The following is a 112,428-nucleotide window of genomic DNA, read 5'->3' as shown; positions in this document are numbered from 1 at the left end:
GACACCTGATGGGACTGCTGACCCTCATGAAAGGCCAGCCCTTGGCCTACAACAAGGACAACCAAGAGGACAAGGAGCCCCTGTTCGACACCGTCGATAACCTCAAGGGCTCGCTCAAGGTCTATGCCGAGATGATGTGCGAGGTCGCCTGCAACCGCGAGCGGATGCGCTCGGCCGCCGCCCAGGGCTTCAGCACCGCGACCGATCTCGCCGACTATCTGGTGCGCAAGGGTATCCCCTTCCGCGATGCCCACGAGATCGTCGGCAAGGCGGTCGGGCTCGGCGTGCGCGAGGGTCGGGATCTTGCCGAGCTGACGCTGGACGAGCTGCGCGGATTCTCCCCCGCGATCGAGGACGACGTCTTCGCCGTGCTGACCCTGGAAGGCTCGGTCGCCGCGCGCGATCATCTCGGCGGCACCGCCCCGGCCCAAGTGCGCGCGGCGATCGGACGAGCGCGCGCCCGCTTGGCCGACGCAGGAGTCCCGGATGCCGGATAGCCTGGAGCGGCTCAACGCACGGGTGCTCGCGTTCGCCCGCGAGCGCGACTGGGAACAATTCCACTCGCCCAAGAACCTCGCCATGGCCCTTGCAGGGGAGGCCGGCGAGCTGCTCGAACATTTTCAATGGCTGACCGAGCAACAGAGCGCCGCACTGGACCCGGAGAAAAAGCGGCAGGTGGCGCACGAACTGGCCGACATTCTCATCTATCTGGTGCGCTTGTCCAAACGCCTGGACATCGATCTGCTCGCCGCCGCCGACGAGAAGATCGCCATCAACGCAGTGCGCTATCCGGCTGAGAAGGTGCGCGGGGATGCGCGGCGGGCGAGCGAGTACGGCAACGAGGATGGACTCCCGGAGGGGTCCGCTTGATGGCGCATGGCCTTTATGTTCGATCCTGGGTGTTGGGCTATTCTCCCGACAGCGGGAGGTCCGGTCGTGCGATAAACAAACCGTTGCTGCACCCGAAATGCCGCAAGAAGGGTACCGGGTGATAGGTCATGGAAATAGTCGACGGACCCGCAGGGAGGGTTACGGCCCGAAACAGATCGGCGAACGGCTCAATCGGCGTTGGCGTGCCGTTGACGCAGGCAAACCAACCCGGCGCATACACTTCGCCGATCACCAATGTCGTCTCCACCGGTGATCGACACTTGATCGTGAGACGCGTATTGCAGAACTCCTCGACTTCGCAGGGCGCGGATTCCAGCCCGTCGATCGAGGCCGAGTCGGACACAGCGAGCCAACGTGACGCGCCTGGTCGCTCCCACACCTCGTATCGGTCATCGGAGAAGAGCTTTCTGGCGCCTCCGCTGGCGAGTTCGTCCCGATATCGCCGGGCCTGCTCCGACGCAGGCGAAGGGTCTTTCTCGGACGCTTGAGCCCACTTGGTCATAAAAGCGACGTAGCGGAGTCCAAGGACGTCGAAACGTTGGTCAAGGGGGCCTTCCGAGCCATCGACAAAGGTACGTGGTTCGTTGAAGGTTACAAAAGACCCGATCTGTTCGGCATAGCGTCTTAACTGAATTGGGTTGTATCCTTGCGTATTGTACCATCGAGCGACGCTCGAATGGCCCATGGATTCACCGCCGCCGATGATCTCGACACGCGCCCAAGGTGCCGTATTCGATTGCAGCCAAGCGTCTAGCGAATTCGATTCGGGAGGCTGTGTGTGCTGATAGGCCCTGGCGAGGGCTATTTTTGAATAGCGTTGAGAGAATAAACCACTGTAGCGACCGGCTGCGCCGAGGTCCACGGCGAAGAAGATCCCAGCCACAATCAGGATCCAGAAAGACCGATTCGGACTCGTAAGCTGCTTCTTTATCCACCAGAGCAGGATTGCGAATAAACCGACTCGAACCACCAACCAGCCGTAATTTTCCAAGAGCACGGGCAACGCGTCTTTCGATTGCGCCGCGGCTCCAAGAACGAATGCCAGTAAAGGGATGGATAGAGCTATAGCGAACAGAAGATGTCGACTGCTAGCCGACAATTGGTGTCCTGTGTCGCCGCATGGAAGCGCTGTAGATCGAGCAGTTTCCCGCCCGATCACCAACAAACCCAACGCGAAAAGGAGGTTCAGAAGATAAGCGGCGTCGACCGGTCGTCTAAAGAAATCAAAGCCGGGAATATGATTAAACAAGAACGGATAAAGGGGTGTTTTGACACCCAAGGAAAAGAGCACGAAGAATAGCAGAAGCGTAAGCCATGTCAGAACGGCCGTGGTCCTCCAACGCATGCAGCTGAAGAACGCCAGCAGATACAGTGAAATTGGAATAATTCCGATATATAAAAAATCCTGCGTGATATCCGTGACGCTCCAGATCTTGCCGTTTAAATTTCCGAACAATGCAGGGAAAAATAGGCTCGCAAACACTATTGGTGAAAAAGACGGGTGCGCGGAGTCAGTTAGCGTGAAATCGCTCCGTGTCGACAGGGCGATGATCTCGATGATCGCTGAGTAAACAGGCGCGAGAAGCGCAAGGGATACAGATGCGGCGACGCCGTACATTGCAGCGAGGCGCAGCCGGTTTTCGGATCGCGCAACCGTCAACACTGCGAACACGGCCAACAGAAGTCCGCCGAGGAAAACAACTTGATTGGCGTTGGCAGCCCAAATCGCCCCCGATAGCCCGAGTAGCATTGCACGCCCGATCGCGGGCTTGGATTCAAGCATCAATAAGAGCCAGAGCAAGACCGGCAACAAGCCGTAGGCGATTATCTGAGGCACATGCTGGAGTCGACTGGTCGCCACTCCACCCAGCATGAAGACCAAAGCCGCCGAGAGAAGCCAGACCCTCGGAACGCCGCGCGACGAGCCGATCGCGTAGATTGCCAACCCGCCGATGAAGGGATGGACCAAGGTGACCAGGTCGAACGCTTGCAACGTGTATCCCGGCCCAAGAAGCGTCCCCACGAGCGTATGCAGAGTGAAGAGCATGTTTTGTGGATCACCCAGAACCGGAAGGCCGGAGTATTGGTAAGGGTTCCACCAAGGCCAGTCGCCGTGCCGAATCGAGTCGACTACGAAACGGGATTGTGGATAGAACTCACCGACCGAGTCGTAGGGGATGAAGTGATCGCCGAGGACCCAGGGCAGGGATGCCAAAAGCCAGGCGAGGGTGAGCAGCAGGAGATCTTGATTGGCAACCGGCGGACCAAATAAGCCGTTCCCTCGAGCCGTCTCTATTGTCCAAAACGGCACCATCACTCTACCCTCATCGAGATTCATCTTGATCGCCGCCGTCCCTGGGGTTACAGGCTACGGCGCGGCCGATGCTCAGCCGAACGTAATACACCAAAAGCTGCGCTCGGGTGCGCCATCGCGCTTTCGATCAGTCAGGCCGTTGTTGTCAAGTTCATTGTGCGAATCCCCGAGGCCGCGAAAAAGGAAGCTCGTCGGGTAGCGGGTTGACCGGTATGCTATACCGGTCTCATCTGAGTTTTTCTCTCAGGAGTCTAGCGCAAGATCCTGAAGCTTCGCTATCATTGCCGCCATGGTCGACTACACCCTTACATCGGACGAACTGACGCAGTTGCGGGCCGCACACCGGCGCACGCGCGACCAGCGCGAGGCCGATCGCATCAAAGCCGTCATCCTCCTCGCCTCCGGCTGGCGAGCCGAGGACATTGCCGAGGCCCTGCTGGTCGACCCCAATACGGTGCGCACTCACTTCAAGCGCTATCGCGCCGGTGGACTGGACGCGTTGCTCAAGGTCGAGTATCGCGGCAGCGATGTCCTGTTGAGCGACGCGCAACTCGATCGGCTCGATCTGCATCTTCAGGAACACCTCTACCTCTCGGCCAACGACATCGCGGCGTGGGTCGAAGCCGAGTTCAAGGTCAGCTACACCCCCAGCGGCATGACGGCCTTGCTGCATCGCCTCGGGTTCGTCTACAAGAAGCCAAAGCTCGTCCCCGGCAAGGCCGACCCGCAGGCCCAGCGCTCGTTTCTCGCCAAGTACGAAGAACTGAAGAAAAACAAAGGCCCGAACGACGTCATCGTGTTCATGGATGCCGTGCATCTACAGCACAATCCGGTGCTGGGCTACGGCTGGATCAAGCGCGGCAAAGACCACGAGGTGCGTTCCAACAGCGGGCGGCAGCGCCTCAACATCAACGGCGCCATCGACTTGGAGCGGATGGAGCCGGTGGTGCGCTACGATGACACCATCAACGCCGACTCAACCATCGCACTGTTCGATCAGCTGCTGTTGGCCTATGCCTACGCCGCGTGCATTTACGTGATCTGCGACAACGCGCGCTATTACCGATCGAAAGCCGTCCAGGCGTACCTCGAGGATTCGCGCATCAAGCTGGTGTTTCTTCCTCCGTATGCCCCGAATTTGAATCCGATCGAGCGATTATGGAAGCTCTTCAAGAAAACGACGCTCTATAATCGCTATTATGAATCGTTCGGCGATTTTCGGAGCGCTTGCGAAGCGTTCTTCGACAACTCGCATCTGTATCGTGATCAGATGCGCTCGTTGTTGACCGAGAACTTCGCGATTGTCGGCGAGTGAAAGTGCCGAAACTCGCGCATTTGCTGAGTATATAGACAGATCGCAATTCGGGTTAGGCTTCGCGGCGGAGGCTCGGGGCCATCAGCCGGACCGTCGTGGCCATGGCCGAACAGAGCCGCTAGACTGGACGCTTAACGTGCGACACCCGCTGGCTTCTCGCTCGAAAGGCCGGCGAAGGCGGCTTACGCTGCAACCCACACCCACCCACGGCCGCCGAGGGAACGTTCATGCCTGCCATGACCAGTCTTTATCGCGACGACTTCTGCGCCTGGATCGAGGCGCAAGCGGCCCTGCTGCTGCAAGGGCGGTTGCAGGACATCGATACCGATCTGCTTGCCGAGGAGCTTGAGGCCATGGGACGCAGAGAGCGCTACGAGCTGGTCAGCCGGCTGATAGTCCTCATCGCCCACCTGCTGAAGTGGCGGTATCAAGCCACGAAGCGCTCGGCAAGCCGGCGCGGATCGATCGTCGAGCAGCGGGTCCAGATCGCGCGCGAGATCCGGCTGAGCCCCAGCCTTAAGCCATTCGTGCCCGAAGCGATCCAGGAGGCATACCCGGATGCGCTCCGCATCGCGACCCGGGAAACGGGTATCGATGCGAGCCTGTTTCTAACGGTCTGTCCTTTCAGCGAGGCGGATCTGTTTGATGACGACTATTGGCCGGAATAGCGACAAGGTAACCGGATTCGTTAAGACCAATAGACTTACCGCTCATTCGGTCAGGGATTGAGCGGGACGTCTCTACCGACGGCCTTCACATGAGCACGCTTTCACTCGACAGTCACACCTTCGATCCACGCGCGGCCGGCACCCTGTTGGCGGATTTCGATCGTCTGCTGGAGCTGATCGGCGATCGGGGACTCGCGCTGTCGCCGAAGCACGCCTTTGCCTCGACCTCGCTGGAGGCGATCAACCAGGGTCTCGCCAAACCGGTCAGGCTGGGGCTGAAGCGCACCATGCAGAAGTCTTACCCTGTCATCGGCGGGCTCTATCTCCTGTTGCGCGCCAGCGGCCTGGGCCAGATCGATGCCGTCGCTAAACCGCCACGTCTGGTTCTTGATCCGGCGATGCTGAACGCCTGGTCGGCGCTCAACGATACCGAACGCTACTTCGCCTTACTCAAGGCCTGGTGGGGGCGCGGGAATAACGCCATGATCGGCGAACGGATAAGTTGGAGCGGCGATCTGGCGGCTCAAGTCATCGACTTCGCCAAACAGTGTCTGACCAGGGGCTGTCCGCACATCGAGCACCCGGATGCGATCATCAGCCTGAAATATCGCCCCGGCCTCGTCAATCTAGCCCTTTTTGAGCTCTTCGGGCTGTTCGAGATCCAGGTGATGCCCCCGGAAGAGGGGCAAGGATGGCGTCCCGGCGCGATCACCCTGCTCCCTTGGGGCCGGACCCTGCTGAGTTCGGTCTTGGACGCCCGACATCAGGCGAGCACGACCGAGGTCGCGGCCCTCGCAGCGGAGCTGAGTCTCGATTGGGTGTTCGATCCGAGTGCTGCATTCGAGGACTGGAGCCGCTCCATCCGTCCCGCGCTGCCGGAATGGCGACATGATCTCGAGTCCCCTGAAGCCGACTTTCAGCCGGGAGCGCACCAGTTCAAGGTGTCGCTCGGAGCGCCCTGCTGGCGGCGGATCCGCTGCGGAGGCGAGACCGACCTTGCCGCGCTGGCCTCGACGATTCTGACCGCGTTCGATTTCGATGAAGACCATCTGTATCGCTTCAGCTATCAGGACCGTTACGGCCAGACGGTCGAGATCGACCACGCCGATCTTGAGGGAGAGACGGACAACGCGGTGGCCGACGAGGTGCGTATCGGCGAGCTCTCGCTGACCGAGGGCCAGCGCATCGAGTTCCTGTTCGACTTCGGCGATGCCTGGACATTCGAAATCGTCGCCGAGCGCCCCGAGGCCGGATTCTTACCTCCGGCACCGCTCATCCTGGAAAGCCATGGCGAGGCACCGGCGCAATACGGGGAGGAATGGGACGAATAACCTAAACCGCGTCCAGAGCGACAAGCGCATTTTCGAGTGAGATCGACATTTGGTGCATCAACGATCCTTAGCGCGGACGCGGTTTCGAATGATATATCTTTTAATGTTTTAAACCGCGCCGACTCCAGCGGTCGTGAAGTTTGCCGGGGCCGATCCCATCCCGAAAACATCGCATATCGCACCGAGCGTGGTTTAAACGGCAGTTGCTCTATACTTTTTCGGACGTCTTCCAATCGGTATCCGCCATGACTCTTCTCCAACCCGATCATCGGCACTCGACCTACGCGGACTATTTAAGCTGGCCCGATGACGTGCGCTATGAGCTGATCGACGGCGTCGCCTACCTGATGTCGCCGGCACCGACGCTCGATCATCAGGATGTGGTCGGCGAGATCTACTACCAGCTCCGGCAGGCACTCGGGGACCAACCCTGCCGCGCCTACGTCTCCCCCGTGGATGTGCGGGTTCCCCGTGCCGACGAGGATGACGCGGAGATCGACACGGTTGTCCAGCCTGACGTGCTGGTGATCTGCGATCGGGCGAAGACCGATCGCCGCGGGGTGCGGGGCGGTCCGGATTTCGTGGTGGAGGTGCTCTCGCCGGGCACCGCGGGCCATGACCATGTGCGAAAGCGCCAGGTCTACGAGCGCGCCGGCGTACGCGAATACTGGCTGGTGCACCCGGTCGACCGCACCCTTACCGTCTATCGGCTGGAGCAGGGCCGGTTCGGCGGGGCTGCGGTGACGGAGCTGGCGGGAGAAACCCCGGTCGGCGTCTTGCCGGGCGTGGTCATCGCCTGGGATGCGCTGGTCGGGCGCCTCGCGTCGCCGGAGGGCTGAGAGGCTGCAAAGACGCCCTGGCGTGCAGCCTCGATCGGTTCAAAGGGTTTTGGCCGAAAAGGTATCGCACGCAGAAGGCTCGCCCTCGACCAGACCGCGTTTGAACCAACGCACCCGTTGCGCGGAGCTGCCGTGGGTGAAGCTGTCGGGGGTGACATACCCGCGGCTTCGGCGTTGCAGACGATCGTCGCCGATGGCGGAGGCGGCGTTCAGGCCCTCCTCCACGTCTCCCGATTCCAGAATGCTCCGCGCCTTTTCCGCGCGGTTGGCCCAGACCCCGGCGAAGCAGTCGGCCTGCAGCTCAAGACGCACCGAAAGCTGATTGGCCTCTTCCCGACCGGCCCCACGCCGCGACCTCTCGACCTGCTCTGAGATGCCGAGCAGATTCTGGACGTGGTGGCCGACCTCGTGCGCGATCACGTAGGCCTGGGCGAAATCGCCGGGTGCACCGAAATCGCGACGAAGCTCGTCGTAGAAGGCCAGGTCGATGTAGACCCGCTGATCGGCCGGACAGTAAAAGGGGCCCATGGCGGCCTCGCCCAAACCGCAGGCCGAGCGGGTCATGCCCGAGAAGAGCACCAGAGTCGGCTCTCGATACTGCTCGCCGCCGGCCTTGAAGATCGCGCCCCAGGTGTCTTCGGTGTCTGCCAGGACCACCGAGACGAAGTCGGCGAGCTCGTCCTCGACGGCCGGGGTCGGGAGCCTGATCTCGGGTTGACCGGCACCGAATGGATCCCCGTAGGGCGCTTGGCCGCTCGGCGCACGAGAGGTCTCCTGAATCGGCCCCAAACCTCCTTGGGTCAGGAGAAGGCTCGGATCCACGCCTAGAAGCAACAAGACGACCACCAGGATCAGACCTCCGAGCCCGCCGCCGATTCCGACACGGCGTCCCACGCCGAGGGGGCGCCGTCCGCCCAACGGACTGTCGCCGACCCCGCCGCTGCGGCGGTCCTCCACATTTTCGCTACGCCTGCCGGTCTTCCAACGCATGGGCTTTCCTCAGATGCCTAAGCCGCGTCCAGAGCCAGATGCTTGTTTTCGAGTAAGCTCGACGTTTGGTGTCTCCACAACCATTAGCGGGGACGCGGATTGAAATGATATCAACTTTAATATCTTAAACCGCGCCGGCTCCGACGGTCGTCAAACCTGCCGGGGCCGATCCCATCCAAGAACATCGCATAGCGCGCCGGGCGCGGTTTAACGCAAACAGAAACGCTGGATCAGGGCACGCAACAGCTTGAGCGTCGGTCTGATCCGATCCAGCTCCAGATATTCGTCCGGTTGATGGGCCTGCGCAATATCGCCCGGGCCGAGGACAATGGTCTCCATCCCGAGCTGATTGAGGAACGGCGCCTCGGTCCCGAAATTCACCGCCTCGGCGGTGTGACCGGTCAAGCCCTCCGCGACACGCACGATCGCCGAGCCGGCAGGCGTCTCCGCCGGCGGGATGGCCTCGAACAAGGGCTCGACGAACCAGTCGAGCCCGCGTCGGTCGGCGACGGTCGCAACCCGGCGGCTCAGCTCGGCGCGCACGTCGGTCGCGCTCAGGCCGGGCAGGAGACGCATGTCGACGTGCAGCTCGCACTCGCCGCAGATCCGATTGGGGTTGTCGCCGCCGTGGATGTGGCCGAGGTTCAGTGTCGGATGCGGGATCCTGAAGTCCGGGTGTCGGTGGTTGTCGGCAAGCTCCGAGCGCCAAGCCATCAGGGCACCCATGACCTCGTACATGCCGTCCAAGGCGTTGTTGCCGAGGGCGGGGTCGCTCGCGTGGCCGCTGCGACCGACCAACCGAATCGACTCCCCCATGACCCCTTTGTGCAGACGCACCGGCCGCAGCCCGGTCGGCTCCCCGATCACCGCGTAGCGCCCGAGCGGTCGTCCGGCCTCGACCAGGGCGCGGGCACCGTGCATCGCGGACTCCTCGTCCGCCGTGGCCAGGATCATCAATGGCTGGGCGAGATCGGTCGCGGTCAAGCCGCGTGCGGCCTCGATCGCCAGCGCCAGGAAGGACTTCATGTCGGACGTACCGAGCCCGTAGAGGCGCCCGTCCGTTTCGGTCAGCTTGAGCGGATCGTGGGTCCAGAGATGGGCGTCGAACGGAACCGTATCCGTGTGTCCCGACAGCACCAGACCGCCGGGCCCGCTGCCGAGCGTGGCCAGCAGGTTGGCCTTGTCCGGTTGTCCGGGAAGCACGAGGATCTCGACCCGGAAGCCGGCCGACTCCAACCAGGAGGCCAGCAGGTCGATCACCGCCCGGTTGCTGTGGTCGAAGGCGGGCGTAACGCTGCTGACCGACAGGGTGCCGATCAGGCCTTCGAGCATGGTGGTCAGGGTCGGCGCCTGGCTGGACATGAGGTGCTCCGCTGAGTGGCGACGCTCGAGGTGATCGGGATCGTCGCCCAATAAAGTGAATTTGGATTCGCTCCGCTGGTCACGGTCCAGGGGCACGCGTGCATGCGCTCGGGTCCTGCGGCGCTGGGCACGGCGGCTTCGCGCCGCCCGGCTTCCGAGGCGATGTCCGGAAGTCATCCCGATTGTGCATGCCTCCAGATTTCGGTAGGGACGACTTCAGTCGCCCCTACCGAAATCTGGAGGGCGGTCGACGCCTTGCATTTTTCTGCGCGACCTGTAGATTTCGCCGACTCTATCCCGCCTTCGCGGCTCCCGCCAGTCCCCACACCGATACCGAATCCCCGTGTCCACCCACACGCTCAGCGACACTGCGCCCCCGCCTGTACGCCTGCGTCCTGCGGCGCTTGCCGACATGGGTGCGTTGCTTCGGCTCGAGGCTGCAAGCTTTCAGAGCGACCGCCTGACCCGTCGCCAGTTCCGCTACATGTTGACCCGTGCGCAGGCGCGCACACTGGTTGCCGAGGATGCAGGAGGCGATCTGCTGGGCTACGTCATGGTGCTCTTCAGTCGAGCGACCTCGGTGGCGCGGCTCTATTCGATCGCGGTCGCCGCGCGGGCACGGGGCAGGGGAGTCGGTCGCACACTCGTCGAGGCGGCGGAGGTGGCGGCCTGGGAGCAGGAGCGCGCCTACTTGCGTCTCGAGATCCGACGCGACAATCGCGCCTCGCAGGCGTTGTTCGAGCGCGCGGGTTATCGGCGCTTCGGCGTGCTCTCGGATTACTACGAAGACCACATGGAGGCGCTGCGCTACGAGAAGACGCTCTCGCCTGGTCTCAAGCCGGAGCTCAAGCGCGTACCCTTCTACGAGCAGACGCTCGATTTCACCTGCGGCTCTTCGTCGCTGATGATGGCGATGCAGGCGCTGCGTCCGAGCCTCGAGCTCAATCGAACCTTGGAGCTGCGGATCTGGCGCGAGTCCACGACCATCTTCATGACCTCCGGACACGGCGGCTGCGGCCCGTTGGGGCTGGCGCTGTCCGCGCAGTCCCGCGGCTTCGCGGTGGAGGTCTTCGTGAACGATCCGGGCGTGCCGCTTGTCGACTCGGTGCGCAGCCCGGAGAAGAAGGAGGTCATGCGCCTCGTCCACGAGGATATGCTGGCGGAGGCGCAACGCTTGGGTATCCCGGTCCACAAGGGCACGCTCAGCGTCGACGATCTCCAGCAGCGTTGGGATGCTGGCTCGGTGCCGCTGGTCTTGATCAGCTCCTACCGTATCTACCGCGAGAAATTCCCCCATTGGGTCGTGATCACCGGCTTCGACGAGCACTTCGTCTATGTCCACGACCCCTACGTCGACTACGCCAACGGAGAGACCACGCTGGACTCGATCGATATGCCGATTCGCCGCGACGAATTCAGCCGAATGGCCCGCTATGGTCGGGTCGGATTGCAGGCGGTGGTCCTCGTCACCTGCTAAATCGCGTCCGGTGCGACATGCATCGTTCGCGTCTGGATCGGAACGACCCGGCAGCGACCACCGTCGTCACTGACGCGATTTAGGATTTTTATTTTTTGTTCTTTAAATCGCGCCCGGGCCGAGGCGCGTTGGTTGGATCAACCCGGAACCGAAATGCAACGCGACATAGACCCCACGAACGAGCGCGATTTAAATGGCTGAGCACCTGTTGTTGGTGGAGCAGCAAGGCGATTGGAAGGCGGGTTTTCCGCGTCTGCCCGTGGTGACCGCGCGCGACTATCTCGCGGGCGGCGAGCTGGCGTCCAAGCGTGATCTGCGCGTGATCAACCTATGCCGCAGTTACCGCTATCTCTCGGTCGGCTATTACTGCTCCCTGCTCGCCGAGGCGCGTGGTCACAAGGTCATTCCCAGCGTGAGGACCATCCAGGAGCTCTCCAGCCGCGAGCTCTACAGCCTGGCTACCGAGGAGCTGGATGGATTGGTGCAGCGTCTGCTCGGTCGACGCAAGACCTCGGCCTTGGCGCCGACGGCCTACGAGCTGACCATCTGTTTCGGCCAGTGCGACGTGAAGGAGCTGCAACCGCTCGCGCGCGAGATCTTCGAGACCTTCCGCTGCCCGATCCTGCGTGTGGAGTTTCGCCGCCAAGGCACTTGGCGCATCGGGGCCATCAAGGCCCTGCCGTTGGCCGCGGTCGCGTCGGACGGGGAGGGGCCTCTGTTTGCGGCGCTCGAGGGTTACCTCTCTCAGCGTTGGCGCCAGCCGCGTGCACGCCTGTCCTACCGCTACGACCTCGCCGTGCTGCACGACCCGGCCGAGGAGCTGCCGCCCTCCGACGGCAAGGCGCTGCAACGGTTCGTGAAGGCCGGCAAGTCGCTCGGCGTCAACGTCGAGCTGATCCAGCGCAAGGACTACAGCCGGCTTGCCGAGTACGACGCGCTCTTTATCCGCGAGACCACGCGTATCGGTCACCACACCTTCCGCTTCGCCAAGAAGGCCGACAGCGAGGGCATGGTCGTGATCGACGACCCGGACTCGATCCTGCGCTGTACCAACAAGGTCTATCTCGCCGAGCTGCTGGCCGCGCATCGTATCCCGCGGCCCAAGACCCTGGTGTTGCGCAAGGAGAACCTGATGGACGCCGAGGCGCAGATCGGCTATCCGATCGTGCTCAAGATCCCCGAGGGCTCCTTCTCGCGCGGGGTCTTCCGCGCGGAGGATCGCGCCGGGTTGACGCGGATCGCCGGCAAGCTCTTCAAGGAGTCCGATCTGATCCTGGCGCAGGAATATCTCTACACGCCCTTCGATTGGCGCATCGGTATCCTGGGTCGCCAGCCCTTCTATGCCTGCAAGTATCTGATGAGCCGAGATCACTGGCAGATCGTCAAGCACGAGAGCGACGGTCGTCACGAGCAAGGCGGGTTCGAGACCCTGCCGGTCGAGGTCGTCCCGCCCGCGGTGCTGAAGACGGCGCTGAAGGCGGCCGATCTGATCGGCGACGGGCTCTACGGGGTCGATCTCAAGGAGACGCCCGCCGGCCCGGTCGTGATCGAGGTCAACGACAACCCCAGCCTGGATGCAGGTGTGGAAGACAAGGTGCTCGGCGATCAACTCTACGCCCGCTTGATCGGCGAATTCGTGGCGCGACTCGACCGCCGGCGCTCCGGCAAACGCTGACTGGACTCCGATGACTCAAACCACCGAATCGCACCCGCAGGGCGTGCGCCTCCCGCGCGCGAAGGCGACCGCGCTCGTCACGCCCGAGCAGGTCGCCGCCTCGCCCCTGGCCCGCTATCGCACCCTGGTCGACGATTGGGACGCCTTCGCCGCGGCGATCGGCCGCCCGCTGGCGCCCTGCATCTGGGCCAATCCGACCCGGATCTCGGTCGCCGAGCTGGCCGAGCTGTTGGCCGAGCAGGGTTTGGATGCACAGCCGGTACCAGGGCTGCCCGCTGCCTTGCGACTCCCCGAGGAGACCAAGGCCGGCCGCAACTGGTGGTACTGCGCCGGTCTGGCCCACGCTCAGGAGGAGGTCTCGCAGCTGCCCGCGATGCTGATGGACCTGGCACCCGGTCAGCGGGTGTTGGATCTCTGCGCCGCACCCGGCGGCAAGACCGCACAGATTGCCTTCGCCTTGGGCAATCGCGGGACGCTCGTCGCCAACGACATCGCCCACGCGCGCATCAAGGCGCTCCAGGGCAATCTCGACCGGCTCGGTGTGGTGAACGTCACCACGACCTGCTGCGACGGCGCCAACTGGCCGAGTGCGAGCGGTCAGTTCGACCGCATCCTGGTCGATGCACCCTGCTCGAGCGAGGGCACGCTGCGGCGTACGCCGTCCTTGTTGCCGCGGCTGGATCCGGACAGTGCGCTTCGGCTGGGACCGCGTCAGCGCGCCTTGCTGCGCAAGGCGGTGCAGCGCTGCCGCCCGGGCGGGCGTATCCTCTATTCCACCTGCACCTTCGCACCGGAGGAGAACGAGCTGGTGGTGGCCGACATCCTCGCCGAGCACCCCGGTTTGCTGCGCCTGGTGCCGGCATCGATCCCGGGGTTCATCGCGATGCCCGGCGTCACCCGTTGGAACGGCCGCGAGCTTCCGTCCGAGCTGGCGCATTGTCTGCGGATCTGGCCCCACCATCGGGACACCGGCGGCTTCTTCATGGCGATCCTGGAGAAGGATCCCGGCTGCGCCGACGAGCCGACGCCCGAGCCTGCGGGTCTCGACGATACGGATGCCGCCGAGTGGCTCGCCGGCCTCGACGACAAATACGGCCTCGGCGGGGATTACTGGACCCGCTACCGCGCGAATCGCCAAACTCGACGCGGGTTGCACCTGATGGCGGTCGATCATGCGCCGCCTGCGGTTCCCGTGGCCGAGTCGAGCGGTCTGTTTTTCCATCGCACCAACGTGCGACCGCCCAAGCCGAGCACCGGCGGTGCCTTGCTCTTCGGGCGGGATGTTACACGCTTCGGTGTCTCGTTGGATGCCGAGCAGCGCGATCGCTATCTGCGCCGCGAGATCTTCGACCCGACCCCCGAACAACGGGCCGCCACGCCGACGGGGCAGATCATCGTCGACTACCGCGGACATGTCTTGGGTGTGGGCGTGCTGCATCGCTCGGGGGTGATCGAGAGTTTGTTTCCGAGCCGCTGGAGCGGTTGCGCTGCTTAAAACGCGTCTCGATCGTTTAAGGGATGCTGTTGTGTTGGTTGCGCTTGGCCCTGTCCGCTCGGCTTGCAGCGGACGCGTTTTAAGGTGATTTTTGGGAAAGGGTCTACCCATCCGACGTGTTTCGGTTTTTATGAGTCGTTCCTTAAGCCAGGAAATGACCCTATTCCTCGAATCGTCTAAGGTCATTTCATTTTTCGGGAGGTTTTTCAGCGATGCGGCGACGCGACGAGAGGTTCGAGGTTGCGGTGATGTTGGTTTGGCTCGGCTCGGGGGCCGCATCGGCGCAGGAGCAAACCGGGCAAGAGGCGGTGGCCCCGGAGCCGGTCGCTCAGCCGACGGTGGAGTGGGCGATCGCGCCCGAAGGGTCGACGCTGCCGAACGGGACCGTGCTCGAGGAGGGCATGGTGTTGCCTCCGGGAACCGTCCTTCCCGGCGGGGCGATTTTGCCGGGTGCGCCTGTCGCTGCGGACCAAGGCTCGGCTCCGGTCCCTGCAGTCGCTCCGGGCGCGGGGCCCGAGCAGGTCTCGGCGCCGGCGCAGGAGTCGGCGACCGCGCCGCCGGCCGAGCCCTCTACGGAGCGACGCCTTCCCGGTCAGTCGACCCTCGGGGTTCCGCACGTCAGTGGCGGGATCGGCGCATCCGAGCGCGAGGCGATGGAGCAGGTCAAGTCACAATACAACCTGCGGCTCTTGTTCGCCGTCGCGGGCTCCGGGGCCTATTTGTCCAATATCCGCGTTCAGATCCAGGACGCCGCCGGGCCGATCCTGCTCACGACCGTCACCGTCGGGCCTTGGCTGTACGCCAACCTCGCGCCGGGCGACTATGTCCTGACCGTCGAGCATGCCGGGCAGGCGCAAACCCGCAATGTCACGCTTCCGGCAACCGGGGCCGTGGCTGAATCCTTTTACTGGCCCGCACCATGACACTCTCCATTCAAGCCCTCTACGACCGGCTGCACCTCGCCCTCGCTGTTCCCGACGACGCCGAAATCCATGGGGTCAGCACGCTGGAGCAGGCCGGATCCCGGGATCTGTGTTTTGCCGAGGACGCGAGCCAAGCGGATGCCGTTGCGAGCAGCGCGGCCGCGCTGGTCCTGGTGGGCGAGACTTTTCCGGAGGTCGTCGGCAAGCGGCTGCTGCGTGTTGCCGAGCCGCGCAATCTTTTCTTCGAGATTGCGCTTTGGTTCGTGCCGGTCGCGGAGAGCCAGGGCATTCATCCGGCCGCATCGGTGCATCCGACTGCCGACCTCGGGGAGGATGTGGAGGTCGGTGCCGGCGTGGTCATCGATGCGGATGCCCGCATCGGTTCGGGCTCTCGCATCGGTGCCGGCTCCTACTTGGGCGCAGGGGTCGAGGTCGGGGCGGACTGTTTGATCGGGGTCAACGTCAGCATCCTGCGCGACTCGACGCTCGGCGATCGCTGCGTCCTGCATCCGGGTGTTCGGATCGGCGGCGACGGGTTCGGGTTTCGCTGGGACGGGACGGCGCATCGCAAGATCCCGCAGCTCGGGCGGGTCGTGATCGAGGACGACGTCGAGATCGGCTGCAACAGCTGTGTCGACCGGGCAACCCTCGGCACGACGCGAATCGGGCGTGGCACCAAGATCGACAATCTGGTCCAGGTCGCACACAACGTCGGCATCGGTGCCCACAGCATTTTGGTCAGCCAATCCGGCGTCGCGGGCAGCTCGACGCTCGGGCAAGGCGTGGTGGTGGCCGGGCAGGTTGCGATCTCGGATCACGTGACGGTCGGCGACGGCGCACGCATCGGCGGCCAAGCCGGTGTCGTCAAGGATATTCCCGCCGGAGTGGCGGTCTTCGGGACCCCTGCCCGTCCGGTGAAGCAGGCCCTTCGCGAAAGCGCTGCACTCGTTCGCCTGCCTGCGTTGCTCAAGCAGGTCGAGCGTCAGCAGCAGGCGATCGATCGCTTGGAGCGCCGGCTGGCGGACCTGGGCGGCGGCTCCTCGAGCCGGCCCCTGGCCCCATCCTCCGAAGATGTAGTCTCACCCGGCACTGTATCCGGCACCGAGACCGATTAAGATCAATGGTTTGTATGTGACAGCTCAATGACGGTCGAATCGCTTTTCCGCCCGATATTTGCTATAAACCTTGCGGTTTTATCACCAAAACGACCGATAAACTGAGGAGATCCAATGTCTTTCAATGCGTTGATCCCGCTGCTGCTCGGCATTTTCGGGCTTTGGGCGGCCTACTATATTTTCAAGTTGGTTTTGGCCTATCCCGAAGGGGAAGACAAGATCAAAGCGATCGCCGACGAGATCCATCTCGGCGCCATGGTGTTCATGAAGCGCGAGATGATGCTGTTGGGCATCTTCAGCCTCGTGGTTCTCGTGTTGCTGACCTGGTTCTTGGGATGGAAGACGGGGCTGGCCTTCGTGGTCGGTGCTGCTGCGTCGGCAAGTGCCGGTTTCCTGGGAATGTTTTCGGCGACCAAGGCCAACGTGCGCACGACCACGGCGGCACACACGCTCGGTGCGCCCGCGGCATTGACCGTGGCCTTCTACGGCGGTTCGGTCATGGGTCTTTTGGTCGCCTCGCTGGGTCTCATGGGTCTGGGTTTCCTCTATTTGCTCTTCGGCGGTAATCCCGAGGCATCGCATGCGATCCACGGCTTCGGCGTCGGAGCGTCATCGGTCGCACTCTTCTATCGCGTCGGCGGCGGTATCTTCACCAAGAGCGCCGACGTGGGCGCGGACCTGGTCGGCAAAATCGAGGCTGGAATCCCCGAGGACGATCCGCGCAATCCGGGTGTCATCGCGGACAACGTCGGCGACAACGTCGGCGACGTCGCAGGCATGGGCTCGGACATCTTCGAGTCCTACTGCGGCGCGCAGATCGCCACCATCGCGATCGCCGCGACCATGTCGGCCACGACCCTGGCCGTGTTGGGCGCTCAGGCATCGCTGATGTTCTTGCCGCTGGCTCTTGCCTCGGCCGGTTTGCTCTGCTCCATCGCGGGCATCTTTCTCGTCAAGTCCGTCTCGGCCAACAAGCCGGCCACCGCGCTGCGCACGGGCACCATCGGGGCCACCCTGCTCTTCATCGCCGTCTCTTTCCTGGTCGTTTGGATGATCGATGTGTCCAATCACATCTGGTGGTCCGTGCTTGCCGGTGCAGTCGGCGGCATCGTCATCGGCCTGGTGACCGAGTACTACACCTCCGCCGCGCCGGTGCGTCGCATCGCCAAGTCCGGCGAGACGGGCCCGGCAACCGTCATGATCTCTGGCTTGGCGGTCGGCATGCAGTCGGTCGTCATCCCGGTGCTGACCATTGCCTTGATCATCTATGTTTCCAGCCACATGGCCGGTCTTTACGGTGTGGGTATCGCAGCAGTGGGCATGCTGGCCACGGTGGGCATCACCATGGCGATCGATGCCTACGGTCCGGTCGCGGACAACGCCGGCGGGATCGCCGAGATGGGCGGTCTGGGTGCGGAGACCCGCAAGATCACGGACTCGCTCGACGAGCTGGGCAACACCACGGCGGCCATCGGCAAAGGTTTCGCGATCGGTGCCGCTGCACTGGCCGCCCTGACCATCATCGCGGCCTACATCGAGACCCTACATGTTTTGATTCCGGACTTTGCCTTGAGCATGGGTGATCCGGACGTCTTGATGGGTATGCTGATCGGCGGAGCAATTCCCTTCCTGATCGCCGCGATCACGATGACCGCGGTCGGCGACGCGGCTTTCGAGATGATCAACGAGATCCGTCGGCAGTTCCATGAGATCCCGGGCCTACTCGAAGGCACGGCCAAGCCGGATACGGCCCGTTGCGTCGACATCGCCACCACCGCGGCGATCAAGAAGATGATCCTGCCCGGCGTCATCGCGGTGAGCGCACCCGCAGTCGTCGGCTTCGGCATCGGTCCGGAGGCCCTCGGCGGCATGCTCGGCGGCGCCCTGCTCGCCGGCGTCCTGCTTGCTCTCATGATGGCGAATGCCGGCGGTGCCTGGGACAACGCCAAGAAGTTCGTCGAGAAGGGCAATCTCGGCGGCAAGGGTTCGACCGTGCATTCGGCCACCGTTGTCGGCGATACCGTCGGTGATCCCTTCAAGGACACCTCCGGCCCCTCGATGAACATCCTCATCAACGTTATGGCCATCGTGAGTCTGACGATCGCGCCGCTGTTGGGCTGATCGCCCCACCTCGGAAAGCGCATCGACAGGGGCCGAAAGGCCCCTTTTTCTTGCTCAGCGAATCGCCTCGCCGTCGAGCGCGAAGAAATAGAGATCCGCGGGATCGAGTTGGAGACGGACGGCGTCGCCGGGACGGCTCGGGTGGTGGCCGCGCAGCGCCGCGATCAGAGCGGGCGGCTCGCCATGCGGCACTCGACGGGGCGCGTCGGCGGCGACCGTGGTTAGAGGTGAATCCAAGTGCAGAAGGGTTTCGTGTCCCAAGGACTCGGCGGTCCGCACGGTCGCGGTCAGTGCGCTCGTCGCGCCTGCTTCCGCCAAACAGATGTCCTCCGGGCGAATGCCGATCAGCACGTCCTCGCCGGTCCGGTCGGCGAGGCCGGGCTGATCGGCCAGCGCCTGTGCGGTTAGGGTCAGGCGAACATCGCCCAAGCGCACGCACAGCCCGCCGTTGGATGAATCCAAGGGCGCACGCACGAGGTTCATCCCCGGGGTGCCGATGAATCCGGCCACGAAGCTGTTCGACGGTCGTTGATAGATCTCCCAAGGCGGCGCTACCTGCTGTAATCGCCCCCCTCGCATCACGGCGACCCGCTGCCCCAGGGTCATTGCCTCGACCTGGTCGTGAGTCACGTAGATGGTCGTGACCCCGAGCCGCGCCTGGAGTGCGGCGATCTCGGTGCGGATCTGCACCCTCAGCCGGGCGTCGAGGTTGGAGAGCGGCTCGTCCATCAGGAAGGCATCGGCTTCGCGAGCAATGGCCCGGCCCATGGCCACCCGTTGGCGTTGGCCGCCCGAGAGCGCCTTGGGTCGGCGATCGAGCAAGGCATCGAGGTCGAGCATCGCCGCGGTTTCGCGCACCCGGCGGTCGATCTCGGTGCGCGACAGCCCCTTCATCTTCAAGGGAAACTCAAGGTTGCCCCGCACCGTCAGATGCGGATAGAGGGCATAATTCTGGAACACCATCGAGAGGTTGCGCCGCTGCGGCAATAGGTCGTTGACGACCCTCCCGTCAATGCGAATCTCGCCGCCGCTGAGGTCTTCCAATCCCGCCAACATGCGCAGCACGGTGGATTTGCCGCACCCCGACGGTCCAACCAGCACCAGCAGCTCCCCGTCGCCGACCTCCAGATCGAGTCCGTCGATGACGCGGGTACCGTCGGGGTAGGTCTTGCTGACGTGCTCGAAGCTGATCGAAGCCATGAATGTTCCCGGGTTAACCCTTGATGGCGGACGAGGCCACGCCGCGGACGAACCACCGCTGAAACATCAGGAAGACCGCCAGCACGGGCATGACCATCAGGGTTCCGAACGCCAGGATATCCCCCCATTGCAGCGGCGGGAGGGTGTAGAAGCTCGCGATGGCGACCGGTAGGGGGCGCACCTCGGGCACGATGGTCACCAGCAACGGCCACAGATAGGAGCCCCACCAGGTGAGGAAGCTCAGGATCGCCACACTGGCGAAGGCCGGCTTCGAATTGGGGACGATGACGGCGAAGAAGATCCGCAGGGTGGATGCCCCGTCGAGGCTGGCGGCCTCTTCCAGCTCCCGCGGCAGGCCGATGAAGAAGGAATAAAACAGATAGATGGAGAAGGCGTTGGCGATGAAGGGCAGAATCTGCACGATATAGGTGTCGCGCAGGCCGAGGATGGAGGCGCCGTAGAAGAGGGGCACGGCGATCGCCTCGAAGGGCAAGATCATCAGCGCGAGGACGAGATTGAACAGCAGGTCCCGTCCACGCCATTGCAGGCGTGCGAAGGCGTAGGCTGCGAGCGCATTGACGATCAACCCGGCGGCGACGATGGTGCCGGTGATGAAGACCGAATTGAACAGGAAGCGCAGGAAGTCCGTTCGTTCGAAGACGGCTGCGTAGTTGTCCAGCGAGGCACCGACGGGCAGGAACGCGGCAAGGGTTCCGGCCTCGACCAAGACCCGTTCGTTGGGTTTCAGGCTGCCTGCCAGCATCATCGCCAGCGGGGCGAGAAACAAGAGTGCGAGGCCGGTCAAGGCCAGGTATGAACCCAGTCGGCCAAGGCGAGACGCTTTCATCCGATTTCGCGCTCCTGACGCGCCAGGCGACGCTGCAGCCAGGTGAGCGCCAGCACCAACAGGAAGAAGACTACCGTCATGGCGCTCGCCCGTGCCACTTGCTGGCGGGTGAAGACCGCCTGTACCGCCTCGTAGATGACCGTGGTCGTGGCCCCGTCCGGCCCGCCCCGCGTCATGATCTGAACCTGATCGAACAGACGGAAGGCGAGGATGCTGGTGACGAGCACGACGAAGACGAGTGAGTTTCGCAACTGCGGCAAGGTCACGTGACGGAACTGGCTCCACCGCCCGGCGCCGTCCAGGGCTGCGGCCTCGTAGAGCTCCTCCGGGATCTGTTGCAGACCGGCCAGTAGGATGACCATCTGAAAGCCGGCACCCTGCCAGATCGAGAGGAGCATCAGCGCCGGCATGGCCAGCATCGGGTCGCGCAGGAAATCCCGGGGCTCCCAGGCGCCGAGCGTCACCAGATCGAGGAAGCCGTTCATCATGCCCTCGGGGCCGGGCGCGTAGATCAGGACCCAGACCACCGCCACCAAGGACATGGGAAAGACGACCGGCATGAAGAACAGGGTCCGAAACACGACCGTGCCCCGCAGCCCTCGATTCAGGAGCAGCGCAAGGCCAAGTGCCAGGGCGGTCTGAAGCGGCACGACCGTCGATGCGAACAGGAGATTGTTGCTCAGGGCGCGGAGAAAGTCAGGGTCCGTGAAGATGCGTTCGAACTGTTTGACCCCGACGAACTCCAGGGGCAGCGGCGAGCCGAGTCGCAGGTTGGTGAAGGCTAGCGCCAGTGCGACCAGAAAGGGCGCCAGGATGAACAGGAAAAGGCCCAGCATCGCGGGCCCGGCCAGCAGCAGGCCGACGGCGGTCTGGTCGTTGAGTCGGCGCCGCGCGTTCGGTGCGCTCATCGCACGGTCTCCTCTCGGGCACGTCCGACCAAGGGATAACCTTGATTGTCCTCGATCTCCAAGTCGATCGTTCGAGCCGCATGCCGGAGCGCTGCCTGTACCTCCCCGCCGCTGCGGATCCGGTCGAAGGCCTTTTGAAACTCGGCGGTGATCACGGGATAGGCCGGTGTCGAGGGGCGAGGGACGGCATAGCCGCCGTCCAGTTGCTCCACGAAGAGGTCCAGCGGGCCGCCGGGGCGGTAGCGCGGCGAGCGTGCGACGGCACGGCGTGTCGCGGGCACGGCGCCGTTGGCCGCAGTCATGGCAAGGACCTGGTCCGGTTCCAACAGGAACGCAAGAAAGCGGGCAGCCCCATCCGGGTGTGTGCTGTCGGCGCTCACCGCCCAACACCAGGACCCTTGGCCCGTCTTGGGCCCGTGCCCGAGGTCCGGTAGGGGCAAGAGCAGTAAATCCTCTCCCAGGCGTTCGCTGTATCGAGGGTGGTTCCAGTGCCCTCCGAGGGCCAATGCGACCCGGCGGGTGGCGAAGGCCGCGTCGTCGATGTTGGGATCGACACGGCCTCGGAGGATCCAGGATTGGATGCGCCGCATCGCACCGACGCTGCTCGGGCCGTCGAGTACGCCCTCGGCGCGCGCTGGATCGGTCCGGGCAACGAGGTCGCCTCCGGCAGACTGGATCAGCGGCGTATAGCCGTAGGTGTACCACTCTCCCGCATAGTTCAGCTTGAGATCGAGCACCTGACCGTCCGCGTCGCGGGTCGCGAGGTGTTCCAGAATCTCTTCGAATTCGGCCGCGCCCCAGGGTGCCTTCAGATCGGGGATGCGGATACCTGCCTGTCTCAACTGGACACGATCGGCGAACAGGCCCAGACCGGAATCGAAGGTGCCGACCGCCCAGAGCCGGTCATGATAGCGTCCCTGCTCGAGGATGGACGGCAGCAAGTCGGCCTGAAGGTCAGCGGGCAGCAGACGATCCAGCGGTTGCAGGCGGCCCTGCCAGGCATAGGCGTAGAGGAAGGGGCCGTCGAGCTCGAGCAGATCCGGCAATCCGCCGGCGACTGCCGCGGCCTGAACCTGTGCGTTGTAGCTTCCCTCGGGGATCAGAGTGAGTCGGACCCGACAATCCGTCTCCCGAGCGTTGAACCTTGAGACCTGCTCGATGAGCACGCTGCGCTCGCTCTCCTGGCCGGCATGCGCCCAGACCGTCACGCAGGCGTCCGTCGAGTCCGAGTTGTCATGGCCGCAGGCCGTGAGCAAGATCAACGAGGTGACGAGAAACACGAGATACGGGACGCGGACCCCGAGCGCGTGACGATCTTTGATCCGAAGGTGGTGGCTGTTGCTTGCGATAACCGAGGTCCAGCGAGGCCAAAGACAAGGAGAAGATCGGATTCGGCGTCAGACTTGACCAAAATGCGGTGAGCGTCAACCGCGGGTGCCGTTTGCCCATCTGCCGCCGAACAGGTGCCCGGAGTTCGATACCGACATCCTGATCGACTACCTGAACGGTGTCGTCGCGGCGCGCGACGAGATCGCCCGTTATTAAAGGCCGAGTATCAGTCTGATCACCTGGATGGAGGTGCTGGTGGGCACTGCACCCGACGAGGCACCGCCGGTGCGCAGTTTTCTGAGGCGCTTCGAGTGTATGGGGATCGATACCGCCATCGCCGAACGCGCCGTCGCGCTGCGGCAAGCCAAGCGCCTGAAGCTTCCGGATGCCATCATCCTCGCCACTGCCATGGAGCACAGTGCCCTATTGGTCACTCGCAATACCTAAGGATTTCCCGGAGGACGAACCTGGCATCCGCGGACCCTACTCGTTCTAGCGGCGCCTTGAGCATCCGAGGGGCGATGGCCGCGCCGGCGACAACGAACAGCCAAGAGTCAGGGACAGAAAAATCGATGGGGCTATTGTTTCAAGTCATTGTTTTGATGGTGCCCAGGGGCGGAATCGAACCACCGACACGAGGATTTTCAGTCCTCTGCTCTACCAACTGAGCTACCTGGGCTTTGAGATCCGCTCCCGTTGCGGGTAGCGGAGCCGCTTATTAAAGCCGTAAGACTTGAGTTCGTCAAGACGTACGATTGTCCGATCGTGCGGCGGGTCTCCATTGCCGCGTTCGCAGCGTCGGGAGTCACGCCCGCAAGTTCCGCGTCTCGCGCGGCTGTGCTATGTTGCGCGGCTTGTCAATCACGCTGGATCGGTCATGTCATTGGATGCCTCCGACATCGAGAAGATCGCCCATTTGGCGCGGCTCGAGATCGCGCCCGAGTCGATCGAGCGCTATGCCGCGGATCTCTCCAACATCCTCGACCTGGTTGCGCAGATGGACGCGGTCGACACCACGGGCGTCGAGCCGATGGCGCACCCGCTGCATATGAGCCAACGCGTGCGACCGGACCGCGTGTCGGAGCACGACCAGCGCGAGCTGTTCCAGGCCATCGCCCCCTTGACCGAGGGCGGTCTCTATCTGGTTCCCAAGGTCATCGACTGACGCCGAGCACTCATGCAGAACAAATCGATCGCCCAAATGGCCGCGGAGCTGAGGCTGCGCAACTACTCAAGCGTAGAGCTCACCCGTCACTATCTGGAGCGCATCGCGCGCCTGGATCCGCGCCTGAACAGCTTCATCAGCGTCGCGAGCGAATCCGCGCTGGCGGCGGCGGAGCGTGCCGATCGCGCGATCGCCTCGGGCGATGCCGGGCCGCTCGCCGGGATTCCGATCGCGCACAAGGACATCTTCTGCACGGCGGGGATCAAGACCAGTTGCGGCTCGCGGATGCTCGACAACTTCATCGCGCCCTACGATGCGACGGTCGTCGAGCGTCTCGCCGCAGCCGGGGCGGTCGTCTTGGGCAAGACCAACATGGACGAGTTTGCCATGGGCTCTTCGAACGAGACGAGCTACTACGGCCCTGTTCATAACCCGTGGGACGCCGATCGCGTGCCGGGCGGCTCCTCGGGCGGATCGGCCGCCGCAGTCGCCGCGAGGCTCTGCGCGGCGGCCACCGGGACGGATACGGGCGGGTCGATCCGCCAGCCTGCGGCGCTCTGCGGCATCACCGGCATCAAGCCGACCTACGGCCGCTGCTCGCGCTGGGGCATGATCGCCTTCGCCTCCTCGTTGGATCAGGCCGGCGTGCTGGCCCGCTCGGCGGCGGATGCGGCCTGTTTGCTCGACGAGATGGCCGGGTTCGACCCGCGCGACTCCACCAGCGCCGACGTGGCCGTACCCGATTATGTCGATGCGCTCGATGACGACATCGCGGGCCTGCGCATCGGTTTGCCGAAGGAGTATTTCGGCGAGGGGCTCGATCCGCGCGTGGCGGCGTCCGTGCAGGATGCGATCAAGGAGTACGAGCGACTCGGTGCGAAGGTCAAGGAGATCAGCCTGCCGAACAGTCCGCTCTCGGTGCCGGTCTACTATGTCGTCGCGCCGGCCGAGTGCTCGTCCAACCTCGCGCGTTTCGACGGGGTGCGCTACGGCCATCGCTGCGAGAACCCGCAGGATCTCGAAGACCTCTACAAGCGCAGTCGCGCGGAGGGCTTCGGTGACGAGGTGCAGCGTCGCATCATGATCGGCACCTATGTGCTCTCTGCGGGCTACTACGATGCTTACTATCTGAAGGCGCAGAAGATCCGACATCTCATTGCCGACGACTTCGCGCGCGCCTTCGAGGATGTCGATGTCGTCATGGGGCCGACTGCGCCGTCGACCGCCTTTGCGCTCGGCGCCAAGACGGACGACCCGGTGGCCATGTATCTCAACGACATCTACACCATCGCGACCAACCTCGCGGGCCTGCCCGGGATGTCGATCCCGGTCGAGCCGGTCGAGGGGTTGCCCGTCGGTTTGCAGATCATCGGCAACTACTTTCAAGAGGCCCGCCTGCTGAATGTCGCGCATCGCTTCCAGCATGTGACGCATTGGCATCAGGGCGCGCCGTCCGGGTTCGAGTGATCGGCGAGCGCGTCGCCCGGCGCGCCATGAAAGGCTTCATAGAGTGAGCGACATGAGATGGCAGGTTTGCCGACTGTAGGATCGCGACATAGGTTATAGAGCATGCAATGGGAAACCGTGATCGGGCTTGAGATCCATACTCAGCTCGCGACCCAATCGAAGATCTTCTCCGGTGCATCGACCGCTTTCGGCGCCTCGCCCAACACGCAGGCCTGCGCGATCGATCTGGGTCTGCCTGGGGTGCTGCCGGTGCTCAATGCCGAAGCGGTGCGTCTGGCCGTGCGTTTCGGTCGGGCGATCGGTGCCGAGGTGGCGCCGCGTTCGGTGTTCGCTCGCAAGAATTACTTCTATCCGGACCTGCCGAAGGGCTACCAGATCAGTCAGTACGAGCTGCCCATCGTCGGCGAGGGACGCGTGGAGATCGTGCTCGGCGACGGGTCGGTCAAGTCGATCGGGGTGACGCGTGCGCACCTGGAAGAGGACGCCGGCAAGTCCTTGCACGAGGAGAACCTCGCGGGCGGCGGCTACACGGGCATCGATCTGAATCGGGCCGGCACGCCGCTGCTTGAGATCGTCTCGGAGCCGGATATGCGAACGCCTCAGGAGGCCGTGGCCTACGCGCGTAAGATCCATCAGCTCGTGCGTTGGATCGGTATCAGCGACGGCAACATGCAGGAAGGCTCCTTCCGGGTCGATGCCAACGTCTCGGTGCGCCCGCTCGGTCAAACGCGCTTCGGTACCCGCACCGAGATCAAGAATTTAAACTCTTTCCGCTTCATCGAGCGTGCCATCCAGTTCGAGGTCGAGCGTCAGATCGACGTGATCGAAGGCGGCGGGAGCGTGGTGCAGGAGACCCGGCTCTATGACCCGGAGCGCGACGAGACCCGTCCCATGCGCTCCAAGGAAGAGGCCAACGATTACCGCTACTTTCCGGATCCGGACCTGCTCCCGGTCGAGATCGATGTCGCCTTCATCGTCGAGGCCGTCGCGGATCTCCCCGAGCTGCCCGACAGCATGCGCGAGCGATTCCACACCCAATACGGGCTCGGCGAGTACGACGCCAGTCTGCTGACCGCCGGGCGCGAGCTTGCACAGTATTTCGAGGCGGTGGTGCAGGCCACCGCCGAGCCCAAGCTGGCCGCCAACTGGGTCAACGGCGAGCTGGCCGCGGCGCTGAATCGCTCCGAGATCGACATCGCGCAGAGCCCGGTCTCCGCGGCCATGCTCGCCGGCCTCATCCATCGGATCCAGGACGGCACCGTCTCCGGCAAGCTCGCCAAACAGGTCTTCGAGGCGATGTGGAGCGGCGAGGGCGACGCCGACAGCGTCATTCAGGCGCGCGGGCTGCGACAGATCACCGACAGCGGCGCGCTCGAGTCGATGATCGCGGCGATCGTCGCCGCCAACCCCGGCCAGGTCGAGCAATATCGTGCCGGCAAGGACAAGGTCTTCGGCTTCTTCGTCGGTCAGGTGATGAAGGAGAGCAAGGGCAAGGCCAATCCGCAGCAGGTCAACGAGATCCTGATGCGCGTGCTCGCAAGCGATTGAGGCCGATTCCCCGGCGACGGGGTCGGTCAGTCGCGCGGTTCAGGTTCGAGGGAGCGATGACCCTGCAATGGATTCCTTCGTCACGCGAATAGCCCCGATCGATCACGCGATCATCGGTCCTCATCTCCTGGTCGTCTCGGCGATCGGCTCCGAGTAAAGCCGCGCATGTCCCGAGACGCGACCTTGCCGCGGGCATCTCGCCGGCTTGCCCATGCCGCAGCCTGGATGGGGGTCGCCCTGACCTCCTTCGCGCTGCTCGCCGTCTCGGCGCGCGAGCTGCTGGACACCATGGAGCCGGTGCAGTTTCTCTTCGCGCGGACATTACTCGGTCTGCCGCTCCTGGTACCGCTGGCGCTGTGGTTGGCTCCCGGCTTTTACCGCACAGAACGCCTGAGACTGCACCTGCTGCGCAACATCTTCCATTACGGCGGGCAGGTCTGCTGGATTACCGCAATCGGCATGTTGCCGCTCGCGTTGGTGTTCGCGCTCGAGTTCACGACGCCTGTTTGGGCGGCCGTGCTGGCGCTGCTGTTTCTCGGCGAGCGGTTGAATCGAGCCCGTGTCGCGGCACTCGCTTTGGGCGTGGCGGGTGTGCTCGTCATCACCCGACCGGGGGCGCAGCCGCTCGACCTCGGTGTCCTGATCGGCTTGGCGGCAGCGGTCGGCTTCGCGGTGAGTCTGACGGCGACCAAGGGACTCACGCGCTACGACGGCGTCTTCACCATCCTCTTTTGGATGCTGGCGATGCAGCTTCTGATCGGCCTCGTCCCTGCGCTGCTGGTTTGGCAGCCGGTTACCTGGGCCGACGCGCCCTGGCTGCTGGTTGCGGCGGCCACCGGGATCAGCGCTCATCTGGGTATCGCCAAGGCGTTTCAGCACGCCGACGCGACGGTCGTGCTGCCGATGGATTTTCTGCGCCTGCCGCTCATCGCCTTGGTCGGGGCGCTCTTCTACGGCGAGGGACTCGATCCTTGGGTCATCGCCGGCGCCGCGCTGATCTTTATCGGGAACGAGTACAGCTTGCGGCGTGAGAGGCGGGGTTTGGCCTAGCCCCTCCTGGCGTGATCCCGGCATGGTGATGCCGGTGCTTTGCGACCCTCCGAGGGCTTAGGGCTCCATCCGCCTAGGGGTGGGGGATCGGCCCCGCCGCGGACGGATGGCTGGTGTCGCACCGGAGGTCGCGCTCGTCTTGTCTCGGGCGCTCGTAGGTCTCGACCAGATAGAGTGGCCGGCCTTTGGTCTCGTTGAACATCCGTCCGAGATATTCGCCCAAGACACCGATGGCGGCGAGCTGAACCCCGCCGAGGAAGAGGACCGCAACCATGAGGGACGGATAGCCGGCGACGGGCTCTCCATAACGCAAGGTCTTGTAGATGATCCAGCTTGCGTAGAGGAATGCCGTCATGGCCGTGATCAGCCCGACATAGCTGGCCGCCTTGAGCGGGGCGGTGCTGAAGGACGTAATCCCCTCGATCGCGAATCCCCACAACTTGTGATAATTCCATTTGGTCACCCCGGCACTACGGCGGTCGCGATGGTAGGTCACGGCGGTTTGTCGATAACCGATCCACGCAAACAGGCCCTTCATGAATCGATGCTGCTCGCGCAGCCGGCACAGGGCGTCGACCGCGCGGCGGCTGAGCAGACGGAAATCGCCCGTGTCCTTGGGGATCTCGATCGGGCTCATGCCACCGATGACGCGGTAGAAATAGCGTGCACTCAGCTTCTTCAGAGCGCTCTCGCCGTCGCGCGACAGGCGCGTCGCGTAGACGACGTCGTAGCCCTGGCTCCAACGCGTCATAAGCTCGGGGATCAGCTCGGGCGGATCCTGGAGGTCGGCGTCGATGATGACGGTGGCCTCGCCCCGACTGTGATCCAGTCCCGCCGTCATCGCGATCTCCTTGCCGAAGTTCCGGCTGAGATTCAAGACGGCCACCCGCGGATCGGCGGAATGCAGTCGATAGAGGATGTCCAGCGTCGCGTCGCGGCTGCCGTCGTTGACGTAGATCAGCTCGGCAGTGACGCCAAGCCCGTCGATCACGGCCGAAAGACGCCGATGAAGCTCATCGAGCACCTCTGCCTCGTTATAGGCGGGTACGATGATCGAAAGCGTCGGGCGTTCTTTGACTCTGGCTGCAGCGCGTTGGGCGGATGACGTGTAGAGCGAATCGGGATCCTTGAGACTCATAGCGCATCGCTCTCGCGAAAGGTCCAGAGACTATTCAAGACGAAATTGAGTAGGAACACGCTTGCCGTGGCGACTACTTGGACGAGAAGGTAATTAAATCCGAGGCTGTCGACGCCCATGTGGACAATGAAGGTGTTCAACAGCCCGGTGACGATTGCGATCAATGCGAATTTAGGTCCCGCGTCACGATGCGTCTTCGTGCTGTTGAACGTGTAACGATGATTCAGGAGATAATTCACAAGTGCGCCCGCGCCGAACCCTACTGTTGTTGCGGCGGTCGGATTCAAATTCCCGATCTCGACCAAGAGGATCAGCGTCGCATAGTGGGCGATGGTGCCGACCGCCCCAACGATCCCGAAGGACAAAAGCCTTCGAGATGCGGACGCAACGAAAGTGAACATAAGTGATCTCCGCGAACGTAGGGTGCGTCGTGGTAGTTTAGCGGGGTTGCGCGGATCGTGCGGTCTGAGTTCCGGGCGGCTCTGCATCCCGTCTCGTCTCGGCCGTATCTCTGATTTGAACGGGATCTTCGATGTTAACGATTGTCGTTCCAAACGAGCGAAAAATCTTCGGGAAGCGAGTAATATTTCTTGATCCATTTCTCGATCTGCGGTTTGTCGTAAGGCATTTGTTCAGCGTATCGCGGGTCGTTGAGTTTGAGGAGGTCGATCGAGTTTCGAGGGCTTCCCTCGTAATTAAGTTCGTGGCTTGCCGCAACCAGTTTCGCATGATTGACGGAGTTCGCTTCGAAGTTTGATTTATACCCCGAATAAATGCTGCCTGCATTTGAAATGGCGAATGGTAGTGTTGCCAGTATCGTCGCGTAAACAGCCGGCCCCAAGCCGGCTCGAAAGGCTTGGATGAAAATGAACGTCACCGGGACAACCATCAGGAAGAAGAACGTCAGCAATGATCGCCCGGCGACTCCCGGTGCTGCCAACAATACAATCAATGAAGTGATTGCGCCGACATAGATGGAAACTGCGATCACGTCGAATTGGAATGGCTTCCTTAAATGGAATAAGAGTGCGCCGTACAGAAGTAGCGCCGCAGTAAAGAACGCTAGAAGCGATAGGCTGTAGCTGATGCCGAGCAAGAGCAAGGACGAGAGCAGCACGGCAAGCGCGTTGGGCTTGCTTGGCGAGGATCTGATAAGCAAGACGAGCAAGAAAATGAAGGAGGCCGAAAGTAGGGCTAGAATTGTGCGTGCCTCCTGGTGGACGAATATCCAATTCACCAAGGATTCGGCGTTGAGGGTTAGAGTGTCCGTCAGGTTCTCGGAAGGAAAAGTCGATACGTTTTTTCTGTGGAAATTCCCCGGCGCGAATATCGTGATAAGAGCGATCGCAAAGACGGGGCTTGTGAGTTTTAGGTCTCTGGAAATGCGATTTGTATCGAGTCCGTAAAAGGCGCTGAGTGCCATATACGAAACAAGAAATGCCGAAACTGCGAAAGACATCTGCTCATGAAATGCGGCAGCGCAGGTCAGGAGTATTGTCGAGGTAATATCGAGTGTTCTTCGTTTTTGAATCAAACGGGCCGCGAACAAGAAAAGAGGGATACCCCAAACGTAGGCGATCGACGCGGAAAACCAATATAGTCCGCCGACGGCTGAATACTGCGGTAGCGACAAGAAGTAGACGATCGGGACAATTGTCAGTGGGTGAATAAAGTTTTTCTGCGGTGAAATCCTAATAGCAAGAAAAACGATGGCGAATATGATTCCGACTTGCGCTAGCCTGACATATTCAATTCCGAGCTTGAAGAGGTTTATTTGAACAAAAAATGCAACGATCCGGCCCGACCAATTCATGTACTCTCCGTAGAGGAAGGAGAGCATCTGCGTCAGGTTGAAGTTCTGACCAGTAAATCCCGTTTGCTCGCCGACATAGGATAAGGTTGCATATCCCCAATCGTCGTGATACGGGAAGACCAGGTTATGTTGAGCGAATAAGTAGGCAATGAAGCCGAGAATGGCGATAGCGGATAGGGCCGGCGCCGTCTGTTTTGAGGTAAACGCATGCATCTGGTCCCATCCGGGAAGTGCATTGTTCGCGCGCGAAAAGGAATGGCTGGTTAGCTTTCGGATCGTCATTTTGGCATCGCCGGTAAGCTTTCGATCGGATTCAGCGGTGTCGTTGTTCGGAATCATTCAGCCCGCAGATTGCGGCTCGTGCTTCGCGGCCGGAGCGATCGCGGGGTGTGGGGCCGAAGCGCAAGCGCCCAGGGCCTGTCTATAGCCGCGGCTCGTCTCGGGAACCGGCGCGGCGGCCAGCAGGAGTGGCACGCATTTTTGGTGCGGAGGGGCCGTGCCCGGTTGCCTAATCTTCGCATGGTAGCGTGTATGCTGAATAGCCTTACGGGCCGGGCGTTGATCTTCCCGTTTTCGATATTGTTGCGAGTTTCATGGAGTTTGGAGTCGTAGTATGAGTATGTTCGAGAGTGGGATGGGGCGATTTTGGTCCTTGGCGAGACCGGTTTTGTTTCGTCTCGACGCCGAGCGCGCTCACGAGTCGACGCTGGCGCTTCTTGGGTTCTGGTCTCGCGCCTTTTCAGGCCGTTTGGGTGCCGGCGACCTTGCCCGTGCGCCGGGACGGGCCGTCGACGCGATGGGCTTGCGCTTCCCGAACCCGATCGGACTCGCGGCGGGCCTGGACAAGGACGCCGTTGCCGTGCCGGCCTGGCAGGCGCTGGGTTTCGGCTTCATCGAGGTCGGTACCATCACCGCCTTGGCGCAACCCGGCAACCCGAAACCGCGCCTCTTTCGTCTGCCGGCGGACGAGGCGCTGATCAACCGGATGGGTTTCAACAACGCGGGGGCGGATGCGGCGGCGGTTCGGCTGGAGCGGTTGCGCGCGCGGGAAATCCTCGAGGTTCCCTTGGGCGTCAACCTGGGTAAGTCCAAGGTCACGCCGGCGGAGGAGGCGGCCGACGACTATCGGCGCAGCTTCGAGCGTGTCGGGCATCTCGCGGATTACGTGGTCGTGAACATCTCAAGCCCGAACACGCCCGGCTTGCGGGATCTGCAGCGGGTCGACGAGGTGATGCGGATTATCGAGACGATCCAGGGGCCGAACCAGCGTCTCGCGCACCCACGGCCTCTGCTGGTGAAGCTTGCGCCGGACCTCGCCGACGAGGACGCCGTCGACTGTGCCCGTGCTGCACTGGATGCAGGCTGTACCGGCCTGATTCTGACCAACACGAGCATCCGCTTCGATGCGCTGCGCAGCAGCACCGAAGGGATGAGCGGCGGTCTATCGGGTCGGCCTATCCTGGAGCGCAGTACCGCCCTGCTGCGCTTGGTTCGGGAGGCTGTCGGTCCTGCCCCGGTGCTCGTCGGTGTCGGGGGAATCATGGATCCTGCGGGCGCGGCGTCTAAGCTCGCGGCCGGGGCGGATCTCGTGCAGATCTACAGCGGACTCATTTATCGTGGCCCCGGATTCGTGCGTGAGCTGCTGCGCGGGATGTCTAGCTAAACCGCGTCTCATGGCGAGATGCTCACTGTCGACTGAGCTCGGCGTTTGGTGCATCCACGGCCCTCGGCGGGTAGGTAGTTGAATGCCTGCCTCGTCGGGAGGTTGTGCGTCGTGGTTTCCGGTGTTTGCGGCCGGCGCCCTTATGTGGCGCGGATCGGCTATGGTTTAATGCTGGCTTGAGAGCCAAAGACACTGCTTCAACATGACCCGCGACAGCACCAACCGTAAGGCCCGAGTCGAGCGCGATACCCTGGAGACCCGGATCCGAGTCTCACTGGATCTGGACGGTTCCGGGCGCTCGAATCTGAAGACGGGCGTGCCTTTCCTGGACCACATGCTCGATCAGGTCGCGCGACACGGTCTGATCGATCTCGACATCCAGGCCGAAGGCGATCTGCATATCGACGCCCACCACACGGTCGAAGACATCGGCATCACGCTCGGTCAGGCCTTGGCGCAGGCGCTCGGGGACAAGAAGGGCCTGCGTCGCTACGGTCACGCTTACGTCCCGTTGGACGAGGCCCTGTCGCGAGTCGTGGTCGATCTGTCCGGTCGGCCCGGGCTGGAGTTCAATGTCGATTTCACCCGCGCCATGATCGGCGGCTTCGACGTCGACCTCTTCCGAGAATTCTTCCAAGGCCTGGTGAACCACGCGGCCGTCACCTTGCACATCGACAATCTGCGCGGCGCCAACGCGCACCACCAGGCCGAGACCGTCTTCAAGGCGTTCGGGCGTGCCTTGCGCATGGCCGTGGAGCCGGATCCGCGGATGGCCGGGATCACCCCGTCCACCAAGGGCGCGCTTTGAGACGCGATCCACATCGCCGCCGTTGCCGGGGTTCTCGGCCGCGAGGCGCCTATCCGACATCCGACAGCGAGTGACCGATCCATGCTGCTGATTCCCGCAATCGATTTGAAGGACGGCCGCTGTGTGCGCCTGCGTCAAGGCCGGATGGACGAGGCGACGGTCTTCTCCGACGACCCGGTCGACACCGCCGCACGTTGGGTCGGCGAGGGCGCGCGCCGACTGCATTTGGTCGACCTCAACGGCGCCTTTGCCGGTATGCCGGTCAACGGCGAGGCCATTCGCGGCATTGCCGAGGCCTTCCCCGAGCTACCGATCCAGGTCGGCGGGGGGATCCGTGACGAGGCCACCATCGCGGCTTATCTGAGCGCCGGGGTGACCTACTGCATCATCGGGACCCAGGCGGTGAAGGAACCCGTCTTCGTCGAACGGGCCTGTCGGTCCTTTCCCGGTCAGATCATGGTCGGACTGGATGCGAAGGACGGACAGGTCGCCATCGAGGGCTGGGCGCAGGTCACCGAGCACCAGGCGGAGGATTTGGCGAAGCGCTTCGAGGACGCCGGTGTCGCGGCCATCATCTATACGGATATCGGCCGCGACGGCATGATGAACGGGCCCAACGTGGAGGCGACCAGGGCGTTGGCCGGGGCGATCCGCATCCCGGTGATCGCCTCCGGTGGCATCACGGTGATCGACGACGTGCGTGCGCTCGCCGAGGTGGCGAGCTGCGGCATCATCGGGGCCATCACGGGGCGCGCGATCTACGAAGGCACGCTCGATTTCGCCGAGGGCCAGCGCCTCGCGGACAGCTTGAGTCCGCGTTGAGCCGGGACGAATACCACACGCGCGGAGCCGGATGTCATCGACACCGGCGTGGCCGCGGGGAGATCGAGAATGTCTGACGATTGGCTCGACGCCATCCACTGGGATGATCAGGGACTGGTGCCGGCGATTGCGCAGGAGCGCGCGACCGGGACCATTCTGATGATGGCCTGGATGAATCCGGAGTCATTGCGGCTGACGCGCGAGACCGGACACGCGGTCTACTGGTCGCGTTCGCGCGGACGGCTGTGGCACAAGGGCGAGGAGTCTGGCCACCAGCAGGTGGTGCACGCTATTCGGATCGACTGCGATGCGGACGTGGTGCTCCTCGAGGTCGAGCAGAAGGGCGGGATCGCCTGCCATACCGGACGTCACAACTGCTTCTTCCGCGAGCTCGATGCGCAGGGGCGCTGGGTCGAGATCGCGCCCGTACTGAAAGATCCGCAGACGATTTACGGTAAGGTTTAATCGACCATGAATGACTTGCTCGAGCGGTTGTCCGATGTTCTGGAGTCGCGAAAGGAGGCGGATCCGGGAAGCTCCTATGTCGCGGGCCTTTATTCCAAAGGTCTCGATGCCATCCTCAAGAAGATCGGGGAGGAAGCGACCGAAACCGTTATGGCGGCCAAGGACGGTGTCCCCGAGAAGATCGTGCACGAGGTGGCGGATCTTTGGTTTCACACGCTGGTCCTGCTTGCGCAGCAGGGTCTCGGACCCGGCGATGTTCTTGCGGAGCTGGATCGTCGTTTCGGCCTGTCGGGTCTGGAAGAAAAGGCCGGGCGTAAATCTTGACCCTGATCGCGTGCTCGGCCTTGGCTTGTCGAGGACTAACCGCCTCTACGCGATTGCGGTATGATCCGGGCGCTTCCGCAACTCCGGGACAGGGGTACGGAAGACATCGAAAATCCAGCCGAGGGCGTTGTGCTCCGTCGGCTTCCCCACTGAATCGAGTCGACCGTCTCAGTCGACGGTACGGAGGAAAACATGGGCGCTGGTGGCATCAGTATCTGGCAGCTTCTGATCATCCTGGTCATCGTTCTGCTGTTGTTCGGGACCAAACGACTCAAGGGCATCGGCTCGGATCTGGGCAATGCGGTGAAGGGGTTCCGCAGTGCAATGTCGGAGAGCGAGAAGGCCGAGGAAGAAGCCGAGGCAAAGCGGGTCGAGCAGACCGCCGAGAAGCGCGTCGCCGAAGGCGACGCCGCCAAACGCGAGCCGGCGAAGCCATCGGATAAATCCGCCTAAGGCGTTGTCTTCGAAGGCGTTTCCCCCAAAGCGTCCACTTAGCGAGGCGGTCACGCGAGGTTGCCATGTTCGACATGGGTTTCTGGGAGCTGTTGGTGATCGGCGTCGTGGCCCTCGTTGTCATCGGTCCCGAGCGCCTGCCGAAGGTTGCGCGCATCGCGGGACTTTGGCTTGGACGTGCGCGCCGCACCCTGTCATCGGTTCAAGAGGACATCCGGCGCGAACTCAAGGCCGACGAGCTTAAGGAGATTCTCGACAAACAGGCGCGCAGCCGCCCGCTCGAGAGCATCCTCGAAGAACCGGCGAAACCACGCTCCCGGGCGCCGGCCTCGGGCACCGAGGCCGTATCCACACCGCCTCGGGACCAGACACCCGCGGGGGGCGGCGAGGCGACCTCGACCCGCCCTCAAACCGAGCGAGACACCTCCGCGAGCTGATCGGGGTCGATCCGGCGACCCGACCCACGCCTGTCGGGCAAGCCGACGGACGTGTCGCTCGCCCGGTCCGCTCGCGGATCCGCCATACAACCTGCGACGAGAACATCACCCATGTCCCCCGCGATGCAGCCCGACGATCCGGGTGCCGAACAGCCTTTCGTCTCCCATTTGATCGAGCTGCGCGATCGTCTGATCCGCATGTCGATCGCCATCTTCGTGGTGTTCCTGGCGCTTTTCCCGTTCGCCAACGAGATCTATACCTTCGTGGCGGCGCCCTTGATGGCGCAGTTGCCGGAGGGCAATACGATGATCGCCACCCAGGTGGCCGCGCCCTTTCTGACGCCTTTCAAGTTGGCCCTGATCGCTGCGGTGTTCCTGGCGATGCCCTTCCTGCTCTACCAGTTCTGGGGGTTCATCGCGCCCGGGCTCTACAAGCACGAAAAGCGGTTGGCGACGCCGCTGCTGATCTCGAGCATCATCCTGTTCTACGTCGGTGTCGCGTTCGCCTACTTCGTCGTCTTCCCGCTGATCTTCGCGTTTCTGTCGGCGTCCACGCCGGATGGCGTGGCGATGATGACGGACATCTCGGCCTATCTGGACTTCGTGCTGGCCTTGTTCTTCGCCTTCGGAATCGCCTTCGAGATCCCGATCGCCACCATCTTGCTGGTGGCGGCCGGCATCACGACGCCGGCCGCCCTCGCCTCGAAGCGTCCTTACGTGATCGTCGGTGCCTTTGTCGTGGGTATGCTCCTGACGCCGCCGGATGTCATCTCCCAGACCTTGCTTGCCGTGCCCATGTGGTTGCTGTTCGAGCTGGGGATTGTCTTTTCGAAGGTCCTGGTGGGGCGGCGCGCGACGGTCACCGACGAGGATCCGGATCCGGACGCCTCGGGCAGCGCATTTTCGTCATCGCCGTCAGCCCCCGAGGGTCCGGCCGGCGGATCGAGCCCGGGCCGAGTGACGCCGCGGCCCGAGCTGCGGGAGATCGGGCGCGATCTCGATCCGCACTTCGACGATCCGGATCGCTGGCAGCCGTTAAGCGAATCCGAGATGGAGGCCGAGCTGGATCTGATCGAGGCCGAAGAGATCTCGAAGACGCCTCGAAACCCTGACTCGCACCCGGCAGACACGGCGCGCACCACGTCCCCCGCAATCAACTCGGTCGAGGAGAAGATTCGGCGGGCGAACCGACTGCGCGAGCTCGGCAGCACCTTCGCCGCGCGTACGGTGCTCTACGAGGTTCTGGAGGAGGGCGATGCCGATCAACGCCGCGTGGCGCGCAACATCCTTAATCAGCTCGACGAGGCTTGAGCGGTTCCACGGCGCCTGTCCTCGATCGGCGCCATTGTTCGGGTTTTTCCTCCATCCGGCACTTGGCCGCATCCTGTGTCATGCAAGGCTCCGACAGCCTTGCATGATTGCGTTCATACGATGTCGTTCGCCAGCTCGGTCACGCGAGATCCGGCCGTAGCGCCTCTCGCCCGGCGCGTGGCGCATCGCCTGTTGCGTTGAAATAATTGCTTCTTTCAATGCCTCTGCTGAGATAGTATAGTTTTTACCACCATTACGAAGATCGAAATCCCGATGGGCTCAGGATCCCAAATTCACTATAAACAGAATCGACTCAAACAACTGCGGGCTTTTTGCCACGCGGCGCGCACCGGCAGCGTCAGCGCTGCGGCCGAGAAGATCTTTCTCAGTCAACCCACCGTGTCTTTGCAGATTCAAGCGCTGGAGCGCGAGTTCAGCACGGTCTTGTTCGAGCGGCGCGGCCCGAAGATCAAGCTGACCCCCGAAGGCGATTTGCTCTTCCAGATGGCCGAGCCTCTGGTCGAGGGTATGGACAAGCTGCACGAGGCCTTCGCGACGCAATGCGGCCGGGTCGATCGCGGTGTGCTGAACGTCGCCGCCGGCGAGTCGACCATCCTCTATATCCTGCCTGACCCGGTACGCGCCTTCGTGGATCAGTATCCGGGAATCGAGCTGAAGATGCACAACGTGACCGGCCGCGACGGTCTGGCAATGCTGCGCGCCGACGAGGTGGACCTCGCCGTAGGCTCCATGATGGATGTACCGGACGACATCACCTACCGTCCGTTCGTCACCTATCAGCCGACGCTGATCACGCCGATGGATCATCCCCTCGCGGGTCGGGAATCGGTGACCCTCGAGGAGATCGCACCCTACGGCTTGATCCTTCCGCCGCGTCATCTCAGCACCTGGCGGATGGTCGATCTGGTGTTCAAGCAACACAGCCTGGCCTATCGGGTCACTTTGGAGGCTGGCGGCTGGGAGGTCATCAAGAAATATGTCGAATTGGGCCTCGGAATCTCGATCGTTACGGATGTCTGTCTGACGGGTGACGAAAACTTGAGTAGAATCCCGCTATCTCAGTATTTCCCGAAGCGCAGCTACGGCATTGTACAGAGACGCGGGAAATTTCTGTCGCCCCAAACCAAGTGTTTCATCAAGACGCTTGATCGAGCGTTTGCGGACCGGATCGTAGAACCGCAACCTCAAACCGTGGGCGATGTCGAAGAATGGGAAGATGCTTTTCTGGGATGATGGCTCGGCTTTCGGCCGCACAGGAGGGCACCGGAGGCTTTTCGAGGGCGACATCATGTGTCTTTTGCCCTCGCGCGCATCGCGAATGTGCCAGGTCCTAACAGGATTTGTGTACACTAAAAACCAACCGAATACCACTGACATCAGGTGAGAAGAGCCAAACAATTATGGATCTCACAAAACGCATCGGGCAGCGCTTACGCGCTGCCCGCCAAGATCAGAAGCTGAGCTTATCGGAGCTTTCCGGTCGTACCGAATCGCTCTCCAAATCGCGCATCAGCAACTATGAGCAGGGGATTCGCCGAATGGGTCTCGAAGAGGCTCAAGAGCTTGCGGTTGCGCTCGGCACCGTGACCCCGACGTACCTTCTGTGTCTTGACGACACCGATCCGCTCTCGGCGCGTGAGCGCGAGCTTGTCGAGTATTTTCGGCAGGCCGACGAGCGCGGTAAGGAGACGATCGCCAAGGTTGCTTCGGACCAGTCCGGCTTCGCCGCGGACTAGCGTCGGCATGCCGCTATGCGCGGCATGCCTTAGGCTCGAAACGCGCTACTTGTAGGCTCCGACTCCGCAGAAGAAGCCCTGGTCGTTCGTCATCACATAGCTGGTCTTCTCGCGAATCTCTTCGGTGCCCGGATAGGGCCAGTTGTAGTCGACCCAACCCTCGCCCGTGCTGCTCGCAACGGCGATCATGTTCTTGAAGAGCGTATCGCCGTACTTGTCGAAATCCAGAAGATTCTTCCCGACCAGCTCCGGTTTGATCGCGTGCGACAGCATCACGCCGTCCATGTCCATGCAGAAGACATAGAGGTCGCGATCTTGGAAGCCGCCGTCCGAAGCGGCGAAGAGCGCAAAGGCCTGCTCGCTTCCCATCTCGTTGACGGCCGCCTGCGCCTTCTGGGACATGGCCTTCGCGTCGTCCGGCGAAGCCATATCGGCGCCGATCGCGTTGCCCGTCATCAACACTGCCGCCGCTACAAGCAGAAGTTTGTGCATTCTCCGTCTCCTTTACCGATATTTATGTGGTTTTGCGGCGACGACGATAGTACAGATTCCGAACTAGATCCAGGTTGTTCGATCTTGGAGCGTGGAGGGTCGCCGAGCGCGCCGTTTTCTTCGTCGCTCGCACCAATGCAGTGCGCTCTCTCCCGTGGAAGGTCACGCGGGGCCCCCAAACACGAGTCGATTCTTGTGGCCGGCATTTTGCTTGGTGTGCTGCCGGACGTCCTCGTCCGCGAACCCATCACTCACGTGACTCACGATCAACAGGAGCCAGAACGTATGCTTAGACGCGACCCGATCAAATCGATCTTGCTCGGCACGGGCCTGGCCGTTGGCCTCGCCGCCGGCTCCGTGGCTCAGGCCGCGGACGACACCATCAAGGTCGGGGTCCTGCACTCGCTCTCGGGCACCATGGCCATCAGCGAAACGACACTGAAAGACACCGTCTTGATGCTGGTGGACGAGCAGAACAAGAAGGGCGGACTGCTCGGCAAGCAGCTCGAGGCCGTCGTCGTCGACCCCGCGTCGGATTGGCCGCTGTTCGCCGAGAAGGCGCGCGAGCTGCTGACACAGGACAAGGTCGCCGTGGTCTTCGGGTGCTGGACCTCGGTGTCCAGGAAATCCGTGTTGCCTGTCTTCGAAGAGCTCAACGGCTTACTCTTCTACCCGGTGCAGTACGAAGGCGAGGAGTCCTCGAAAAACGTCTTCTACACGGGTGCCGCGCCCAATCAGCAAGCGATTCCGGCCGTCGACTACCTGAAAGACGAGCTCGGCGTCGAGCGTTGGGTGCTCGCCGGCACTGATTATGTCTATCCGCGGACCACCAACAAGATCCTCGAAGCCTACCTCAAGCAGAATGGCGTGGCGGAAGAGGACATCATGATCAACTACACGCCGTTCGGTCACTCCGATTGGCAGTCCATCGTCTCCGATATCAAGCGTTTCGGCTCCGAAGGCAAGAAGACCGCCGTGGTCTCGACGATCAACGGCGACGCCAACGTCCCCTTTTATAAAGAGCTGGGCAACCAGGGCGTCTCCGCCGAGGATATCCCGGTCGTCGCCTTCTCGGTCGGCGAGGAAGAACTCTCGGGCATCGACACCAAGCCGCTGGTCGGCCATCTCGCCGCCTGGAACTATTTCATGAGCGTCGACGACCCGGCCAACGCGACCTTTATCGAGACCTGGCACGGCTTCACCAAGAACGACAAGCGCGTGACCAACGACCCGATGGAGGCGCACAAGATCGGCTTCGATCTGTGGGTGCAAGCGGTCGAGAAGGCCGGCACAACGGATCCCGACGCGGTGGGGGCCGCGATCATCGGCCTGGAGACCAAGAACCTCACGGGCGGAACCGCCACGATGCTGCCGAATCATCACATCACCAAACCGGTGCTGATCGGAGAGATTCAGGAAGACGGGCAGTTCGCCGTGGTCTGGGAAACCGAAGAAGAGGTCCCGGGCGACGCTTGGTCGGACTTCCTCGAAGGCTCCAAGGACCTCACCGCCGATTGGACCCCTCCGGTCATGTGCGGCAACTTCAATACGGTGACCAAGACCTGTCTCGGCGCTCAGGCGCAATAGGACAGTTGAACCGCGTCCGGCGAGTGATGCGCAGTGCGAGTTGCGGGCTCACCCTGATGTGAGCCCGTCTGCGCGGCGGTGGACGCGGTTCAAGTGATTCTCGGGATCGGTTTAGGTGATTTCGTGGACGGGATCCACCGGCGTGCAGCGGTGAATGAATTCGCCGCAGTTCTTTTGGACACGCGCAGTCGGAATGTTTCTTCCAAAGATGGCCCGGTTCGGTAAGCCCTCGTCCGGCCTGCTCGACGCGTCTGCAAGCCGCGTCGACCTCTGATTTCGCCGATGAACCAATGGGCTGCTACCAGACAGCCTCCGACCGCAGCGAGTATCAAGATGCCCCTGAGTCCGACTAGCCGATCGCGACGACTCCCGCGCCTTGCGGACCTTGGCCTCGTCTATGGTTTCCTGATTCTGATGTGGCTGCCGCTCGGCAGTCTGGCCGATGAGATCGATTCGGCCTTGATCGATCTGAGCGACCGCTCGTTCGACGTGAAGCAGGCCGCAGTCGAGGCGATCGCCATCGGGGGTGACCCCCGCGCGGCAGGGCTCTTCCAAGCGCTCTTGGCCGGTGACCTCTACGCCCGCAAGGACGATCGGCGGCCCGTGTTGGTCACGCCCGCCCCCGGCGGCTATCGGCTCACCGACGCTTTCCACGGCAGCGACCTCGGCGAGGTCGAGCGCGGCGCCGTCAAGAAGATCACGATCAACAACCGGATGCGCAACCAACTGCGTACGGCGATCGCCGCCCTCACCCTGGCGAGTCCCGATCCGGCCATTCGGCTCGAAGCCGCGCAGCAGATGCTGGGGGACGCCGACCCGATGGTGATCGAGGCGATCCGCGAGCAGCTCGGGCGCGAGGACGATCAGCGCGTGCGCGACTATCTCGACCTGAGTTTGGCGCTCGCGAGCCTGCGCGACGAGGACCCTGCGGTCCGGCTCGCCTCGGTCGAGACCCTTGCGGGAAGTCTCTATCCTGAATCGCGCAACGCCCTGAGCACGTTGCTGAACGTCGAGTCCGACCCACAGGTGCGTGTTGCCGCCGAGCGCGCGCTCGCCGCAACCGAGCAACGGCTCAAGCTCAACGCGGCGGCGGAGACGCTCTTCTTCGGACTCAGTCTCGGGTCGGTCTTGGTGCTCGCGGCCATCGGCCTGGCGATCACCTTCGGTGTCATGGGCGTCATCAACATGGCCCATGGCGAGCTGATCATGATCGGGGCCTACACGACCTATCTCGTGCAGCAGGCGATGCCCGGATTCCTCGACTATTCCCTGTTTGTCGCGATCCCGGCGGCCTTCGTCGTCGCTGGGTTGCTGGGCATCCTGATCGAGCGCACCGTGATCCGCTTCCTCTACGGTCGACCGCTCGAGACATTGCTCGCCACCTTCGGCATCAGTCTGATCCTTCAGCAACTGGTACGTACGACGATTTCGGCCCAAAACGTGGCCGTGCAGAATCCGTCCTGGATGAGCGGTGCGCTTCAGATCAACCCTGCCTTGGCCTTGACCTACAACCGGCTCTACATCCTGTTCTTCTCGCTGATCGTCTTCGTGGCCTTGCTGCTCATCCTCAAGCGCACTGCTCTGGGACTACAGGTGCGGGCGGTCGCCCAGAACCGGGCGATGGCGCGCTCGATGGGTGTCCGCTCGGCACGGGTCGATGCACTGACATTCGGCCTGGGTGCCGGTGTCGCGGGTGTCGCCGGTGTCGCCTTGTCCCAGCTGACCAACGTCGGCCCCAATATGGGGCAGGCCTATATCATCGACTCCTTCATGGTCGTGGTCTTCGGCGGGGTCGGCAATCTCTGGGGGACCTTGGTCGCCGGCTTGACTTTGGGTGTTGCCAACAAGTTGATGGAGCCCTGGGCGGGTGCCGTGCTCGCGAAGATCCTGGTGTTGGTCTTCATCATCCTCTTCATTCAGAAGCGTCCGCGCGGGCTCTTTCCCCAACGCGGACGTGCCGCCGACGGGTAAAGATGTCGTATCTGGCATGTCGTAACGAGCTCGCCGATCGGGCGACGCGCCGTCCACCCGATCGACAGATTGCGTTTTTTGCGGTCCCGGAGAGACAAGTATGGGTTTGGTCAGGATCATGAGGGGTGACAGAGGCGGACAGGCGATGCTGGCGGTCTTGCTGGTTGTCGCGGTCGTGGTGCCGATCCTGAATCTGGTCGTCCCCGAGTCCAGCCCCTGGCATGTCTCCACCTACACGGTGACCCTGCTCGGCAAATATCTGACCTACGCCTTGCTCGCGGTTGCGGTCGATCTGGTGTGGGGCTATCTGGGCATCCTGAGCCTGGGTCATGCCGCCTTCTTCGGATTGGGCGGTTATGCAATGGGCATGTATCTGATGCGCCAGATCGGCGATCGTGGTGTCTACGGCCATCCGGTGCTGCCGGACTTCATGGTCTTCCTGAACTGGCCCGAGCTGCCCTGGTTCTGGCACGGCTTCGACCTCTTTTGGTTTGCCGCGCTCATGGCCATCCTGGTCCCCGGGACCCTGGCCTTCATCTTCGGCTATCTCGCCTTCCGCTCACGGGTCACCGGTGTCTATCTCTCCATCATGACCCAGGCGCTGACCTATGCCCTGATGCTGGCCTTCTTCCGCAACGAGATGGGGTTCGGCGGGAACAACGGCCTGACCGACTTCAAGGACATCCTGGGCTTCGATCTGAAGAGCGACGCAACCCGGATCGGGCTCTTCCTTGCCTCGGCGGGTGCCTTGGCGCTGGGCTATCTGGCCTGCCGCTGGATCGTCACCTCGCGGCTCGGACGTGTGGCGGTCGCAATCCGCGATGCCGAGGCCCGCACCCGGTTCATCGGATACCGCGTCGATCGCGTGAAGCTGGCCATCTTCACCTTCTCGGCGATGCTCGCCGGGGTGGCCGGGGCGCTCTATGTCCCGCAGGTCGGCATCATCAATCCGGGCGAGTTCTCGCCGCTCAACTCGATCGAACTGGTGATCTGGGTGGCGATCGGCGGGCGGGCCACGCTCTACGGCGCCGTCATCGGCGCCATCCTGGTGAACTACGGCAAGACCTATTTCACCGGCGCCTTCCCCGAGGCATGGCTCTTCGCCTTGGGTGCGCTCTTCGTCGTCGTCACACTCTTCCTGCCCAAGGGCATCGCCGGATTGGTCGGCATGATTCGGACCTGGCGACGATCGCGATCCCCCGCCGGACCTCGAGCGGAGGCCGCGCCATGACGCCGGTCGAGCAATTACGCGAGTCCATGCGCAAGGACCGGCAGTGGAGCTTCATGTACTCCATGCTGGACCTGGATCTGGACGTCAGCCAGGGCGTGATCCTCTATCTGGAAGACGTCAGCGTCAGCTTCGACGGCTTCAAGGCAATCAATAACCTGAACTTCTACGTCAACGCCGGGGAGCTGCGCTGCGTGATCGGCCCCAACGGGGCCGGCAAGACCACCATGATGGACATCATCACCGGCAAGACGCGTCCGGATACAGGCAGTGCCTATTTCGGGCGGACCATCGATCTGCTGCGGCTCTCCGAGCCCGAGATCGCCGCGCTCGGGGTCGGCCGCAAATTCCAGAAGCCGACCGTCTTCGAGTCCCACAGCGTCTTCGAGAACCTCGAGCTCGCGATGGCCGGCGACAAACGCGTCTTCCCGACCCTGTTCGCCCGACTCGGCGGCGAGCAACGCGACCGCATCCACGAGGTTCTGGGCATCATCGGTCTCCAAGAGCAGACCCACCGCGAGGCCGGCGCACTCTCGCACGGCCAGAAACAGTGGCTCGAGATCGGCATGCTGCTGATGCAGGATCCTCATCTTCTGCTGGTCGACGAGCCGGTCGCCGGTATGACCCACCAGGAGATGGACCGCACGGCGGAGCTGCTGCTCTCGCTCGAGGGCAAGCATTCGGTGGTGGTGGTCGAGCACGACATGGATTTCGTTCGTTCCATCGCCAAGCGCGTGACCGTTCTGCATCAGGGCGCGGTCCTCGCCGAAGGCAGCATGGACGAGGTGCAGAACGACCCGCGCGTGGTCGAGGTCTATCTGGGGGAATAGCCCCGATGGGGATCACCTCTCCTGTATCATGTTCGAGACGACGCGCCATGCGCGCGAACGCCCTCGGAGGCCACGCGATGACGACCGACTACGATCAAGACTTCTATGCCTGGTCGCGAGAGCAGTCCAGCCTGCTGCGTTCCGGTCAGTACGGGCGACTGGATGTCATGCACCTCGTCAAGGAGATCGAGGACTTGGGAAAGCAGGAACGCCGTGCATTGGAAAGTCGGCTCGCGGTCTTGCTGGGACATCTTCTGAAATGGCAGTACCAGCCCGAGAATCCGAGCCGCAAATCCTGGAGCGCGACCATCAACACCAAACGCCGCGCGATCGCCAAGCTGCTGGACGAAAATCCGAGCCTGGCCGCGAGATTCGACGAGATCATCCGCGACGCCTATCCGGACGCGATCGACCTCGCCGTTGCCGAGACGCCTTTGGACTACGATGCCTTTCCGGAGCGCTGCCCGTGGGATCAGACGCAGATCCGAGGCACCTTCCTGCCCGGCTAGAACGCGTCTCGGTGGCCGCGCGCAGAACGCCGATCGCTGCGATGACCTTGCACTGTAGGGTGGACAAGCGCAGTAGGGTGGACAAGCGCAGCGCAGTCCACCAGCGCCGGCGCCGATTTCGGTGGACTTCGCTCTCGCTCGTCCACCCTACGGGCCTACAACGCGTCTCGTGCAGCATACGATGTGATTGATTTGATTGGGTGGCCAATCAGCCTGCGACCTCAGCGGGACGCGTTTTGGGAATTTTTTCTTTTGTCTTGAATCGCGTCGACTGTAAGGCATCCTGAGCCATCGACGCGGGGCACACGACGACATCGATCATTACTTCGGACGCGATTCAATGCTTGCGATTTCGGGCCTTAACCAGTTCTACGGCGAGAGCCACACCCTCTGGGACCTGGATGTCGAGATCCCGCAGGGTCAGTGCACCTGCGTGATGGGTCGCAACGGGGTCGGCAAGACCACCCTGATGCAATGCATCATGGGGTTGCTCCCGTTGCGCTCCGGATCCCTGAGCTATCAGGGGCAGGATCTCGCGCGTCTCACCGCCGAGCGTCGCGCACCGCTCGGCATCGGCTATGTCCCGCAAGGCCGTCAGATCTTCCCGCTGCTGACCGTCGAGGAGAATCTGCGCATCGGTCTCGCCGCACGGCCCGATCGCGCCAAGCAGGTCCCCGGCTACATCTTCGAGCTCTTCCCGGTGCTCAAGGAGATGCTCGGGCGCCGTGGCGGCGACCTCTCAGGCGGTCAGCAACAGCAGTTGGCCATCGGCCGGGCGTTGGTGATCGACCCCAAACTCCTGATCCTCGACGAGCCCACCGAAGGCATCCAGCCCAACATCGTCCACGAGATCGGCGACATCATCCGTCGGCTGATGACCGACTTGAACCTCACCGTCATCCTGGTCGAGCAGAAGCTCCCCTTCGCCCGCCGCGTCGCCGATCGTTTCATCATCCTCGATCGCGGACGGCTGATGGCGAGCGGGGCGATGCCTGATCTGACCGAGGATCTCGTCAAGCAATACCTGACGGTTTGAGTCATTCGGCGCCGGCGCTGGGTTCGGTGGACTTCGCTCTCGCTCGTCCACACTACCGGCTGGTCGAATGCCATGCAGGCAGTTACTCCGTTACCGGCAGCGCCTCGCGTTTCCGATAAACCGTCCCCTGAAAGAGCGCGATCAGGGTCTGATCATCGTCGCGGATGCGGATCAGATAGGTGGCGAGCTTGGCGTTGATCGAGACCTCTTCGGCCTCGGCGACGAGCGTGCCGCCGCGGGCGGCGGTCATGTAGGAGATGGAGACGTTGATCCCGAGCGCGACCGTGCCGTGTGAGTTGGAAGCGACGGCGAAGACCAGATCGGCCAGACTGAAGATGGCTCCGCCGTGGACAACGCCGACGGCGTTCCTATGGTGATCATGGATCTCGAGCTTGGCCTTGGCCCGGCCCGGTGCCATCTCCAGAAGCTCGATGCCGACGTGTGCAGCGAACCGGTCCTTGAGAAAGAAGTCCTTCAGATCGGCCTGGGTTGGCTGTGGGGACAGCCGGGGGGACAACTGGGGGTTCGTCATGGGTCTCTCCGTCACGACTGATGGTCCGATTGTCGTCGAGCGGGGATGCAACCCCTTCGTCGGACGCGGTGTCGAAGTATACCCTTACAGGAAACCGGGCAACCGGATCGGATATCGACCTATGACCCCAGTGAACGATCGCGCCCTTTGGGCCACGCTTCTCTTGCTTCAGTTTGCCGTGTTCTTCCCGGCGACGGCGTACAGCGCGCTGAACGAGCCGCAACGTATCATCCAGCAGGTCTCGGACGGTTTAATGCGGGTGCTGCGCGAGGATCGGAACCTGCTCAAAACCGACCCGAGCTATGTTCATCGTCTGGTCGACGAGCTCTTTTTGCCGCATGTGGATGTCCCGCGCGTCTCGGCCTTGGCGCTCGGACCCTATTGGCGGGATGCGACGCCGGAGCAGCGTCGGATGTTCCAAGCGGAGTTTCAGCGGCTCTTGATCCAGACCTACGCCTCCGCGCTCGACGCGCTCGGCTCCTGGGACATCCGCTTCCTCCCCATGCAGCTGGAGCCCGGAGCCACCCGCACGCTCGTGCGCACCGAGATCCAGCAGCCGGGCGGGCAGCCCGTGCGGGTGGACTATCGGATGGCTTACAGCGAGGGGCGTTGGCGGGCCTACGACGTGGCGGTTCAGGACATCAGCCTGCTGGCCTCGTATCGAAATCAGTTCACGTCGGTGGCGCAGCGTCGTGGCATCGACGGGTTGCTCGAGGAGTTGGCCACCCGGAACGACACCCGGCGTTGACCGAAACCGCGCCCGGTGCGGTATGCGTCGTGTGTTGGATTGGCTTGGCGGCGCCAGCACCGACAACTGTCGGAGCTGGCGCGGTTTAATGAGCGAGCGTCGGCGTCAGTGCAAATCCGCGCAGGTTCCTGGAGAATCGCTCCAACGCCTGAATCCCGGTCGCCTCGGCCTGCTGACACCACTCCTGAAGCGCGTGAAGCAACGCCTCCTGGCTGGGTGCCTTGCGGTCCCAGATCTCCTGCAGGCGCTCGCGAAACTGATAGACAGTGGCGAGCGTCTGATTCTTGGCCAGGATCTGCTCCAAACTGCCGCGAGCGGCGAGGTCGAGTCGCTGGCCCTCGGTCAGGAGCAGTCTTCGCGCACGCCTGACCAAGCGTTTGCAGTGCTCCGCGTCGCGGCATAGTTCCTCGCGCGAGACCGGAACCATCACCTCTTTCCCGTAGCGCGCAAAGACGTGCATCCGGCTCGTGATCACGGCACGCAGGGTCTCGAGATCCAGTTGCGACTTGCCCGGGACGACCTGCGGGTTGGGTGCGACCCGGCGGACCTTCGCAAGCCGCAGTGCTTGGAGGATGCGGATATACATCCAGCCGATATCGAATTCCCACCATTTCGACGAGAGCCGCGCCGAGCTGGGGAAGGCATGGTGATTGTTGTGCAGCTCTTCGCCGCCGATCAGGATGCCCCAGGGGACGATGTTGGTGGAGGCATCCGGCGGCTCGAAGTTGCGATAGCCGAAATAGTGCCCGACGCCGTTGATGACGCCGGCGGCGAAGATGGGGATCCAGAGCATCTGAACGGCCCAGATCACGATGCCGTAGACGCCGAACAGGACGACATCCAGGATCAGCATGAGCGCCACCCCTTGCCAGGAGAAGCGGCTGTAGAGTCGACGCTCCAGCCAGTCGTCCGGGGTGCCTTGGCCATAGCGCTCGACGGCGGCACGATCGCTCGCGGCTTGTGCGTAGAGCTCGGCGCCTTCGCCCAAGACCTTGCGCAGGCCCAAGACCTGCGGGCTGTGCGGGTCCTCGGCGGTCTCGCACTTGGCATGATGACGCCGATGAACGCCGACCCACTCTTTGGTGAGCATGCCGGTCGTGAGCCAGAGCCAGAATCGAAAGAAGTGCGAGACCGCCGGATGCAGATCCAGTGCCCGATGTGCTTGTGCGCGGTGCAGATAAACCGTCACGGCGACGATGGTGATATGGGTCATGCCGAGCGTGATGAGCACGGCGGACAGGATGTCGACGTCGAGCAATCCGTAAAGCGTCATGGATGTCCTGAAGGAGTGGTGGTGGCGTGCCGATCCGGTCGTGGCCGGTGGCGATCTGGCCCTTTGCCGTTGTCCGGCTAGGGTTTTCTTCCGACCGCTCTTTGTAGCATCAGGTTCCCGACCGCGTCCAGATCGGCCCGCCAGCCGGGGGCGAGCCATGTCGTCGCCAGTGCGTCTGCGATGATCGCCGGGCCGACCAGCTCATGCCCCTGTCCGAGATCCTCGCGTGTCCAGCAGGCGACCGGCGTCGGACATCCGTAGGCAGTGGAGCTTCCCGTCGGACCCCCTCGGCCGGACGCGCCGATCGACGGCAGCGCAAGATCCGGGATCGGGCCGCGTACGCGCACCCGCAGATTGACCAGCTCGACCGGCAGATCGAGCCGATGGCCGTAGCGATCCCGGTGCTGCGCGTGAAAGGCGGCGGCGGTGTCCTCGACCCCAGCCCAGTGAAGGTTGAGCGTATGGGATTGGCCGCGATAGCGCAGATCGAGCGAGCGCTCGACACGCAGGGCGGCGCGGGCCACACCTTCCTGCCCCAGCTCGGCGATCCCGGACTCGGCGAGCGCGACAAGCGCCGCCTCGATTTCGGCATCGCCGGCCTCGGCGAGCAGTCCGAGTCGCGTTCGGGTCAGGGTCCGTCCGGCCGGGGTTACCAGCATCCCGAGAGCGGATAGGACGCCGGCATGCACCGGGACCAGGGCGCGGGTCATGCCCAACGCCTCGGCCAAGGCGCAGACATGCAGAGCGCCGGCACCGCCGAAGGAGGTCAGGATGAAATCGCGCGGATCCAGCCCGCGCTGCACAGAGATGACCCGCAGGGCACGGGCCATATGCTCGTCGGCCAGACGGATCACGCCCAGCGCGGCCTCTTCGGCCGAGAGTCCCAGCGCCCGCCCGAGGCGCTCAAGCGCGGCATGCGCGGCGTCCGGGTTCAACCGCATGCGCCCGCCGAGAAAGCCGTTCGGGTCGAGCCGTCCGAGCACCAGGTTGGCGTCGGTCACGGTCGCCTCGCGTCCGCCGCGGTCATAACAGGCCGGTCCCGGGTCGGCTCCGGCGGACTCGGGTCCAACCAGGAGCATGCCGCCGGCATCCAGTCGTGCGATCGATCCGCCGCCCGCCCCGATGGTGTGCATATCGACCATCGGCAGTGCGACCGGGAAGCCTGCGATGTGCCCGTCGGTGGTGAGCCGGGGCTCGCCGTCGACTACGGCGACGTCGGTGGATGTCCCGCCCATGTCGAAGGTCAGCAACCGCGGACAGCCGGTCTGCGCCGCGGCAAATGCCGCCCCGGCGAGCCCGCCGGCCGGACCCGAGAGCAGCAAGCGCGCGGTATGCCGGGCGGCCTGATTCGCCGTAACCGCCTCTCCGCTGCTTTGCATGACCGAGACCCGCGCCCCCGACAGACCGTCGGCAAGGCGCCCGATGTAGCGTGCGACGATGGGTCCGATCCGGGCGTTGATCCAGGTGGCGATCCCGCGCTCGTATTCGCCGACGAGCGGCAGGACCTCGGAGGAGCGTGCCACGAACAGCCCCTCGGGCATCGCGTCCTCCAGGGCCCGCTCGGCACTGTCGTCCAGATAGGAGAAGAGCAGGTTGATGGCGACCGACTTCGGGGCGAGCCGCGCGAGCGTTGCCTTCAGCGCGTCCAGGTCGGCCGCGGTCAATGGCTCGACCCAGCGGCCGTCGGCGCCGAGGCGCCCGCCGGTCTCGACGCAGAGCTCGGACGGCACCGGCGGGAGCCGTGCAGGTGGCTGGAGATCGTACAGATCCGGTCGCGCCTGGCGGCCGATGGTCAAGAGATCGCCGAGCCCGCGATTGGCGACATAGAGAGTACGGACGCCCTTGCCCTCAAGAACCGCATTGGTCGCTACCGTGCTCCCGTGGATGACGTTCAACCCGACCGGATCCAGACCCAGCTCGGCGATCCCGTGCAGGATCGCCTGCTCGGGCGCTGCGGGTGTCGAGAGGACCTTATGCGTCCGTATCGAGCCGTCGCGCCAGAGCACCAGGTCGGTGAAGGTCCCTCCGGTATCGATGCCCACGATGATCATGGCGGATCAGTGCCGTGCTCGAGAGTCGCTTGGATCGGAAAGGCCGAAGGGACCCGGTCGGGTCTAGTCGCCGGCCCGGGCGCGGGTGTCGGCCAAGGGATCCTCGGCCTCGGGCGGAGGCGGCGCAATCGAGCGCACACGCAGATGGAGTGCGGCTTTCGCGAGAAGGTGCGCACTGACCGGGGCCGTAATGAAGAGGAAAAGCGTCACCAGAACCTCATGCAGGCTGAGCCCCTCGCCGCGGGTGCTGAAATAGAGCACGGAGGCGATCAGCAACGCGCCCACGCCGAGTGTCGTCGCCTTGGTCGGGCCATGCAGGCGCGTGTAGAAATCGCCGAGCCGGGCGAGTCCCAGCGACCCGATGAAGGTGAAGAGCGCACCGACGACGATCAGAACCGACAACATCATCTCAAGCATTCAATCGCGTCCTCGCAGTGATCAGTAGAGGGTGTGCCGAATCATATCCACGTGGATTCCATAAGGTCCGGAGTCGACGCGATTGAAGAAATAACAAAAATTTAAAATCATGAAAGCGCGTCGGCTCCGACATCCGCAGATGCCCACGACGCTCGCAAACCCTCGAATATTACAAAAGTCCACCAAAAGACGCGCTTTCATCACTCGATGATATCGCCGCGCAGGAGATACTTGCAGAGTGCCACGGTGCCGACAAAACCCATCATGGCGATCAGCAGTGCAGCCTCGAAGTACAGCGAGCTGCTTAAGTGGATCCCCAGCAGGACCAGCAAAGCGATCGTATTGATGTAGAGGGTGTCGAGCGCCAGGATGCGGTCGGGCTTGTCCGGCCCTCTGAGCAGACGCCACAGGCTCAGGAAAAGCGCCCCGGAGACCAGTGCGAACGCGATGGCGACGGCGATGTTCAACATGGTTCGAAGACCTCTTTGATCGGGGCCTCGTAGCGGCGCTTGATCTCCGCGATCAGGGCGTCGGGATCGCCGACCTTCAAACCATGCACGACCAGATGGCTGCGATCCGGGCTGAGCCAGGCCGAGACGGTGCCCGGGGTCAACGAGACCGTATTGGCGAGCAGGCTGATCCCGAGATCCGTGCGCAAGGCGAGCGGCACGCGCACGAAGGCGGGCTTGACATGCTTCGGACCGCCCAGGATCAGTGCGGCGACGGTGAGGTTGGCGATCAGGATGTCGTACATGACGAGCGCAAAGAATCGCATCAAGGTCAGTGGCTTGTGGATCCTGACCCGCTCCGGCCAGAAGCGCAGCGTAAAGACCGGAATCGCCCATCCCAGGAGAAGACCCAAGAGGATTTGCCCCGGCGACAGGCTGTTGACCAGCAGAAGCCAGATCAGGGTCAAGACCGGAGTGAGAATGGGGTGGGGCAGCAGCCTGAGCTTCATCGCTTGTGCACTCCGCTCATGCGTTTAGGGGGTCGCCCAGCACGGCTCGAATATAGACGTTCGGCTTCAAGAGCTGCTCGGCGATCGCACGGGTGTAGTCGGACAAGGGGCCGGCCCAGACGACCAGCGTGACACACAGCAGCAGAAGGCCGATGACCGGCAGGAGGCGGCCCCAGTTCGGACCGACGGCGGAGCGGCCGGCCGCACCGGTGCGTTCGATGACGCCCTCGGCGCGGTAGAACAACAGGCTGCCGCTGCGCGCGAGCGCAATCACGCCGAAGAGTCCGGCGGTCAGAATCACACCGAAGACCCAAGGCATGCTCGGCAGGTCTACCGCGGCGTTCAAGACCATGTATTTGCCTAAGAACCCAGAGAGCGGCGGCAGTCCGGCGACCAGGATGGCGGTGACGAAGAAGAGCGCACCGACCAGGTTGGCGTTGGCGATGATCGGCCCCGGATCCAGGCGATCGGCAAGCGTGCCGCGTCCCATGGCAATGATGTCCGCCAGGAGGAAGAACGCGGCCGCGGCGAAGGTGCTGTGCGCCAAGTAGTAGAGGCCCGCGCCGATGCTGGCCTCGGTCCCCAGTCCAAAGGCCGTCAGCAGGAATCCCACGGAGACCACCACCAGATAGGCGACCTGCCGGCGCAGCTCGTGCGCGGCCAGCACGCCCAAGGTGCCGACCGCCATGGTTGCGAGCGCGAGCGGCAACAGCCAGGGTCCGATCAGATCCGCGACCGGGCCGGCCTCGGCGCCGAAGATCAGGGTATAGACCCGCAGGATGCTGTAGGCGCCGACCTTGGTCATGATGGCAAAGAGCGCGGCCACCGGTGCCGATGTCGATGAATAGGCCGCGGGCAGCCAGAGATAGAGCGGGATCAACGCCGCCTTGAGCGCGAAGACCGTGAACAACAGGAGCCCTGCGGCGCGCACCACGCCGAGGTTCTCCGGGGGTGTGGCCGCCGCCTTCACCGCAAGGTCCGCCATGTTGAGCGTCCCGAGGATGGCGTAGAGCGTGCCGACCGCGAACAGAAAGAGCGTCGACCCCGCCAGATTCAGCGCGACGAAGTGCAGGCCCGCGCGAACCCGACTCGCCCCGCCGCGATGCAGCAGCAGCCCGTAGGAGGCGAGCAGCAGGATCTCGAAGAAGACGAAGAGGTTGAACAGATCGCCGGTGAGAAAGGCCCCGCTCAGACCGAACATCTGGAGCTGAAACAGTGGATGGAAGTGCCTGCTTCCGGCATCCGTGCCGCGCACGGCATAGAGCATGGCGAAGAAGGCAAGCAGACTCGTAATGAGCAGCATCCAGACGCTCAGGCGATCCGCGACCATGACGATCCCGTAGGGTGCCGGCCAGTTGCCCAGCGCATACACCAGGATCTCGCCCCCGGCGACACGCTGAACCAGCAGCGACACCAGCAGGATCTGCACGATGAGTGCGACGAGATTCAGTCGGCGGCGCACGCGCAAGGGGATGGCGCGCCGAACCAGCAGCAACAGGGTCGCCGCAAACAGCGGGAAGAGGATCGGGGCGATGACCAGATGGTTCATCCGCGCTCTCCCCCCTGGATGCCGCCGCCGTCGCCGGCCTCGAGGCGGCCGTCCACGTGATCGGTTCCCAGCTCGGCACGCGCCTTGAGCGCCAGCATGATGATGAAGGCGGTCATGGCGAAGCTGATGACGATGGCGGTCAGCACCAGCGCCTGCGGAAGCGGATCCGCATAGCCGACGGCCTGATCCGAGATCACCGCGGGTTGACCGATGGTCAGGCGTCCGGTGACGAAAAGGAAGAGATTCACGGCGTAGGACAGCAGGGTCAGTCCGATCACCACGGGAAAGGTGCGCGCCCGCAGTGCAAGGTAGACCCCGCAGGCGGTCAAGACACCGATGATCACGGCGATCAGGGCTTCCATCGACGACGGCTCCTCAAGCATGGTTCGGCTCCGCCCTTTCCTGATCGTCCGGATGACTGGCGTTGTGCATCAGACCGAGATGCACCAGGATCAGGAGCGTCGCTCCGACCACCACGAGATAGACCCCGAGATCGAAGGCGATCGCCGAGGCGAGCTCGAAGTCACCGATTACCGGCCAGTGCACATGGGTGAAGGTGGAGGTCAGGAAGGGATAGCCGAAGACCAGGCTCGCGAGCCCGGTGAGCAATCCGATCAGTAACCCGGCGCCGATGACCGGATGCAGATTCGATGTCATGCGGCTGTGCGTCCATTCCACGCCGTTCGCCAAATACTGCATGATCAAGGCGATTGCGGTGATGAGCCCTGCGATGAAACCGCCGCCCGGCAGGTTGTGTCCGCGCAGGAAGACGAAGACCGAGACCAGCAGTGCGAGGGGCAGCAGGAGCCGCGTCAGCGCCGCCATGATGGTCGGGTGCATGTCCCAGTTCCAGGGCCGACCGCGTGCGTCGCAGGCCGGTCCGGGCAGGCGCAGATCCTTGAGCATCGCATAGATCCCCAAGCCCGCCAGCGCCAGGACGGAGATCTCGCCCAAGGTGTCGAAACCTCGGAAATCGACCAGGATGACGTTCACGACGTTGCCGCCTCCCCCTCCGGGTACGCTGTTTTCCAGAAAGTAGTCCGCGATGCTCTCGTAAGGCCGGGTCAGTACCGACCAGGTGAGTGCCGCCGCACCGCCGCCGGCCAAGCCGGCGACCCCGATATCGCGGATCCGCCGGGCCCGGCTCGATTCGCTCGGGCTGTGCTGCGGCAGGAAATAGAGCGCCAACAGCAACAGGACGATGGTCACCACCTCCACCGAGAGCTGGGTCAAGGCGAGGTCCGGAGCCGAAAATTTCACGAAGATGAGCGAGACGAGCAGGCCCAAGGCCCCCATCACGATGAGTGCGGTCAGGCGACGACGGTGCAGGACAACCGTCCAAAGTGCGACGGTGATCAGGGCGATCGTGACGAGCAGACTGACCGCATCGGCCGGCAAAAGGTCGCGATCGCCGGTCAGAGCGGCGTCGCCGCCGAGGAAACCGATCGTCCCCAGGCTCAGCGCCGAGACGATGAAGACGAGCAGCATGCGCTGCAGCGAGCCGGTATCCAGGGAGCCCGTGACGGCACAGGCCAGGGCGAGGAGTCTCCTCAGTAGCCAATCGAAGACGGCCTTGGCATCGAGGAGTCCTTCGAGCCGGGTCGCGAGGTTGAACAGCGGTCTGCGCCCGGCGTAGATGAGGATGCCTCCGACCAAGGCGACGACGCTCATGATCAGCGCGGCGTTGACGCCGTGCCAGATGGCCAGGTCGTAGTCGGGGGGTGCGCTCTGGAGCACGCCCGCCGCCGCCACGGAGAGCAGCGGTGCCACGGTAAAGGCCGGCAGGATCCCGACCAGTAGACAGACCGCGACCAGGATCTCCACCGGTACCTTCATCCAGCGCGGTGGCTCGTGCGGGGTCTTGGGCAGATCGACTGGATCGCCGTTGAAGAAGACGTCGTGGATGAAACGCAGCGAATAGGCCACGGCAAAGATGCCGGCGACCACGACGGCACTGGGCAGGAGCCAATCCCAGGTATGGTCGGCCGAGAAGCTGACCGTCTCGCCGAAGAACATTTCTTTGGAGAGGAAGCCGTTGAAGAGCGGGACACCGGCCATCGCCGCCGCGGCCACCATCGCCAGCGTCCCCGTGTAGGGCATGTAGCGCCAGAGACCGTTGATGCGGCGCATGTCGCGCGTCCCGCATTCGTGGTCGATGATCCCGGCCGCCATAAAGAGTGATGCCTTGAAGGTCGCGTGGTTGATGATGTGGAAGACCCCGGCGACGGCGGCGAGCGGTGTGCCGATGCCGAACAGCAGGGTGATGAGGCCCAGATGGCTGATGGTCGAGTAGGCGAGCAGACCCTTCAGATCGTGCTTGAAGAGGGCGAAATAGGCGCCGATCAACAGTGTCGAGAGGCCCGCACCCATCACCAGGACCGACCACTCGGTTGTCCCGGAAAGCGCCGGGAACAGGCGTGCCAGCAGGAAGACGCCCGCTTTGACCAGGGTCGCCGAGTGCAGATAGGCCGACACGGGGGTGGGTGCCGCCATGGCGTGCGGTAGCCAAAAATGGAACGGGAACTGCGCCGATTTGGTAAAGGCGCCGAGCAGGATCAAGACCAGCATCGGCGTATAGAGCGGGTCGGACCGGATCAGATCGCCGTTGGCGAGGACGACCGAGAGATCGTAGCTTCCGACCATCTCGCCCAGCAGCACGAAGCCGCCGAGCATTGCGAGCCCGCCCAACCCCGTGACGGCAAGCGCCATGCGCGCGCCCGTGCGGGCATCCTCGCGATGCTGCCAATAACTGATCAGGAGGAAGGACGAGAGGCTCGTCAGCTCCCAGAACATCAAGAGCAGGATCAGATTCTCGGAGAGGACAATCCCGAGCATCGATCCCATGAAGAGCAGCAGATAGCCGTAGAACCGACCCATGCAGTCGCGCTCTGCGAGATAGTAGCGCGCATACAGGATGACCAGCAGTCCGATCCCGAGGATCATCAGCGCGAACAGCAGACCCAGACCGTCGAGCCGGAATGTCAGGTCGAGTCCCAGCGCGGGTATCCAGGGGATGCGTTGTACCAGGGTCTCGCCCAGAAACGGGGCGGTCACGCTCGGCGCCAGCGCTGCCATGGATGCGAGGGTGACGCCTCCGGCCATCCAGGCCGATTGCAGTCGGCCGAAGCGCGACACCCGGGCGGCCAAGCCGGCCCCGATGAAGGGAATGAGAACGACGAAGAGAAGATTCATGCGCGCGACTGCCTGAACGGAAGGACGGTGACTCGCTCCCCGCAAGGATACCACCGTCCGCGGTTAGGCGTGGCCGGCTGGACTCGCCCGAACGGGTCAAGCCATCGATTGGGACTGCGCAAGCAGATCCTCGGCGCCGCCGGGTCGTCCGAACAGATACCCTTGAAAGGCGTGGCATCCGTGCTCGGCGAGAAAGCTTCGCTGAGCCTGCGTCTCGACACCCTCCGCGATGACGCCGAGTCCGAGTGTTTGTGCAAGGGCGACGATGGTGCGCGCAATCGCGGCGTCGTTCGGATCCGTCAGCACATCGCGGACGAACGACTGGTCGATCTTCAATTGATCGAGCGGCAGCCGCTTCAGATAGGACAGCGACGAGTAGCCGGTTCCGAAGTCGTCGAGCGAGAAGCCGACGCCGTGGGATTTGAGCGCCGTCATCGTCGCCACGGCGTCGCCGATGTCGTCGAGCAGCAGACTCTCGGTAATCTCGAGCTTGAGTCGCTGAGGATTCGCCCCGGTCTGTCCGATGATCCGCAGGACCTGTTCGACGAAGTGCGGATCGCGGAACTGACGCGCACTGATGTTCACGGCCAAGGACAGGTGGCTGGTTTCGGAATGCCTCGCCCAGACGGCGAGCTGACGCGCGGCGGCCTCGAGAACCCATTGTCCGAGCGGTAGGATCAGGCCCGAGGATTCGGCGACCGGGATGAACTCTCCCGGCGAGACCAGGCCACGTTGCGGGTGGCGCCAACGCAGCAGCGCTTCGGCGCCCGTCACCTTGTCGTTGTCGTCCACCTGGGGCTGATATTGGAGAAAGAACTGCCCGTCGAGTAGGCCCTGGCGCAAGTCGACCTCGAGCGTTGCGCGTCTCGCCAAGACCGAATGCATCTCCGGATTGAAGAAGCGTAAGGTGTTGCGGCCCGCACCCTTGGCCTGATACATGGCCAGGTCGGCGCGTTTGAGCACCTCTTCGAGACTCTCGCGATGGCCGCAGAAGAGTGTGATCCCGATGCTCGGGGTGCTGTGGTGCGACTGCTCCGCGATGCGATACGGCGGATTGAGCTGGGCGAGGATCTTCTCGGCCGTGCGCTCGGCATGGGCCGCGGCCTCTTTCGGATCCGTGCTCAGATCCTCGAGCATGACGACGAATTCGTCGCCCCCGAGACGGGCCACGGTGTCGCCCTCGCGCACGCAGCCATTCAGGCGCTCCGCGACCTGCCGAAGCAGCAGATCGCCCGTCTCGTGGCCATAGGTGTCGTTGAGCGTCTTGAAATTGTCCAGATCGATGAAGAGCAGAGCGCCTTCCTGCAGGCTGCGGGCGCTCTTGGCTTGGGCGTGGGCGAGATGCTCGAGCAGGAGCCGACGATTGGGCAAGCGCGTCAAGGGGTCGAAGAAGGCGAGACGACGGATCTCCTCCTCCGCAGCCTTATCCCGGGTGATATCTTGGTTGACGACGACGACCCCCGTGACGGCCCCGTCGGTTCCGCGCAGGGGAACGGCCGAGTTCAAGACGATCTTGCGTGTGCCGTCGAAGCACTCGATCTCGATTTGCTCCCCCAGCGATGTCTCGCCTCGGGAAATGGCGCGTGTTGCCGCCCAGTCCGCGGGCTCGATCGGTTTACCGCTGTCGAGCCACCAGGCCTTGTACTCGCTGAACCGCTCGAATCCGACATAGCGAGTGCCGCCCCAAATGCGTTTTCCGGCCTCGTTGATGAATCGGATCTCGCCGTCCGCGTTCAGGAACCAGATCCCGACGGGGAGGATCTCCATGACGGAGTTGAGAAAGGCCTCGCTCTCGCGCAATGCTGCATCCGCAGCCCGATGCTCCGTGATGTCCTGCAGCGTTCCGACACTACAGCCTCGCCCGTTCGATGCTGTGGGCGCGGGCTCGAGACGGGCGCGAAGCCAAGAGAGCCTTTCGCCGTTCAGGGTGCGGTAGCAGATATCGAATGGCTCGCCCGCGCGCGCCGCCTGCCAAGCCTGCTCCGTGATCTCCCGATCATCCGGGTGAACGGGGCCGAACAGTGCCTGCGTCGTGCAGGGTTGGCCTTCGTGAGGCCCGAGGATTCGCTCCGTTTCGGCGGAACGTTGCACGCGACCGCTTGCCGGGTCCATCGTCCAACTGCCGACCTTGGCGACCGCTTGGGCGCGCGTGAGCTCCGACTCGCGAGCGCGGATCTGCGTGGTGCGTTCGCGCACCAGATCCTCGAGTCGCTCACGGTCGCCCTTGGATTTCACGAGCAGGCCGGCGAGGGCGGCCAGCAGGAGCGCAAGCGACACCGCCGATGCGCCTTTGAAGGCGAGCCCTGCCGGATCGGACCAGCCCCGTATCGGGCTGACGCTCAACGTCCAGGTCGCGTTCGGCAGCGGCACCGGTTGATTCACCGGATCCGCAAGTGTCGCCGGGGAGGATCGCTCGATGATCTGCACCGCGCCGCTGCTCGGGTCGGTGCGCCAGAGTGCGAACTCGAAACCGCGTTCGTGCAACTGCGACAGCCCGGCGGGTGCGAGTGCCGAGGGGGTGCGCAACATCGCCATGGTAAAGCCCCAAAACAGCGGGTTGCCCTGCGCATCCTCCAAGAAGACCGGCAGTCGTCCCACGAGACCCTCGCCGCCCTGCACCAGCGCGAACGGCCCTGCCAGGGTGAGCCGGCCCGTGTCGCGCGCAAGGCGCGCCTCGGTGCGTTGATCCGGGTCCTCGAGCAGATTCAGGCCGAGCACCGCCTCGTTGGTTTCCAGGGGAGAAACCTGCCGGACGATGCCTTCAGGTGCCAGATAGAGGGCCTGGACGTTCTCGTAAAAGGGCAGAAGCGCACGGGCCGTCGTCTCGAATCCATCGATTCGTCCTTCCCCCTGATGGACCAGTGCAGCCAAGGCGTAGGTCACCGATAGGGCGCGATCGATTTGGATCTCGAGGATGTCCGCGAAATCGTCGGCCAGCGCCGCCGCATCCGCCCGGGCGAGCGCTAGCCGTTGTTGTTCGAAGTAGGCGATCGCCGCTGCGCCAAGGATCGCGGCCGTCAGGAAGACTACGGCCGCGACCACCCCGGGTCGGGCGGCGGCTCGAAGGCTGGAATGGGTCATCGCGGTCGAGCTCCATGTCTGCCGCCTCCGCTTCTAAGGCGTTGTCGGCTGCGTCGGCGTGGAGGCGACGCAGCCGGCTGCGAAATAGACCCGTGAGCGCGAGTCTGTGGGTTTCGGTTCGACTGTGCGATGTCTTTCGTTTTTATCGTGCTTGCCGGAAACGCCGATGTTGCACCGTACCCGGCACAACTCCGTCCCCCCGTTTGTCGCGGAATGCACGGATTCGATCGACTTCTCCGGCGGCGGATCTCGGGTGAGACACTCCCTCTTCAGGACGTCTCTCCGGCCTCGCCTTCCCTACGCTTCGGCGGCTGTGCTCCTGCCGGTAAAAGCGCGTCGGGCGGACCCGGAAGTCCGAAGAGGAAGCCCTGAAAGATTTGGCAGCCATGATGGGCTAGGTAGTCGCGCTGGGCCTCGGTCTCGACGCCCTCGGCCATGAGCGCCAGTCCAAGGCTCTCGGCAAGTGCGACGAAACTGTCGGCGGTCGCGTCGTCTTCGCAATCCTCGAGGACCTCGCGCACGAACGCCGGGGCGATCTTCAGCTGATCCAGCGGCAGGCGTTTGAGATACGACAAGGAGCAATAGCCCGACCCGAAGTTGTCAAGAGTAAAGCCAACGCCCGTCTCCTTCAACGCGATCATCTTCCCGAGCGAGTCATCGGGGTCGTCGAGCAAGGTCGCCTCGGCCAACTCCAGGCGCAATCGCTTCGGATTGGCCCCGCTCTCGGCGAGCGCCCGGCGGATATCCTCCACGAGCTCGGGACGGCGAAAATGCGCGCCGCTGGTGTTGACCGCCAGGGTGAGCCCCGCGGTTTCGGGTCGCCTTGCCCACTCGGCAAGCTGTGCGCAGGCGCTTGCGAGGACCCAACGGCCCAACGGCAGGGCCAGTCCGAGCGACTCGGCGAGCCCGATGAACTGCGCGGGCGGGATCAGACCGCGCTCCGGGTGGCGCCAGCGCAGCAGTGCTTCGGCCCCGCTGACGCGCCCTTGTCCGTCGACCTGCGATTGGTAGTGGAGGACGAGCTGACCCTCTCCGATGGCATGACGCAGCTCCCGCTCGAGCGCTGCGCGCTGGTTGACGCTCGCCTGCATCTTGGGATCGTAGAACCGCAGCCGGTTGCGTCCGGCGGCCTTGGCTTGGTACATGGCCAGGTCGGCGTGTTTCAGGATCTCCTCGGCGGTATGCGGCTCGCGGTTGAACATCGCGATCCCGAGACTGGGGGTGCTGGTGTGCTCCTCGCCCGCGAGCCTGTAGGGCATCCCCAGGACGGCGATGATCTTCTCGCTCACCCCTTCGGCCATCGCCGCGGCCTGCGCCGGATCCTCGCCCAGATCCTGCAGCAGGACAACGAACTCGTCGCCGCCGAGGCGCGCGACACTGTCGCTCTTGCGCACCGTCTCGGTCAGCCGCTGTGCGACCTCCTCCAGCAGCAGATCGCCGACTTGGTGTCCGCGTGTGTCGTTGAGCAGCTTGAAGTTGTCCAGATCGATGAAGATCAGGGCGCCGTCCTGACCCGTGCGTGCCGCAGCGGCCAGCGTCTGATTCAGCCGGTCGAGCAGCAGCCGGCGATTCGCGAGTCCGGTCAAAGGGTCGTAAAAGGCGAGCCGGCGAATCGCCGCCTCGTCCTCCTTGCGTTGGCTGATGTCGTTCAGGGTGCCGACATAGTGGCTGACGTACCCGAGGTCGTCACGCACCGCGGTGATGGCCAGCCACTCCGGAAAGACCTCGCCGTTCTTGCGCCGATTCCAGATCTCGCCTTCCCAGTATCCATTCCGTTCGATGTGTGCCCACATCTGCGCGAAGAAGTGGGTGTCGTGTCGACCCGAGTGCAGTAACCTCGGGGTCTGCCCGACGGCCTCCTCGGCCGTGTATCCGGTGATCCGGGTGAATGCCTCGTTGACCCGCAGGATCCGCTCCTCGGCATCGGTGACGAGCATCCCCTCCTGCGCCTCGAAGGCGATCGCCGCGATGCGCAGCTCAGCCTCGGCTTGTTTACGCGCCGAGATGTCGGTCAGCATGCCGAGCGTGCCGATATACCGGCCTGCGGCATCCTTCAGCGGGTTGGTGGAAAGGAGTGTCCAGAGCTGCGAGCCGTCGAGCCGCGTGAGCCGCAGCTCGTATTGGTCCGTGTTGCCCTCCCGACGCTCGACGAGCTTGCGCTCGACGAGCCGACGCATCTCGGGATCCATGAAATCGAAGGGCGGCCGACCGATCATCTGTTCCGTCGGGCATCCCAGCAACTCGGCCATGCGCGGGTTGACGAAGGTCGTGCGGTTTTCCGCGTCGATCATCCAGATCCCTTCGCGCGCCGTTTCCACGATCCGTCGCAGGTTCGCCTCGCTGTCGGACAGTGCCTGCTCGGCCGTCTTGCGCTCGGTGATGTCTTCGACGGTGCCGGCGGCGCGCAGCGCTCGACCGTCGGTATCGAATTCGAGCACCGCCCTTTGACGCAGCCACTGCAGCCTGCCGTTGATCAGGGTGCGGTGCTCCACATCGTAGGGCTCGCCCCGAAGCGCCGCCTGCCAGGCGGTCGCGACCGCTTCGCGGTCGAGTGGATGAATCGTCTCCAGAAAGTGCTCGAGGCTGACGGGGCTATCGGGCGGCACGCCGGTGATGCGGCTTGCGACGGCCGAATTGGTCGACCGGTTCGACTGGAGATCGAAATCCCAGCTCCCGACCTGCGCGATCTGCTCCGCACGCTCCAACTCCGCCTCACGCGCACGGAGCTCGGCCGTGCGTTCGGCAACCTTCATGGCCAGTCGCGCCTTTTGAGAGCGTGCGTCGGCCAGCAGTTTTGCCAGCGTCGCCAACAGGACGCTGAAGAGCAGGCCCAGCCCAATCCGCACGCCGAGCGCGAGCGGATCGCTCCATCCGTCGATCGGGCTGATACTCAGGGTCCAGGTGGCATTCGGCACCTCGAGCTGGGCCTGCACCGGGGCGACCGGCTCGACCGTCGATGCCTCGATGATTCGGACTTCGCCGGTTGCCGGTTCCCGGGTCCACAGGCTATAGGCCATGCCGCGCTCCACGAGCTGCGACAGGCGGCTGGTTGCGAGGACATCGGGGAACGGTAGGCGGACGATGGTAAATCCCCAGAAGGCGGGGTTGCCCTGTGCATCGTCGATGAAGACGGGCAGACGTCCAATGATGCCGGTCCCGCCTTGCACCATCGTAGAGGGGCTGGACAGTGTCAGGCGTTTGGTCTCCAGAGCCAACCTGGCATCCGGGCCGCGCACGGGATCGTTCAGAACATCGAGGCCGATCACCCGCTCGCCTTCGGCCAGCGGAACCCCGTCCCGAATGACGCCGTCGGGCGCCAAAAACAGGCCGTCGACCCCTGGATAATGGTGGAGCATCGCCTTGCCGATCTCTTGGAAATCAGAGATCCGGCCTTGGCCTTGGTGCACGAGAGCGGCCAAGGTATGGGTCGCCGACAAGGCGCGATCGATGGTGCTCGCGATCGAATTCGCGTACTCCCGCGCGAGGACGGCCGTATCCGCGCGCATGAGCTGTACATGCTCCTGCTCGGTGTGGATAACCACGCCGGCCGAAAACACAAGGGCACCAAAGAGGGTCGCGAGTGCGATTCTCCAAGATGAGGTGATCGTCGGTGTGTCGCGATCGCGCATGCTGTTCCGGCGATCTCAAGTCGCGCTTTCGTGTCGGATGCGATCGTGCGCGAAGGATCGTTTCGCCTCGCCGGACGGCCTGCCGTGCGGGTCCGGGATCTTGTCGAGACGAAGGCGGTCGATCGGAGCGGCCCGATGGGTTCGGCGCGTCGCACTGAAAATCGGTTTATCCGTGTACTCAAGAATAGACCGTTTCACGCGCAGATGCGATCGCGTTCGTTCGGCCGTGCTCGTCGAGGAGGGCGCCGCGCCATTGGGGCTTTCCAATTTCCTTCAGAGCGCCGATGATTCACCGCATGGACGTCTTCCCTCTCCCAATTGCGCGTATCGGCATCATCGGCGGCGGTCAGCTCGGACGCATGATGGCCAAGGCTGCGAAACGGATCGGCTGCACCTGTGTCGTGCTGGACCCGACACCGGGCTCGCCTGCCGGGCAGGTCGCGGGACACCAGATCGTGGGTGCCTATCACGACCCCGCCAAGCTCCGCGAGCTGGCCGAGGCCTGCGATGTCGTGACCTTCGACATCGAGGATATCGATGCCGCGACACTCATCCAGCTCGGGCGCGAGGGGCATAATATTCAGCCCCCTCCGACCGTACTGGCCTTGATCCAAGACAAGCTCACGCAAAAACGGGCGCTGAGCGCGGCCGGCATCCCGACCGCGCCGTTCGAGCCGATGCCCGAGCCCTCGGCCGACGCCTTCGCAGCCTTCGGGTATCCGCTGGTGCAGAAGGCCTGCCGCGGCGGCTACGACGGTCGCGGTGTCTCCATCCTGGACGGCCCCGACGACTTCGACGCACATCTTCCGGTGCCCTCTCTGGTCGAGCGCTTCATCCCGGCGACCAAAGAGCTGGCCGTACTGGTTGCGCGCGGTCTCGACGGCGACCATCGGTGCTATCCCGCGGTCGAGATGCGTTTTCGACCGGGCGAGAATGTGCTCGAGATGCTGCTTGCCCCGGCGCAGATCCCGGCCGAGACCGCCGCCGCCGCGGAGCAGCTCGCCGTGCGCACTGTCGATGCCTTGGGCGGGGTGGGCATCTTCGGGGTCGAGATGTTTCTGACCGAGGCGGGCAACCTGTTGGTGAACGAGGTTGCGCCGCGCACCCACAACTCGGGTCATCACACCATCGAAGCGAACATGACCGACCAGTTCGAGCAGCATCTGCGCGCAGTCGTCGGTCTGCCGCTCGGGTCCACCGAGCAGCTCTGCCCCGCGGCCATGATCAACCTGTTGGGGGCGCCCGGTCACCGGGGGCGCCCCGTGATCAAGGGCATGGCGGAGGCCTTGGCGATTCCGGGCGTCTGCCTGCACCTGTACGGTAAGGCGGCGACCTCGCCCTATCGCAAGATGGGCCATGTCACGGTCCTGGATCGGGACATCGAGCAGGCCCGCATCAAGGCCGAGCGGGTTCGTCGATTGATCGAGATCTCGGGAGAGGACCACCCATGACCGTAGCCACACCATCCCAGCCATCGGCAAGTCAACCGGCCCGAGTCGGCATCATCATGGGCAGCGATTCCGACCTGCCGGTGATGCAGGATGCCGCCGCCGTGCTCGGCGAGCTCGGCATCCCTTACGAGATGACCATCGTCTCGGCGCACCGCACGCCCAAGCGGCTCTACGACTATGCCGAGAGCGCGGTCGAGCGCGGCCTGCGCGTGATCATCGCGGGCGCCGGGGGTGCTGCGCACCTGCCCGGCATGGCGGCGGCCATCACGCCGCTGCCGGTCATCGGCGTGCCGGTGAAGACATCGAGCCTCTCCGGGCAGGACTCCTTGCTCTCGATCGTTCAAATGCCGGCCGGCGTGCCGGTGGCCACGGTCGCCATCAACGGCGCGAAGAATGCCGGGATCCTCGCCGCCCAGATCATCGGCGCCTCGGACGCGCAGGTGCGCGAGCGGATCGTGCGCTTCAAACAGGATCTCGAAGCCATGGTGATGGCCAAGGTCGCGGCGATGGAGCAATCCACGTGAACCCGCTCGCCTATTTCGATCCGGACGATCCCTACCCCGAGAGCGATGGACAGCCGATGGCGGAGAACACGGAGCAGTTCGACTGGATCGTCAAGATCAAGGAAAACCTGGAGATCCTCTTCGCCGATCGGCCGGACGTCTTTGTCGCCGGCGATCTGCTTTGGTATCCGGTTGCGGATCGCCGCGTCTCCGGCCCCGTCGCACCGGATGTCATGGTTGTCTTCGGGCGGCCCAAGGGCCGACGCGGCTGCTACAAGCAATGGGAAGAGGGCGGGGTGGCGCCGCAGGTCGCCTTCGAGATCCTGTCGCCCGCCAACAGCCTCAAGGAGATGGCCGATAAACTGGCCTACTACGAGCTCTACGGCGTCGAGGAGTATTACCTCTACGACCCCGGCACCAACCGTCTCGAGTTGTGGATCCGTCAAGGCGAGCGGCTCCGCCCGATCAGCCACATCAACGGCTGGGTCAGCCCGCGGCTCGGAATCCGCTTTGCGCTCACGCCCGAGACACTGGAGATCTTTGGTCCGAACGGTCGTTCCTTTCTAACCTCGATCGAATTGGCGCGGCGCGCCGATCACGCGACCGCTCGGGCGCAAGAGCAAGCAACCCTGGCGCAGCAGGAGCACGAACGCGCGGAGCGTCTCGCCGCACGACTACGTGCCCTGGGCATCGATCCCGACGCCGACACCTGACCTGCCGTACCCCGGCGCATGACGAGCCGAGGTGATTGCGCGGAAGGGTTTTCCCGCGTCTTTCCCTCATTCCCGTTTTTCCCATCCTGAACCGCGTCACCGCCGACGTCGGTTGACCCGGACCCTCTCGATCCAGCCCGAAGACGGCGCGTGGTTCGTCAGACGCGGTTCGGTTCAGCAACCGATCTCGTGCGTGGCCGGAATCAACTCCCCGACCGCATCGCAGAGCCCGCCCGCGGCAAGGAGATCCGGAATATCCGCCTCGATCACCTCTACCCCCTTGCTCTCGCAAAACCGCCGCTCCTTGTCCGTCGGATCCGGGATCAGCGCCCAACCGGCCGGTGTTCCAGCCCCGTAGATCAAATCCGACATCACCATGCGCTCGGTGTCGCGCAGCAGGCGCAGCCCCAGAAAGAGGTACTGCCGTTCCTGCCGATAGGTCTTGAGAAACGCAGGGATCCCGAATCCGCCCATCAGCTCGGTCAGGTAGTCGACGAAATCCGCATCCGAGGCGATGTAGGTCGCGTCCGGCCGCGGGCTGCCCATCGGCTTGAAGAGCACGGGAAGCCGCTGGTCGACCTCTTCGAGCTCGACCTGTCGGTAGTGTGCCCCGTCGTAGTGGTCGAGCCGAAAGCGATAGTCGGTGCCGGCGATGCGCGCGATACCGCGCACCAGGGTGTGCGGGACGCCCGCGTAGGAGTCCTGCAGCTGGGTATCGCGATTGACATCGATGACGTAGCGCGGATGCAGCGCCTTCAGCCAGTCGTGCAGAGGCGCGCGCGTCCAGGTGCGCTGGCCGTAGGTGGTGTCCAGAAAGCGATTGACTGCGCTGCGACCGCGCTTGAGCTCCACATCCATGGCCGCACGTGGAAATTCCCACATGAGGCGTGGTGACATAGGCTTGCCGCCGTTCATGGCGAGGATGAGGCTGTCGCTGTCGGCCGGTATGGGCTCGCCGCTGGCGGTGTCCACCACGCCGGCGAGCGCGCCGGGACCGAGATAGGGAATCAGATCGCCACGCGTGAGCGCGGCTGCGAGTCGTTGAAGCATCTTGGGGGACCTATTGCGACCGAGGAAGAACATTGAGTGGCTCAGCAAGAATAACGCCACCAATCAAATCCCACGATCACGGGCCGAAGGGGGCGGTGCGGCACCCCGAATGTCCCCGATCCTCCGCCCCCGTGTTCCCTTCCCGACAATCCAATCCCTTTCGCCTTTGACCTTTTCCCTTTAATCTCTGAACCCGCGTCGACTCAAAGTCCGAGTCGATACTCGAATGTCCGCACCGGACTCAAGCCTCGAGCCCGGCCCGGGACGCGGTTCAGCTGGGGTCCGTTCGTTTGCGCCGACGCTCCTGATGGAATCCGGCCTCCCGAGGCTTACGCTCGTAGGTCGGTTGATCGGGGCGAGCGCCGCCGGCGTTTTCCGCGCCGCCGCGCCGCGTGCCGCCCGCCGCCGGGTCCGCAAGCGAGATCCGCAACGCCTGGCCGCGGACGTAGACGCGCTTCAGATGATTGAAGATCTCGCGGGGCATGCCTTCCGGCAGATCGACCAGCGAGTGATCGTCTCGGATGTCGATCCGGCCGATATAGCGGCCTTCCAGTCCGGACTCGTTGGCGATGGCGCCGACGATTTCACGCGGGGTGGCGCCGTGTTGGTGGCCGACCTCGATCCGATAGCTGGTGAGGCCCTCGGATCCTCGCCCCTGGGCACGCGGGCGGTCGCGACTGTCTTCGCGGGCCCCTTCGCGCCGGGGCGCCGTGCCGCGCTCGCCGTCGCGGGGGGCGCGAGGACGTCTTTCGTCGCGACCTTCGCTCCGCGGACTGCGCTCCGGGCGCTCGGGCCGCGTCGCCGCCGGGCGCGGCAGATCGGCTTGGACATCGAGCGGACGCTCGCGCTGGGTCAGATAGGCCAGCGCCGCGGCGATGTCCATCATCTCCAGCTCTTGCTCGGTGGCGAGCCGCGCCACCAAGCGGTAGAAGAAGTCCAGATCCTGCTCGGTGAGGGTCTTGCGCAGCTCCGCCGTGAAGCGGTCGATCCGCGACTCGCTCAACTGCGAGGCCGAGGGCGGCTCCATCGCCGGAACGCTGCGTCGGATGGTGCGCTCGATCGCACGCAGCAGTCCGCGCTCGCGCGGCTCCACCAGCAGGATCGCGCGACCGGCGCGACCGGCGCGTCCGGTCCGCCCGATCCGGTGAACATAGGCCGAGGGGTCGGTCGGGATGTCGTAGTTCACGACATGGCTGAGCCGTTCCACATCCAGTCCGCGCGCGGCCACGTCGGTCGCAACCAAGATGTCCAGATGTCCCTGCTTGAGGCGCTCGACGGTACGCTCGCGCATCTCCTGGCTCATGTCGCCGTTCAGCGGCTCGGCGGCGAAACCGTGTGCCTTCAGCTTGTCGGCGAGCTCCACGGTTGCATGCTTGGTGCGCACGAAGACGAGCATGCCGTCGAAGGGCTCGAGCTCCAGGATGCGGGTCAGCACATCGAGCTTGTGGAACCGGGTGACGACGCAGTGGTGCTGGTCGATGGTGTCGACCGTCTCGGAGTCCGCCTTGACGCGGATCTCGACCGGATCCGACAGCCGCGTCTGGGCGACCCGGCGGATCCCCGCGGGCATGGTGGCGGAGAAGAGCGCGACCTGGCGTCCGGGCGGGGTCTGCTCGAAGATCCAGTCGATATCCTCCGCGAAGCCCATGTTGAGCATCTCGTCGGCCTCGTCCAGGACGAGCGTTTTGAGCACGTCGAGTGCGAGCGTGCCGCGCTTGAGATGGTCCATGACGCGCCCGGGCGTGCCGACGACGACCTGCGGGTTGCGGCGCAGTTGGCTGAGCTGTAGGCCGTAACCCTGTCCGCCGTAGATAGGCAGCACGAGAAAGCCCTTCAGATGCTGGGCATAGCCTTGGAATGCCTCGGCGACCTGCAGCGCAAGCTCGCGTGTCGGGGTCAGAACCAGGATCTGAGGGCCGCGCTGCGTCGGATCGACGCGGCTGAGCAAGGGCAGGGCAAAGGCCGCCGTCTTGCCGGTGCCGGTCTGGGCCTGACCGAGCAGGTCACGTCCGGCGAGCAGATGCGGGATGCATTGGCTTTGAACAGGCGTCGGGGTCTCGTAACCGAGGTCCTCGACCGCTTTTGCAACGGCGGGGGCTAGGCCGAGCTGGCCGAAGCCGAGACTCGTGTCGGGGGTGTCCATCGTGGGGCCTCGAAAGAATGGCGCGTCCGGCGGGAAGTCCGGCGGACCATCCTGGGGGATTCGCAAAGTAACAGGGTATTATCTGCGCGGCTTGCAGCTGGATCAAGTTTGATTCGCGGCTCGGTGTCCTGCGGACTGCACGTCTGTCTGCGCGAAATCATCGCATTGATACAGAAGCGGGGCCGGCGCGCGGATCGCCAGGGCGTAGGAAAAGCAGTCGCCGTAATTGAGTCCTGCGGGGTGTCGACCCTTACCGAATCGGCGGTACGCGTCGGCTGCCGCATCGGCCACCGCTTCATCCAGCGGGATCGTACGGATTCGCTGCATGCGCAGAAATTGCTTGGCGCGCTCGACCCCGGGATCGCCGAGGCGCGTTTAGATCACCAAGAGAAGCTCGGTGCGATTGGGTGCACAGAGTCCGGGGCGGGTTGCTGAGCTCTACCGGTACAGGAACTCTTCGGTTTCCGGCTCGCCGAGCAGGATCGCAGTGAGCGCGCTGGTATCGACTGCAAGGTCGATCGCCACGTGAAGCGCCGGGTCGGGCACAGGATCAGGCGAAATGACCATCGGGATTGTAGCCGAGGATCTCCTCGTCCGTGCGCCGGTCGAGCACGGGCAGCGGCCAGACCTCGCGTCTCAACCACTCCAGGGTCTCTTCGGGCGATGCTCGCCCCGGAAAGGCGTTGTGGCCTTCCAGTTCGGCTTGAAGGGAGAGAATGGCTTCCTGCGTCATGGAGCGGCGGTGGATCGCCGCGGAATCCTTTAGTTGTCGGTAGATCTCGTCGGGGACGTTGCGCAGGACCAGCGTGTGCATCGGCGCTCTCGCTGAACAGGAGTGCAAGCAAAATGCTAGCAACGGCGGTCGGCATGCGCAACGGTCCCAGCCAAGTGGTTCCGGCTACGCAAAACCGCGTCGAGAGCGAGATGCGCACTTTCGAGTGACTTCGAGGTTTGATGTATTCACGGCTTTAGAGAGGATGCGTGGTTTAAAATAGTCGATTTTTTAATATCTTAAACCGCGCTGACTCCGGCGGTCGTCAAGTCTTCCGGGGCCGGTCCCATCCAAAAACAGTGCAGACCGCGATGGGCGCGGTTTAATGCGATTCCGCATCGTTGCAGTGCGGATAACCCGATACCATGTCCAATCTTTGGTCTGGACAGGATCCGGACGTCACCGATTCTCTTACGAGGAAACCCAATGTCCAGCACACCGACCCGACCCGGCATGGCCGTCCCGAGCACGCGTCTGAGTCGCCTTTGGCACCTGGGGCGTGCCACCGGGGATCTCGCCGCCGGGATCGGCGTGAAGGGTCTGATGGAGCTTGCCCGGACGCGTCGCAGCGCCGAGCCCTCGCGGATCCGGCTTTCGCCCGAGCACACCCGCCGGTTCACCGACCGGCTCGCGCGCATGCGCGGCGCCGTCATGAAGATGGGGCAGCTCATGTCCATGGATGGCTCGGACATCTTCACGCCCGAGGCAGCAGAGATCATGAGCGCCTTGCGCGAGCGCGCCGAGCCCATGCCGATGAGCCAGCTCGTCGGTGTCTTGGAGCGCGAATACGGGCCGGGCTGGAACGCGAGGTTCAAGCGGTTCGAGTTCACGCCCGTAGCCTCCGCCTCGATCGGGCAGGTGCACCGGGCCGAGACGCGCGACGGGCGTCGGCTTGCGCTCAAGATCCAGTTTCCGGGTGTTCGCGAGAGCATCGACAGCGACATCGACAACCTTGCCTTTTTGGCGCGCACCCTCGGGATGGCTCCGGCGGGCGTGGATCTGACGCCTTATCTGGAAGGCGCACGCCGGCAGCTCCACCGGGAGGCCGACTATGGCGCGGAGGCGGATTCGCTCGAGGCGTACGGGGCAGGAGTCGGCGCAGATCCGGACTTTTTCGTCCCGCGCGTGCATCGCGACCTCTCCACGACACGCGTCTTGGCGATGGATTTCGCCGAGGGTGTCCCGGTCGACCGCTTGGCCGACAGCGACTTCAGCTGCGAAGAGCGCGACCACGCCGCGACGGCATTGACGCGTCTGTCCATGCGCGAGCTCTTCGAGTTCGGTCTCGTCCAGTCGGACCCGAACTTCGGCAATTATCTCTATGATGCGGCGGCTCGGCGGATCGTCCTGCTCGATTTCGGCGCGGCGCTCCCCGTCTCGTCCGATCTGATCGAACGTTACCGGCGTCTCGCCCGTGCCGCGCTCGCCGACGATCGCGGCGCGATGCGCGCCGCCTCGATCGATCTCGGGTATGTCGGCGCGAACGACCCGAGCGAGCAGGTGAACGCGCTCATCGACCTCTTGCGCATGTCCAGCGAGCCACTGCGCAGCCCCGGCCACTACGACTTCGGTGTCTCGGACCTCTTCGAGCGTGTCTATGCGCGCGGTCGCGAGATGTTTTACTCGGGCGCCTTCAGCACCGTACCTGCGCCCGAGACCATGTTCCTGCACCGCAAGTTAATGGGTGCATTCATGTTGTGCCGGCGTCTGCGCGCACGGGTGGATCTCGGGGGGATGCTGACGCCGTATCTGCCGGGGTAGCCTTCGGCCTTCGGCCACCAGCCACCAGCCACCAGCCACCAGCCCCCGGCTTCGGTTTCGAGCCTAAAGGCAGGAGGCAGGCGGCAGGCGGCAGGCGGCTAAGAGGCAGGAGCCTCACCGCGCCAACCGTGCGAGCCGCCGCTGATAACGCCGCATGACCAGGAGATGTGCGACCGCCTGAGTCCAGAGATAGACGTACCAGGGCAGGGCGGGTGCGAAGTCGTGGATCGCCGCCATGGTGTAGCGATCATCCAGAAGGGTCTGAAACTCGAAGCGGGCGCGCCCGGGCCCGTCCGCTCGACTCAGAAGACCGCCGACGATGGCGTAGACCTGGCGTTGCGGGCCGCTCTCCTCGGCTTGCCATTGGAGCGTCAACAGGTGCAGGCGCGGGAAACGCGTGTAGACGCTGCATCGACCCGTTTCGTCGATGTGCGTGCAGACCATGGGCCAACAGCAGGCGCCGAGCCAGCGAAAATAGTTGCCGGCGACCCAGGCTGCATCCTGACCGGGGGGCAGAATCACCCGCTGGATGGAACGCACCAGCCGCGCACGCCGCATCAGCTCGCGGCTCTGACCCTCGATGGGCTGACGCGGGCTCGGCAGCAGGTGTCGGCCGGTCCGGTCGAGCGCGGCGCGCAGCGCCTCGCTGAAAGGGATCGCTGACGGGTCGATTGCGCGCTGCACCGGATTGTCGCGAATCACCGTGTCTTGGGGCAGACTCTCCAGCGCCGGACCGACCACGGCCGAAGGCGCACCGCTGAAAAACCGCGCGGTCGCCGAGGCCAGCCAGAGCGGCATCCAAGGCAGGGTCAGGATGCGTCTGCGAAGCCCGAGCACCTCGGCGGTTTGACGCAGCATCTCTTCGTAGCTCAAGCACTCAGGACCGCCGATGTCGTATGCGCCCCGACAGGTCTCGGGTTGTCCCAAGCAGTGGCGTACCGCCCGTACAAGATCGTCAAGCGCGATGGGCCGCGTCATCGAGCGGGCGCTCGGCGGCAGCAAGAGCAGCGGCAGGCGCCGGACCAGATCGACCAGCAGCCGCGGGGCCGAGCCGCCGGGGCCGACGACCAGTCCGGCACGCAGCGCCGTGACCGGTGTCCCGCGCGAGGCCAGCACCAGCTCGACCTCGCGCCGGCTCCACAAGAGCGGCGAGATCCGGAAGCTGTCCGGGATCAGGCCGCCGACGACGATGATCTGCTTGACCCCGTTGGCAGCCGCGGCCTGCGCGAAGTTGTCGGCCAGTATGAGGTCCATATCGCGCGGATTGGCCTGCGTCAGGCGCGACGATGGCGCCAGCGAATGCACCAGATAGATGGCGTAATCGCAGTCCGCGAGTCCTGCGGCGAGATCGGGCGCACAGAAGAGATCGCAATGGCGCCAGGAGATGCGCCGATCCGGGTCGGGCGTCTGTGCCCGGGCGGGCGATCGGGTGAGTGCGCGAACCGAAAAGGCGTCCGTCAGTGCGCGACAGACCGCGGTGCCGATAAAGCCGCTTGCGCCGGCGACGGCGACCCTCGGTCGCCCGGATTGAGTGGATGGCATGGCGTCCTGTCTCTCGAGAGATGTCCCGACCTAAACCGCGTCCAGAGCGAGATGCGCACTTTCGAGTGAGCTTGACGTTTGGTGCATCCGCGGCCCTTAGCGGAAACGCGGTTTAGAATAATAAATTCTTTAATATCTTAAACCGCATTGGCTCCAGCGGTCGTCAAAAATACCGGGGCCGATCCCGTCCGAAAACATCGCATACCACACGAGGCGCGGTTTTAAGGCAATAGGATATACCGCGTCGGGCGAATGTCCGGCTTCGCATGCAACCCCTTTGGAATTTGGTAGAGTCGCGGCATGGAGCTCAACAGCTTTGTCCTTTCGGCGATCGCGCTGCTCACCGTGGCGGCGCTCGCGGTCGCCTTGTTCAAGCATCTGGGGCTGGGTTCGATCCTGGGGCTGCTGGTGGCGGGGATCGTGGTCGGGCCGCATTCGCCCGGCCCGTCGGTGACGGCGCAAGTCGAGGATGTGCGCAACTTCACCGAGCTGGGCGTGGTCATGCTGCTCTTTTTGATCGGCCTGGAGATGAAGCCCCGGCGGCTCTGGTCGCTCCGTCGCGAGGTCTTCGGGATGGGCTCGGCCCAGATCCTGATCTCCGGCCTTCTGGTGGCGGGCTACATCTCGCTCTACGAGTATTCGTGGCGGGCGTCGCTCTTGATGGGGCTGACCCTGGCGCTCTCCTCGACGGCCTTGGTGATGCAAACCCTTCATGAGCGCGCCGACATCGCGACCCGCCACGGGACAGCCGCCTTTGCCGTTCTCTTGATGCAGGACTTGGCGGTGGTACCGCTGCTTGCGATCGTGCCGATCCTCTCCGATGTCGGCACCTTGTCCTCGGATGTCCCCTTCTGGCAGCAGATCCTCGTCGTCGCCGGTATGGTGGGATTGGTCGTCGGCTTCGGGCGTTACCTGGTCCCGATCGCGCTGAGATATTTGCTGCGCCAGCACAACCGCGAGGCATTTACCCTCGTCGCCCTGCTGGCGGTCTTTCTGGCGGCAGGTGCAATGCACGAGGCCGGCCTGTCGATGGCGCTCGGCGGCTTCATGATGGGCATGCTGCTCTCGACCTCGCGCTTCAGCTTCCAGATCCAGGCCCAGATCGAGCCCTTCAAGGGGTTGCTGATGAGCCTCTTTTTTGTTGCCGTCGGGATGTCGATCGACCTCGAGGCGATCGCGGCTCAGCCGCTGTTGCTCGCTCAGCATGTCGGCGTGATCCTCGCCATCAAGCTGGTCGTGCTCTTGTTGATCGGCGTGGCGTTCGGCCTGCCGCGCGGCACGGCGACACGGGTTGCCTTCATGCTGGCCCAGAGCGGGGAGTTCGGCTTTGTCCTCTTCGGCTCGGCCAAGGTGCTCGGTGTCATCGACGACGCGACCTTCGTCATCGCGGTGAGCGTGATCTCGGTCAGTATGTTGCTGACGCCCTTGCTGGTGCGGATCGGCGATGTTGCGGCGCGGCGACTCGAGCACCGAACGTCGGCCCCGCCGACCTTCGAGTATCCGGACACCGGGGATGGTCCGACGAAACGGGTTGTCATTGCGGGTTACGGGCGGGTCGGTCATACGGTCGCGACCCTCCTGGAGGCCAACGACATCCCCTTCATTGCCTTCGACACCAACCCGGCCCACGTCGAGCGCGGCGAGCAGGACGGTCGCGCGGTCTATTTCGGCGATATCGGCGACGTGGAGCTCCTGGAGGCCGCGCAAGTGGACAAGGCGGCCCTGGTGATCCTGACCATCGATCACGGGCCGACCGCCTTGCGGGCGGTTTCGCATATCCGCACCGCCTACCCGAAGGTGCCGGTGATCGCCCGCGCACGGGACCTGGAGGCCTGCGGCAGTCTTATTCGCGCCGGGGCGACGCTGGCCTACCCCGAGGCGATCGAGAGCAGCCTGCGCCTGGGGGCGGAAGCGCTGCAGATGCTCGGCATCTCCACCGGCGAGGTCGACTCCCTGCTCCAGGGCGTGCGCAGCGAGGGCTATGCGCAGGTGGTCGAGTAAACCCGCGGGTGTCACTCACCGCTTACCACCATCCCAAGTTGCCCGATCCGCCCAAACTCAGTAGGCTTTCCGGCCGCCCAGAACAAGAAGACGAGGACTCGACATCCGATGGAAATCACCGCCGAACGTGCGCGTTTCAACATGATCCAACAGCAGATTCGCCCGTGGGACGTCTTGGACGACCGGGTTCTCGAGGCGATGGCTGAGATTCGGCGCGAGGCGTTCGTGCCCGACGCCTACCAGGGCCTGGCCTACGCCGATATCGAGATCCCGATCGGCGCGGACTCCTGCATGCTGGCGCCGAAGGTCGTGGGGCGCATGCTCCAGGCACTGGACGTGAAGCCCGGCGAGCGGGTCCTGCAGATCGGCGCGGGGACCGGTTACATCAGCGCCTGTCTCGACCGCCTGGGCGGGCGCGTGATCGCGGTGGAGATCGATACCGACCTGGCCGACGAGGCGCGGGTGCGCTTGGCCGAACTGGGGCTCGGGTCGATCGAGATCCGCCCGGGTGATGCGCTGAGCGAGCCTGTCGACGGTGGACCTTTCGATGTCATCGCCGTGACCGGATCGATGCCCACCGAGGCTGCTGTGCCGCTGCTTCAGGGTCAATTGGCCCCGGGCGGACGTCTGTTCTGCATCCTCGGGGTGGAGCCGGTGATGGAGGCCGCGCTCGTGACCCGTGTCGGCGAGCGTGATTTTCGCCGAGAGGGGCTGTTCGAGACCTCGACGCTTGCTTTGAAGAATGCCGCCGAGGCGAACGAGTTCGAGTTCTGAACCGCGCTGAACCGCGTCCGGTGTGTGATGCGGGGCTTGCGTAAGGGCTCGATGTCTTTTGAATCAACAGGCGCTGCAGTGGACGCGGTTCAGGAGACCGGAACGATAAGGATCAACCATTGTGGTGCGTTTGCCGGGGGCTTGCTGCTTTCGTCGAGGTTTGGTCGGTCGACCTCGGAAACGCATGCACGTCGGGCGTGGCTGAATGCGAGGGCTGGTGATGCGTCGAATGGGTCCTGGAGAGGTTGCGCAGTTGTTGGCGGCGGACGGCGAGCCGCCGGTCTTGCTCGATGTCCGAGAGCCGTGGGAGTTTGAGATCTGTCGGATCGAGGGATCCGTCTCCATCCCGATGGGGCAGATCCCGGGGGCATTGGCACGGCTGGATCCGAGTCGCGAGATCGTCGTGATCTGTCATCACGGCATTCGCAGTTTTCAGGTCGCGCGCTTCCTGGAGCAGCAGGGTTTTACGCGCACGGTCAATCTCGACGGCGGTGTTGCAGCCTGGGCGCGTGATCTGGATCCCGCGATGCCGGTCTACTGATCTCGCGCGGGTCTCGACCCGATTGCGGCTGCATGCGATGCCGCTTTTTCCTTGATTCCCGTCGGGAAACTGACGCACACTGCCCTGAGCCACGGCTGATTTCGGCCAGCGGCGATCCAAATAACAATGTTGCGAGGACACGCCATGAGTACCCATCAAGCGCAAATGCCGCTTTGTCAGAGGGCCTTTTCCCAGCTCCTGATCATCGATGCCCAGGAACGTCTGGCGCATGCCATGCCTGCCGACGAGCTGGATTTGGTCGTCGGGAACATCAATCGGCTGGTGTCGGCCGCGAAGATCCTCGGGATCCCGGTCATCGCGACACAGCACAATTCCAAAGGGCTCGGTCCGGTCCTGGCGAGCATTCGCGAGAATATGCCCGAAGGCGCGGAGCCGACCGAGAAGACCGCCTTTTCCTGCTGCACCGCGCCCGGTTTCGAGCGCAACATCTCGGCCCATCCTGACCGGCGTCAGTTGATCGTCGTCGGGATGGAGGCGCACATCTGCATCGTCCAGACCGTCTCCGGGCTCCAGCGTTGGGGGTATCAGGTGTTTGTTCCGGCCGATGCCATCATCTCGCGCAGGGCCGCGTTCAAACAGAACGTGCTGGATCGCATGCGGCACGCCGGGACTCAAGTCGTCTGCACCGAGTCGGTCGGCTTCGAGTGGGTCGGTGACTCCACCGATACCCAGTTCCGCGAGGTTTGGTCGATGTTCAAGGCAGCGGATTGATGCACCGGGGCGGTCGATCACGGATCATTCCCGCGGCCCGATCATCGCTCGCCCTCGGTTGATCGACATTAAACCGCGCCCTGCGCGGTCTGTGATGTTATTGGATGGGATCGGCCTCGGCAGGCTCGACGATTGTCGGAGCCGGCGCGGTTTAGTCTCGCGTCTTCGGCAAGCGGGCTTCGATCAACGTCACGAGCCGATCGAGTGCCCCGCGATTCGACTCGACGACGCGACGGCCGTTCTCGCCGATGCGTGCACGCTCGGTGGCGTCGCTCAGCCAGGAGATCATGAGTCGTGCCAGTGCTTGGGCGTCGGCGATCTCGATCGCGCCCTCTTCCGCGCACAGCAGCTCCGTAATGGCCGCAAAATTGAAGTGGTGCGGGCCGATCGCGACGGGGACGCCAGCTGCAGCCGCCTCCAGGAGGTTGTGACCGCCGGTCGGCACCAGGCTGCCGCCCATGAAGGCCGCGTCGGCCGCGGCGAGGAAGATCGGAAGCTCCCCCATGGTGTCGCCGAGAAAGACCGACGTGCTCCGGGTGCAGGGCTCCTGTCGGCTGCGGCGTGCGAGCGTCAAACCCTGTCGTGTCACCAGCTCGGCAACGCGTTCGAACCGCTCGGGATGGCGCGGCACCAGCACCAGCAAGGCATCGGGCACGACCGTTCGAATCTGTTGGTGGGCCGTGAGGATAGGCCCGTCTTCCCCCTCATGGGTACTGGCCGCGACCCAGACCGAACGCTGCCCCCCCCAAGCGCGCCGCATGGCTTCGGCCCGATCGACCAGGCTCGCCGGTTGCCGGAGATCGAACTTGATGCTGCCGGTGACCTGGACCCGATCTGGATCCGCCCCTAATGAGACGAAACGCTCGGCGTCCGCCTTCGCTTGGGCGGCGATGAGGTCGAAGCCTCTCAGCGCCTCGCGGGTGAGGCGCGCGAACCGTCGATAGCCTCCTGCGGAGCGTTCCGAGAGCCGGGCGTTCGCCAGGATCACCGGGATGCCGCGCGTTGCGCAGGCCGCCAGGGTGTTGGGCCAGATCTCGGTCTCCATGACGATCAACAGCGCCGGGGTTGTTCGGTCCAGGAAGCGGTCGAGGATTCCGGGAAGATCGTAAGGGGTGTAGCGGTGCGCCACGCCGCCGCCGAAGCGCTCGCGCAGCCGCTCGGCGCCTGTCGGTGTGGTGGTCGTCACTAGCACGGACAGGGCTGGGTCGCGATCGATCATGCGCCGGATCAAAGGCTCGGCAGCCTGAACCTCGCCGACCGAGACGGCATGGATCCAGATCTGCGTTGCAGGAGCTGCGGGGCCGAGCGCAAGTCGCTCCGGCACCCGTCGCCGATAGGCGGGGGACTTGAGGCTGCGCCAATAGAGGCGAAGAAGCGCGAGCGGCAGCAGCAGGCGCAGCAGGAGCGTATAGAGGCGTCGGGTCATCTGCGAGGGGTTGTCTCGGTATGCGGCGGTACGGGTCGGCGAGTCTGCACGGGCTCAGTTCTGCGGCGTATCCGCTCGAATCGCGCCGAGAATCCGCGTGGTGGAGCGCCCGGGCAGCAGGTCGAGGAGGCGCACATCGCCTCCGTTGGCGCGGACGCAGTCCGCCCCGGCGATCTCCTCCAGTCGGTAATCTCCGCCCTTGACCAGCAGGTCCGGTTTGACCCGGCAGATGAGTGCCTCGGGCGTGTCCTCGCAGAAGGCGCAGACCCAGTCGACCGAGGCGAGACCGGCGAGCACGGCCATGCGTTGCTCGATACCGTTGATCGGTCGCTCCGGGCCCTTCAGTCGGCTCACCGAGGCATCGTCGTTGACCGCGACGACCAATCGATCGCCGAGCCGTTTGGCCTGTTGAAGATAGGCGACGTGGCCCTCGTGGAGGATGTCGAAGCAGCCGTTGGTCATCACGATCCGCTCGCCGGCAGCGCGTGCGGCCTCGATCGCGTCGAGCAGCGCCTCTTGGTCCAGCACCGTATGCCATTCGCTGCCCTGATAGGCGCGCTCCAGCTCGCGTGCGCCGACCGTCGCGGTGCCCAATTTACCGACCGCGATACCCGCCGCGCAGTTGGCCAGGGCGCAGGCCTCGTCGAGCGCGACACCCGCGCCCAGCGCGGCGGCCAAGGTCGCGATCACGGTATCGCCGGCTCCGGTCACGTCGAAGACCTCGTGGGCCCGTGTCGGCAGGTGCAGTGCCTCGCTGTCGGGTCGCAGCAGCAGCATGCCACGCTCGCCGAGCGTGACCAGCATGGCCCGCAGGTCGAGCTCGGCACGCAGCCGCTGGCCACGCTCGATCAGCGCGACATCGTCGGCACAGACACCGACGATCGCTTCCAGCTCGGACCGGTTCGGGGTCAGAAGCGTGGCGCCGCGGTAGCGCGTGAAATCGAGTCCCTTGGGGTCTACGAGTACCGGTTTACCGGACGCCAGTGCGAGCCTGATGATCGGCTGCGGGTCGGCGAGCGTCCCTTTGGCGTAGTCCGACAGCAGCAGGAGGTCGCAGGCATCGAGCGCCCCGGAGACCAGCGCCGGCAGCGGGTCGTCGCCGAGGGGCGTCAGGGACGCCTCGAAATCCAACCGGATCAGCTGTTGATGTTGGCTCAAGACCCGCAGCTTGGTGATGGTGGGCACATCCGCGCGTCGGTGCAGGCGGGTGCTGATGCGGTGCGTGTCGAGTCGTGCGGCCAGCACATCGGCCGCGTCGTCGTTGCCCGTCACGCCCGTCAAGGTGACATGACAGCCCAACGCGGCCAGGTTCAGCGCTACGTTCGCCGCGCCGCCCGGGCGGTCTTCCACCCGCGCGACGTGCACCACCGGGACCGGGGCCTCGGGCGAGATCCGACGGGTTGCACCGCTCCAATAGCGGTCGAGCATCAGGTCGCCGGCCACCAGGATACGGGTGCGGGAAAAATCCGGGAAAGGATGAGTCGAGATCGGGGGCAAGACGGGCTCCAGGCGAGAGGATGCGACGAGTCTAGCCGGAAGGCACCGAGTTTTCGAGGCGAGAAGCGAGTAGGCGGCGAGTTCTTTCCCTCGACAATCAAACTACTCACCACTCACTCCTCACTCCCCCTTTTGGGTTTATGCTTTCACGAGGACAACCGGACTGCGTCGGAGGGTCATCGTCATGGGACAAGCTGCACTCAAGCAAGAGGTGGACACGCTTCGGGAGTACATGAAAGAGCTGAGCTACCAGGCGATGCGCACCGAGATGTCGCTGGCCCGTTTGTCCGAGGAGATGCGCGAGTTCAAGGACGAGATGCTTGCGTTCAAGGAAGAGAGCCAGCGCGAGCGTCGGAGCATGAACAAGCAATGGGGCGATCTCGCCAATCGCCTCGGCACGCTGGTCGAGGACATCGTGGCGCCCAATCTTCCGCGGGTCGCGGCAGAACTCTTCTCCTGTCCCGTGGCGGATCTGTTCGGGGTGCGCGTCGTGCGCCGCTTCGGCGGGGAGACCCGCGAGTACGATGCGCTTCTGGTCTGCCCCGAGGTGGTCTTGGTCAACGAGACCAAGTCACGTCTGACAGATGGGCATGTCGAGGGCATTCTTGAACGGCTCGCCGAGATCCCGCGAGTCTTCCCGGAGTATGCCGATCGTCGTCCTGTCGGCATCCTGGCGAGCCTCTATCCGGATGCGAGTGTCGTTCGTCGTGCCACGCGCCGGGGCGTGTTGGTGATGGGTATGGGCGAGGAGACCATGCAGGTCTTGAACCCGGAGGCACTCCGGGCCGGCGCTTGATGGCGCTTAGGAACGCGCCCTGACCTGATCAGCAATCCTTCACCCGCTTGAAAACGATGCGTCCATCCAGCACCGTGGCCATGACGCGCCCGTGCATCGGCGTGTGGAGAAAGGGACTGTTCTCGCCGTGGCTCAGAAGTGTGTCGGGCGTCGGTATCCAGCAGTCATTCGGATCGAAGAGACAGACATCGGCCGTCGCCCCGGACGAGAGGTGTCCGAGGTCGAGACCCAAGATCTCCGCGGGACCGACGGTGAGTCGGGCGACGACGCCCGCCAGGTCGAGCACGCCTTCGCTGACCAAACGCAGCGCGAGCGGCAGCAGGGTCTCGAGCCCCGAGATGCCGGGTGCCGTCTCCGGGAAGGGGAGCAGTTTGGCATCGGCATCGTGCGGCTGGTGATCCGAGCAGATGGCGCCGATCTCGCCGGCCGCGAGCGCATGGCGCAGGGCATCGCGGTCCGCTCGGGTGCGCAGCGGCGGCACCAGGTGACAGTTGGCGTCGAAGCCGTCCAGGTCGTCTTCGGTCAGGAAGAGTTGGTGGACCGCGACGTCGCCGCTCGCCTTCACGCCGCGGCCGCGGGCGGCTGCCAGCATAACGGTCGCCCGTGCGGTCGATAGACCGCGGAAATGGATGCGCGCGCCGGTCTGGCCGGCCAACGCGAGGTCGCGGGCGACGGCGACCGTCTCGGCGGCCTCCGGGATGCCGGGCAGGCCCAATCGGGCGCTCACGCGGCCTTCATGCGCGCACCCGCCGCTGGTTAGGTCCGGGTCTTGCGGATGCAGGAAGAGTGTTAATCCGAAGGTGGCGGCGTACTCCATCGCACGGCGTTGCACCTGGGCGCTGCGGATCGGCCGATCGGCCTGGCTCAGTACCGGGCAGCCGGCGAGCTTGAGCGCTGCCATCTCGGTGATCTGTTTGCCGTCGAGGTCTCGGGTCATGGCACCGGCCGGGACGACGCGCGCGAAGCCCTGTCGCTGTGCGGTCTGCTGAATCAGCTGTGCGACGGCCGGGGTATCGATGACGGGCGAGGTGTCGGGCGGGCAACACAGCGTCGTGATCCCCGATGCCGCCGCCGCCCGAGTCTCGCTCGCGATCGTCGCTTTCTGCTCCAGACCGGGCTCGCGCAGCCGGGCGCTGAGGTCGACGAAGCCCGGGCAGACGATCAGTCCTCGCGCATCGAGGACGCGCTCCGGTTGAAATCCGGGTGGCGCCTCGCCGATCGCGAGTACCCGCCCGTCGGCAAGATGCAGGTCGACCTCTCGGTCGAGCCGATTGGCCGGGTCGATCAGGCGCCCGCCCCGGATGCTGATTCGCTCGACCTCAGCCATTGGCCTCACCATCCGTTTTCCCGTCCGCCTGCAAGGCAATGTTCTGGGTGCCGATGCACATGGACATCACCGCCATGCGGATCGCGATCCCGTTGGTGACCTGCTCGAGGATGACGGAGCGGGGTCCGTCGGCGACCTGCGATTCGATCTCGACCCCGCGATTGATGGGGCCTGGATGCATGACGATGGCCTCGGGATGGGCCACGCCGAGGCGCTCTTCGGTCAGACCGTACAACTGGAAGTACTCGTGCTCGCTCGGCAGGAGTGCGTTGGTCATGCGCTCGCGTTGCAGGCGCAGCATGATGACGACGTCGACATCCCGGATCCCCTCGAGCAGGTCGTGAAAAACCCGCACGCCGAGGGCCTCCTCGGCGAAGGCCGGAATCAGGGTGCGCGGGCCGATGACCCGCACCTCGGCCGCACCCAGCGTATTGAGTGCCAGGATCTGCGAGCGTGCCACACGCGAGTGCAGGATATCGCCGACGATGGCCACCCGGAGGTCCGCGAACCCCCCTTTATGACGGCGGATGGTGAACATGTCCAACATGCCCTGGGTGGGATGGGAATAGCGCCCGTCCCCGGCATTGATGACGCTCACGTGCGGTGCCGCATGCGCGGCGATGAAATGTGCCGCACCGCTCGAAGCGTGGCGCACCACGAACATATCGACCTGCATCGCCTCGAGGTTGCGCAAGGTATCGAGCAAGGTCTCGCCCTTGGCGGTCGCGGAGGTGGAGATGTTGAGGTTGAGCACATCCGCGGAGAGCCGCTTGGCGGCCAGCTCGAAGGTGGTGCGGGTGCGGGTGCTGGTCTCGAAGAAGAGGTTCGCGATGACCTTGCCGCGGCACAGCGGGACCTTCTTGACGGCCTGTTGCGTGACCCCGAGAAAGCCTTCGGCGCGGTCCAGGATTTCGACCAAGAGCCCTCGGCTCAGCCCTTCGATCGTCAGAAAGTGTTTGAGGTTGCCTTTGCCGTCGAGCTGCTGATGGCCTGTCTTCATCGACGGGCCTCGCCCTTGGCGCTCTTGTCGGGCGAGCCGACCGACGCCTTGTCGGTCTTGGCCGCCGATTTCTTTGCGCTTTGCCCGCGCAGCAGAACGAGCGGGTGCGGTCCGCTGAGCTTGATCTGCTCGCCCGGCTCCAGCTTGGCATGCAAGCCGACGACGTTCGGCTCGATCGGCAGCTCGCGCCCGTCACGCTCGGAGAGGGTGACCAGGATCACCGAGGCCGGTCGTCCGTAGTCGAACAGGACATTCAGTGCGGCACGGATGGTACGACCGCTCTGCAGGACATCGTCCACCAGGATCAGATGGCGGTCGTCGATCCCGACCGGCAGATACGATGGGCGCACCTGCGGATGCATCCCGATGCGGGTGAAGTCGTCGCGGTAGAAGGAGATGTCCAGGTGACCGAGCGGCTCGGTCAGCTCCAGCACCTCGTGCAGCCGATCCGCAACCCAGACCCCGCCGGTATGGATGCCGATCATCAGCGGGGACTCGATTGCACGCTCTGCGACGAGGGAGCGCAGCTCGTCGGCCATCCGGCCAATGATGCCGTCGATCTCGGCGCTGTCTTTCCAGATATCGGAATTGATCACTGACGAATGCTCGGAGTTGGGTGCTTGATGGTCGGGATGCTCAAGTGGTCAGTGGCCGGTTGGGCAGAGTGACGTTTCAGCGTGCTGTAGGGGTCTCGTTGCCTTCTACCCATCGTGTTTCGGTCGGTTACGAATCGTTCCAAGCCGCTTACGAGTCAACGCGCTCACCGCTCGTCGCTTGACGCAGCGCCATGCTCGCACAGCCAGGTTTCCAGAATCAGGGCGGCGGCAACCGCATCGACAGCGTCCCGGTCGGCGGAGCGTCCGCCCGGCGTCTCCGCGAGCTGCCGCCGCGCCTCGATCGAGGTCAGGCGCTCGTCGATGAGATGAACCGCGAGGCGGAAGCGTCCTTCGAGCTGACGCGCGAACCGATGGATCTGCGCAGACCAATCGACCTCCTTGTCATCCATGGTGAAGGGCAGTCCCAAGACGAATGCCTCGGGCTGCCACTCCCGCACCAATGCGGCGATACCGATCCAATCCGGTTTGTCGTTGCGGCTGCGCAGCGTGACCAAGGGTGTGGCCGAGCGGGTGATGGTCTGACCGACGGCGATACCGATCTTGCGCGGACCGAAGTCGAAACCCAGTAGGGTGGTCATGCGATTCTCGAACGAGATCGATCCGATGAGTGCCCGTGAAGACACGGCTTAGGCGTGTCCGGCCTCGCCGCTGAGCAGGTTGAGGTCGACCCCCAGCAGCTGGGCCGCTGCGAGCCAGCGCGCACTCGGGTCCATCCGAAAGATGATCTCTTGACTGGCCGGACCGCTCAGCCAGGCATTTGCACTCATTTCTTGCTCCAACTGGCCGCTGCCCCAGCCGGCGTAGCCCAGCGCGACCAGGGTCTGATCCGGACCCTCGCCGGAGGCGATGGCCTCGAGCACGTCGCGCGAGGTGGTGACGCTGATATCCGACGTGATGCTCAACGTCGAGTCGAAGGTCGGGCCGGCGGTGTGCAGCACGAAGCCCCGGTCGGTCTGGACCGGTCCACCCTGATAGACCGGGATCTGCGTCGCGCTCGGGCGCAGTGCGACGATCTCGAGCTGCTCCAACAGCTCGCCGAGCCTCACATCGAGCGGACGGTTGATCACGATGCCCATGGCGCCCTGATCCGTGTGCTCGCAGACATAGGTCACCGTTCGCGAGAAATTCGGATCCTGAAGACCCGGCATCGCGATCAGGAAGTGGTTGGTGAGCGAGGTGCTGAAGGACATGGTGTTAGTATCCCGGTCGGGGAGATCTCAAGCAAGCCCGAGCATGGGCTTAAGGCTACTGGATGTCTCGGTGAGGGTTGTGCAACAATTCGTGTTTAGGGGCTCGAGGGTCCGCGAGCCACAGGGGATGTCGGCGTTCTCCTGTTGGCTTCAATGCATCTGCGATGCGGCCGGTGCGGGAGCCAAGCCTCGGGGAGGTTCGACTGATGGCCTTAGCCAAAGAAGATATCGCGTTCATCAAGGAGCATCTCGGCGAGTGGCTTGCCGAGGTGTCGCTCGGCAAGCCGCCCGCTGTTTACGAGATCGAGCTGCGCGAGCGAATGGTGCGGGTCGAGGAGGAGCTCAAGCATCAGCGCGAGCTGATGCGCCAAGGGTTCGAGCAGGTCGAAAGACGTTTCGAGCAGGTCGACAAGCGTTTCGAGCAGGTCGACAAACGTTTCGAGCAGGTGGACAAGCGCTTCGAGCAGGTCGACAAACGCTTCGAGCAGGTGGACAAGCGCTTCGAGCAATTCGACCGTCGATTCGACGAGCTGATCAAACGCAACGATCGCCATTTTCTGTGGTTGATTGGCTTTATCACCACCATCGCCGCGTTGATCATCGCCGCAGGCAAGCTGCTCTGACATCGAGGGGCGGCGTTTTATCGCAGTGTCTGATCCCCGCCTCGACTGTCCTGCTTATTGCTCCCAACCCAACCCTCCGCCGCGCAAAAACTGCCAGGTCCGCACGATATCGAGCACGTCCGTTTCCGCGGCGATGTCGGGCGGGAAGGGCGCGTAAGGGGCCGCCAGCTCCACGATCCGCACGGCCGCCTCGTCGAGCAGGTCGTAGCCGGACGAGCGCACGACCCGAATCTGCTCCACGCTTCCGTCGGAGCGCACGGCGACATGCAGGATCAGGCTGCCGAACATGCGTTGATCCCGGGCCGCTTGCGGATAATTGAGGTTGCCGATGCGCTCGACCTTGCGTGCCCAGGCGCCGAGATAGCTGGCGTAGCGAAACTCCCGCGTACTCGCGCTCACCGACTTGCGCCGGACCCGGCTCGCATAGGCGGCGGTCTTGGCCTGGAGGTTGGCGGTGAGCCGATTGATTTCCTCGCCGCGGCTGGCGAGGATCGCGGCTGCGTCGACCGGTGCTTCCCGAGCGGACATGTCCCGAGCGGCCATCGGGTCGGGAGGCGGGAGCGGCTCGGGTTCGGCATCGGGTACGGGTTCGGGCGGAGGCTCCAATCGTGCGACAGTCGCGAGGTCCCGAGGAGACGGCTCGACTGACTCTGTCGAGGCCGGCGACATGGCCTCGGCATCGACCGGCTCGCGAGACGGTTCGACTGTGCCTGCGTCAAGTGGACTCGGGGATGACTCCGCTAAGGTCGCCTCTCGATCGGCCGATGTGTCGGTCTCGGGCGCTGCACCTGCACTCGCCTCGGCAGGCGACTCCTCGAGGGCTTCCGTCCGGGTATCGAGGATGGGCATCGGAGGCTCTGGCGCCTCGATGTCGTCCGAGATGGTCGCGATCTCGTCGTCGTAGACGGCGTTGCCGCTCGAGGATGCGCCCGACCGATCGATTCGAGAGGGGGCCGCGTCCGGGGCTGCCGCACCCCGGCCGGCGTCGCGCAGGATCAGGATCTCCAACGCCGACTCCGCAATGCCGCTCGCCTCGGGTCGGGGTGGCCCGAATGAGACGAGGGTGATTACACCGAGATGGAGCAGCGTTGCGGCCAGTAGGGCCATCGTGAAGACGAGACCCGATGAGTCGTGACGGGGCGTCGCGACGAGCGCTCGTGGAATCTGCGGATCGGACGAGCGGATGGGCATGGATCTAAACCGCGTCCAGAGCGACATGCGTGATTTTCATGTTGACTTCGGCCTTGGGAACGTCCCGCCCTTGGTGGATGCGCGGTTTAAAGTCGGTAAGTCCTGTCGTCGAAATCAACTCTTCCGCGGGGCTGGTCGGGGATCAAGGGCCTGTCGCTTCGGGCAGCTCGTTCGACTGCTGCCTCGGCGCGATCGGTGCACTTGTGTCGACCAGCTCGATCCGGTCCGCCATCGCTTGGTTCATGTGCAGGGTGCCTTCGGCATCGACGAGAAGGACATAGGCGATGTCCATCGCGCGCGCCACCGCCTCCCAATCGCTCGGTCCCGCCACGAACATGGCCGTGGCGGCTGCCGCCGCGGTGGTCGCATCCCGATGCAGGACGGTCACCGAGCGGGTGCCGCGCGCGGGCGAGCCGGTTCGCGGATCGATGATTGCGTGATAGATCTCGCCCTTGAACACGAAGTTCCGGTCGTAGTCTGCCTTGGTGACGAGGCTCTCGTCGCCGCGCATCGGCACGATGGCAAGCACCCCCGCGCCGCTGGGTCGACGAATCGTGATCCGCCAAGGCTGGCCGCTACGATCTCCGATCACGCGGACCTCGCCGCCGGCCTGTACCAGCGCGCTCTTGATCCCCAGTTCGCGCAGGTGCTCGATGGCGAGGTCCAGCGCATGGCTCTTGGCGATGCTGTCGAAATCCAGCTTGATGGCCGGATTGTGGCCGTGCAGCTCGAGCCCCTCGATGTCGATCTGGCGCATGCTGGGTGTTGCCGCGACCAAACGCTTGATTTGTTGTTCGGGCGGCGGCGGGCGGCTGCGCACTGCGCCGGCATGGAACCCCCAGAGGTCCATCAGATAGCCGATTGCAGGATTAAAGAGTCCGCCGCTTTTCTCCTCGAAGTCCTTGCTCAGACGCACCAGCGGCATCGTGGACGGCGGGGCCACGAAGGGCTCCTCGGTTAGCAGCAGCTGATTGACCCGCCCCATCGGGCCGGGCTCCCAGGAATGCCATGCGTCCTGCAGGAAGGCGAAGTCCTGTTGGACGAGGGATGCCGCCTCTTGTGCCTGTTGCCGGTTCACGCTGACCAGGCTCAGGTCCACCTGACCTCCGAAGGCGTCGAAACGGATGGTGGTGACCGGGGTCTCCTGTCCGCAGCCGGCGAGTCCGAAGAGGGCAGCGGCGAGTGCGCACAATAGAGGCGAGCGCCGAATCCGGTCGGGGTGGGAGGGTGAATACAGCACGGACACCTCCGGGAATGGGTTGCCGGTCGCGCTCGCTCGCAAGGCCGAGCGGGTCGCGTGACCGGTGGGCAAGGTCTCAGGTGCGACGCATGACTCGGGCCTGAATCGCGTCCATCAGATCCCCCGCGATGTCGGTGCCGTATGCGGCATCGATCTCGCGGATACAGGTCGGGCTGGTCACGTTGACCTCGGTCAGATAGTCCCCGATCACGTCCAGACCGGCGAAGAGGATCTCGCGGGCGCGCAGCTGCGGGCCGACCTGTGCGGCGATCCAGCGATCCCGCTCGGTCAAGGGCCGCGCCTCGGAAGATGCTCCTGCAGCGAGGTTGCCGCGCGTCTCGCCCGGTGCCGGGATACGCGCAAGACAGTAAGGTGCCGGCTCTCCGTCGACCATCAGGATGCGCTTGTCGCCGTCGCGGATCTCGGGGATGAAGCGCTGGGCCATGCAGAAACGTCGACCGTGCAGCGTGAGGGCCTCGATGATGACGCTCAGGTTCGGGTCGTCCGTGCGCACGCGAAATACAGAGGCGCCGCCCATACCGTCGAGCGGCTTGAGGATGATGTCGCCGTGCTCACGATGGAAGTCCCGAATCGCTCCGGAGCGGCGCGTGATCAGGGTGGGCGGTGTACACTTCGGAAAGGCCGCGGTAAAGACCTTTTCGTTGGCGTCGCGCAGACTGCGCGGGTGATTGACGACCAAGCAGCCGGCCGCGTGGGCCTGCTCGAGGAGATAGGTCGTGAAGATATATTCGATGTCGAACGGCGGATCCTTGCGCATCAAGACCGCTCCCAGCGCATCGAGCGGGCGCTCGATCTCTGGCCCGAGGCGATACCAACCCGCCGGATCGTCGACGACCTCGAGCGGGCGCATCCGCGCGAGGGTGCGACCGTCGCGCAACGACAGATCCGCGACCTCCATGTACCACAAGGGCCAGCCGCGCCTCTGCGCGGCCAACAGCATGGCGAAGGTACTGTCCTTCTTGATGTTGATGGATCCGATCGGATCCATCACGACGCCGAGATCGATAGGCATGCGCGCGAGTGTACTTCAGTGGTCGGGGGCTTGTCAGTGACGATGACGAAGGTTCCGGCTCCGTCCGATTCGCCTGCGTCGGATCGGCTGCCCGCTCGATCGCTGCCGGCGCCTCTTGCGCGAGGCGATGCCGGGATCCTGCTGGCGGACGACAGTCCGGTGGCTCGCCGCTTCGCCGCCAAGCTTCTGAGCGATCGCGGTTACCGTGTCGAGGTTGCGCTCGACGGCCTCGATGCGCTCGGGATGTTGCTTGATGTGAAGCCCGATCTTCTGCTTCTCGATAGTCGGATGCCGCGGCTGGACGGGTTCCAGGCCTGCGCACTCGTCAAACGAGCCCCCGGGCTTGCTGACCTGCCAGTGGTGATCCTCTCGGATTGCGGAGGGCTATATGACCGCGTTCGGGCCCATTTGGCCGGGGCGCGGTCTTGTCTTGCGAAGCCTTTCACCGCCGATGAGCTGTTGAATGCCGTTGCCGGGGCACTCTCCGATGGCTGATCCGCGCCTGTCTGTCGAGATCGACGCCGAGATGTCGCGTTCGACAACGACTCTTCAGACGCTCTCCGAGGTGATGCGGCGGGTGCGTCCGAAGTTTCATCGCGGTCTGGTCGCCTGGTATCGAGACGCAGCGGATCCGCGGGGGCTGATGCGCCTCGAGACCTTGTTTCGAAAGGTGAGCGCCGGTCTGGGCGGCGGGATGCTGGCCGACCTCTTCGCTCTGGCGGAGATCTTTGCCGTCGCGCTGCATGACGGACGATTGGGCGGCGATGCGGGTGCGCGCGCCTTGATGGGGCAGCTCGATCGGGTCTTGAAGCCACTTGCTCGGCAGCCGCCCGTTTGGCCGGAGGACGAGGCTCGAGCGCTGATCGATCGGCTTTTGGATGTGCTGGGAGGCTTGGAGCCGGGAGACCGCCGGGTGATGGATCTGGCTGCCGTGTACCGCTCGTCCGAGACGGTCGGGTCCGCGCCGAGTGCGCGTCGCGATCGAATATCGCCCGCCCGAGACGATGATCTCGATCGCACGGCCGGCAGACTTGCCGAATTCGTTGCTCTCGAGGAGCTGCTGGAGCTGATCGACCGCGGCGCATTCGTCGATCCGGCAGCGCTTGATGCCGCCTATGCGGCACTCCACGAAGTCGTCGGTGTCCTCGATCCGACCGATGCCTGTCGGCTTGCGCCGCGTCTGGGGGCGATCGCCGACCAGGCGAAGGCGCTGGTGTCGGCCGACTCCTCCGAGCAGTCGACACGTCTGGAGTCCTTGGTCGCCGATCTGCTGGCCTTGGAATCGATCGTGCAAACCTGGGTGGAGGAAGGTGTCGCCGTGCAAGCGCCGTCGCCCGGTCCCGGGATGGCGCCGGCCGAGCTGACGCGTGCCGCTTTGGGTGAGCTCGATCATGCGCTTCGGGGGGGCATCGCGTTGCTGTTCGGTGATGGCCGCGTTCCGGATATCTCCCGACGCGCGGATGAGGTCACGGCGATGCTTGCCCGACTTGCCGGCGTTCTGCGCCTGCTCGGGCTGACCGAAGCTGCGGATCTCGCTGCGGCCTGCGGAGACTGGGTGCGTCGACACGACACCGGTCGTGGCGCGCCGTCGGTCGATGACGGGCCTGCGCCGTTGGCACAGGCGCTGGGCTGTTTGGGACGAGAGATCGACGCATGCCTGGCCGCAGGGCTTGCAATGCCGTCCCCGACGGGGTGTGCCGAGGCGGCGTTGTCCGCGCTCGCGCGCGCGAGCGCGCAGCGCGGGGCTCCGGCCATGCCGCTCGGAGCGCCGAGGGGCGTGCCCTCGGAAGGGTCGCCCCCCCCGCTGATCCCGACGCCCGCGGAGGAGAGGATTGCTCCGGAGCTCATGGAGATCTTTCTCGAAGAGATCGACGAGGAGATGGCCTCCGCGCGGGAGCGGCTTGCCCGGTGGTCGCTCGATCCACGGGACGCCTCGGTCGTGACCGGGTTGAAGCGTCATTTCTCCGTCATCAAGGGCAGCGGTCTGCTCGTCGGGGCCCGACGGGTTGCGGAGGTTGCCGCGTCGGTCGAGGAGCTTCTAGTCCGTGTGGCGGCGCAGCCGACACGCGATCCTGCGGCGACGAGCTTCATCGCCGAGGTGCTGGATCAGCTTCCGGCGTTGGTGCACGGAGCGGCCGAGGGGGGCGCCTCCGTCGTCAAGGCGCTGGTCGCGCGCGCCGGGCAGATCGCCGAAGCGGCGACGGATGCGGATACGGACCTCGATGTCGACGGCTTGTCGGCACTCGTCCCGCTGGATGGTTCGGCGCGGTTGGACGATGTTCCGCAGATCCCCATCGAGGACCTGCTCGATACCTTCGAGGCCGCCCCGGAGACGCCGGGCGAATGGGTGCTGCCGGATGTGGATGAGCTACCCGATAGCGAGGCAGCGGATGCGTGCTCCGCTTCCGGCGGCGCACTCGAACGCTCGGAACAGGCCCTCGCCGAGGAGCTCGAGCAGGCGCTCTCTACCCTGACCGACCCGGGGACGGAGCCTTTGGATGGTCCCGTGACTCAGTCGGCGCCGGCTCCTTCGGCCTTGCCGATACCGGGCGCGGATCCGGTCCCGGCGGCCGTCTCGCTCGCGGAGCAGATTGCCGAGATTACGCGCTGTCGCGCAGCGTTGGACATCACCCATGCGCGACTGATCTCGGGCTTGGATGCACTCGACCTTGGTCTGGCACGTCTACGGGATCTTGTCGATCGTCTCCAGAGCAATCCACACCCGAACGGGAGGCCGCCGGGCGAATCCGCGGACGCCATGGGCGAGGGTCTCGTGCAGCGCGAGCTCTGCGGTCGCTTGGGGGAGATCCTCGATGATTTGGAGAGCGTGAGGCGCGGATTGATCGTCGATCGACAGGCGTCGGACGAGCCGCGAGCACGACAAGCGAAACTCCTTCAAGCCGTCCTGGACGCCTTGGTCAAGTTGCGTTTGGATGGGGTGGAATGACGATCGCGCTGCCTCTAGTCGCCGAGATCCCCCCAGAGCGCTTGGATAACGGCGATAGCGGCGAGTGGGGCCGTCTCGGTGCGTAGGATCCGAGGCCCCAGGCGCACGCCCTCGAAGCCTCGCGTGCGAGCCCCGGTGCGTTCGCGCGGGCTGAGTCCGCCTTCCGGGCCGATCAACAGGGTGATGGTCGCGACCGGGGCGGATAGGGCGGTCAATGGCCGATCGGCCTCCGGGTCGAGCAGCAGTCCGCCGTCCGCATGCTTGCTCAGCCAATCCGAGTAGGTCGCCGCAGCGGCGAGATACGGCAGCCTTCGCCGCCCCGATTGCTCGCAGGCCCCGATGAGGACGCCACGCCAATGTTCGAGCCTCCGTTCGAGTCTCGGGCCACTCAGGTGAACCTGGCTACGCTCTGTGAAGAGGGGCGTGACGCGGCCGACCCCGAGCTCGACGGACTTCTGCAGCGCGTAGTCCATCCGCTCGCCTTTGGAAACGCCGAGCGCGAGGTGGATGTTCAACGGCGGGACTCGCTCCGGGGCCCCGGGCGTGCCGATCAGCGCTGCTGTCCCGCTCCGCTCGACGCGGATCAGGTGCGCGGGATAGTCATAGCCGTCGCCGTTGAACAACACCAGGGGCGTCTCGGTCGGTAGGCGCAGGACTTGGGTGAGGTGGCGGGCTTGAGCCGACGGCAGCTCGAGGGCCGTGCCGGGCTCCAGAGGCAGGTCGACATAGACGCGCGGGATTCGCATCGGCGAGACGTCAATCCGCTCCGGGCCGGGAGTCCGTATGGGCGCCCTCCCGGAGACCTCGGGCACCGGCGACAAGCAGCGCCCAGCCCGCAAGCAGGAGCAAACCGCCAACCGGGGTGATCATCCCGATCGCACGCTGACCCGTCAGCACGAGCGCAAAGAGACTGCCGCTGAAAAGCACAATGCCGGCCAAAAATGCCCCGGCCGCCCGATGGACGAGACCATCGGCGGGTCGCTGCAGCAGCCACAGCCCGCAGGCCAGGATCGCAAGCGCGTGCAAACCCAAGTAGTCCGTCGCGGTCGCCCAGTTCGCGAGCCGCTCTGGGCTCACGATCTCTCGTAAACCGTGTGCCCCGAAGGCTCCCAGCGCGACCGTGACGAACCCGCAGGTCGCGCCGGTCGTTAACCAAATTCGTGCTCGACTCATCCGCTTTCCTCTGCCGGTCCCGGAGTCATCAGAAATACCTAATAAAGCAGATTTATGAAAGCAGGCCAAAATTCTGTTTTGACCGCGATCGGGGCAGTCTCTACCCTCGCACCAGCTTAGCGATAGACCGAGACAACGAAAAGCGCTGTGTCCGGAGAATGTCTGTTCCGGGCAAAGCGATCGCGGCGGGATGTTCGGATTGATGACAATTTTGTAGACGAGGAGAACTGAAAATGCTTCGTCAACGCGGTCCACGATAATAGAGACAAAGACCTGGACCAGCGTCAAGCGCGTTCAGCGCCGGCGCGGTTGACAAGAGCAAACTGTTCGAATAATGAAGCTGACCGGGCCGAGTGCCCCGAGTTGGCTCGATATTGGCCGGGCGCCGCAAGGCGCCCGGTTTTTTTGTGTCCGTATCCGGCTCGTCGGCGGCAGGGTAGGGTCCATGAAATCCCGGAATGCTGGGCAAAAAACGTGGCTTTCGTACTTCAACCGGTGACGCCCCCTCACCGTCAGTCGCGCCGTGCTTTAGGTTCTGGCTTGCGGGAGCCGGCTCGGCCGGCTCGACCGCATCGGCGTGGATCTGCCGGGCGAAAGCTTTCAAGGCCCCTTTGATCTATCGGCTACAAGGCAGCAACCCTCCCGGCTAGAGGCGTTGCTGCGTTAGACTCATGCATAACGTGTCCCTCGATCTTACTCTGTGTCGAGGGATTCGTTCGTTCGAAGCACAACCCGCGCGCATCGAGGAGGCGTGCGGTTAAAGACATCGTGTCTCCCGTGTGAGCGGTATCCAAGGTGCTGCCCTCCGAGGACAAGGCCTGATCACCGCTCCGTCTCGGTAACCAATGCTCTCGGGCATGCTGGCGCTCTAGGCCCTCCGGGCCGCCGCTCAACATCGATTGCCGTTCACACCACACTGCTCGCCAGTCCATTCCAGCCACCAACTCGTAGAGGAGTCATTCATGCAAATGATGCGCTTACCCTTTCTTTTGGCAATGGCCCTGTCGTTGCTCTGCGTCGCGGCGATGGCCGAGGAGAAGGCGGCCGCACCCGAGCCGGTGACAACCGCGGACCCGTCGATCCCGGTCGATGAATTGGGCCTGTTGCTCAAACCGCTGACCAAGGCGCAATTGCTGATCGAAGCGGAAGCCTGGCAAGGTTTGGTGCAGAGTAAGGCCGAGGAGATCTCCAGAGCCGAGATCGCCGTGAAGCGTCAGAACCAGGAGATCGACAAGGCGCAAGCAATCGAGGAAGCGGCCGCCAAGGCCAAGCAGCAGCTCGAAGAGGTCGGCAAGCAGGCGACCGAGGCCCGCGCAAGCGGTGACGAGGATGCCATCGCGAAGGCGGACGCCGCCGCTGCCGACGCACGCGAGCAGATGGACATCGTGAAACAGCGCGTCGAGGAGGCAGCCGGTGCGGCGGAGCGCAGCGCAGCGATACGCGACGAGCTCTCCGAGGAGGTCAAGGCCAAGCTCGAAGCGACCGAGGACGCCGCGCAGGCGGCCGGCGCTGCCGTCGACGACTTGACGGAGGTGGTCGACGAGGCCAAGGGCAAGACCGGAGAGGTGTTGCTCACCGCGGCGCAAGAGGTGCGTGATGCGACGGGACAGGCCGAAGAGGCCACCGATGTCGTGGCGGAAAGGGCCGCGGATGTTGCGAACGCCGAGAGGGACTCGGCACAGACGATGGAGGCGGCCGACGCGCTCGACGCCGGCGCAGCCGCTGCCGTCGGCGAGCAGGCCGCGGAGTCGAAGAAAGACGAGAAGGTGGCCCTGTTGGAAGCGGTCGCGGACTTGCGTGAGCAGCGCACGCTGCTGCTGGATCAGTTCAAGTCCGTGCTCACCGCTTTGGAGGCCAAGACCGACGAGGGCGACGCCGACACGCTGGCCAAGATCGCGGATTACAAGCTCTATGCCTCCGCCGTGAAAGGCATCGAGCTCGATGTCAAAGACACCACGTCCGCCTGGCTCGCCATCAAGGGTTGGGCCATGTCGGACGAGGGTGGTACGCGCTGGGCCGTCAATCTGGCGAGCTTCATCGGCATCCTGCTGGTTGCCTGGATCATCGCCGGCATCGCCAGCGGCCTGATTCACCGTGCCGTGCGTCGCGTGCCGGGTGCATCGAAACTGCTGGAGGACTTTGTTGTCAAGGCGGTGCGATGGGTCGTTCTGGCCATCGGTTTGATTATGGCGCTGGCGTCGCTGGAGGTGAGTATCGGTCCGCTGCTGGCCATGCTCGGCGCCGCCGGCTTCGTCGTCGCCTTCGCGTTGCAGGACTCCCTGAGCAATTTCGCCAGCGGCCTCATGATCCTGTTCTTCAAGCCGTTCGACGTCGGCGACGTGGTCGACGCGGGCGGTGTCTCCGGCTCGGTGGAATCGGTGAACCTGGTCTCGACCACCATCAAGACCTTCGACAACAAGAAGATGGTGGTGCCGAACAATCGCGTTTGGGGAGACGTCATCACCAATGCCAGCGGCGTCACCGAGCGGCGTGTGGACATGGAATTCGGCATCGGTTACGACGACGACATCGACCAGGCCCAGGCGATTCTGGAAGAGATCGTCAACGCCCATCCGCAGGTATTGCAGGAGCCTTCGCCGACCATCCGCATGAGTGCACTGGCGGACTCGTCGGTCAACTTCATCGTGCGACCCTGGACCAAGACCGCCGACTACTGGACGGTCTTCTGGGACATCACGCGGGAGGTGAAGATGCGCTTCGATGCCGCCGACATCGGTATCCCGTTCCCGCAGCGCGATGTGCATCTGTACATCGCCAACGGCGGCGACAAGCTGCCGGGGCTGATGGCGGCGCCGGCGCCGGCGCCGGCGCCTGAGACCGGAGCCAAGTCCGACGACGGCGGGCTCGATCGCTGATCCGGGCGAGCTTCAAATAAACGTCCTTTCTGCAGTAACCCTGCGGAAAGACGACGCGATTGCTCCTGTCGGTGCCCGCGGGTGATGGTTCCTCCGATGCCGCCAAGGTTGCGGAGAACCTTCGCCCGCACATCGAATCGGCTGAGCCGAAAACCCCGCGCCGCGTGACCCCGCAAGACCCGTACCCCAAGGCGATCGGTCCGTCACGCGTCCTGTCCGACATGTCGTGTCGCATCCGAATGGTCCAATACGCCCTTCACCCAGATCCAATCCGCTCGAAAAAAGCTCGCCGGAAAACACGCGAAACGGGGTTCATCGTTTGACCGATCGAGAGCCGCCGGTCACCGGATGCCCGAGACCCGAAGACCATCGAGCTGCGGACCCGCCGCAGAGTCATCGCGGGATCCGGCACAGGCCCGACGACGGTCGACGTTTTCAACCTTGGCAGAGAGAGCAACGAAAATATGAGCCAGCACCCGCATCGCACCCTGTGGCGTCGTGACTTCGACGTTGTCCCGGCCGCCGAGCGCCGTCTCGCCCGTTTTGCCCTGCAGTGGCTCGACAGCTTCCCGGCCGCGCGCGTCACGTTGAGAAGCGACGACACACTCGTGTCGATCTGGCGGTTAACCCTTCCGCTGCTTGATCCCGAGTCCGTGGGGGGCTGGCTGCCGCCGGTTCACGCAGGGTCGCCGGACGAAGACGCCGACGTCCGCTACGAATCGGACCTGGAACGCCAGCTCGCGAAGCGTCTCCACAACGACTGGCCGGGCGACGAGGATCAGGCGCTGGATCACCGCCAGAAGCGTCACGTCCACGGCTTTTTCCAAACGCTGCCGCGCGCTGTCTTGAAGCGTCTGGCCAAAGCCGACGGGCGGGCGCCGATCTCGTCGACCGTCGCCCTGCTCGGCGAGGTCCTCGGACTCGACGAGACCAGTCTCTGCGTGCTCGATTTCCTGGAGCAGCGCGAGCAGTCCGAGGCGCTGCGCACGGTCTTGCGCGCGGGCAGCCGAGGCACCGGGCGGACCAATCTGGAGCGCTTGGCCGGGGTTCTGGGTCTCGATCGGAGTGCCATGCGCGAGGCATTGGCCAAGCGCGGCCCGCTGAACAGTCTCGGGCTCCTCGACCGACAGCACCGTCACGAGTCCGACCTGGAGGACTACCTAGCCCCGCAAAGCCTCCTGCGCGACGTGCTCGATGCCGCCCCGCGGGACAGCGAGGCGCTGCTTGCGCTCCTGATCGAGCCGGCGCCCGTCGGTGCCTGGCGACTGGATGCCTTCCCGCATCTGGCCGCCGACACCGCACGGCTAAGCGCGACCCTGGGCCGCGCCGCGGCCACCGGGGCGGTCGGCGTCAACGCGCTCTTCTACGGCGCGCCCGGCACTGGCAAGACCGAGCTGGCGCGTGCCCTGGTCGAGGCGTGCGGGCTGCACGCCTATCAGGTGCGCAGCGCCGACGAGGACGCGGACGGGCTGAATCGCGACGGGCGTCTGTCGGCCTATCTGGTCGCGCAGCGCCTGCTCGGGCGACGCGGCGGCGCGGTGCTGATCTTCGACGAGGTCGAGGACGTGTTCGACGAGGGCGGCGGCCTGCTCGCGTTGCTGGGCAGGCAACAAAGCGCGGGCCGGCAGAAGGGCCGGATGAATCGCATTCTGGAGGAGAACCCGGTGCCGGCGATCTGGATCACCAACCGCACCGACGGTATGGATCCGGCCTTCCTGCGGCGCTTCCTGCTGCCGGTCGCCTTCACGACCCCGCCCCGCTCGGTCCGGCGTCGGATGGCCGAGTGCCATCTCGGGGACGCGGCACTGCCGCCGGCGCTGCTCGACGAGCTGGCGGCGGACACCGCCCTGGCCCCGGCGCAGCTGGGCGCGGCCCGCCGTCTGCTCGACCTGCACCCGGAGGCGCCGGCCGAGCAGACGGTGCGCGACGGCATCGGGGCGCTGCGCAGCCTCCTGCACGGGGCGCCGGGGCCGCGCCGACGTCGGACGGGTACGGCGTTCGACGTCGCCTATCTGAACCTGGCCGGCGACATCACGCCGGGCGCGATCGCCCGCGCGCTGGCCGAACGGGGGCACGGCAGCCTGTGCTTCTATGGTCCGCCGGGGACCGGCAAGACCGCCTTTGCCGAGGTGCTGGCCGAGGCGCTCGACCGCGAGCTGGTGGCGCGGCAGGCCTCCGACTTGGTCTCGCCCTATGTCGGGGAGACCGAGCAGAACCTGGCACGTCTGTTTCGCGCGTGCGACCCGGCGCACACGGTCCTGCTCCTGGACGAGGTCGACAGCTTCCTCGCCGACCGGCGATCGGCACGGCACGGCTGGGAGCGCACGCAGGTGAACGAGCTGTTGCAGCAGATGGAAGGCTTTCCCGGCATCTTCATCGCGGCAACGAACCTGATGTCGGGCATCGACGCCGCGGCGCTGCGGCGGTTCGACTTCAAGCTGCACTTCCGTGCACTGAAGCCGGCCCAACGCCTCGCCCTGTTCGCCCGCGAGGCGCTCGGGGATGCTACAGCTCCGGTCCCACCGAAGATCGCGCGGCATCTGACGGCGCTGGAGAGCCTGACGCCCGGCGACTTCGCCACCGTCTGCCGCCAGCGCGAGCTGCTCGGCGAGACCCCGACACCGGAGCAGTTCCTGCGCCGGCTGATGGCGGAGTGTCGGTTGAAGGGGGATGAGATGGTCAGGGCGGCGTGATCCCGGAGGGGAAAGCGTCGTTTCGATCGGCGCCGAGGCGGAACTGCGCGGGATCCGCTTCGGCGAAGTCATTCCAGGATTTGCAGCAGCCTTATGAGGCCATACGCTTACGCGATTCCGGCTCGATTTGTGAAGGTCGATGGTTCGATCGTGCCGATGAAGGACCAACCGAATCGGAGATCGATTGGTGGCCATGCTTCCGAAACAGGCCGCTACAACTTGACGTCCCCCTTGGCTGGCCCGAATACTCCGGACAGCCATTCGATAAAGCCTGTTCTTTAAGCGGAGTACGGCGACATGCAACTGACCCTGCAAATACCGGATGACCTTGCGGCAGCGCTCACGCCCCGCAAGGAGGGTCTTCCGCGCATTCTGAGCCTTGGTTTGCGCGAGCTCGACGCCGAAGGCGCTGCCGGATTCTCTGGATTGGCGGACGTCATGGAGTTTCTCGCCAGCCTGCCCACACCGGAGCAGATCATGGCACTCCGCCCAAGCCAAGCGCTCCAGGCCCAAATCGACGCCCTTCTTAAGCGCAGCCGCGAGGGCGACCTATCGGACGAAGAGGATCGTCAATGGCGACACTACCAGTACATCGAGCATCTGGTTCGTAAGTCCAAGATTCGAGCTGCAGAACGACTCCGGCAGGCGTGAGCCGAACATTTATCCCGGCGCGCCTGCGCCGACTGATCCGCGAGCGAGCCGCCGGCCGCTGCGAATACTGTGGAATCCCGGAGACAGTCAGCTTCGCCCCCCACCAGATCGATCACATCATTGCCGAAAAGCACGGGGGATCAACAAACCACGAGAATCTCGCCCTCTGCTGTACCCTCTGCAACCGATACAAGGGCAGCGACTTGACGGCCATCGATCCGCAAACCAACCTCGTCGTTCCGCTGTTCCACCCCCGACGAGACACCTGGGATGATCATTTCGATCTCGCCTCGGACGGGACACTTTCAGGCACCACACCCGCCGGTCGCACCACCATACGCCTCCTTCAACTGAATCGTCCCGAGCGCATCGAAGAACGGCAGTTGCTCATCGCCGCGAAGCTCTGGACCCATCCCACCGATGGGTAGCGTTAGCCGCTGGTCGCCTTGAACAGGTGCCCAGGTGCCGAGTACGACACACACCGTCGTCTACGAAGGATATCGTTGCAGCACCTCGCAGGACACGTATCGAGATCCGCCGGCGATCTCGGTGGCCTGCAATCTGACGACGGCGTTCGGCACCATCTTAAGGAGTCACGATATGCTCTTGAGCAGTTTCAGGCTTCGCCATGTCACGGCAGACTCACCACCACCGAACACCGAAACGGGTTCGTCATCCTACGGGCTGATCGTTTGCCTCCGGCCGCTCCCCACCCCGCCTCGCGGCGACGCAGTAACCTTTGGCTACGGGGGTATGGCTTGCCCCGGTACGGACTTCACTGTACTGACAAGACGCCTCTGCAGGCGTACCGTGGCCTGAGTTGCGAGCGAGGCCGGTCTGCGTCGCTTCGATCCGGCGCCTTGATCAGTGCATGGAACGTCAAATCGACCGACTGGTCACGGACGATGAACGCGCACCTTGACCTCAGTGGCAACAACAAAACAGTCTCGCCAAGAACCGACATCCTGGCCATTGAACAGCGACAGGATTCGATTCATGACGGCGCGGCGTCCCGGTTGCTTCATGCGTATCAGCAGAATTCCATGATGAGTGCCTGGCTTAAACTGCCTCAGGTCGGAAAATCGAGATCCTGAGTGATCAGGAAACGACCGCCGCTCTGAGCGCCAGCCCAAACATCCGGATCGGAATGGCCCATCAAACCCTCATCAACGACGGAATCGATGTCATGCCCCAAAGCTGACAGGTCCGCCATCAAAGTGGAGGGGATGTTTTCATCCAGCTTGATCTTCACGCAACCTTCGGGATCGCCGGAATCGGCAGATCTTCCTCCGCCGAAGCCGCTGCAAATGCAATCACAGCGTGAAGATCCTCTTCCGATATCGTCGGATAAGCGGCCAGGACTTCGGCGATACTGTCACCGTCGGCCAGGCTTGCCAGCAGAGTCCGAAGCGTAACGCGTGTTCCGCGAATCACGGTTTCACCGCCGCAGATATCCGGTTTGGCGCCGAAATGGGCAAGGTAGCTCATGATGTCTCCCACCCTGAAAATCATGCCCCATTGGGCTGATGAAAGCAGGTCTTTGTCAACAGATCTCGCCGATGGATAGCGATACCCGTTGGTCGCCAGGAACTTGTTAGGAGTACGACGCGCAGTGTCGCATACGAAGGATATCGTTGCAGCACCTCGCAGGACACGTATCGAGATCCGTCGCCGACCCCGGTGTCCTGCAAGGTTACGACGCCGGTCGGCAGCATCATAAGGATTCACGACAATGCTCTTGAGCATCAACCCCAAGACCGGCGAGACGGACAAGCGGCGGACCCTGCGTCTGCAGTCGTTCGGGCTCGACGAGCGGGCGCTGCAAGGGATCCTCTTTCGCTCGCTGGATCGCCTCTTTCCCGATGACGAGCTGCTCCTGCTGATGCAGTCCCGCGCATGGCAGGAAGAGCCGGATCTAATGGCCATCGACCGCGAGGGCAGGCTCTTTATCTTCGAGCTGAAGGCGTGGGAGTCGCAGGCATCGAACCTCCTGCAGGTGCTCCGTTACGGTCAGCTCTTCGGGAGCATGGGATACCCCGAGCTGGATGTCTGGTTCAAGAAGTCCACCGATCCATCCCAATCGCTCAAGACGGCACATCGGGCCAAATTCGAGGTCGAGCTCCCGGAAGAGGCCTTCAACCGTAAGCAGGTCTTTGTCGTCATGACCAACGGCATGGATTATCGAACCCGCGAGGCCGTCCGGTATTGGCGGTCGGGTGGATTGGATGTCCGGCCATGGGTCTATCGCGTCTATGCCGGTGTTCCGGACGAGATGTTGCTCGAGATGTCGCCGTTCAGGGTCTGCGACAACCCTTACGAGGATATCGCCGAGGGGTACTACATCCTCAACACGAATTTCAAGAACAGCCCGCAAGACCACAACGACATGCTGTCGAGCCGGAAAGCCGCGGCCTATTTCGATCCCTGGAAGTTCAAGATCGAGCGGTTGGCACGCGGCGACATGGTCTTTCTCTATCAATCCGGGGTCGGCATCGTCGCCGTCGGCGAGGCGGACGGGACGCTGATCAAATCGCCCTACCAAGGTCGCGCGGAACATCCCGACGAGGAATACGCGATGAGACTGCGCCGGTTTCAAACCGTCTCGCCCCCATTGACTGCGCAGGAGATCAAACAGATCACCGGCATCAACCACGTCTTCATGAGCACCATGTTCGGCCTCGATGTCGACAGCGGCAAGGCCATTCTCAAGCACATCACGCAGCCGCAACCGCCGCAGATCACAACGGCGTAACGGCGCCGCGGAGACCATCCCCGGACGACCCGGCACCCGATGCGAGCGGCCGAGGATCGCGCCGGGACATTGCCCAGATGGACGGACAACATGCATCCGACAGACATGAGCGAAGCGACCGAGAACCCGAGCGAACCGCGTCTCGACTGGCACCTTATCCAAATGCGCGACGCGAGCGACATTTGGTGCACCAAACGCGACACCACGCAGATCGCCGCGGTCGAGGGCGGCTGGCTGTTCCGCTTTCACCACTACGACGGCTCGCAGTCCGCCATGAGCACCCAGGCCCTGACCTTCGTGCCGGACCCGGAACATCGGTGGTCGCCCGAGCAGACCAAACCACACCACACTGGGAGCGTCTGGGCAGCGCCGTCACCATGGGCTACAACGACCGCACCGCCCGCATGGCGGTGCCCGGCGGCTGGGTCTATCTGAGCGCGTTCGCCACACGCGACGGGAATCTGACCCTCGCGTTGGTGTTTGGGCCAACGGAGACGCTCTGAGTAGAGCATGCCGTCCCCGTAGCGAAAGCGCACTTCGGGGCTGCGCCGGATAGCTGCTTGAAACGCTGAAGGGGCCTTGCTGACCCTGACCGACCGTCCAAGTCCCGGCTCCCTCGTGACATTGCTCCCGAGACCGGGTGTCACGAGCCCCTAAGGTTCGGGTGATCTGCCTAATGAAAAGGGCCTGCTTTCTCGGCACGTCACAACACATAGGAAACGTGATCACGATTCTGAAGGAAAAGCCGTGCCCGGTCACGTTCAACCCTTTTTAGGATTCACCAGAGACCCGCCATGTCAGTCGCCGACACCCTGATCAAACAGATTCTCAGCGCCGTGCCAATACACGGCAGGGAGCATCTACTTGCCGTGGATGAGCCACCGGACGACGGTGTGCTTCCTGCCGGGCTTTTCGACGACGCGCCCGAGCTGGAGGTGTTCCGGGAAAGGGTGCCCGACACCGGGCCGGAATTTCCCGATCGTGCTGACTCGATCGCCCTGCTCGGGACCTACCAGTGGATGGGTAGTGCCGGCATCATCAGTCTCTACCGGGGAAATATCGAGGCATTTTGGAAGAGTCTGATCCGCGATGCCCAGCGTCGCTTTCCGTTCATCACCGAGAAGGATGCCGAGCGGGTGCTTCGATTACTGGTGCTCTCCGTCTATCAGCACGAACGGTTCCATTACGTTTGCGACTTCTCTCGGCGCTTGGTCGGCGGATCCTTCGACCGTTTGCACGAGGAGGCGCTGGCGGTGGCTTGGGAGTGGCAGTGGCTCAGGTCTCAGGACCGCTGGAACGTGTTCTACGGGATGATGCACCCGACCCTGCGACGTTGTGTCGTTCAAGCGATGTTCGACCGGCGCTCGCCGGGGTATCGGGATTGGCGAACCATGCCGAGCTGAACGCTTTCCACGATGCGGTGACGGCCTATCTTTATCCCGCGGCGGCGCAGACCTTCGCCGGTACGTCGTTCAATTTCGCGGCCTGGGCGTTGGCGCATATTCCGGATGACGGGAATCGGGCCTGGGATGAAAGGATTTTGCCGTGACGATCGGTCTGCGGATCGTTGCTGCCGCGTCATCCCGGTCGATCGCGCGGGTGACCCTGCTTGAAAAGTCGCCTCTCAGTTGCGGCCCACGGGAGATCGGCAAGTGAAGCACGGTATCGAGCTCGCGTTTGCGCAACACCGTGGCCTGCTCGCCCGCGATCAGCAAGATGCGCTCTTGGTCGCGGGCGCTGTGAGTCAATATCCCGATCTTCGCGCGCGCCTGGGCATCGCCGAGAGCCAGGACGGACTCTGCGCCGTCGCCGACGGCGTCGCGATCAGCCCCTACCCGCAGCGGGCAAGCCGCACCGTGCTTGAGGCCCTGTGCGAAATCGGCCCGCAGCATGACGATTTGCTGCAAGACGGCTGGATCGGCCCGCGGCTGATTCGCCGGCACGTCCATCCGGCGTTGTGCCGAGCGCTTGCCGGGGATCGCCGCACCCGCGGCTCGGCGTGCACCTTGGCCCTGCTGCAATGGCGCGCGGGGCGGTTCAGCGTGCTCAACGTCGGGGATTCGCGGGTGTATCGCATCGACCGAGAGGGTCGCTGGCAGCAGTTGTCGCGGGATCACACCTATTTTCAGTCCATGGTCGAGCGTGGGGAGAGCGCCGCCGACCAGTACGTGGGTCAGCTGTATCACGATCTGGAGCATATGCTCGGGGCCGACGAGGCCGAGGATGACTTTGCGATCCATTGGCGCCCGGGGGATTGGACGCCGGACGAGACCTTTCTGATCTGCACGGACGGTCTGCACGACACGCTGGGGCAGGAGGCGTTGGAAGCGCTATTGAGTACGGCCACCTTCCCTGATGTTTCTTCCCCCTTAAATCGTCATCTTTCATGAGGGAGAGCGGTGTGCCTCCCTCGGGGTGCTTGAACAACAGCACCCGTCGGGAGAGTCTCTTGTTTGCGAAGACAAAGAGACTCCATCAGTGTGCCACGCCGTCCTTGAAAGCCCCACGTTTTTCGCCGTGTTGATGCACATCGACGAGGACCTCGCCGAGGCCGCCCGAGGGGAGGGTTGTCCCGCCTGCGGCGGGGTGCTGCATCAGGCCGACTACCCCCGTAAGCCGCGAGGCTGTCCGGAACCATGGCGCGCGGCGTTCGCGACGCGTCGCAGCTTCTGCTGTGCGCAGTGTCGGCGGCGCCTGACGCCGCGCTCGGTGCGGTTCCTGGGCCGGCGGGTCTATCTGGGCCTCATCGTCGTGCTGGCCTCCGTGCGCCATAGCGGGCATCACCCCCAAGCGGACGCCTTGGCCGCGACGCTGGCGGTCCCGATCCGCACCCTGCGGCGCTGGCAGACGTGGTGGCGGGAGCAGTTGCCGCAGACCCCGCTGTGGTGCGGCGCGCAGGGGGGCTTTGTGCCGCCGGTGGATCTGCAGCAGGCGCCGGGGAGTCTGCTCGTGCGCTTCCTCGGCGATGCCGCGGACGCCGTGGTGGCGTTGCTGCGCTTTTTAAGCCCCTTGACGAGTCGTTCGTGCAGGCTGCACGAGGGCGGCTGACGCCACGCAGAGGATGCAGCTCGAAGGCGTCCGGGCACCCGGCTAGGCTGATCGCGAAGGTGTCGGAAACCCCGGCACTGTCGCCGGGAGACCCCTATGCCGATCCCCATCGAGGTTCCGCAACGCGAGCGGTGGGCCCGCGTGCGCTTTGCGATCATTGGCCCCCTACTCGCCGCCCCGCCGCCGGACGGTGACTTGCAGGCGGCCTTGGCCACCCTGGCCGCCAAGACCTGGCGCCATCCCGTCACCGGCCTGGATGTTCGGTTCGGTGTGTCGACCCTCGAGCGCTGGTACTACGCCGCGCGCGCTGCCGCCGATCCGGTGGCGGTGCTGCGCAATCGCGTGCGCGCCGACCGCGGGGCCTTCCCGAGTGTGCTGCCCGCCGCCCGCGAGGCCCTGCAGGCGCAGTACCGCGATCATCCCGGCTGGACCGCCCAGCTGCATCGCGACAACCTGGCCGCGACCCTCGCCGGCACCGCCACCCCGGTGCCGTCCTATCCGAGCGTGCGGCGCTACTTGAAGGCCCACGGGATGGTTCGCCGCGCCACCCCCAAGCGCGACACCGCCGGCGCGTTGGCCGCACGCGATCGCCTGGAGCAGCGCGAGGTGCGCAGCTTCGAGGTCGAATACGTCTCCGCGCTGTGGCACCTGGATTTCCACCACGGCTCGCGCAAGGTGCTCACGCCGTCCGGAACCTGGCTGACGCCGTTGCTGTTCGGCGTCATCGACGACCGCTCGCGCCTGGTCTGTCACCTGCAGTGGTACACCAACGAGACCGCCGAGGTGCTGGTGCACGGACTGTCGCAGGCGTTCATGAAGCGCGGCCTGCCGCGTGCCCTGATGACCGACAACGGCGCGGCGATGCTGGCCGAGGAGACCGTCGCTGGATTGGCCCGACTGGGCGTCCTGCACCAGACCACGCTGCCCTATTCACCGTACCAGAACGCCAAGCAGGAGGCCTTTTGGGGCCGCGTGGAAGGCCGCCTGATGGCGATGCTCGAAGGCGAGCCGGGGCTGACCTTGGACACCCTCAACCGCGCCACCCAAGCCTGGGTCGAGCAGGAGTATCACCGCAGCACCCATTCGGAATTGGCCACCACGCCGCTGGCGCGCTATCTGGAGGGCCCGACCGTGGCGCGCCCCTGCCCGGACGCCGCTGCCCTGCGCGCGGCCTTTCGCATCGAGGTCGCACGACGCCAGCGCCGGGCCGACGGCACCGTCAGCCTGGCCGGCATCCGCCTGGAGATCCCCGCGCGCTACCGCGCCCTGGAGACGGTGCATCTGCGCTACGCGCGCTGGGATCTGGCCCATGTCGATCTGGTGGATCCGCACAGCGGTGCGATCTTGAGCCCCGTGCGTCCGCTGGATAAGGCCGCCAATGCCGGGGAGGCTCGCCGTGCGCTGGTGCCCGGCGCACCGCTGCCGCAACCGAGCGCGCCCGGCGGCATCGCGCCGCTGCTGCGCCAGCTCCTCGAGACCCATGCCGCGACCGGCCTGCCGCCGGCCTATCTGCCCCTGAACACCGCCGAGGACATCCGATGAATGCGCGACTGCTCGCCCTCTACGGGCTGAAATGGCATCCCTTCTCCTCGGAGCTGCCGATCGAGGCCCTCTACATCCCCCCGCGCGTGGAGCAGTTCCTGTGGCGCATCGAGCAGGCGCAGATCCGCGAGGGCGGGTTTGCGATGATCCACGGCGAACCGGGCACCGGCAAAAGCGTGGTGCTGCGTCTGCTCGCCGAACGCCTCGCCCGGCTCCCGGATCTGAGCGTCGGCGCCATCGACCATCCCCAAAGCAGCCTCGGGGATTTCTACCGCGAACTCGGCGAGCTGTTCAGCGTCCCGCTGCGTCCGCACAACCGCTGGGGCGGCTTCAAGGCGCTGCGTGCCACCTGGCTCGGCCATCTGGAGACGACGCGTCGGCGTGCCGTGCTGCTGGTGGACGAGGCACAGGAGATGAGTCCCGCCGTGCTCAACGAGCTGCGCCTGCTCGCCAGCGCCCGCTTCGATTCCCAACCCCTGCTGTGCGTCGTCCTCGCCGGGGACACCCGCCTCACCGATCACCTGCGCCGCGAGGAGCTGCTGCCCTTGGGCTCGCGCATCCGCACCCGTCTGGCCACCGAGCATGCGCGCCGCGAGGAGCTGCTCGCCTGCCTGCAACACCTGTGCGCCAGCGCCGGCAACGCCGCCCTCATGAGCGAGCCCCTGCAGCACACCCTCTGCGACCACGCCGCCGGCAATTACCGCATCCTCGCCACCCTGGCCGCCGAGCTGCTCGCCGTCGCCGCCCAAACCGAGCGCCCCCACCTCGACGAGGCGCTCTTCCTCGAGGTCTTCACCCCGCCCGCCACCGCCACCCCGCGGCGGGCTGCCCTGCCACGTTAACCCACTCGGAGCACCACCATGCCGCAGCCCTATACCACCCTGCAGCCATTCTTCTGGCCACCCCTGTCCGATGACGCGGTCCTCGCCATCCGGGAGGTCCTCTTCCGACTGACCGATCAGTTCGAGACCCGCTACGCCTCCCAAATTCGCGATGCCGAACGCGACGAAAACCGGCCTCACGACCACCAACCGGACCTGTTCGACGGACCGGATTTCGACGATCCCCTGTTGTTCTGAGTCCCGCCACCGCGCTGGATCCACCTCGCGCCGCCGGCCCACACCCCGGCCGCGCGAGACCGGGGGAGCGCTTCGCCGACCCCCATCACGCAACTTGATCGCGAAACCATCAAAATCGCTGACCGCACTCACAAACGGCTTCCAATTCCCGCATGCGTTCATCGACATCTCTCCTTTTCGTCACATCGCGTCCGCGATGATTGGCTAACGAAGGTGTCCAGGTTTGCCGCGTCCGAGCCGGGGCGCGCTGGAGGCGCGGCAACGGGGCTCGGGAGCATGTGGAAACGGGGACAGACCACTTTTTTCTCATGCACACTGAGCCCCTTCACTTCCGAATCGATACCCCCACCGCAGCAAAATAAGGGACAGACCACCTTTTCTCCCCCGGCACAATGTACCCCTTCACTTCCAAATCGATGCACCCTCCGCGGCAACTCGCAATCCTCTCCAACCCAGACGGGGCCTCGCTCATAAGCGCGGCCAAGTCCGATCCCAGGGCTTGGTGATAGACGTGCGGGGATTTGGCAGGATCCTCGAAATTTCCTACCCTTGGAAGTGCAAACTCACCGAGGGGTCGGAAAGATGTTCGAAGATCCTGCCGAGATTGACTTTAGACCAAGCGCGTGCGCTGCGCTACCCGGCCATTCGAGACTCTGCCGTGGGATCGGGTCGTGACGCGACGCACACGCTTGGAACAAGCCGAGTCCATCGCGGCGGCCGAGACACGGCTGGCGACAGGGGAGACGCAACGCGGCGTGGCCGCGGATATGGGTGTCGCGCGCAGCACCCTGCGGGGATGGTGCCGGGACGTCCCGTGCGGGGATCCGCCGGCGGGCTTGGCGGCCTTCGCACGCACCCCGGACGGGGTCGCTTGGTTGCATCGCATGGTGCTGGCGGCGCATTTCAGCATCACGTTGCGGGCGGCGGGCGGCACCCGGCTGGTGAGTGAATTCCTGGAGTTGAGCGGACTGTCGGCCTTCGTCGGGATCAGCGACGGTGCGCAGCATGCACTGAATGCCGCTCTGGAAACGGCCGTGGTCGCGGTGGCCGCGGAGCAGCGCACGGCGCTCGCCGAGGGCATGCCGGCGCGTGCGGTGACGGTGTGCGAGGACGAAACCTTTCATCCGGGGATCTGCTTGGTGGCCATCGAGCCGGTGTCGAACTTCATCCTGCTGGAGCACTACGCCGCGGATCGCACTGCGGCGACCTGGACCGCTGCGCTGGAGGACGCCTGCACGGGGCTCGCCGTGGAGGTGATCCAGAGTACCGCCGACGAGGCCAAGGCGTTGCGCCGGCATGCCGAGACGGATCTCGGTGCCCACCACTCCCCGGACCTCTTTCACGGCCAACACGAGGTCTCCAAAGCCACGGCCTTGGCGTTGGCGCGTGATCTGCGCCGGGCTGAAGCCGGCGTCGCCGCCGCGCAGGCGCACTGGGAGGCCGAGCGCGCGGCGCAGCAGGCGTTCGAAGCGCGCGTACCGCGCCCGCCCGGGCGTCCTCCCGCCTTCGAGACCCGCATTGGCGCCGCCCTGAGCGCGCTGGTCGCGTGCGAGACCGAACGCGACCGCGCACGGGAGCGGCAGAGCGAGGCGCGTGAATTGATCCGCGAGCTCGGTGTGCTGTATCACCCATATGATCCGGTGGATGGACAGACGCAGCCGGTGGAGCGCGTGGCGGCGCGCTTCACCGCGGTCTGGACGCGGCTGAAGGGATTGGCCGAGGCCGCCGACCTGCCCGAGCGCGCCCGCGAACGCATCATGAAGGCCGAGCGCCTGACCGTGCAGTGGCTCGCTACGCTCGCGTTCTTCTTCGCCACCGTGAGCGCCAGGGTCGAGGCCCTCGCGCTGTCCCCGGAGCTGGAAGCGGCAGTCCTCGAGCAGCTCATCCCTGCCATCTATCTCGAGCGCGTCGCCGCCCGCAGCACCGCGGCCGAGACCCGACACCGCGTGCAGGCGGTGAGTACCGCGTTGCTCGACGCGCTGCGGCGCGCCGATCATCCGCTGCAGCGTCTCGCGCCCGCGAACAGCGCGCGGGTCGAACAGGTCGCCGGCGCTTGCGCCGATCTGTTCCAACGCAGCAGTTCCTGCGTGGAAGGACGCAACGGCCAATTGTCGCTGCATCATCACGGGCGTCATCGCTTGAGCGATCGCAGGCTCGCTGCGCTCACGGCCGTGCACAACTTCCACATCCGCCGCCCCGACAGTACGACCGCCGCAGAGCGCTTCTTCGGGCGGACACACCCCGCGCTGTTCGAGCAACTCATCCTGCGTGTGCCCTTGCCGCCGCGACCGCGACGCCGACGGCCACGCCCGCCGAAATTACCCTATCTGATGCCGGTCGCGGCATGACGGGGTGGACGGGATAATGAACAAGGCCAGCAAACTTTCCAGGTACCATATTTCAAACAGACAACGCGGGAAAGTGAAGTCGCCGTTCTCGTGCCTATTCATGAATGCACTCGTACGAAGATGTTTTTGATGCGGCGTACTCGGTATCTGGACGCAGAAAAATACTTGAGAGCGTGGTTCGCGAGCGACGGGGTGACGCTCCCGGAAGCGATAGGTCCGAGATCCAGCTCTTTTGCGGACAACGGAGTTGCATCTTGTGCGGTTAATGGGTCATGTGCTTGTCATCGATGATTCGGTGGCGGAATATTTTACCTCAACTTTCCATTTGCTTATAGCGTCCGGCTCGTATCGCCCGGTTTCGGTTATATGCCGATTTCTAAACTCGCCATAACCACACCACGTGGTCTTTCCTTCTTTTGCAGTACAAACCGCGAAGACCTCCCCTTCAATAGAGACTTCAAACTGTCCGGTACTTTGTTATGGCGTCATAGTCCCGTCTCCTGCGCCCTCTCTATCTAAAATTATTCGTGAGGCTGGCTAGTTTACACTAGTCTCACTGACAGAAACCAATAGGCACTGATCATCTTCCGCGAAGCTGGAAAATAAATAACGCCAGCCAGTGACTTCGTACGTCTTCTCCATGCTTCCACCGCGAAACGTTACTGCCATTCCCACGAACAGGGAAGACAGCAAAAACGGAACACTTCCGATTTTCTTTGTGCCAGCGTAAAAGTATGTTTCTTGCCTCATTGAATACTCACTAAGCTCATCGAAAAAGGAGACAGATTAGTTTATGGCCTCAATGGGAACCCAAGCGTGCAGCCTAGAGCGGACAACAAAAAAGCCGAACCCCTCGAACGATCATCAATCGCTCAAGGCAGTTCGGCTTGGTCTATCGTCGTCGAGTCCATGGTGCTCGATTTCCTCCGTGACGTGTGCGCGGAGCATAGCACAGGCTCCAAGCGTGGTCGTCATGCCAGGTCGATGCGCCGGGGAGCGTGGCTATTGAGCGGGTCGAAAGGTAGCGGATGCTTTGCCACAAAAGTCCGAGGCCCTACCCACGCTAAGTAACGGTTCAAAAACTAGTTAAACATTTTAACAAGCGAACCCATTTGGATCGACGAGGTAGTTCCATTGTCCGTTCACGCAATCGTGGCGAATGAACCGATCCTTGACGTCGCGGAAGGTGTCGGAACACGTACGGCCGATCTCGTAGGTCGCGTCGAGGATCCGCGCGGTCACGCTCAACCCCGTTTGTGTGCGCGTCTGCTCGACGGTGCGCAGAGCCGTCT

General features: G+C 64.2%; 103 protein-coding genes and 1 tRNA gene (1 of these 104 only partly in view). 60 read left to right on the top strand and 44 right to left on the bottom strand.

Features of this window, described 5'->3' with window-relative positions:
* Together argH and THIMADRAFT_RS15365 are read left to right on the top strand one after the other, a co-directional pair.
* Positions 1-497, top strand: the 3' portion of a protein-coding gene (argH, locus tag THIMADRAFT_RS15370) for an argininosuccinate lyase (protein WP_007193988.1). It extends 919 nt beyond the left edge of the window; only the last 497 of its 1,416 coding nucleotides appear in the window; its start codon lies off the left edge, out of view; it ends in the stop codon at positions 495-497.
* Positions 487-870 carry a nucleotide pyrophosphohydrolase gene (locus THIMADRAFT_RS15365; RefSeq protein WP_007193987.1) on the top strand — a complete coding sequence of 128 codons (384 nt, stop codon included), beginning with the start codon at positions 487-489 and terminating at the stop codon, positions 868-870. Before argH ends, THIMADRAFT_RS15365 begins: the two co-directional genes overlap by 11 nt.
* 37 nt (positions 871-907) lie before the next feature.
* Here THIMADRAFT_RS15365 and THIMADRAFT_RS15360 read toward each other — a convergent pair whose 3' ends face one another.
* A complete protein-coding gene (locus THIMADRAFT_RS15360) occupies positions 908-3,229 on the bottom strand; it encodes a hypothetical protein (RefSeq protein ID WP_040731720.1) in 2,322 nt (773 codons plus the stop codon).
* 265 nt (positions 3,230-3,494) lie between these two features.
* Here THIMADRAFT_RS15360 and THIMADRAFT_RS15355 point away from each other — a divergent pair, with 265 nt between their 5' ends.
* The 4 genes from THIMADRAFT_RS15355 (at position 3,495) to THIMADRAFT_RS15340 (ending at position 7,358) form a co-directional block, all read left to right on the top strand.
* Positions 3,495-4,520 carry an IS630 family transposase gene (locus tag THIMADRAFT_RS15355; protein WP_007193985.1) on the top strand — a complete coding sequence of 342 codons (1,026 nt, stop codon included), beginning with the start codon at positions 3,495-3,497 and terminating at the stop codon, positions 4,518-4,520.
* 227 nt (positions 4,521-4,747) lie between these two features.
* Positions 4,748-5,188 (top strand): DUF29 domain-containing protein, encoded by a 441-nt coding sequence (locus tag THIMADRAFT_RS15350; RefSeq protein ID WP_007193984.1) that lies wholly within the window; start codon positions 4,748-4,750, stop codon positions 5,186-5,188.
* An 89-nt stretch (positions 5,189-5,277) separates the two neighbouring features.
* Positions 5,278-6,519 (top strand): IS1096 element passenger TnpR family protein, encoded by a 1,242-nt coding sequence (locus tag THIMADRAFT_RS15345; protein WP_007193983.1) that lies wholly within the window; start codon positions 5,278-5,280, stop codon positions 6,517-6,519.
* A 245-nt stretch (positions 6,520-6,764) separates the two neighbouring features.
* The gene (locus tag THIMADRAFT_RS15340) at positions 6,765-7,358 is read left to right on the top strand and encodes a Uma2 family endonuclease (RefSeq protein WP_007193982.1); all 594 of its coding nucleotides are present in this window, start codon (positions 6,765-6,767) and stop codon (positions 7,356-7,358) included.
* A gap of 39 nt (positions 7,359-7,397) precedes the next feature.
* Here the strand turns inward: THIMADRAFT_RS15340 and ypfJ are convergent, their stop codons facing one another.
* Both ypfJ and argE read right to left on the bottom strand, forming a co-directional pair.
* A complete protein-coding gene (gene ypfJ, locus THIMADRAFT_RS15335) occupies positions 7,398-8,348 on the bottom strand; it encodes a KPN_02809 family neutral zinc metallopeptidase (RefSeq protein WP_007193981.1) in 951 nt (316 codons plus the stop codon).
* A gap of 207 nt (positions 8,349-8,555) precedes the next feature.
* Positions 8,556-9,710 (bottom strand): acetylornithine deacetylase, encoded by a 1,155-nt coding sequence (gene argE / locus THIMADRAFT_RS15330; protein ID WP_007193980.1) that lies wholly within the window; start codon positions 9,708-9,710, stop codon positions 8,556-8,558.
* A 412-nt stretch (positions 9,711-10,122) separates the two neighbouring features.
* Here argE and THIMADRAFT_RS15325 point away from each other — a divergent pair, with 412 nt between their 5' ends.
* The 6 genes from THIMADRAFT_RS15325 (at position 10,123) to THIMADRAFT_RS15300 (ending at position 18,516) form a co-directional block, all read left to right on the top strand.
* Positions 10,123-11,187, top strand: a complete 1,065-nt coding sequence (locus THIMADRAFT_RS15325) for a GNAT family N-acetyltransferase/peptidase C39 family protein (protein ID WP_007193979.1) — start codon at positions 10,123-10,125, stop codon at positions 11,185-11,187.
* Between the two features lie 193 nt (positions 11,188-11,380).
* A complete protein-coding gene (locus THIMADRAFT_RS15320; RefSeq protein ID WP_007193978.1) occupies positions 11,381-12,862 on the top strand; it encodes a RimK family alpha-L-glutamate ligase in 1,482 nt (493 codons plus the stop codon).
* Between the two features lie 10 nt (positions 12,863-12,872).
* The gene (locus THIMADRAFT_RS24855) at positions 12,873-14,357 is read left to right on the top strand and encodes an RsmB/NOP family class I SAM-dependent RNA methyltransferase (RefSeq protein ID WP_007193977.1); all 1,485 of its coding nucleotides are present in this window, start codon (positions 12,873-12,875) and stop codon (positions 14,355-14,357) included.
* 212 nt (positions 14,358-14,569) lie between these two features.
* Entirely contained in the window at positions 14,570-15,280 is a 711-nt protein-coding gene (locus THIMADRAFT_RS15310) for a carboxypeptidase-like regulatory domain-containing protein (protein WP_007193976.1), read from the top strand.
* Positions 15,277-16,395, top strand: coding sequence for a UDP-3-O-(3-hydroxymyristoyl)glucosamine N-acyltransferase (gene lpxD / locus THIMADRAFT_RS15305; protein ID WP_007193975.1), 1,119 nt, complete (start codon positions 15,277-15,279; stop codon positions 16,393-16,395). The genes THIMADRAFT_RS15310 and lpxD overlap by 4 nt, the downstream gene beginning before the upstream one ends.
* A gap of 114 nt (positions 16,396-16,509) precedes the next feature.
* Complete coding sequence (locus THIMADRAFT_RS15300) at positions 16,510-18,516, top strand: sodium-translocating pyrophosphatase (RefSeq protein WP_007193974.1); 2,007 nt, start codon at positions 16,510-16,512, stop codon at positions 18,514-18,516.
* Between the two features lie 54 nt (positions 18,517-18,570).
* On the opposite strand, the gene THIMADRAFT_RS15295 is transcribed toward THIMADRAFT_RS15300, so the two are convergent.
* Genes THIMADRAFT_RS15295 through THIMADRAFT_RS15280 form a run of 4 tightly spaced genes read right to left on the bottom strand, consistent with a single transcriptional unit; the run spans position 18,571 to position 22,751 of the window.
* Positions 18,571-19,716 carry an ABC transporter ATP-binding protein gene (locus THIMADRAFT_RS15295; RefSeq protein ID WP_007193973.1) on the bottom strand — a complete coding sequence of 382 codons (1,146 nt, stop codon included), beginning with the start codon at positions 19,714-19,716 and terminating at the stop codon, positions 18,571-18,573.
* 13 nt (positions 19,717-19,729) lie between these two features.
* Positions 19,730-20,563, bottom strand: coding sequence for a carbohydrate ABC transporter permease (locus THIMADRAFT_RS15290; RefSeq protein ID WP_007193972.1), 834 nt, complete (start codon positions 20,561-20,563; stop codon positions 19,730-19,732).
* Positions 20,560-21,471 carry a carbohydrate ABC transporter permease gene (locus THIMADRAFT_RS15285; RefSeq protein WP_007193971.1) on the bottom strand — a complete coding sequence of 304 codons (912 nt, stop codon included), beginning with the start codon at positions 21,469-21,471 and terminating at the stop codon, positions 20,560-20,562. The genes THIMADRAFT_RS15290 and THIMADRAFT_RS15285 overlap by 4 nt, the downstream gene beginning before the upstream one ends.
* Entirely contained in the window at positions 21,468-22,751 is a 1,284-nt protein-coding gene (locus tag THIMADRAFT_RS15280) for a sugar ABC transporter substrate-binding protein (protein ID WP_007193970.1), read from the bottom strand. The genes THIMADRAFT_RS15285 and THIMADRAFT_RS15280 overlap by 4 nt, the downstream gene beginning before the upstream one ends.
* Positions 22,752-23,055: 304 nt before the next feature.
* Between THIMADRAFT_RS15280 and THIMADRAFT_RS27965 the strand changes: the two genes are divergently transcribed.
* The gene (locus THIMADRAFT_RS27965; protein WP_007193969.1) at positions 23,056-23,247 is read left to right on the top strand and encodes a PIN domain-containing protein; all 192 of its coding nucleotides are present in this window, start codon (positions 23,056-23,058) and stop codon (positions 23,245-23,247) included.
* Between the two features lie 156 nt (positions 23,248-23,403).
* On the opposite strand, the gene THIMADRAFT_RS15270 is transcribed toward THIMADRAFT_RS27965, so the two are convergent.
* Positions 23,404-23,479 (bottom strand) — tRNA-Phe (locus THIMADRAFT_RS15270).
* Positions 23,480-23,677: 198 nt separating this feature from the next.
* Here THIMADRAFT_RS15270 and gatC point away from each other — a divergent pair.
* The 4 genes from gatC (at position 23,678) to THIMADRAFT_RS15250 (ending at position 28,030) form a co-directional block, all read left to right on the top strand.
* Positions 23,678-23,965, top strand: a complete 288-nt coding sequence (gene gatC / locus THIMADRAFT_RS15265) for an Asp-tRNA(Asn)/Glu-tRNA(Gln) amidotransferase subunit GatC (RefSeq protein WP_007193968.1) — start codon at positions 23,678-23,680, stop codon at positions 23,963-23,965.
* Between the two features lie 12 nt (positions 23,966-23,977).
* Positions 23,978-25,432 carry an Asp-tRNA(Asn)/Glu-tRNA(Gln) amidotransferase subunit GatA gene (gene gatA, locus THIMADRAFT_RS15260; RefSeq protein ID WP_007193967.1) on the top strand — a complete coding sequence of 485 codons (1,455 nt, stop codon included), beginning with the start codon at positions 23,978-23,980 and terminating at the stop codon, positions 25,430-25,432.
* A 102-nt stretch (positions 25,433-25,534) separates the two neighbouring features.
* Positions 25,535-26,980 carry an Asp-tRNA(Asn)/Glu-tRNA(Gln) amidotransferase subunit GatB gene (gene gatB, locus THIMADRAFT_RS15255; RefSeq protein ID WP_007193966.1) on the top strand — a complete coding sequence of 482 codons (1,446 nt, stop codon included), beginning with the start codon at positions 25,535-25,537 and terminating at the stop codon, positions 26,978-26,980.
* Between the two features lie 165 nt (positions 26,981-27,145).
* Entirely contained in the window at positions 27,146-28,030 is an 885-nt protein-coding gene (locus THIMADRAFT_RS15250) for a DMT family transporter (RefSeq protein ID WP_007193965.1), read from the top strand.
* A 73-nt stretch (positions 28,031-28,103) separates the two neighbouring features.
* On the opposite strand, the gene THIMADRAFT_RS15245 is transcribed toward THIMADRAFT_RS15250, so the two are convergent.
* The 3 genes from THIMADRAFT_RS15245 to THIMADRAFT_RS15235 all read right to left on the bottom strand — a co-directional run bounded on the left by THIMADRAFT_RS15245 (position 28,104) and on the right by THIMADRAFT_RS15235 (position 31,320).
* A complete protein-coding gene (locus THIMADRAFT_RS15245) occupies positions 28,104-29,168 on the bottom strand; it encodes a glycosyltransferase family 2 protein (protein ID WP_007193964.1) in 1,065 nt (354 codons plus the stop codon).
* Positions 29,165-29,569: a GtrA family protein gene (locus THIMADRAFT_RS25780; RefSeq protein ID WP_007193963.1), complete on the bottom strand. Its 405-nt coding sequence runs from the start codon at positions 29,567-29,569 to the stop codon at positions 29,165-29,167. Before THIMADRAFT_RS25780 ends, THIMADRAFT_RS15245 begins: the two co-directional genes overlap by 4 nt.
* A 134-nt stretch (positions 29,570-29,703) precedes the next feature.
* Positions 29,704-31,320, bottom strand: a complete 1,617-nt coding sequence (locus THIMADRAFT_RS15235) for a hypothetical protein (protein WP_007193962.1) — start codon at positions 31,318-31,320, stop codon at positions 29,704-29,706.
* A gap of 274 nt (positions 31,321-31,594) precedes the next feature.
* Here THIMADRAFT_RS15235 and THIMADRAFT_RS15230 point away from each other — a divergent pair, with 274 nt between their 5' ends.
* The 10 genes from THIMADRAFT_RS15230 to THIMADRAFT_RS15185 all read left to right on the top strand — a co-directional run bounded on the left by THIMADRAFT_RS15230 (position 31,595) and on the right by THIMADRAFT_RS15185 (position 39,021).
* Positions 31,595-32,644: a quinone-dependent dihydroorotate dehydrogenase gene (locus THIMADRAFT_RS15230; protein ID WP_007193961.1), complete on the top strand. Its 1,050-nt coding sequence runs from the start codon at positions 31,595-31,597 to the stop codon at positions 32,642-32,644.
* 202 nt (positions 32,645-32,846) lie between these two features.
* A complete protein-coding gene (gene hisB / locus THIMADRAFT_RS15225; RefSeq protein ID WP_007193960.1) occupies positions 32,847-33,452 on the top strand; it encodes an imidazoleglycerol-phosphate dehydratase HisB in 606 nt (201 codons plus the stop codon).
* An 81-nt stretch (positions 33,453-33,533) separates the two neighbouring features.
* Positions 33,534-34,274, top strand: a complete 741-nt coding sequence (gene hisA, locus THIMADRAFT_RS15220) for a 1-(5-phosphoribosyl)-5-[(5-phosphoribosylamino)methylideneamino]imidazole-4-carboxamide isomerase (RefSeq protein WP_007193959.1) — start codon at positions 33,534-33,536, stop codon at positions 34,272-34,274.
* Positions 34,275-34,343: 69 nt separating this feature from the next.
* Positions 34,344-34,739, top strand: coding sequence for a phosphoribosyl-AMP cyclohydrolase (gene hisI, locus THIMADRAFT_RS15215; protein WP_007193958.1), 396 nt, complete (start codon positions 34,344-34,346; stop codon positions 34,737-34,739).
* 6 nt (positions 34,740-34,745) lie between these two features.
* The gene (locus THIMADRAFT_RS15210; RefSeq protein ID WP_007193957.1) at positions 34,746-35,063 is read left to right on the top strand and encodes a phosphoribosyl-ATP diphosphatase; all 318 of its coding nucleotides are present in this window, start codon (positions 34,746-34,748) and stop codon (positions 35,061-35,063) included.
* Positions 35,064-35,255: 192 nt separating this feature from the next.
* Positions 35,256-35,516, top strand: a complete 261-nt coding sequence (gene tatA, locus THIMADRAFT_RS15205) for a twin-arginine translocase TatA/TatE family subunit (RefSeq protein WP_007193956.1) — start codon at positions 35,256-35,258, stop codon at positions 35,514-35,516.
* Between the two features lie 65 nt (positions 35,517-35,581).
* Positions 35,582-35,953, top strand: coding sequence for a Sec-independent protein translocase protein TatB (gene tatB / locus THIMADRAFT_RS15200; RefSeq protein WP_007193955.1), 372 nt, complete (start codon positions 35,582-35,584; stop codon positions 35,951-35,953).
* A gap of 111 nt (positions 35,954-36,064) precedes the next feature.
* On the top strand, positions 36,065-37,264 hold the full coding sequence (tatC, locus tag THIMADRAFT_RS15195) for a twin-arginine translocase subunit TatC (RefSeq protein ID WP_007193954.1): 1,200 nt from the start codon (positions 36,065-36,067) through the stop codon (positions 37,262-37,264).
* Between the two features lie 273 nt (positions 37,265-37,537).
* Positions 37,538-38,518 carry a LysR family transcriptional regulator gene (locus tag THIMADRAFT_RS15190; RefSeq protein ID WP_007193953.1) on the top strand — a complete coding sequence of 327 codons (981 nt, stop codon included), beginning with the start codon at positions 37,538-37,540 and terminating at the stop codon, positions 38,516-38,518.
* Between the two features lie 167 nt (positions 38,519-38,685).
* Positions 38,686-39,021: a helix-turn-helix domain-containing protein gene (locus THIMADRAFT_RS15185; RefSeq protein WP_007193952.1), complete on the top strand. Its 336-nt coding sequence runs from the start codon at positions 38,686-38,688 to the stop codon at positions 39,019-39,021.
* A gap of 45 nt (positions 39,022-39,066) precedes the next feature.
* Here the strand turns inward: THIMADRAFT_RS15185 and THIMADRAFT_RS15180 are convergent, their stop codons facing one another.
* Positions 39,067-39,513: a cache domain-containing protein gene (locus THIMADRAFT_RS15180; protein WP_007193951.1), complete on the bottom strand. Its 447-nt coding sequence runs from the start codon at positions 39,511-39,513 to the stop codon at positions 39,067-39,069.
* A 285-nt stretch (positions 39,514-39,798) separates the two neighbouring features.
* On the opposite strand from THIMADRAFT_RS15180, the gene urtA reads away from it, so the two are divergent.
* From urtA to urtE, 6 genes are all read left to right on the top strand, one after another.
* Positions 39,799-41,100 carry an urea ABC transporter substrate-binding protein gene (gene urtA / locus THIMADRAFT_RS15175; protein WP_007193950.1) on the top strand — a complete coding sequence of 434 codons (1,302 nt, stop codon included), beginning with the start codon at positions 39,799-39,801 and terminating at the stop codon, positions 41,098-41,100.
* Positions 41,101-41,433: 333 nt separating this feature from the next.
* Positions 41,434-43,071, top strand: a complete 1,638-nt coding sequence (gene urtB, locus THIMADRAFT_RS15170) for an urea ABC transporter permease subunit UrtB (protein ID WP_007193949.1) — start codon at positions 41,434-41,436, stop codon at positions 43,069-43,071.
* Positions 43,072-43,189: 118 nt separating this feature from the next.
* A complete protein-coding gene (gene urtC / locus THIMADRAFT_RS15165) occupies positions 43,190-44,302 on the top strand; it encodes an urea ABC transporter permease subunit UrtC (RefSeq protein ID WP_233490266.1) in 1,113 nt (370 codons plus the stop codon).
* Positions 44,299-45,129 carry an urea ABC transporter ATP-binding protein UrtD gene (gene urtD, locus THIMADRAFT_RS15160; RefSeq protein WP_007193947.1) on the top strand — a complete coding sequence of 277 codons (831 nt, stop codon included), beginning with the start codon at positions 44,299-44,301 and terminating at the stop codon, positions 45,127-45,129. Before urtC ends, urtD begins: the two co-directional genes overlap by 4 nt.
* 77 nt (positions 45,130-45,206) lie before the next feature.
* Entirely contained in the window at positions 45,207-45,638 is a 432-nt protein-coding gene (locus THIMADRAFT_RS15155) for a DUF29 domain-containing protein (RefSeq protein WP_007193946.1), read from the top strand.
* A gap of 340 nt (positions 45,639-45,978) precedes the next feature.
* Positions 45,979-46,674, top strand: coding sequence for an urea ABC transporter ATP-binding subunit UrtE (urtE, locus tag THIMADRAFT_RS15150; RefSeq protein ID WP_007193945.1), 696 nt, complete (start codon positions 45,979-45,981; stop codon positions 46,672-46,674).
* Between the two features lie 82 nt (positions 46,675-46,756).
* On the opposite strand, the gene THIMADRAFT_RS15145 is transcribed toward urtE, so the two are convergent.
* Entirely contained in the window at positions 46,757-47,206 is a 450-nt protein-coding gene (locus THIMADRAFT_RS15145) for a PaaI family thioesterase (protein ID WP_007193944.1), read from the bottom strand.
* 121 nt (positions 47,207-47,327) lie between these two features.
* On the opposite strand from THIMADRAFT_RS15145, the gene THIMADRAFT_RS15140 reads away from it, so the two are divergent.
* Entirely contained in the window at positions 47,328-47,954 is a 627-nt protein-coding gene (locus tag THIMADRAFT_RS15140) for an MlaC/ttg2D family ABC transporter substrate-binding protein (protein WP_007193943.1), read from the top strand.
* 85 nt (positions 47,955-48,039) lie between these two features.
* Here THIMADRAFT_RS15140 and THIMADRAFT_RS15135 read toward each other — a convergent pair whose 3' ends face one another.
* From THIMADRAFT_RS15135 to THIMADRAFT_RS24840, 10 genes are all read right to left on the bottom strand, one after another.
* Positions 48,040-49,227: a DesA family fatty acid desaturase gene (locus tag THIMADRAFT_RS15135; protein WP_007193942.1), complete on the bottom strand. Its 1,188-nt coding sequence runs from the start codon at positions 49,225-49,227 to the stop codon at positions 48,040-48,042.
* Between the two features lie 77 nt (positions 49,228-49,304).
* The gene (locus THIMADRAFT_RS24850; protein ID WP_007193941.1) at positions 49,305-51,278 is read right to left on the bottom strand and encodes a hydantoinase/oxoprolinase family protein; all 1,974 of its coding nucleotides are present in this window, start codon (positions 51,276-51,278) and stop codon (positions 49,305-49,307) included.
* Positions 51,279-51,341: 63 nt separating this feature from the next.
* Positions 51,342-51,695, bottom strand: coding sequence for a Na+/H+ antiporter subunit G (locus THIMADRAFT_RS15130; RefSeq protein WP_007193940.1), 354 nt, complete (start codon positions 51,693-51,695; stop codon positions 51,342-51,344).
* 200 nt (positions 51,696-51,895) lie between these two features.
* Positions 51,896-52,165 (bottom strand): K+/H+ antiporter subunit F, encoded by a 270-nt coding sequence (locus THIMADRAFT_RS15125; protein WP_007193938.1) that lies wholly within the window; start codon positions 52,163-52,165, stop codon positions 51,896-51,898.
* On the bottom strand, positions 52,159-52,653 hold the full coding sequence (locus THIMADRAFT_RS15120) for a Na+/H+ antiporter subunit E (protein WP_007193937.1): 495 nt from the start codon (positions 52,651-52,653) through the stop codon (positions 52,159-52,161). Before THIMADRAFT_RS15120 ends, THIMADRAFT_RS15125 begins: the two co-directional genes overlap by 7 nt.
* Before the next feature lie 16 nt (positions 52,654-52,669).
* Positions 52,670-54,202: a monovalent cation/H+ antiporter subunit D gene (locus THIMADRAFT_RS15115; RefSeq protein WP_007193936.1), complete on the bottom strand. Its 1,533-nt coding sequence runs from the start codon at positions 54,200-54,202 to the stop codon at positions 52,670-52,672.
* Positions 54,199-54,564, bottom strand: coding sequence for a Na+/H+ antiporter subunit C (locus THIMADRAFT_RS15110; protein ID WP_007193935.1), 366 nt, complete (start codon positions 54,562-54,564; stop codon positions 54,199-54,201). The genes THIMADRAFT_RS15115 and THIMADRAFT_RS15110 overlap by 4 nt, the downstream gene beginning before the upstream one ends.
* Positions 54,565-54,577: 13 nt before the next feature.
* Positions 54,578-57,394, bottom strand: a complete 2,817-nt coding sequence (locus THIMADRAFT_RS15105) for a monovalent cation/H+ antiporter subunit A (protein ID WP_007193934.1) — start codon at positions 57,392-57,394, stop codon at positions 54,578-54,580.
* A 96-nt stretch (positions 57,395-57,490) separates the two neighbouring features.
* Positions 57,491-60,475, bottom strand: a complete 2,985-nt coding sequence (locus THIMADRAFT_RS24845) for a bifunctional diguanylate cyclase/phosphodiesterase (RefSeq protein WP_007193933.1) — start codon at positions 60,473-60,475, stop codon at positions 57,491-57,493.
* A 269-nt stretch (positions 60,476-60,744) separates the two neighbouring features.
* Entirely contained in the window at positions 60,745-64,104 is a 3,360-nt protein-coding gene (locus tag THIMADRAFT_RS24840; RefSeq protein WP_007193932.1) for a bifunctional diguanylate cyclase/phosphodiesterase, read from the bottom strand.
* Positions 64,105-64,400: 296 nt separating this feature from the next.
* Here THIMADRAFT_RS24840 and purK point away from each other — a divergent pair, with 296 nt between their 5' ends.
* From purK to THIMADRAFT_RS15080, 3 genes are read left to right on the top strand one after another with little or no spacing between them, the layout of a single operon-like run.
* Positions 64,401-65,555, top strand: a complete 1,155-nt coding sequence (gene purK / locus THIMADRAFT_RS15090; RefSeq protein WP_040731796.1) for a 5-(carboxyamino)imidazole ribonucleotide synthase — start codon at positions 64,401-64,403, stop codon at positions 65,553-65,555.
* Complete coding sequence (gene purE / locus THIMADRAFT_RS15085; protein WP_007193930.1) at positions 65,552-66,079, top strand: 5-(carboxyamino)imidazole ribonucleotide mutase; 528 nt, start codon at positions 65,552-65,554, stop codon at positions 66,077-66,079. Before purK ends, purE begins: the two co-directional genes overlap by 4 nt.
* Entirely contained in the window at positions 66,076-66,771 is a 696-nt protein-coding gene (locus THIMADRAFT_RS15080) for a Uma2 family endonuclease (protein ID WP_007193929.1), read from the top strand. The genes purE and THIMADRAFT_RS15080 overlap by 4 nt, the downstream gene beginning before the upstream one ends.
* Positions 66,772-66,945: 174 nt before the next feature.
* Here the strand turns inward: THIMADRAFT_RS15080 and THIMADRAFT_RS15075 are convergent, their stop codons facing one another.
* The 5 genes from THIMADRAFT_RS15075 to THIMADRAFT_RS15060 all read right to left on the bottom strand — a co-directional run bounded on the left by THIMADRAFT_RS15075 (position 66,946) and on the right by THIMADRAFT_RS15060 (position 70,778).
* On the bottom strand, positions 66,946-67,821 hold the full coding sequence (locus tag THIMADRAFT_RS15075) for an SIR2 family protein (RefSeq protein WP_040731795.1): 876 nt from the start codon (positions 67,819-67,821) through the stop codon (positions 66,946-66,948).
* A gap of 271 nt (positions 67,822-68,092) precedes the next feature.
* Positions 68,093-69,964: a DEAD/DEAH box helicase gene (locus THIMADRAFT_RS15070; RefSeq protein ID WP_007193927.1), complete on the bottom strand. Its 1,872-nt coding sequence runs from the start codon at positions 69,962-69,964 to the stop codon at positions 68,093-68,095.
* A 102-nt stretch (positions 69,965-70,066) separates the two neighbouring features.
* Positions 70,067-70,291, bottom strand: a complete 225-nt coding sequence (locus THIMADRAFT_RS28600) for a type II toxin-antitoxin system VapC family toxin (RefSeq protein WP_007193926.1) — start codon at positions 70,289-70,291, stop codon at positions 70,067-70,069.
* 111 nt (positions 70,292-70,402) lie between these two features.
* Entirely contained in the window at positions 70,403-70,531 is a 129-nt protein-coding gene (locus THIMADRAFT_RS28250; protein ID WP_139052851.1) for a type II toxin-antitoxin system VapC family toxin, read from the bottom strand.
* Complete coding sequence (locus THIMADRAFT_RS15060) at positions 70,515-70,778, bottom strand: FitA-like ribbon-helix-helix domain-containing protein (protein WP_007193925.1); 264 nt, start codon at positions 70,776-70,778, stop codon at positions 70,515-70,517. The genes THIMADRAFT_RS28250 and THIMADRAFT_RS15060 overlap by 17 nt, the downstream gene beginning before the upstream one ends.
* 384 nt (positions 70,779-71,162) lie before the next feature.
* On the opposite strand from THIMADRAFT_RS15060, the gene THIMADRAFT_RS15055 reads away from it, so the two are divergent.
* The gene (locus tag THIMADRAFT_RS15055) at positions 71,163-72,497 is read left to right on the top strand and encodes an ABC1 kinase family protein (protein ID WP_007193923.1); all 1,335 of its coding nucleotides are present in this window, start codon (positions 71,163-71,165) and stop codon (positions 72,495-72,497) included.
* Between the two features lie 114 nt (positions 72,498-72,611).
* Here the strand turns inward: THIMADRAFT_RS15055 and THIMADRAFT_RS15050 are convergent, their stop codons facing one another.
* On the bottom strand, positions 72,612-74,039 hold the full coding sequence (locus tag THIMADRAFT_RS15050; RefSeq protein WP_007193922.1) for an NAD(P)H-binding protein: 1,428 nt from the start codon (positions 74,037-74,039) through the stop codon (positions 72,612-72,614).
* A 300-nt stretch (positions 74,040-74,339) separates the two neighbouring features.
* Between THIMADRAFT_RS15050 and THIMADRAFT_RS15045 the strand changes: the two genes are divergently transcribed.
* The 4 genes from THIMADRAFT_RS15045 (at position 74,340) to THIMADRAFT_RS15030 (ending at position 78,087) form a co-directional block, all read left to right on the top strand.
* Positions 74,340-76,040 (top strand): cation:proton antiporter domain-containing protein, encoded by a 1,701-nt coding sequence (locus THIMADRAFT_RS15045; protein WP_007193921.1) that lies wholly within the window; start codon positions 74,340-74,342, stop codon positions 76,038-76,040.
* 108 nt (positions 76,041-76,148) lie between these two features.
* Entirely contained in the window at positions 76,149-76,814 is a 666-nt protein-coding gene (locus THIMADRAFT_RS15040) for a protein-L-isoaspartate O-methyltransferase family protein (protein WP_007193920.1), read from the top strand.
* Positions 76,815-77,034: 220 nt separating this feature from the next.
* The gene (locus THIMADRAFT_RS15035; RefSeq protein WP_007193919.1) at positions 77,035-77,355 is read left to right on the top strand and encodes a rhodanese-like domain-containing protein; all 321 of its coding nucleotides are present in this window, start codon (positions 77,035-77,037) and stop codon (positions 77,353-77,355) included.
* A 144-nt stretch (positions 77,356-77,499) separates the two neighbouring features.
* The gene (locus tag THIMADRAFT_RS15030) at positions 77,500-78,087 is read left to right on the top strand and encodes an isochorismatase family protein (protein ID WP_007193918.1); all 588 of its coding nucleotides are present in this window, start codon (positions 77,500-77,502) and stop codon (positions 78,085-78,087) included.
* A gap of 151 nt (positions 78,088-78,238) precedes the next feature.
* Here THIMADRAFT_RS15030 and waaA read toward each other — a convergent pair whose 3' ends face one another.
* A complete protein-coding gene (gene waaA, locus THIMADRAFT_RS15025; protein ID WP_007193917.1) occupies positions 78,239-79,513 on the bottom strand; it encodes a lipid IV(A) 3-deoxy-D-manno-octulosonic acid transferase in 1,275 nt (424 codons plus the stop codon).
* A 54-nt stretch (positions 79,514-79,567) separates the two neighbouring features.
* Positions 79,568-81,010 (bottom strand): bifunctional D-glycero-beta-D-manno-heptose-7-phosphate kinase/D-glycero-beta-D-manno-heptose 1-phosphate adenylyltransferase HldE, encoded by a 1,443-nt coding sequence (gene hldE / locus THIMADRAFT_RS15020; protein WP_007193916.1) that lies wholly within the window; start codon positions 81,008-81,010, stop codon positions 79,568-79,570.
* Between the two features lie 184 nt (positions 81,011-81,194).
* Here hldE and THIMADRAFT_RS15015 point away from each other — a divergent pair, with 184 nt between their 5' ends.
* Positions 81,195-81,806 carry a hypothetical protein gene (locus tag THIMADRAFT_RS15015; protein WP_007193915.1) on the top strand — a complete coding sequence of 204 codons (612 nt, stop codon included), beginning with the start codon at positions 81,195-81,197 and terminating at the stop codon, positions 81,804-81,806.
* Between the two features lie 28 nt (positions 81,807-81,834).
* On the opposite strand, the gene THIMADRAFT_RS15010 is transcribed toward THIMADRAFT_RS15015, so the two are convergent.
* The 5 genes from THIMADRAFT_RS15010 to THIMADRAFT_RS14990 all read right to left on the bottom strand — a co-directional run bounded on the left by THIMADRAFT_RS15010 (position 81,835) and on the right by THIMADRAFT_RS14990 (position 85,940).
* Positions 81,835-83,133, bottom strand: a complete 1,299-nt coding sequence (locus THIMADRAFT_RS15010; RefSeq protein ID WP_040731706.1) for a dihydroorotase — start codon at positions 83,131-83,133, stop codon at positions 81,835-81,837.
* Positions 83,126-84,133, bottom strand: coding sequence for an aspartate carbamoyltransferase catalytic subunit (locus tag THIMADRAFT_RS15005; protein ID WP_007193913.1), 1,008 nt, complete (start codon positions 84,131-84,133; stop codon positions 83,126-83,128). The genes THIMADRAFT_RS15010 and THIMADRAFT_RS15005 overlap by 8 nt, the downstream gene beginning before the upstream one ends.
* Positions 84,130-84,729 carry a bifunctional pyr operon transcriptional regulator/uracil phosphoribosyltransferase PyrR gene (gene pyrR, locus THIMADRAFT_RS15000; protein WP_007193912.1) on the bottom strand — a complete coding sequence of 200 codons (600 nt, stop codon included), beginning with the start codon at positions 84,727-84,729 and terminating at the stop codon, positions 84,130-84,132. Before pyrR ends, THIMADRAFT_RS15005 begins: the two co-directional genes overlap by 4 nt.
* Before the next feature lie 164 nt (positions 84,730-84,893).
* A complete protein-coding gene (gene ruvX / locus THIMADRAFT_RS14995; RefSeq protein WP_007193911.1) occupies positions 84,894-85,328 on the bottom strand; it encodes a Holliday junction resolvase RuvX in 435 nt (144 codons plus the stop codon).
* Between the two features lie 48 nt (positions 85,329-85,376).
* Positions 85,377-85,940, bottom strand: a complete 564-nt coding sequence (locus THIMADRAFT_RS14990; protein WP_007193910.1) for a YqgE/AlgH family protein — start codon at positions 85,938-85,940, stop codon at positions 85,377-85,379.
* Between the two features lie 206 nt (positions 85,941-86,146).
* On the opposite strand from THIMADRAFT_RS14990, the gene THIMADRAFT_RS14985 reads away from it, so the two are divergent.
* Entirely contained in the window at positions 86,147-86,563 is a 417-nt protein-coding gene (locus tag THIMADRAFT_RS14985) for a hypothetical protein (protein ID WP_007193909.1), read from the top strand.
* Between the two features lie 54 nt (positions 86,564-86,617).
* Here the strand turns inward: THIMADRAFT_RS14985 and THIMADRAFT_RS24835 are convergent, their stop codons facing one another.
* The 3 genes from THIMADRAFT_RS24835 to gshB all read right to left on the bottom strand — a co-directional run bounded on the left by THIMADRAFT_RS24835 (position 86,618) and on the right by gshB (position 90,027).
* On the bottom strand, positions 86,618-87,754 hold the full coding sequence (locus tag THIMADRAFT_RS24835) for an energy transducer TonB (RefSeq protein ID WP_007193908.1): 1,137 nt from the start codon (positions 87,752-87,754) through the stop codon (positions 86,618-86,620).
* A gap of 142 nt (positions 87,755-87,896) precedes the next feature.
* Entirely contained in the window at positions 87,897-88,994 is a 1,098-nt protein-coding gene (locus THIMADRAFT_RS14975) for an FAD:protein FMN transferase (protein WP_007193907.1), read from the bottom strand.
* A 76-nt stretch (positions 88,995-89,070) separates the two neighbouring features.
* Positions 89,071-90,027, bottom strand: coding sequence for a glutathione synthase (gshB, locus tag THIMADRAFT_RS14970; RefSeq protein WP_007193906.1), 957 nt, complete (start codon positions 90,025-90,027; stop codon positions 89,071-89,073).
* 42 nt (positions 90,028-90,069) lie between these two features.
* Here gshB and THIMADRAFT_RS14965 point away from each other — a divergent pair, with 42 nt between their 5' ends.
* Together THIMADRAFT_RS14965 and THIMADRAFT_RS14960 are read left to right on the top strand one after the other, a co-directional pair.
* Entirely contained in the window at positions 90,070-90,522 is a 453-nt protein-coding gene (locus tag THIMADRAFT_RS14965; protein ID WP_083829297.1) for a response regulator, read from the top strand.
* Positions 90,515-92,974, top strand: a complete 2,460-nt coding sequence (locus THIMADRAFT_RS14960; protein ID WP_040731702.1) for an Hpt domain-containing protein — start codon at positions 90,515-90,517, stop codon at positions 92,972-92,974. The genes THIMADRAFT_RS14965 and THIMADRAFT_RS14960 overlap by 8 nt, the downstream gene beginning before the upstream one ends.
* A gap of 14 nt (positions 92,975-92,988) precedes the next feature.
* Here the strand turns inward: THIMADRAFT_RS14960 and THIMADRAFT_RS14955 are convergent, their stop codons facing one another.
* Positions 92,989-93,720 (bottom strand): 16S rRNA (uracil(1498)-N(3))-methyltransferase, encoded by a 732-nt coding sequence (locus THIMADRAFT_RS14955; protein WP_007193903.1) that lies wholly within the window; start codon positions 93,718-93,720, stop codon positions 92,989-92,991.
* 10 nt (positions 93,721-93,730) lie between these two features.
* A complete protein-coding gene (locus THIMADRAFT_RS28400; protein WP_324603142.1) occupies positions 93,731-94,435 on the bottom strand; it encodes a DUF423 domain-containing protein in 705 nt (234 codons plus the stop codon).
* A 674-nt stretch (positions 94,436-95,109) separates the two neighbouring features.
* Between THIMADRAFT_RS28400 and THIMADRAFT_RS24830 the strand changes: the two genes are divergently transcribed.
* From THIMADRAFT_RS24830 to THIMADRAFT_RS14930, 4 genes are all read left to right on the top strand, one after another.
* Entirely contained in the window at positions 95,110-97,023 is a 1,914-nt protein-coding gene (locus tag THIMADRAFT_RS24830) for a mechanosensitive ion channel family protein (RefSeq protein WP_007193901.1), read from the top strand.
* Between the two features lie 464 nt (positions 97,024-97,487).
* Positions 97,488-99,716 carry an AAA family ATPase gene (locus THIMADRAFT_RS14940; RefSeq protein WP_007193900.1) on the top strand — a complete coding sequence of 743 codons (2,229 nt, stop codon included), beginning with the start codon at positions 97,488-97,490 and terminating at the stop codon, positions 99,714-99,716.
* Positions 99,717-100,013: 297 nt separating this feature from the next.
* A complete protein-coding gene (locus THIMADRAFT_RS14935; protein ID WP_007193899.1) occupies positions 100,014-100,367 on the top strand; it encodes a hypothetical protein in 354 nt (117 codons plus the stop codon).
* Entirely contained in the window at positions 100,364-100,795 is a 432-nt protein-coding gene (locus THIMADRAFT_RS14930; RefSeq protein ID WP_007193898.1) for an HNH endonuclease, read from the top strand. Before THIMADRAFT_RS14935 ends, THIMADRAFT_RS14930 begins: the two co-directional genes overlap by 4 nt.
* A gap of 641 nt (positions 100,796-101,436) precedes the next feature.
* Here THIMADRAFT_RS14930 and THIMADRAFT_RS24820 read toward each other — a convergent pair.
* Together THIMADRAFT_RS24820 and THIMADRAFT_RS14920 are read right to left on the bottom strand one after the other, a co-directional pair.
* Complete coding sequence (locus THIMADRAFT_RS24820; RefSeq protein WP_050799585.1) at positions 101,437-101,619, bottom strand: DUF5615 family PIN-like protein; 183 nt, start codon at positions 101,617-101,619, stop codon at positions 101,437-101,439.
* Positions 101,616-101,855 (bottom strand): DUF433 domain-containing protein, encoded by a 240-nt coding sequence (locus THIMADRAFT_RS14920; RefSeq protein ID WP_007193897.1) that lies wholly within the window; start codon positions 101,853-101,855, stop codon positions 101,616-101,618. The genes THIMADRAFT_RS24820 and THIMADRAFT_RS14920 overlap by 4 nt, the downstream gene beginning before the upstream one ends.
* A 244-nt stretch (positions 101,856-102,099) precedes the next feature.
* Between THIMADRAFT_RS14920 and THIMADRAFT_RS24815 the strand changes: the two genes are divergently transcribed.
* The 10 genes from THIMADRAFT_RS24815 (at position 102,100) to THIMADRAFT_RS14875 (ending at position 111,136) form a co-directional block, all read left to right on the top strand.
* Entirely contained in the window at positions 102,100-103,119 is a 1,020-nt protein-coding gene (locus THIMADRAFT_RS24815) for a PDDEXK family nuclease (protein ID WP_007193896.1), read from the top strand.
* Between the two features lie 317 nt (positions 103,120-103,436).
* Complete coding sequence (locus THIMADRAFT_RS26695) at positions 103,437-103,622, top strand: hypothetical protein (RefSeq protein WP_139052850.1); 186 nt, start codon at positions 103,437-103,439, stop codon at positions 103,620-103,622.
* A 291-nt stretch (positions 103,623-103,913) separates the two neighbouring features.
* Positions 103,914-104,522 carry a hypothetical protein gene (locus THIMADRAFT_RS14905; RefSeq protein ID WP_007193893.1) on the top strand — a complete coding sequence of 203 codons (609 nt, stop codon included), beginning with the start codon at positions 103,914-103,916 and terminating at the stop codon, positions 104,520-104,522.
* Positions 104,501-104,668: a hypothetical protein gene (locus THIMADRAFT_RS27145; RefSeq protein WP_158308389.1), complete on the top strand. Its 168-nt coding sequence runs from the start codon at positions 104,501-104,503 to the stop codon at positions 104,666-104,668. The genes THIMADRAFT_RS14905 and THIMADRAFT_RS27145 overlap by 22 nt, the downstream gene beginning before the upstream one ends.
* 103 nt (positions 104,669-104,771) lie before the next feature.
* Positions 104,772-105,509, top strand: coding sequence for a PP2C family protein-serine/threonine phosphatase (locus tag THIMADRAFT_RS14900; protein ID WP_007193892.1), 738 nt, complete (start codon positions 104,772-104,774; stop codon positions 105,507-105,509).
* Between the two features lie 88 nt (positions 105,510-105,597).
* On the top strand, positions 105,598-106,167 hold the full coding sequence (locus tag THIMADRAFT_RS14895) for a hypothetical protein (protein WP_007193891.1): 570 nt from the start codon (positions 105,598-105,600) through the stop codon (positions 106,165-106,167).
* Between the two features lie 96 nt (positions 106,168-106,263).
* Positions 106,264-107,709 (top strand): DDE-type integrase/transposase/recombinase, encoded by a 1,446-nt coding sequence (locus THIMADRAFT_RS14890; protein ID WP_007193890.1) that lies wholly within the window; start codon positions 106,264-106,266, stop codon positions 107,707-107,709.
* On the top strand, positions 107,706-108,551 hold the full coding sequence (locus tag THIMADRAFT_RS14885; RefSeq protein WP_007193889.1) for an ExeA family protein: 846 nt from the start codon (positions 107,706-107,708) through the stop codon (positions 108,549-108,551). Before THIMADRAFT_RS14890 ends, THIMADRAFT_RS14885 begins: the two co-directional genes overlap by 4 nt.
* An 18-nt stretch (positions 108,552-108,569) precedes the next feature.
* Positions 108,570-108,788, top strand: a complete 219-nt coding sequence (locus THIMADRAFT_RS14880; protein ID WP_007193888.1) for a hypothetical protein — start codon at positions 108,570-108,572, stop codon at positions 108,786-108,788.
* 671 nt (positions 108,789-109,459) lie between these two features.
* Positions 109,460-111,136 carry a DUF6399 domain-containing protein gene (locus THIMADRAFT_RS14875; RefSeq protein ID WP_007193887.1) on the top strand — a complete coding sequence of 559 codons (1,677 nt, stop codon included), beginning with the start codon at positions 109,460-109,462 and terminating at the stop codon, positions 111,134-111,136.
* A 1,095-nt stretch (positions 111,137-112,231) separates the two neighbouring features.
* On the opposite strand, the gene THIMADRAFT_RS14870 is transcribed toward THIMADRAFT_RS14875, so the two are convergent.
* Positions 112,232-112,428, bottom strand: a 197-nt coding sequence (locus THIMADRAFT_RS14870) for an ISAzo13-like element transposase-related protein (protein WP_007193885.1), incomplete at its 5' end; no start/stop codon positions are given.

The sequence above is a fragment of the Thiocapsa marina 5811 genome, from assembly GCF_000223985.1.
In the GTDB taxonomy this organism is placed as follows: domain Bacteria; phylum Pseudomonadota; class Gammaproteobacteria; order Chromatiales; family Chromatiaceae; genus Thiocapsa; species Thiocapsa marina.
This window is presented reverse-complemented; position numbering and strand designations above follow the sequence as displayed.

Coding starts and splice junctions, on each gene's coding strand:
- THIMADRAFT_RS15310 (WP_007193976.1), top strand. CDS start 14,570: ATGCGGCGACGCGACGAGAGGTTCGAGGTTGCGGTGATGTTGGTTTGG.
- THIMADRAFT_RS15285 (WP_007193971.1), bottom strand. CDS start 21,471: ATGAGCGCACCGAACGCGCGGCGCCGACTCAACGACCAGACCGCCGTC.
- THIMADRAFT_RS24850 (WP_007193941.1), bottom strand. CDS start 51,278: ATGATCATCGTGGGCATCGATACCGGAGGGACCTTCACCGACCTGGTG.
- THIMADRAFT_RS15140 (WP_007193943.1), top strand. CDS start 47,328: ATGACCCCAGTGAACGATCGCGCCCTTTGGGCCACGCTTCTCTTGCTT.
- THIMADRAFT_RS24855 (WP_007193977.1), top strand. CDS start 12,873: ATGACTCAAACCACCGAATCGCACCCGCAGGGCGTGCGCCTCCCGCGC.
- THIMADRAFT_RS24840 (WP_007193932.1), bottom strand. CDS start 64,104: ATGCGCGATCGCGACACACCGACGATCACCTCATCTTGGAGAATCGCA.
- urtD (WP_007193947.1), top strand. CDS start 44,299: ATGACGCCGGTCGAGCAATTACGCGAGTCCATGCGCAAGGACCGGCAG.
- THIMADRAFT_RS14985 (WP_007193909.1), top strand. CDS start 86,147: ATGGCCTTAGCCAAAGAAGATATCGCGTTCATCAAGGAGCATCTCGGC.
- hisB (WP_007193960.1), top strand. CDS start 32,847: ATGACCCGCGACAGCACCAACCGTAAGGCCCGAGTCGAGCGCGATACC.
- THIMADRAFT_RS15190 (WP_007193953.1), top strand. CDS start 37,538: ATGGGCTCAGGATCCCAAATTCACTATAAACAGAATCGACTCAAACAA.
- THIMADRAFT_RS15345 (WP_007193983.1), top strand. CDS start 5,278: ATGAGCACGCTTTCACTCGACAGTCACACCTTCGATCCACGCGCGGCC.
- tatA (WP_007193956.1), top strand. CDS start 35,256: ATGGGCGCTGGTGGCATCAGTATCTGGCAGCTTCTGATCATCCTGGTC.
- waaA (WP_007193917.1), bottom strand. CDS start 79,513: ATGACCCGACGCCTCTATACGCTCCTGCTGCGCCTGCTGCTGCCGCTC.
- THIMADRAFT_RS15030 (WP_007193918.1), top strand. CDS start 77,500: ATGAGTACCCATCAAGCGCAAATGCCGCTTTGTCAGAGGGCCTTTTCC.
- THIMADRAFT_RS15250 (WP_007193965.1), top strand. CDS start 27,146: ATGTCCCGAGACGCGACCTTGCCGCGGGCATCTCGCCGGCTTGCCCAT.
- tatC (WP_007193954.1), top strand. CDS start 36,065: ATGTCCCCCGCGATGCAGCCCGACGATCCGGGTGCCGAACAGCCTTTC.
- THIMADRAFT_RS15005 (WP_007193913.1), bottom strand. CDS start 84,133: ATGAAGACAGGCCATCAGCAGCTCGACGGCAAAGGCAACCTCAAACAC.
- THIMADRAFT_RS14960 (WP_040731702.1), top strand. CDS start 90,515: ATGGCTGATCCGCGCCTGTCTGTCGAGATCGACGCCGAGATGTCGCGT.
- hisA (WP_007193959.1), top strand. CDS start 33,534: ATGCTGCTGATTCCCGCAATCGATTTGAAGGACGGCCGCTGTGTGCGC.
- THIMADRAFT_RS15075 (WP_040731795.1), bottom strand. CDS start 67,821: ATGCTTCAACGACTCGCAGCCGCGCTCACGCGTGGCGATCTGATTCCC.
- THIMADRAFT_RS15010 (WP_040731706.1), bottom strand. CDS start 83,133: ATGGCTGAGGTCGAGCGAATCAGCATCCGGGGCGGGCGCCTGATCGAC.
- THIMADRAFT_RS14890 (WP_007193890.1), top strand. CDS start 106,264: ATGCCGATCCCCATCGAGGTTCCGCAACGCGAGCGGTGGGCCCGCGTG.
- THIMADRAFT_RS28250 (WP_139052851.1), bottom strand. CDS start 70,531: ATGGTCATTTCGCCTGATCCTGTGCCCGACCCGGCGCTTCACGTGGCG.
- THIMADRAFT_RS24835 (WP_007193908.1), bottom strand. CDS start 87,754: ATGCCCATCCGCTCGTCCGATCCGCAGATTCCACGAGCGCTCGTCGCG.
- THIMADRAFT_RS14990 (WP_007193910.1), bottom strand. CDS start 85,940: ATGTCCTTCAGCACCTCGCTCACCAACCACTTCCTGATCGCGATGCCG.
- THIMADRAFT_RS15350 (WP_007193984.1), top strand. CDS start 4,748: ATGCCTGCCATGACCAGTCTTTATCGCGACGACTTCTGCGCCTGGATC.
- THIMADRAFT_RS15325 (WP_007193979.1), top strand. CDS start 10,123: ATGGGTGCGTTGCTTCGGCTCGAGGCTGCAAGCTTTCAGAGCGACCGC.
- THIMADRAFT_RS15040 (WP_007193920.1), top strand. CDS start 76,149: ATGGAAATCACCGCCGAACGTGCGCGTTTCAACATGATCCAACAGCAG.
- THIMADRAFT_RS15320 (WP_007193978.1), top strand. CDS start 11,381: ATGGCTGAGCACCTGTTGTTGGTGGAGCAGCAAGGCGATTGGAAGGCG.
- THIMADRAFT_RS15070 (WP_007193927.1), bottom strand. CDS start 69,964: ATGGACACCCCCGACACGAGTCTCGGCTTCGGCCAGCTCGGCCTAGCC.
- THIMADRAFT_RS14920 (WP_007193897.1), bottom strand. CDS start 101,855: ATGAGCTACCTTGCCCATTTCGGCGCCAAACCGGATATCTGCGGCGGT.
- gshB (WP_007193906.1), bottom strand. CDS start 90,027: ATGCCTATCGATCTCGGCGTCGTGATGGATCCGATCGGATCCATCAAC.
- THIMADRAFT_RS15360 (WP_040731720.1), bottom strand. CDS start 3,229: ATGAATCTCGATGAGGGTAGAGTGATGGTGCCGTTTTGGACAATAGAG.
- THIMADRAFT_RS15105 (WP_007193934.1), bottom strand. CDS start 57,394: ATGAATCTTCTCTTCGTCGTTCTCATTCCCTTCATCGGGGCCGGCTTG.
- urtC (WP_233490266.1), top strand. CDS start 43,190: ATGAGGGGTGACAGAGGCGGACAGGCGATGCTGGCGGTCTTGCTGGTT.
- THIMADRAFT_RS14935 (WP_007193899.1), top strand. CDS start 100,014: ATGCAACTGACCCTGCAAATACCGGATGACCTTGCGGCAGCGCTCACG.
- THIMADRAFT_RS14905 (WP_007193893.1), top strand. CDS start 103,914: ATGTCAGTCGCCGACACCCTGATCAAACAGATTCTCAGCGCCGTGCCA.
- tatB (WP_007193955.1), top strand. CDS start 35,582: ATGTTCGACATGGGTTTCTGGGAGCTGTTGGTGATCGGCGTCGTGGCC.
- THIMADRAFT_RS24815 (WP_007193896.1), top strand. CDS start 102,100: ATGCTCTTGAGCATCAACCCCAAGACCGGCGAGACGGACAAGCGGCGG.
- THIMADRAFT_RS14880 (WP_007193888.1), top strand. CDS start 108,570: ATGCCGCAGCCCTATACCACCCTGCAGCCATTCTTCTGGCCACCCCTG.
- THIMADRAFT_RS15300 (WP_007193974.1), top strand. CDS start 16,510: ATGTCTTTCAATGCGTTGATCCCGCTGCTGCTCGGCATTTTCGGGCTT.
- THIMADRAFT_RS14955 (WP_007193903.1), bottom strand. CDS start 93,720: ATGCGAATCCCGCGCGTCTATGTCGACCTGCCTCTGGAGCCCGGCACG.
- THIMADRAFT_RS15245 (WP_007193964.1), bottom strand. CDS start 29,168: ATGAGTCTCAAGGATCCCGATTCGCTCTACACGTCATCCGCCCAACGC.
- THIMADRAFT_RS15060 (WP_007193925.1), bottom strand. CDS start 70,778: ATGCACACGCTGGTCCTGCGCAACGTCCCCGACGAGATCTACCGACAA.
- THIMADRAFT_RS15125 (WP_007193938.1), bottom strand. CDS start 52,165: ATGTTGAACATCGCCGTCGCCATCGCGTTCGCACTGGTCTCCGGGGCG.
- THIMADRAFT_RS14885 (WP_007193889.1), top strand. CDS start 107,706: ATGAATGCGCGACTGCTCGCCCTCTACGGGCTGAAATGGCATCCCTTC.
- THIMADRAFT_RS15295 (WP_007193973.1), bottom strand. CDS start 19,716: ATGGCTTCGATCAGCTTCGAGCACGTCAGCAAGACCTACCCCGACGGT.
- THIMADRAFT_RS15235 (WP_007193962.1), bottom strand. CDS start 31,320: ATGATTCCGAACAACGACACCGCTGAATCCGATCGAAAGCTTACCGGC.
- THIMADRAFT_RS15355 (WP_007193985.1), top strand. CDS start 3,495: ATGGTCGACTACACCCTTACATCGGACGAACTGACGCAGTTGCGGGCC.
- THIMADRAFT_RS14965 (WP_083829297.1), top strand. CDS start 90,070: ATGACGAAGGTTCCGGCTCCGTCCGATTCGCCTGCGTCGGATCGGCTG.
- gatC (WP_007193968.1), top strand. CDS start 23,678: ATGTCATTGGATGCCTCCGACATCGAGAAGATCGCCCATTTGGCGCGG.
- THIMADRAFT_RS15155 (WP_007193946.1), top strand. CDS start 45,207: ATGACGACCGACTACGATCAAGACTTCTATGCCTGGTCGCGAGAGCAG.
- THIMADRAFT_RS15185 (WP_007193952.1), top strand. CDS start 38,686: ATGGATCTCACAAAACGCATCGGGCAGCGCTTACGCGCTGCCCGCCAA.
- THIMADRAFT_RS15340 (WP_007193982.1), top strand. CDS start 6,765: ATGACTCTTCTCCAACCCGATCATCGGCACTCGACCTACGCGGACTAT.
- THIMADRAFT_RS15035 (WP_007193919.1), top strand. CDS start 77,035: ATGCGTCGAATGGGTCCTGGAGAGGTTGCGCAGTTGTTGGCGGCGGAC.
- THIMADRAFT_RS15230 (WP_007193961.1), top strand. CDS start 31,595: ATGAGTATGTTCGAGAGTGGGATGGGGCGATTTTGGTCCTTGGCGAGA.
- THIMADRAFT_RS15290 (WP_007193972.1), bottom strand. CDS start 20,563: ATGAAAGCGTCTCGCCTTGGCCGACTGGGTTCATACCTGGCCTTGACC.
- THIMADRAFT_RS24845 (WP_007193933.1), bottom strand. CDS start 60,475: ATGACCCATTCCAGCCTTCGAGCCGCCGCCCGACCCGGGGTGGTCGCG.
- gatA (WP_007193967.1), top strand. CDS start 23,978: ATGCAGAACAAATCGATCGCCCAAATGGCCGCGGAGCTGAGGCTGCGC.
- THIMADRAFT_RS15110 (WP_007193935.1), bottom strand. CDS start 54,564: ATGGAAGCCCTGATCGCCGTGATCATCGGTGTCTTGACCGCCTGCGGG.
- urtA (WP_007193950.1), top strand. CDS start 39,799: ATGCTTAGACGCGACCCGATCAAATCGATCTTGCTCGGCACGGGCCTG.
- THIMADRAFT_RS15045 (WP_007193921.1), top strand. CDS start 74,340: ATGGAGCTCAACAGCTTTGTCCTTTCGGCGATCGCGCTGCTCACCGTG.
- THIMADRAFT_RS15145 (WP_007193944.1), bottom strand. CDS start 47,206: ATGACGAACCCCCAGTTGTCCCCCCGGCTGTCCCCACAGCCAACCCAG.
- THIMADRAFT_RS15015 (WP_007193915.1), top strand. CDS start 81,195: ATGGGACAAGCTGCACTCAAGCAAGAGGTGGACACGCTTCGGGAGTAC.
- THIMADRAFT_RS15120 (WP_007193937.1), bottom strand. CDS start 52,653: ATGAAGCTCAGGCTGCTGCCCCACCCCATTCTCACTCCGGTCTTGACC.
- THIMADRAFT_RS15130 (WP_007193940.1), bottom strand. CDS start 51,695: ATGCTTGAGATGATGTTGTCGGTTCTGATCGTCGTCGGTGCGCTCTTC.
- THIMADRAFT_RS15050 (WP_007193922.1), bottom strand. CDS start 74,039: ATGCCATCCACTCAATCCGGGCGACCGAGGGTCGCCGTCGCCGGCGCA.
- THIMADRAFT_RS15180 (WP_007193951.1), bottom strand. CDS start 39,513: ATGCACAAACTTCTGCTTGTAGCGGCGGCAGTGTTGATGACGGGCAAC.
- urtE (WP_007193945.1), top strand. CDS start 45,979: ATGCTTGCGATTTCGGGCCTTAACCAGTTCTACGGCGAGAGCCACACC.
- THIMADRAFT_RS24830 (WP_007193901.1), top strand. CDS start 95,110: ATGCAAATGATGCGCTTACCCTTTCTTTTGGCAATGGCCCTGTCGTTG.
- THIMADRAFT_RS25780 (WP_007193963.1), bottom strand. CDS start 29,569: ATGTTCACTTTCGTTGCGTCCGCATCTCGAAGGCTTTTGTCCTTCGGG.
- hisI (WP_007193958.1), top strand. CDS start 34,344: ATGTCTGACGATTGGCTCGACGCCATCCACTGGGATGATCAGGGACTG.
- THIMADRAFT_RS15365 (WP_007193987.1), top strand. CDS start 487: ATGCCGGATAGCCTGGAGCGGCTCAACGCACGGGTGCTCGCGTTCGCC.
- ruvX (WP_007193911.1), bottom strand. CDS start 85,328: ATGACCACCCTACTGGGTTTCGACTTCGGTCCGCGCAAGATCGGTATC.
- purE (WP_007193930.1), top strand. CDS start 65,552: ATGACCGTAGCCACACCATCCCAGCCATCGGCAAGTCAACCGGCCCGA.
- THIMADRAFT_RS15210 (WP_007193957.1), top strand. CDS start 34,746: ATGAATGACTTGCTCGAGCGGTTGTCCGATGTTCTGGAGTCGCGAAAG.
- THIMADRAFT_RS15115 (WP_007193936.1), bottom strand. CDS start 54,202: ATGAACCATCTGGTCATCGCCCCGATCCTCTTCCCGCTGTTTGCGGCG.
- urtB (WP_007193949.1), top strand. CDS start 41,434: ATGCCCCTGAGTCCGACTAGCCGATCGCGACGACTCCCGCGCCTTGCG.
- ypfJ (WP_007193981.1), bottom strand. CDS start 8,348: ATGCGTTGGAAGACCGGCAGGCGTAGCGAAAATGTGGAGGACCGCCGC.
- THIMADRAFT_RS14940 (WP_007193900.1), top strand. CDS start 97,488: ATGAGCCAGCACCCGCATCGCACCCTGTGGCGTCGTGACTTCGACGTT.
- lpxD (WP_007193975.1), top strand. CDS start 15,277: ATGACACTCTCCATTCAAGCCCTCTACGACCGGCTGCACCTCGCCCTC.
- THIMADRAFT_RS28600 (WP_007193926.1), bottom strand. CDS start 70,291: ATGCAGCGAATCCGTACGATCCCGCTGGATGAAGCGGTGGCCGATGCG.
- THIMADRAFT_RS15055 (WP_007193923.1), top strand. CDS start 71,163: ATGTCCAGCACACCGACCCGACCCGGCATGGCCGTCCCGAGCACGCGT.
- gatB (WP_007193966.1), top strand. CDS start 25,535: ATGCAATGGGAAACCGTGATCGGGCTTGAGATCCATACTCAGCTCGCG.
- purK (WP_040731796.1), top strand. CDS start 64,401: ATGGACGTCTTCCCTCTCCCAATTGCGCGTATCGGCATCATCGGCGGC.
- THIMADRAFT_RS15135 (WP_007193942.1), bottom strand. CDS start 49,227: ATGACGCTTTACGGATTGCTCGACGTCGACATCCTGTCCGCCGTGCTC.
- argE (WP_007193980.1), bottom strand. CDS start 9,710: ATGTCCAGCCAGGCGCCGACCCTGACCACCATGCTCGAAGGCCTGATC.